The organism is Gymnodinialimonas sp. 57CJ19 (assembly GCF_038396845.1).
Classification (GTDB): domain Bacteria; phylum Pseudomonadota; class Alphaproteobacteria; order Rhodobacterales; family Rhodobacteraceae; genus Gymnodinialimonas.
The window spans coordinates 1,711,476-1,823,679 of sequence record NZ_CP151587.1 but is presented as its reverse complement, the minus strand read 5'-3'; the positions used below and the strand labels follow the sequence as shown (position 1 = coordinate 1,823,679).

At 58.9% G+C, this 112,204-nt stretch carries 113 protein-coding genes, 2 tRNA genes, 6 pseudogenes and 1 other annotated feature (2 of these 122 only partly in view); of the genes and pseudogenes, 52 read left to right on the top strand and 69 right to left on the bottom strand.

The window, feature by feature from the left end; genetic code table 11:
* The 4 genes in view from AADW23_RS08965 to AADW23_RS08950 are tightly spaced (at most 14 nt apart) and all read left to right on the top strand, a layout consistent with a single transcriptional unit that may run on beyond the window.
* Positions 1-316: the 3' end of an ABC transporter permease gene (locus AADW23_RS08965; protein WP_341864158.1), read on the top strand. 443 nt of this gene lie to the left of the window's left edge; only the last 316 of its 759 coding nucleotides appear in the window; the start codon falls outside the window, past its left edge; it ends in the stop codon at positions 314-316.
* Positions 317-330: 14 nt separating this feature from the next.
* Entirely contained in the window at positions 331-687 is a 357-nt protein-coding gene (locus AADW23_RS08960) for a RidA family protein (protein WP_341864157.1), read from the top strand.
* Complete coding sequence (gene rocF, locus AADW23_RS08955) at positions 684-1,610, top strand: arginase (RefSeq protein ID WP_341864156.1); 927 nt, start codon at positions 684-686, stop codon at positions 1,608-1,610. The genes AADW23_RS08960 and rocF overlap by 4 nt, the downstream gene beginning before the upstream one ends.
* A gap of 10 nt (positions 1,611-1,620) precedes the next feature.
* Positions 1,621-2,676 (top strand): ornithine cyclodeaminase, encoded by a 1,056-nt coding sequence (locus tag AADW23_RS08950; RefSeq protein ID WP_341864155.1) that lies wholly within the window; start codon positions 1,621-1,623, stop codon positions 2,674-2,676.
* Between the two features lie 54 nt (positions 2,677-2,730).
* Here the strand turns inward: AADW23_RS08950 and AADW23_RS08945 are convergent.
* The 8 genes and pseudogenes from AADW23_RS08945 to AADW23_RS08910 all read right to left on the bottom strand — a co-directional run.
* Positions 2,731-3,084, bottom strand: a pseudogene (locus tag AADW23_RS08945) (DDE-type integrase/transposase/recombinase); the annotation flags it as partial.
* Between the two features lie 54 nt (positions 3,085-3,138).
* Positions 3,139-3,843 carry an IS6 family transposase gene (locus AADW23_RS08940; RefSeq protein WP_341864154.1) on the bottom strand — a complete coding sequence of 235 codons (705 nt, stop codon included), beginning with the start codon at positions 3,841-3,843 and terminating at the stop codon, positions 3,139-3,141.
* A 31-nt stretch (positions 3,844-3,874) separates the two neighbouring features.
* Positions 3,875-4,975 carry a Swt1 family HEPN domain-containing protein gene (locus AADW23_RS08935; RefSeq protein ID WP_341864153.1) on the bottom strand — a complete coding sequence of 367 codons (1,101 nt, stop codon included), beginning with the start codon at positions 4,973-4,975 and terminating at the stop codon, positions 3,875-3,877.
* Positions 4,976-5,183: 208 nt separating this feature from the next.
* A complete protein-coding gene (locus AADW23_RS08930; protein ID WP_341864152.1) occupies positions 5,184-7,616 on the bottom strand; it encodes a hypothetical protein in 2,433 nt (810 codons plus the stop codon).
* A complete protein-coding gene (locus AADW23_RS08925; protein ID WP_341864151.1) occupies positions 7,613-9,076 on the bottom strand; it encodes a hypothetical protein in 1,464 nt (487 codons plus the stop codon). The genes AADW23_RS08930 and AADW23_RS08925 overlap by 4 nt, the downstream gene beginning before the upstream one ends.
* A 305-nt stretch (positions 9,077-9,381) precedes the next feature.
* Positions 9,382-10,607 (bottom strand): annotated as a pseudogene (locus AADW23_RS08920) (IS3 family transposase).
* Positions 10,210-10,326: a sequence feature (AL1L pseudoknot), on the bottom strand. Its footprint overlaps the pseudogene before it by 117 nt.
* A 666-nt stretch (positions 10,608-11,273) precedes the next feature.
* A pseudogene (locus AADW23_RS08915) lies at positions 11,274-11,552 on the bottom strand (AAA domain-containing protein); the annotation flags it as partial.
* A gap of 68 nt (positions 11,553-11,620) precedes the next feature.
* On the bottom strand, positions 11,621-12,325 hold the full coding sequence (locus tag AADW23_RS08910) for an IS6 family transposase (protein ID WP_341864150.1): 705 nt from the start codon (positions 12,323-12,325) through the stop codon (positions 11,621-11,623).
* A gap of 84 nt (positions 12,326-12,409) precedes the next feature.
* Here AADW23_RS08910 and AADW23_RS08905 point away from each other — a divergent pair, with 84 nt between their 5' ends.
* Positions 12,410-14,017 carry a serine hydrolase gene (locus AADW23_RS08905; RefSeq protein ID WP_341864149.1) on the top strand — a complete coding sequence of 536 codons (1,608 nt, stop codon included), beginning with the start codon at positions 12,410-12,412 and terminating at the stop codon, positions 14,015-14,017.
* A 120-nt stretch (positions 14,018-14,137) separates the two neighbouring features.
* Here the strand turns inward: AADW23_RS08905 and AADW23_RS08900 are convergent.
* From AADW23_RS08900 to AADW23_RS08865, 8 genes and pseudogenes are all read right to left on the bottom strand, one after another.
* Positions 14,138-14,842 (bottom strand): annotated as a pseudogene (locus AADW23_RS08900) (IS6 family transposase).
* 154 nt (positions 14,843-14,996) lie between these two features.
* Positions 14,997-15,944, bottom strand: a complete 948-nt coding sequence (locus AADW23_RS08895) for an ABC transporter permease (protein WP_341864148.1) — start codon at positions 15,942-15,944, stop codon at positions 14,997-14,999.
* Positions 15,941-17,458 (bottom strand): sugar ABC transporter ATP-binding protein, encoded by a 1,518-nt coding sequence (locus AADW23_RS08890; RefSeq protein WP_341864147.1) that lies wholly within the window; start codon positions 17,456-17,458, stop codon positions 15,941-15,943. Before AADW23_RS08890 ends, AADW23_RS08895 begins: the two co-directional genes overlap by 4 nt.
* Before the next feature lie 56 nt (positions 17,459-17,514).
* Entirely contained in the window at positions 17,515-18,426 is a 912-nt protein-coding gene (locus tag AADW23_RS08885; protein WP_341864146.1) for a substrate-binding domain-containing protein, read from the bottom strand.
* A 76-nt stretch (positions 18,427-18,502) separates the two neighbouring features.
* Positions 18,503-20,002, bottom strand: coding sequence for an FGGY-family carbohydrate kinase (locus AADW23_RS08880; protein ID WP_341864145.1), 1,500 nt, complete (start codon positions 20,000-20,002; stop codon positions 18,503-18,505).
* The gene (locus AADW23_RS08875; RefSeq protein ID WP_341864144.1) at positions 19,995-20,753 is read right to left on the bottom strand and encodes a tryptophan synthase subunit alpha; all 759 of its coding nucleotides are present in this window, start codon (positions 20,751-20,753) and stop codon (positions 19,995-19,997) included. Before AADW23_RS08875 ends, AADW23_RS08880 begins: the two co-directional genes overlap by 8 nt.
* Positions 20,754-20,862: 109 nt before the next feature.
* Positions 20,863-21,825 carry an AraC family transcriptional regulator gene (locus tag AADW23_RS08870; protein ID WP_341864143.1) on the bottom strand — a complete coding sequence of 321 codons (963 nt, stop codon included), beginning with the start codon at positions 21,823-21,825 and terminating at the stop codon, positions 20,863-20,865.
* 267 nt (positions 21,826-22,092) lie between these two features.
* Positions 22,093-22,560, bottom strand: a pseudogene (locus tag AADW23_RS08865) (IS6 family transposase); the annotation flags it as partial.
* 68 nt (positions 22,561-22,628) lie between these two features.
* Here AADW23_RS08865 and AADW23_RS08860 point away from each other — a divergent pair.
* A protein-coding gene (locus tag AADW23_RS08860; RefSeq protein ID WP_341864142.1) for an IS3 family transposase occupies positions 22,629-23,758 on the top strand; the annotation gives its coding sequence in 2 pieces (ribosomal slippage) (positions 22,629-22,872 and positions 22,872-23,758; 1,131 coding nt in all).
* 38 nt (positions 23,759-23,796) lie between these two features.
* Here the strand turns inward: AADW23_RS08860 and AADW23_RS08855 are convergent.
* Positions 23,797-23,883 (bottom strand): annotated as a pseudogene (locus tag AADW23_RS08855) (IS6 family transposase); the annotation flags it as partial.
* 253 nt (positions 23,884-24,136) lie between these two features.
* On the opposite strand from AADW23_RS08855, the gene AADW23_RS08850 reads away from it, so the two are divergent.
* The 3 genes from AADW23_RS08850 to AADW23_RS08840 are packed head-to-tail and all read left to right on the top strand — an operon-like array spanning position 24,137 to position 26,229.
* Complete coding sequence (locus AADW23_RS08850; RefSeq protein ID WP_341864141.1) at positions 24,137-24,511, top strand: hypothetical protein; 375 nt, start codon at positions 24,137-24,139, stop codon at positions 24,509-24,511.
* Entirely contained in the window at positions 24,508-25,365 is an 858-nt protein-coding gene (locus AADW23_RS08845; protein WP_341864140.1) for an alpha/beta hydrolase, read from the top strand. Before AADW23_RS08850 ends, AADW23_RS08845 begins: the two co-directional genes overlap by 4 nt.
* A 9-nt stretch (positions 25,366-25,374) precedes the next feature.
* A complete protein-coding gene (locus AADW23_RS08840; RefSeq protein ID WP_341864139.1) occupies positions 25,375-26,229 on the top strand; it encodes a 3-keto-5-aminohexanoate cleavage protein in 855 nt (284 codons plus the stop codon).
* Here AADW23_RS08840 and AADW23_RS08835 read toward each other — a convergent pair.
* The 5 genes from AADW23_RS08835 to AADW23_RS08815 form a co-directional block, all read right to left on the bottom strand.
* A complete protein-coding gene (locus AADW23_RS08835; protein WP_341864138.1) occupies positions 26,226-27,128 on the bottom strand; it encodes a LysR substrate-binding domain-containing protein in 903 nt (300 codons plus the stop codon). The genes AADW23_RS08840 and AADW23_RS08835 overlap by 4 nt on opposite strands.
* 26 nt (positions 27,129-27,154) lie before the next feature.
* Positions 27,155-28,333 carry a muconate/chloromuconate family cycloisomerase gene (locus tag AADW23_RS08830; RefSeq protein WP_341864137.1) on the bottom strand — a complete coding sequence of 393 codons (1,179 nt, stop codon included), beginning with the start codon at positions 28,331-28,333 and terminating at the stop codon, positions 27,155-27,157.
* A gap of 66 nt (positions 28,334-28,399) precedes the next feature.
* Positions 28,400-29,269 (bottom strand): dioxygenase, encoded by an 870-nt coding sequence (locus tag AADW23_RS08825; RefSeq protein WP_341864136.1) that lies wholly within the window; start codon positions 29,267-29,269, stop codon positions 28,400-28,402.
* A 37-nt stretch (positions 29,270-29,306) separates the two neighbouring features.
* Positions 29,307-29,828 (bottom strand): flavin reductase family protein, encoded by a 522-nt coding sequence (locus AADW23_RS08820; protein WP_341864135.1) that lies wholly within the window; start codon positions 29,826-29,828, stop codon positions 29,307-29,309.
* Positions 29,825-30,397, bottom strand: coding sequence for an FAD synthetase (locus AADW23_RS08815; protein WP_341864134.1), 573 nt, complete (start codon positions 30,395-30,397; stop codon positions 29,825-29,827). The genes AADW23_RS08820 and AADW23_RS08815 overlap by 4 nt, the downstream gene beginning before the upstream one ends.
* Before the next feature lie 189 nt (positions 30,398-30,586).
* Between AADW23_RS08815 and AADW23_RS08810 the strand changes: the two genes are divergently transcribed.
* The gene (locus AADW23_RS08810) at positions 30,587-32,155 is read left to right on the top strand and encodes a 4-hydroxyphenylacetate 3-hydroxylase N-terminal domain-containing protein (protein WP_341864133.1); all 1,569 of its coding nucleotides are present in this window, start codon (positions 30,587-30,589) and stop codon (positions 32,153-32,155) included.
* Between the two features lie 1,063 nt (positions 32,156-33,218).
* On the opposite strand, the gene AADW23_RS08805 is transcribed toward AADW23_RS08810, so the two are convergent.
* On the bottom strand, positions 33,219-33,854 hold the full coding sequence (locus tag AADW23_RS08805; RefSeq protein ID WP_341864132.1) for a recombinase family protein: 636 nt from the start codon (positions 33,852-33,854) through the stop codon (positions 33,219-33,221).
* Between the two features lie 649 nt (positions 33,855-34,503).
* Positions 34,504-35,298, bottom strand: coding sequence for a ParB N-terminal domain-containing protein (locus AADW23_RS08800; RefSeq protein WP_341864308.1), 795 nt, complete (start codon positions 35,296-35,298; stop codon positions 34,504-34,506).
* Positions 35,299-35,426: 128 nt separating this feature from the next.
* Here AADW23_RS08800 and AADW23_RS08795 point away from each other — a divergent pair, with 128 nt between their 5' ends.
* The 3 genes from AADW23_RS08795 (at position 35,427) to AADW23_RS08785 (ending at position 36,815) form a co-directional block, all read left to right on the top strand.
* Entirely contained in the window at positions 35,427-35,615 is a 189-nt protein-coding gene (locus AADW23_RS08795; RefSeq protein ID WP_341864131.1) for a hypothetical protein, read from the top strand.
* Positions 35,612-35,965, top strand: a complete 354-nt coding sequence (locus tag AADW23_RS08790) for a CoA-binding protein (protein ID WP_341864130.1) — start codon at positions 35,612-35,614, stop codon at positions 35,963-35,965. The genes AADW23_RS08795 and AADW23_RS08790 overlap by 4 nt, the downstream gene beginning before the upstream one ends.
* Before the next feature lie 217 nt (positions 35,966-36,182).
* Entirely contained in the window at positions 36,183-36,815 is a 633-nt protein-coding gene (locus AADW23_RS08785; RefSeq protein ID WP_341864129.1) for a tyrosine-type recombinase/integrase, read from the top strand.
* A 113-nt stretch (positions 36,816-36,928) separates the two neighbouring features.
* Here AADW23_RS08785 and AADW23_RS08780 read toward each other — a convergent pair whose 3' ends face one another.
* The 3 genes from AADW23_RS08780 to AADW23_RS08770 all read right to left on the bottom strand — a co-directional run bounded on the left by AADW23_RS08780 (position 36,929) and on the right by AADW23_RS08770 (position 39,808).
* On the bottom strand, positions 36,929-37,762 hold the full coding sequence (locus tag AADW23_RS08780; RefSeq protein WP_341864128.1) for a hypothetical protein: 834 nt from the start codon (positions 37,760-37,762) through the stop codon (positions 36,929-36,931).
* Between the two features lie 134 nt (positions 37,763-37,896).
* Positions 37,897-38,703, bottom strand: a complete 807-nt coding sequence (locus AADW23_RS08775; RefSeq protein ID WP_341864127.1) for a glycosyltransferase — start codon at positions 38,701-38,703, stop codon at positions 37,897-37,899.
* 97 nt (positions 38,704-38,800) lie between these two features.
* Entirely contained in the window at positions 38,801-39,808 is a 1,008-nt protein-coding gene (locus AADW23_RS08770) for a tyrosine-type recombinase/integrase (RefSeq protein WP_341864126.1), read from the bottom strand.
* Between the two features lie 103 nt (positions 39,809-39,911).
* On the opposite strand from AADW23_RS08770, the gene AADW23_RS08765 reads away from it, so the two are divergent.
* Positions 39,912-40,103 (top strand): hypothetical protein, encoded by a 192-nt coding sequence (locus tag AADW23_RS08765; protein WP_341864125.1) that lies wholly within the window; start codon positions 39,912-39,914, stop codon positions 40,101-40,103.
* Positions 40,104-40,260: 157 nt separating this feature from the next.
* Here the strand turns inward: AADW23_RS08765 and terL are convergent, their stop codons facing one another.
* From terL to AADW23_RS08745, 4 genes are all read right to left on the bottom strand, one after another.
* The gene (gene terL, locus AADW23_RS08760) at positions 40,261-41,739 is read right to left on the bottom strand and encodes a phage terminase large subunit (RefSeq protein WP_341864124.1); all 1,479 of its coding nucleotides are present in this window, start codon (positions 41,737-41,739) and stop codon (positions 40,261-40,263) included.
* Positions 41,736-42,170, bottom strand: coding sequence for a DUF5681 domain-containing protein (locus tag AADW23_RS08755; RefSeq protein ID WP_341864123.1), 435 nt, complete (start codon positions 42,168-42,170; stop codon positions 41,736-41,738). The genes terL and AADW23_RS08755 overlap by 4 nt, the downstream gene beginning before the upstream one ends.
* The gene (locus AADW23_RS08750) at positions 42,157-43,095 is read right to left on the bottom strand and encodes a site-specific DNA-methyltransferase (RefSeq protein ID WP_341864122.1); all 939 of its coding nucleotides are present in this window, start codon (positions 43,093-43,095) and stop codon (positions 42,157-42,159) included. Before AADW23_RS08750 ends, AADW23_RS08755 begins: the two co-directional genes overlap by 14 nt.
* 184 nt (positions 43,096-43,279) lie before the next feature.
* Positions 43,280-43,984, bottom strand: a complete 705-nt coding sequence (locus AADW23_RS08745) for an IS6 family transposase (protein ID WP_341864121.1) — start codon at positions 43,982-43,984, stop codon at positions 43,280-43,282.
* Positions 43,985-44,102: 118 nt separating this feature from the next.
* Here AADW23_RS08745 and AADW23_RS08740 point away from each other — a divergent pair, with 118 nt between their 5' ends.
* A complete protein-coding gene (locus AADW23_RS08740; RefSeq protein WP_341864120.1) occupies positions 44,103-44,357 on the top strand; it encodes a hypothetical protein in 255 nt (84 codons plus the stop codon).
* Positions 44,358-44,443: 86 nt separating this feature from the next.
* Here the strand turns inward: AADW23_RS08740 and AADW23_RS08735 are convergent.
* Positions 44,444-44,533: transfer RNA gene (locus AADW23_RS08735), tRNA-Ser, on the bottom strand.
* A gap of 246 nt (positions 44,534-44,779) precedes the next feature.
* Between AADW23_RS08735 and AADW23_RS08730 the strand changes: the two genes are divergently transcribed.
* The 7 genes from AADW23_RS08730 (at position 44,780) to AADW23_RS08700 (ending at position 51,599) form a co-directional block, all read left to right on the top strand.
* The gene (locus AADW23_RS08730) at positions 44,780-45,655 is read left to right on the top strand and encodes an SPOR domain-containing protein (RefSeq protein ID WP_341864119.1); all 876 of its coding nucleotides are present in this window, start codon (positions 44,780-44,782) and stop codon (positions 45,653-45,655) included.
* A 119-nt stretch (positions 45,656-45,774) separates the two neighbouring features.
* Positions 45,775-46,968, top strand: coding sequence for a D-alanyl-D-alanine carboxypeptidase family protein (locus AADW23_RS08725; protein WP_341864118.1), 1,194 nt, complete (start codon positions 45,775-45,777; stop codon positions 46,966-46,968).
* Between the two features lie 275 nt (positions 46,969-47,243).
* Complete coding sequence (gene tmk, locus AADW23_RS08720; protein ID WP_341864117.1) at positions 47,244-47,870, top strand: dTMP kinase; 627 nt, start codon at positions 47,244-47,246, stop codon at positions 47,868-47,870.
* Positions 47,871-47,957: 87 nt separating this feature from the next.
* Positions 47,958-49,082, top strand: a complete 1,125-nt coding sequence (locus tag AADW23_RS08715) for a DNA polymerase III subunit delta' (protein WP_341864116.1) — start codon at positions 47,958-47,960, stop codon at positions 49,080-49,082.
* Positions 49,083-49,090: 8 nt separating this feature from the next.
* Positions 49,091-49,882: a TatD family hydrolase gene (locus tag AADW23_RS08710; protein ID WP_341864115.1), complete on the top strand. Its 792-nt coding sequence runs from the start codon at positions 49,091-49,093 to the stop codon at positions 49,880-49,882.
* The gene (locus tag AADW23_RS08705) at positions 49,875-50,672 is read left to right on the top strand and encodes an MBL fold metallo-hydrolase (RefSeq protein WP_341864114.1); all 798 of its coding nucleotides are present in this window, start codon (positions 49,875-49,877) and stop codon (positions 50,670-50,672) included. The genes AADW23_RS08710 and AADW23_RS08705 overlap by 8 nt, the downstream gene beginning before the upstream one ends.
* The gene (locus tag AADW23_RS08700; RefSeq protein ID WP_341864113.1) at positions 50,673-51,599 is read left to right on the top strand and encodes an AEC family transporter; all 927 of its coding nucleotides are present in this window, start codon (positions 50,673-50,675) and stop codon (positions 51,597-51,599) included. It abuts the gene before it with no gap.
* 129 nt (positions 51,600-51,728) lie between these two features.
* Here AADW23_RS08700 and AADW23_RS08695 read toward each other — a convergent pair whose 3' ends face one another.
* The 6 genes from AADW23_RS08695 to AADW23_RS08670 all read right to left on the bottom strand — a co-directional run bounded on the left by AADW23_RS08695 (position 51,729) and on the right by AADW23_RS08670 (position 57,345).
* A complete protein-coding gene (locus tag AADW23_RS08695) occupies positions 51,729-52,742 on the bottom strand; it encodes an ABC transporter permease (protein WP_341864112.1) in 1,014 nt (337 codons plus the stop codon).
* 6 nt (positions 52,743-52,748) lie between these two features.
* Positions 52,749-54,365 (bottom strand): ABC transporter permease, encoded by a 1,617-nt coding sequence (locus AADW23_RS08690; protein WP_341864111.1) that lies wholly within the window; start codon positions 54,363-54,365, stop codon positions 52,749-52,751.
* On the bottom strand, positions 54,366-54,653 hold the full coding sequence (locus AADW23_RS08685; RefSeq protein ID WP_341864110.1) for a DUF1330 domain-containing protein: 288 nt from the start codon (positions 54,651-54,653) through the stop codon (positions 54,366-54,368). It abuts the gene before it with no gap.
* Positions 54,654-54,771: 118 nt separating this feature from the next.
* Positions 54,772-55,887, bottom strand: coding sequence for an extracellular solute-binding protein (locus AADW23_RS08680; protein ID WP_341864109.1), 1,116 nt, complete (start codon positions 55,885-55,887; stop codon positions 54,772-54,774).
* Between the two features lie 76 nt (positions 55,888-55,963).
* A complete protein-coding gene (locus tag AADW23_RS08675) occupies positions 55,964-57,061 on the bottom strand; it encodes an ABC transporter ATP-binding protein (RefSeq protein ID WP_341864108.1) in 1,098 nt (365 codons plus the stop codon).
* Positions 57,062-57,153: 92 nt separating this feature from the next.
* The gene (locus tag AADW23_RS08670) at positions 57,154-57,345 is read right to left on the bottom strand and encodes a hypothetical protein (protein WP_341864107.1); all 192 of its coding nucleotides are present in this window, start codon (positions 57,343-57,345) and stop codon (positions 57,154-57,156) included.
* A 30-nt stretch (positions 57,346-57,375) separates the two neighbouring features.
* Between AADW23_RS08670 and AADW23_RS08665 the strand changes: the two genes are divergently transcribed.
* On the top strand, positions 57,376-59,145 hold the full coding sequence (locus tag AADW23_RS08665) for an ABC transporter ATP-binding protein (protein WP_341864106.1): 1,770 nt from the start codon (positions 57,376-57,378) through the stop codon (positions 59,143-59,145).
* On the opposite strand, the gene AADW23_RS08660 is transcribed toward AADW23_RS08665, so the two are convergent.
* Positions 59,142-60,005, bottom strand: a complete 864-nt coding sequence (locus tag AADW23_RS08660; protein WP_341864307.1) for a LysR family transcriptional regulator — start codon at positions 60,003-60,005, stop codon at positions 59,142-59,144. The genes AADW23_RS08665 and AADW23_RS08660 overlap by 4 nt on opposite strands.
* Before the next feature lie 114 nt (positions 60,006-60,119).
* Between AADW23_RS08660 and acdA the strand changes: the two genes are divergently transcribed.
* Together acdA and AADW23_RS08650 are read left to right on the top strand one after the other, a co-directional pair.
* A complete protein-coding gene (acdA, locus tag AADW23_RS08655; protein ID WP_341864105.1) occupies positions 60,120-61,328 on the top strand; it encodes a 3-sulfinopropanoyl-CoA desulfinase in 1,209 nt (402 codons plus the stop codon).
* A gap of 61 nt (positions 61,329-61,389) precedes the next feature.
* Entirely contained in the window at positions 61,390-62,433 is a 1,044-nt protein-coding gene (locus tag AADW23_RS08650) for an AI-2E family transporter (RefSeq protein WP_341864104.1), read from the top strand.
* Here AADW23_RS08650 and AADW23_RS08645 read toward each other — a convergent pair.
* The 8 genes from AADW23_RS08645 to AADW23_RS08610 all read right to left on the bottom strand — a co-directional run bounded on the left by AADW23_RS08645 (position 62,430) and on the right by AADW23_RS08610 (position 69,352).
* Entirely contained in the window at positions 62,430-63,407 is a 978-nt protein-coding gene (locus AADW23_RS08645) for a YihY/virulence factor BrkB family protein (protein WP_341864103.1), read from the bottom strand. The two genes, AADW23_RS08650 and AADW23_RS08645, sit on opposite strands and share 4 nt — an antisense overlap.
* A gap of 85 nt (positions 63,408-63,492) precedes the next feature.
* Positions 63,493-64,359: a hypothetical protein gene (locus AADW23_RS08640; protein WP_341864102.1), complete on the bottom strand. Its 867-nt coding sequence runs from the start codon at positions 64,357-64,359 to the stop codon at positions 63,493-63,495.
* On the bottom strand, positions 64,352-64,756 hold the full coding sequence (locus tag AADW23_RS08635) for a phage holin family protein (RefSeq protein WP_341864101.1): 405 nt from the start codon (positions 64,754-64,756) through the stop codon (positions 64,352-64,354). The genes AADW23_RS08640 and AADW23_RS08635 overlap by 8 nt, the downstream gene beginning before the upstream one ends.
* Positions 64,756-65,232: a hypothetical protein gene (locus tag AADW23_RS08630; protein ID WP_341864100.1), complete on the bottom strand. Its 477-nt coding sequence runs from the start codon at positions 65,230-65,232 to the stop codon at positions 64,756-64,758. Before AADW23_RS08630 ends, AADW23_RS08635 begins: the two co-directional genes overlap by 1 nt.
* Before the next feature lie 229 nt (positions 65,233-65,461).
* Entirely contained in the window at positions 65,462-66,955 is a 1,494-nt protein-coding gene (locus AADW23_RS08625; RefSeq protein ID WP_341864099.1) for a phospholipase, read from the bottom strand.
* A 6-nt stretch (positions 66,956-66,961) separates the two neighbouring features.
* Positions 66,962-68,734, bottom strand: coding sequence for a histidine kinase dimerization/phosphoacceptor domain -containing protein (locus tag AADW23_RS08620; RefSeq protein WP_341864098.1), 1,773 nt, complete (start codon positions 68,732-68,734; stop codon positions 66,962-66,964).
* A complete protein-coding gene (locus AADW23_RS08615) occupies positions 68,731-69,279 on the bottom strand; it encodes an RNA polymerase sigma factor (RefSeq protein WP_341864097.1) in 549 nt (182 codons plus the stop codon). Before AADW23_RS08615 ends, AADW23_RS08620 begins: the two co-directional genes overlap by 4 nt.
* The gene (locus AADW23_RS08610; RefSeq protein ID WP_341864306.1) at positions 69,269-69,352 is read right to left on the bottom strand and encodes a NepR family anti-sigma factor; all 84 of its coding nucleotides are present in this window, start codon (positions 69,350-69,352) and stop codon (positions 69,269-69,271) included. The genes AADW23_RS08615 and AADW23_RS08610 overlap by 11 nt, the downstream gene beginning before the upstream one ends.
* Positions 69,353-69,518: 166 nt before the next feature.
* Here AADW23_RS08610 and AADW23_RS08605 point away from each other — a divergent pair, with 166 nt between their 5' ends.
* The gene (locus tag AADW23_RS08605) at positions 69,519-70,346 is read left to right on the top strand and encodes a response regulator (RefSeq protein WP_341864096.1); all 828 of its coding nucleotides are present in this window, start codon (positions 69,519-69,521) and stop codon (positions 70,344-70,346) included.
* Positions 70,347-70,421: 75 nt separating this feature from the next.
* Here the strand turns inward: AADW23_RS08605 and AADW23_RS08600 are convergent, their stop codons facing one another.
* Positions 70,422-70,919, bottom strand: coding sequence for a DNA starvation/stationary phase protection protein (locus AADW23_RS08600; protein ID WP_341864095.1), 498 nt, complete (start codon positions 70,917-70,919; stop codon positions 70,422-70,424).
* Between the two features lie 117 nt (positions 70,920-71,036).
* Between AADW23_RS08600 and AADW23_RS08595 the strand changes: the two genes are divergently transcribed.
* A complete protein-coding gene (locus AADW23_RS08595) occupies positions 71,037-71,837 on the top strand; it encodes a formate/nitrite transporter family protein (protein ID WP_341864094.1) in 801 nt (266 codons plus the stop codon).
* Between the two features lie 49 nt (positions 71,838-71,886).
* Here the strand turns inward: AADW23_RS08595 and AADW23_RS08590 are convergent, their stop codons facing one another.
* Positions 71,887-72,615 (bottom strand): Crp/Fnr family transcriptional regulator, encoded by a 729-nt coding sequence (locus AADW23_RS08590; protein ID WP_341864093.1) that lies wholly within the window; start codon positions 72,613-72,615, stop codon positions 71,887-71,889.
* 68 nt (positions 72,616-72,683) lie between these two features.
* Here AADW23_RS08590 and AADW23_RS08585 point away from each other — a divergent pair, with 68 nt between their 5' ends.
* The 4 genes from AADW23_RS08585 (at position 72,684) to AADW23_RS08570 (ending at position 73,943) form a co-directional block, all read left to right on the top strand.
* The gene (locus AADW23_RS08585) at positions 72,684-73,073 is read left to right on the top strand and encodes a hypothetical protein (protein ID WP_341864092.1); all 390 of its coding nucleotides are present in this window, start codon (positions 72,684-72,686) and stop codon (positions 73,071-73,073) included.
* A gap of 65 nt (positions 73,074-73,138) precedes the next feature.
* Positions 73,139-73,306 (top strand): DUF1328 domain-containing protein, encoded by a 168-nt coding sequence (locus AADW23_RS08580; RefSeq protein ID WP_341864091.1) that lies wholly within the window; start codon positions 73,139-73,141, stop codon positions 73,304-73,306.
* 161 nt (positions 73,307-73,467) lie between these two features.
* A complete protein-coding gene (locus AADW23_RS08575) occupies positions 73,468-73,701 on the top strand; it encodes a hypothetical protein (protein ID WP_341864090.1) in 234 nt (77 codons plus the stop codon).
* 44 nt (positions 73,702-73,745) lie between these two features.
* Entirely contained in the window at positions 73,746-73,943 is a 198-nt protein-coding gene (locus tag AADW23_RS08570; RefSeq protein ID WP_341864089.1) for a CsbD family protein, read from the top strand.
* A 286-nt stretch (positions 73,944-74,229) separates the two neighbouring features.
* Here AADW23_RS08570 and AADW23_RS08565 read toward each other — a convergent pair whose 3' ends face one another.
* The 4 genes from AADW23_RS08565 to AADW23_RS08550 all read right to left on the bottom strand — a co-directional run bounded on the left by AADW23_RS08565 (position 74,230) and on the right by AADW23_RS08550 (position 76,387).
* Positions 74,230-74,928 (bottom strand): hypothetical protein, encoded by a 699-nt coding sequence (locus AADW23_RS08565; RefSeq protein ID WP_341864088.1) that lies wholly within the window; start codon positions 74,926-74,928, stop codon positions 74,230-74,232.
* The gene (locus tag AADW23_RS08560; RefSeq protein ID WP_341864087.1) at positions 74,925-75,227 is read right to left on the bottom strand and encodes a 2-oxo acid dehydrogenase subunit E2; all 303 of its coding nucleotides are present in this window, start codon (positions 75,225-75,227) and stop codon (positions 74,925-74,927) included. Before AADW23_RS08560 ends, AADW23_RS08565 begins: the two co-directional genes overlap by 4 nt.
* A 545-nt stretch (positions 75,228-75,772) precedes the next feature.
* A tRNA-His gene (locus tag AADW23_RS08555) sits at positions 75,773-75,849 on the bottom strand.
* Between the two features lie 49 nt (positions 75,850-75,898).
* Positions 75,899-76,387, bottom strand: a complete 489-nt coding sequence (locus AADW23_RS08550) for a GNAT family N-acetyltransferase (RefSeq protein WP_341864086.1) — start codon at positions 76,385-76,387, stop codon at positions 75,899-75,901.
* 71 nt (positions 76,388-76,458) lie between these two features.
* On the opposite strand from AADW23_RS08550, the gene AADW23_RS08545 reads away from it, so the two are divergent.
* Complete coding sequence (locus AADW23_RS08545) at positions 76,459-76,656, top strand: DUF6324 family protein (protein ID WP_341864085.1); 198 nt, start codon at positions 76,459-76,461, stop codon at positions 76,654-76,656.
* 29 nt (positions 76,657-76,685) lie between these two features.
* Here the strand turns inward: AADW23_RS08545 and AADW23_RS08540 are convergent, their stop codons facing one another.
* On the bottom strand, positions 76,686-77,144 hold the full coding sequence (locus AADW23_RS08540) for an MmcB family DNA repair protein (RefSeq protein WP_341864084.1): 459 nt from the start codon (positions 77,142-77,144) through the stop codon (positions 76,686-76,688).
* A gap of 104 nt (positions 77,145-77,248) precedes the next feature.
* On the opposite strand from AADW23_RS08540, the gene AADW23_RS08535 reads away from it, so the two are divergent.
* From AADW23_RS08535 to AADW23_RS08520, 4 genes are all read left to right on the top strand, one after another.
* On the top strand, positions 77,249-77,569 hold the full coding sequence (locus AADW23_RS08535; protein ID WP_341864083.1) for a metalloregulator ArsR/SmtB family transcription factor: 321 nt from the start codon (positions 77,249-77,251) through the stop codon (positions 77,567-77,569).
* Entirely contained in the window at positions 77,566-77,973 is a 408-nt protein-coding gene (locus AADW23_RS08530) for an SRPBCC domain-containing protein (protein ID WP_341864082.1), read from the top strand. The genes AADW23_RS08535 and AADW23_RS08530 overlap by 4 nt, the downstream gene beginning before the upstream one ends.
* 320 nt (positions 77,974-78,293) lie before the next feature.
* Complete coding sequence (locus tag AADW23_RS08525) at positions 78,294-79,586, top strand: hypothetical protein (protein WP_341864081.1); 1,293 nt, start codon at positions 78,294-78,296, stop codon at positions 79,584-79,586.
* The gene (locus AADW23_RS08520; protein ID WP_341864080.1) at positions 79,579-80,385 is read left to right on the top strand and encodes a hypothetical protein; all 807 of its coding nucleotides are present in this window, start codon (positions 79,579-79,581) and stop codon (positions 80,383-80,385) included. The genes AADW23_RS08525 and AADW23_RS08520 overlap by 8 nt, the downstream gene beginning before the upstream one ends.
* Here AADW23_RS08520 and AADW23_RS08515 read toward each other — a convergent pair.
* The 6 genes from AADW23_RS08515 to AADW23_RS08490 all read right to left on the bottom strand — a co-directional run bounded on the left by AADW23_RS08515 (position 80,374) and on the right by AADW23_RS08490 (position 86,231).
* Complete coding sequence (locus AADW23_RS08515; RefSeq protein WP_341864079.1) at positions 80,374-82,485, bottom strand: methyl-accepting chemotaxis protein; 2,112 nt, start codon at positions 82,483-82,485, stop codon at positions 80,374-80,376. The genes AADW23_RS08520 and AADW23_RS08515 overlap by 12 nt on opposite strands.
* Before the next feature lie 60 nt (positions 82,486-82,545).
* Positions 82,546-83,031 (bottom strand): transcription antitermination factor NusB, encoded by a 486-nt coding sequence (gene nusB / locus AADW23_RS08510; protein WP_341864078.1) that lies wholly within the window; start codon positions 83,029-83,031, stop codon positions 82,546-82,548.
* Positions 83,028-83,576 carry a 6,7-dimethyl-8-ribityllumazine synthase gene (locus tag AADW23_RS08505; protein ID WP_341864077.1) on the bottom strand — a complete coding sequence of 183 codons (549 nt, stop codon included), beginning with the start codon at positions 83,574-83,576 and terminating at the stop codon, positions 83,028-83,030. The genes nusB and AADW23_RS08505 overlap by 4 nt, the downstream gene beginning before the upstream one ends.
* Positions 83,576-84,706 (bottom strand): 3,4-dihydroxy-2-butanone-4-phosphate synthase, encoded by a 1,131-nt coding sequence (gene ribB / locus AADW23_RS08500; RefSeq protein WP_341864076.1) that lies wholly within the window; start codon positions 84,704-84,706, stop codon positions 83,576-83,578. Before ribB ends, AADW23_RS08505 begins: the two co-directional genes overlap by 1 nt.
* A gap of 78 nt (positions 84,707-84,784) precedes the next feature.
* Positions 84,785-85,363: a hypothetical protein gene (locus AADW23_RS08495; protein ID WP_341864075.1), complete on the bottom strand. Its 579-nt coding sequence runs from the start codon at positions 85,361-85,363 to the stop codon at positions 84,785-84,787.
* 277 nt (positions 85,364-85,640) lie between these two features.
* Complete coding sequence (locus AADW23_RS08490; protein WP_341864074.1) at positions 85,641-86,231, bottom strand: riboflavin synthase; 591 nt, start codon at positions 86,229-86,231, stop codon at positions 85,641-85,643.
* A gap of 156 nt (positions 86,232-86,387) precedes the next feature.
* Here AADW23_RS08490 and AADW23_RS08485 point away from each other — a divergent pair, with 156 nt between their 5' ends.
* The 3 genes from AADW23_RS08485 (at position 86,388) to AADW23_RS08475 (ending at position 90,996) form a co-directional block, all read left to right on the top strand.
* Positions 86,388-87,677 (top strand): capsule biosynthesis protein CapA, encoded by a 1,290-nt coding sequence (locus AADW23_RS08485; RefSeq protein ID WP_341864073.1) that lies wholly within the window; start codon positions 86,388-86,390, stop codon positions 87,675-87,677.
* Positions 87,678-87,858: 181 nt separating this feature from the next.
* Complete coding sequence (locus tag AADW23_RS08480; RefSeq protein ID WP_341864072.1) at positions 87,859-88,932, top strand: polysaccharide biosynthesis/export family protein; 1,074 nt, start codon at positions 87,859-87,861, stop codon at positions 88,930-88,932.
* 9 nt (positions 88,933-88,941) lie between these two features.
* A complete protein-coding gene (locus tag AADW23_RS08475; protein WP_341864071.1) occupies positions 88,942-90,996 on the top strand; it encodes a capsular polysaccharide biosynthesis protein in 2,055 nt (684 codons plus the stop codon).
* Between the two features lie 67 nt (positions 90,997-91,063).
* Here AADW23_RS08475 and ribD read toward each other — a convergent pair whose 3' ends face one another.
* The 3 genes from ribD to AADW23_RS08460 all read right to left on the bottom strand — a co-directional run bounded on the left by ribD (position 91,064) and on the right by AADW23_RS08460 (position 93,521).
* Entirely contained in the window at positions 91,064-92,161 is a 1,098-nt protein-coding gene (ribD, locus tag AADW23_RS08470; RefSeq protein ID WP_341864070.1) for a bifunctional diaminohydroxyphosphoribosylaminopyrimidine deaminase/5-amino-6-(5-phosphoribosylamino)uracil reductase RibD, read from the bottom strand.
* A gap of 1 nt (position 92,162) precedes the next feature.
* Positions 92,163-92,633, bottom strand: a complete 471-nt coding sequence (nrdR, locus tag AADW23_RS08465) for a transcriptional regulator NrdR (protein WP_341864069.1) — start codon at positions 92,631-92,633, stop codon at positions 92,163-92,165.
* 246 nt (positions 92,634-92,879) lie between these two features.
* Positions 92,880-93,521 carry a DUF2161 family putative PD-(D/E)XK-type phosphodiesterase gene (locus AADW23_RS08460; RefSeq protein ID WP_341864068.1) on the bottom strand — a complete coding sequence of 214 codons (642 nt, stop codon included), beginning with the start codon at positions 93,519-93,521 and terminating at the stop codon, positions 92,880-92,882.
* Positions 93,522-93,725: 204 nt separating this feature from the next.
* Here AADW23_RS08460 and rpmB point away from each other — a divergent pair, with 204 nt between their 5' ends.
* The 3 genes from rpmB (at position 93,726) to AADW23_RS08445 (ending at position 95,096) form a co-directional block, all read left to right on the top strand.
* On the top strand, positions 93,726-94,016 hold the full coding sequence (gene rpmB / locus AADW23_RS08455; RefSeq protein ID WP_341864067.1) for a 50S ribosomal protein L28: 291 nt from the start codon (positions 93,726-93,728) through the stop codon (positions 94,014-94,016).
* A gap of 121 nt (positions 94,017-94,137) precedes the next feature.
* On the top strand, positions 94,138-94,530 hold the full coding sequence (locus tag AADW23_RS08450) for a hypothetical protein (RefSeq protein WP_341864066.1): 393 nt from the start codon (positions 94,138-94,140) through the stop codon (positions 94,528-94,530).
* Positions 94,531-94,568: 38 nt separating this feature from the next.
* Positions 94,569-95,096: a copper chaperone PCu(A)C gene (locus AADW23_RS08445; RefSeq protein ID WP_341864065.1), complete on the top strand. Its 528-nt coding sequence runs from the start codon at positions 94,569-94,571 to the stop codon at positions 95,094-95,096.
* 98 nt (positions 95,097-95,194) lie between these two features.
* Here the strand turns inward: AADW23_RS08445 and AADW23_RS08440 are convergent, their stop codons facing one another.
* The gene (locus AADW23_RS08440; RefSeq protein WP_341864064.1) at positions 95,195-95,494 is read right to left on the bottom strand and encodes a hypothetical protein; all 300 of its coding nucleotides are present in this window, start codon (positions 95,492-95,494) and stop codon (positions 95,195-95,197) included.
* 240 nt (positions 95,495-95,734) lie between these two features.
* Positions 95,735-97,351, bottom strand: coding sequence for a hypothetical protein (locus AADW23_RS08435; protein WP_341864063.1), 1,617 nt, complete (start codon positions 97,349-97,351; stop codon positions 95,735-95,737).
* Positions 97,352-97,420: 69 nt separating this feature from the next.
* On the opposite strand from AADW23_RS08435, the gene lepA reads away from it, so the two are divergent.
* Both lepA and AADW23_RS08425 read left to right on the top strand, forming a co-directional pair.
* Positions 97,421-99,220, top strand: a complete 1,800-nt coding sequence (gene lepA / locus AADW23_RS08430; RefSeq protein WP_341864062.1) for a translation elongation factor 4 — start codon at positions 97,421-97,423, stop codon at positions 99,218-99,220.
* A gap of 733 nt (positions 99,221-99,953) precedes the next feature.
* Positions 99,954-100,193 (top strand): hypothetical protein, encoded by a 240-nt coding sequence (locus AADW23_RS08425; RefSeq protein ID WP_341864061.1) that lies wholly within the window; start codon positions 99,954-99,956, stop codon positions 100,191-100,193.
* Positions 100,194-100,495: 302 nt separating this feature from the next.
* Here AADW23_RS08425 and AADW23_RS08420 read toward each other — a convergent pair whose 3' ends face one another.
* Positions 100,496-101,254: an alpha/beta fold hydrolase gene (locus AADW23_RS08420; protein ID WP_341864060.1), complete on the bottom strand. Its 759-nt coding sequence runs from the start codon at positions 101,252-101,254 to the stop codon at positions 100,496-100,498.
* A 115-nt stretch (positions 101,255-101,369) separates the two neighbouring features.
* Between AADW23_RS08420 and AADW23_RS08415 the strand changes: the two genes are divergently transcribed.
* Positions 101,370-101,741, top strand: a complete 372-nt coding sequence (locus tag AADW23_RS08415) for a hypothetical protein (protein WP_341864059.1) — start codon at positions 101,370-101,372, stop codon at positions 101,739-101,741.
* A gap of 40 nt (positions 101,742-101,781) precedes the next feature.
* Here the strand turns inward: AADW23_RS08415 and AADW23_RS08410 are convergent, their stop codons facing one another.
* The gene (locus tag AADW23_RS08410) at positions 101,782-102,693 is read right to left on the bottom strand and encodes a pirin family protein (RefSeq protein WP_341864058.1); all 912 of its coding nucleotides are present in this window, start codon (positions 102,691-102,693) and stop codon (positions 101,782-101,784) included.
* An 88-nt stretch (positions 102,694-102,781) separates the two neighbouring features.
* Between AADW23_RS08410 and AADW23_RS08405 the strand changes: the two genes are divergently transcribed.
* Positions 102,782-103,291: a hypothetical protein gene (locus AADW23_RS08405; RefSeq protein ID WP_341864057.1), complete on the top strand. Its 510-nt coding sequence runs from the start codon at positions 102,782-102,784 to the stop codon at positions 103,289-103,291.
* A 195-nt stretch (positions 103,292-103,486) separates the two neighbouring features.
* Here the strand turns inward: AADW23_RS08405 and AADW23_RS08400 are convergent, their stop codons facing one another.
* Positions 103,487-104,920, bottom strand: coding sequence for a Glu/Leu/Phe/Val dehydrogenase (locus tag AADW23_RS08400; protein WP_341864056.1), 1,434 nt, complete (start codon positions 104,918-104,920; stop codon positions 103,487-103,489).
* Between the two features lie 272 nt (positions 104,921-105,192).
* Here AADW23_RS08400 and AADW23_RS08395 point away from each other — a divergent pair, with 272 nt between their 5' ends.
* The 3 genes from AADW23_RS08395 to AADW23_RS08385 are packed head-to-tail and all read left to right on the top strand — an operon-like array spanning position 105,193 to position 108,152.
* Positions 105,193-107,046, top strand: a complete 1,854-nt coding sequence (locus AADW23_RS08395; RefSeq protein WP_341864055.1) for a Tad domain-containing protein — start codon at positions 105,193-105,195, stop codon at positions 107,044-107,046.
* Positions 107,043-107,585 (top strand): TadE/TadG family type IV pilus assembly protein, encoded by a 543-nt coding sequence (locus AADW23_RS08390; protein ID WP_341864054.1) that lies wholly within the window; start codon positions 107,043-107,045, stop codon positions 107,583-107,585. The genes AADW23_RS08395 and AADW23_RS08390 overlap by 4 nt, the downstream gene beginning before the upstream one ends.
* Positions 107,586-107,597: 12 nt before the next feature.
* Positions 107,598-108,152 (top strand): hypothetical protein, encoded by a 555-nt coding sequence (locus tag AADW23_RS08385; RefSeq protein WP_341864053.1) that lies wholly within the window; start codon positions 107,598-107,600, stop codon positions 108,150-108,152.
* Between the two features lie 34 nt (positions 108,153-108,186).
* On the opposite strand, the gene AADW23_RS08380 is transcribed toward AADW23_RS08385, so the two are convergent.
* Positions 108,187-108,393 carry a hypothetical protein gene (locus AADW23_RS08380; protein ID WP_341864052.1) on the bottom strand — a complete coding sequence of 69 codons (207 nt, stop codon included), beginning with the start codon at positions 108,391-108,393 and terminating at the stop codon, positions 108,187-108,189.
* A gap of 394 nt (positions 108,394-108,787) precedes the next feature.
* Between AADW23_RS08380 and AADW23_RS08375 the strand changes: the two genes are divergently transcribed.
* The 3 genes in view from AADW23_RS08375 to AADW23_RS08365 are tightly spaced (at most 13 nt apart) and all read left to right on the top strand, a layout consistent with a single transcriptional unit that may run on beyond the window.
* Complete coding sequence (locus AADW23_RS08375; RefSeq protein WP_341864051.1) at positions 108,788-110,041, top strand: sarcosine oxidase subunit beta family protein; 1,254 nt, start codon at positions 108,788-108,790, stop codon at positions 110,039-110,041.
* Positions 110,042-110,054: 13 nt separating this feature from the next.
* Complete coding sequence (locus AADW23_RS08370) at positions 110,055-110,318, top strand: sarcosine oxidase subunit delta (RefSeq protein WP_341864050.1); 264 nt, start codon at positions 110,055-110,057, stop codon at positions 110,316-110,318.
* A protein-coding gene (locus AADW23_RS08365) for a sarcosine oxidase subunit alpha family protein (protein WP_341864049.1) crosses the window boundary here: on the top strand, positions 110,315-112,204 show its 5' portion. Its footprint extends 1,041 nt past the window's final position; 1,890 of the gene's 2,931 nt are visible here — the first part of the coding sequence; its start codon is at positions 110,315-110,317; its stop codon lies beyond the right edge, outside the window. Before AADW23_RS08370 ends, AADW23_RS08365 begins: the two co-directional genes overlap by 4 nt.

Here is a 112,204-nt window from a genome sequence, read left to right as displayed (position 1 = left end):
TCGGATGCGGCGCATCATCCTGCCGTCAGCCTTTCGGCGCGCAATCCCCGCCTATTCGAACGAGGTCATCTTCATGTTGCACGGCTCGGTCGTGGCCAGCACGATCACGTTGCAGGATATCCTGGGTGTCGGGCGCTGGCTGAACGGGCGGTTTTATCTGGCCTATGAGGGCTTCATCACCGCAGCCCTGCTTTATTTCCTGATCGTCTTGGCGATCACCCAAGTCTTCCGCTGGATTGAGCGGCGCTACCTGCGGCATCTGACCCGCCGCGAAACCGAGGCAACCCTACCGGTCGTGCCGGATGCAAACAGATAAGAATGGAGCCCCCCGTGATCGAGCGTAAACACACGAACGCAAGGATGAGCCGGATCGTCACCCACAACCGGACTGTGTATCTCTGTGGGCAGGTTGGCAGCGGTGCCAGCGTGACCGAGCAGACCCGCGATTGCCTTGCGCGTGTGAATGCGCTGTTGGACGAAGCCGGATCCTCGAAGGCGCATATTCTGCAAGCGACGATTTGGCTGGCCCACATGGCCGATTTCGATGAAATGAACAAAGTCTGGGACGCTTGGGTGCCAAAGGGTCACGCCCCGGCACGGGCCTGTGGCGAAGCGCGCCTGGCGGGGTCCGACCTGTTGGTCGAGATCATCGTCACGGCGGCAATAAAGGAGCAAGAAACGCTATGAGCACGCAAACCTGTATTCTGATCGGCGCTGGCATGGATTGCGGCAAACGCCGCCGGGGCTGCATCATGGGGCCGGATGCCTATCGCACCGCCGGGCTGGCCGAGACCTTGGCGGATCTTGGTTGGGCAACGATCGACCGGGGCAACCTGCCCGGACCGGCGTGGGTCGCCAATGCCCCCGAGGGTGCGGTTCATGCCCACTCGGAGACCATCGAGTGGACCCGCATCCTGGCCGAGGCGGCAGAGTCCGCCATAGGCGATGGCTTCCCGATCTTCATGGGCGGTGATCACGCGTTGTCCTTGGGCACAGTTGCGGGTGTTGCGGCCCATGCAGCGGACCAGAACCGCCCATTGTTCGTCCTGTGGCTGGATGCGCATCCCGATATCAACACGCCCAGTTCCACCACTTCCGGCAACCTGCATGGCACCCCGATCGCCTATGTCACCGGACAGGGCGATTTCGACGGTTTCCCACCGCTGAAAGCCGCCGTGCCGCCCGAAAATGTGTGTTTCATCGGCTTGCGCTCTGTCGATGCGCCAGAGCGGGCATTCATCACGCAATCAGGCATGACCGCCATCGACATGCGCCAGATCGACGAGCACGGCATAGCCGCCCCGCTGTCGGAATTCCTTGCAAAGGTCGAGCAAGCGGGCGGCTTGCTGCATGTCTCGCTGGACGTGGATTTCCTTGACCCATCCATCGCGCCTGCCGTGGGCACCACGGTGCCTGGCGGTGCCACCTTCCGCGAAGCGCATCTGGTGATGGAGATGTTGCACGACAGCGGACACGTCACCTCTCTTGATCTGGTGGAGTTGAACCCCTTCCTTGATGACCGGGGCCGCACTGCCAACCTTATGGTCGATCTGACCGCCTCGCTCTTCGGGCGTCGCGTATTCGACCGCCGTACCAATAGCCATTCCTGAGGTCCCTGATATGACAGCCCCCCTCCCGTCCGAACTCGCCTTCATCCGTTTCGTCAGTGTCGAGAACATGATGAAACTGGTCCATGACATCGGCATCGAAACAATGCTCAAGGACCTCGCCCGCTATATCGAGGACGATTTCCGCCGTTGGGAGGAATTCGACAAGACCCCCCGCGTGGCAAGCCACTCGGCCGAGGGCGTGATTGAGCTGATGCCGACCTCCGACGGGGAAGACTACGGCTTCAAGTACGTCAACGGCCACCCCAGCAACACCAAGGCCGGGCTGCAAACGGTCACGGCGTTTGGCCTTCTGGCGCGCGTCGATACCGGCTACCCGGAGCTGCTGACCGAGATGACCCTGCTGACAGCCCTGCGCACGGCGGCGACCTCCGCCATGGTGGCCAGTCACCTCGCGCCCAAGGACAGCAAGACCATGGCGCTGATCGGCAACGGCGCGCAGTCCGAGTTCCAGGCGCTGGCAATGCGGGCGATCTGCGGCGTGGACACGCTGCGAATGTATGACATCGACCCGGCGGCGACAGCAAAGGCTGTGCGCAATCTGGAAGGAAAGGGCTTCACCCTGATCCCCTGCACCACGGCTGAGGACGCCGTGGAAGGCGCGCAGATCATCACCACCTGCACCGCCGACAAGCAATATGCCACGATCCTGACCGACAACCTCGTGGGCGACGGCCAACACATCAACGCCATCGGCGGCGATTGCCCCGGCAAGACCGAACTGCATCGCGATATCCTGACCCGCGCCGACGTCTTCGTGGAATACCCGCCGCAGACACGGGTTGAAGGTGAAATCCAGCAAATGCCCGAAGACTTCCCGGTGTCCGAGATGTGGCAGGTCATTACCGGCACGGCGCCGGGTCGCGTGAATGATCGCCAGATCACGTTGTTTGACGGTGTCGGCTTCGCGATCGAGGATTTCTCGGCCCTGCGTTACCTGCGCGACAAGCTGCACGACCATCCGTACTTTCAGGAGCTCGACATCATCGCCGACCCCGACGATCCGCGCGATCTGTTCGGCATGCTCACGCGCGCCAAGCCGTCCTGAGGGTGCTGTCAGACTAATTCGAACCGGTCTCACCAAAGACAGTATAGCTGTCTCTTATGCCGCGCAGAGACCCCGCCACTCGGCGAGAGCGGCGGCGCGGTTGGCTTTGAAGAGGGGTCTGCTTGAGAGGCTGCGTTCTTGGTTGAAATGGTTCGAGACAGAGGCGTGAACGGCGGCAAATTTCTGAAGACATCGCATCCGCCGGAAGCGAAGCATTGCCCGCTCTCGTCGTCGGAATGGCAGGTGTGAATTCTCGGCTCGATTATTGAGCCAGCGACCAGTTTCCTGCCGCTCGCCGGCTCCGATTTCCTTCAGGGCAGCGCCGTAGGATCGCAGCCTGTCCGTCACGATGACCTCAGGCTGACCGTGCTTGCGCATTGCTTTCTCGAGGAATTTCGATGCAGCTTTCGGTGCTGTCAGACTAATTCGAACCAGTCTCAGCTAGGACAGTAGACCTGCCGCTTAATCAGCACAAAGAGAGCGCCACTCGGACAGTGCAGCGGTTCGGTTGAGCTTGAAGTTGTCTCGGGAATAGAGGTGTCGTTCCTGGTTGAAATGGTTGCTGACAGAGGCATGGACGGATGCGAATTTCTGCAAACTTCGCATCCGTCGGAACCTAAGCATCGCACGCTCTCTTCGTCGGAAAGGTAAGTGTGAATTCTCCGCTCGATTGTTGATCCACCGGCCGGTTTCCTGCCGGTCTGCGCCGCCTAGATCTTTAAGAGCCGCTCCGTAAGATCGGAGTTTATCGGTCACTAAAGCTTCGGGGTTACCGTGCTTACGCAACGCTTTTCTTAGGAATTTCAGTGCCGCCTTCTTGTCACGCTTCTTAGTGACGTAACTTTCCAGGACTTCGCCTTCATGATCCACAGCGCGCCAAAGGTAGTGTTGCTTACCATTTATCCGAACGAATACTTCGTCCAGGTGCCAACGCCAGCGGCTTGATTTCAGACCCTGGCTCCGGCGCTTTCGGATTTCTGATGCAAACATCGGCCCGAACCTCTGCCACCAATATCGGATCGTTTCATGACTGACATCGATGCCCCGTTCATGGAGCAAGTCTTCCACGTTGCGAAGCGAGAGCGGAAAACGAACGTAGTACATCACGGCCAACCGAATAATCTCAGGGTTCGTTTTGAAATAGCGAAATGGGCTGCGTTTGGTCATCCGACGACGCTACGAAACCGCCCTGCCCCGCTCAAGCCGGTTTCCTATGACAATACCCTTCCAAGTCAGTCTCGCGCAAACAATGACGAAAGAGCGGCCCGTCGAGATGTGTGAAGTTCTCGTCGAAACGCTTCATCTCTGCTTGCCATTTGCGTTCGGCGACCAGCGCCTTCGGACAAATGACAAGCACGGAGGAGATGTCCATCCGCGCGCGAAGCTCTTTCAGCACTATACCGGCTTCGATGGTTTTACCGACGCCGACCTCGTCGGCGACGAGCAGACGGGGTCGGTCGGACTTAATTAGTTTGAGAACGGGCCGGTACTGGTAGGGAACGAAGTTGACCCTACCCGAGCGAAGAGAGAAAAGGTTGGCGGTTGACGGCGAAAGCAGGTGCAGCGCCGTCAATCGCGCCCGAAACTCATCAATAGAGATCGAGGGTCGATTGGAGACTTCAGCGGCGACCGCCTGCAATTGACTTTCGTAATAGGTCGCCTTCGCCCCATCCTGAAAGACGCAGTACCGAACTTCAGGACCACCGGTGATGACCTCAAGTACAGGAAGCTGGACGTTCTTGTCGGAACGGAGTGTGACAACGTCACCCACGTTGAACAAGTGGGTAGGTCCCAGAGCGGGCTTCTCAGGAATCTTGTTCGCAGACGTATCCACGGGCGCTGATTCAGCGGCTTTCTGATTGGCCATCACTTCCAGAGCAGAATCTTTGACAACTTGAACGGCCTCGATCGATGAACGTTCCGCGTCGATCAGAGCAAGAAACCTTCCTAGAGTATCAGCGTCGCGATAGACCTCACTCGCCGGTGCCCCTTCAGCAGCTAAGTGCGCCCACTTGTTTCGGACCGTTTGAAGTTCTTTTACCCAGTTCCTGGCTTCTCGAGGGAAAGCAAGATTATTTGAAAGATCGTACCAATTCTGGTCAAGCACGCGCAACAAAGCCGCAAGATCAAGTTCGCGCAATGAGGAGATTTTTTCCTCGTCAACTATCCTCTGCTGCTGGAAGCTCAGTCGGTCGACAACATGTTTTTTCCACCATTCATCTGAGAGATTAGGGAGCTCTTCTTGCAGGAAATTCGCAAGATCAGACGCCGCTATCCTCAGTTCATTATTCATCATCATAGTTGTCTAATCCAAAAGCCTTTGCCGAAATCGCCCAGTGTCGGTCACAGATGATCCTATCGAAGCGGCTTTGAAACTTAAACTGTCTCGGCGCCGGTCAGCACGAAATGCTGGGCGATCCAAAGCTGCATACTCCAACTCCGTATCTTTATTCTGCACTTTCAAGCGCGCTGGCACACTCAAGATAGGCTCATGGATTTCCGTAAACCTAATTAATTAAAGAATTCCCTGCCTCGGCAATTCGCTTGAACACCTGATGTTCTTCAAGGGCAGAAAGCATCTGTTGAAAAAGAATATCTGTTGGCGATCCGGTTGTCATGCTGGTCTCTAGACACTTTTGAAAACGGATAGCCGGGGTAGATACCCGTTCGATCACTAGTTTTTTGTCAAATTTATAACTCGTCATAGCAGGAATGAGCACTTGGATCGTTGCAGCGAGCGTCGCCAGTGCCGAGATCTGGTGATCTTCAAGATCTGAGGCCAGCAAGTCGCGGTTTCCCCAATAAGCTGCGTGGGAACGGACGCATTTCGCAAGTAGTACTACCCAACCACGGTGGTTTTCTTTCGACCGCGGCGGGAACGGGAAATCCGCTGTGGCTTCCTCTGAAGGCCCCAGCGCAGCCGTGCGTAGTATCATTTGGACGACCAACTCAAATAGTATGCAGTGATCAAGCGGCATCTCGACAGACGTCCCCCGCAGGGTGATGACACTCCGTAGATCCGCCTCACGTTTGACCAGATCGTCTACGAAGGGCGCCAAGGCATTGCGCTGTTGCACGCGTGATTTCAAGACCTTCTTGCTAGATTTTCCCGGCTCATTCCCATTCTCCGTGTCGCCGTGGTCGTTCTGGTTTGCGTTGTCGTCCTCCGAAGAAAGCAGATCATTTGCGTTCATCTCGTTCTTTTCCTCCTCAGACGAGATATCTTGGTCAAGCGCTGCCAACTCGGCCGCGGCTTCCTGTGCCCGGAAGAGCATTGCCCCGGTTGAGCAGTTGAGCTGCAATCGGATCCCTTCGAGGATAGCAGCGCGATCTGGTCCGTTCCCTTCGTCATCGACGTCCTCGGCGGCCACGGCGAAGAACTCTTCGCTATCACCCCCAAGAATCTCATCCTTGTTCTGACCCTTTTCTTTTGGCTCCACAGGGCCACCGCGAAAGCGCTTCTTCTTATCGGCTTCTTCCATTTCGGTGAAATTGAGCACAGAGAGCGCAGCGACCTTCTCATAGAGCTCCTCAATGCCCTGCGCGCCCTCTATATCCTCCAAGACGTTTGCCAGGCCTCTAGACTGCGGCGGCCGAGAATTCTTGGAGATCTCTTCGAGAAATGCGATCGGCATCGGCACAGAAACGCTACCGGGAGCTATTAGCACGGTGGCGTATCGGAAAGCTTTCAGATTGCCTTTCCATTCGTCTGGAATAGGAAACCAGCTATTGCGGATATTTTCGGCAGACACCTCTCCGACCGTCTGTCCATTGCTGCTATGGAAGCGTACTTCGCTTGCTACAAAGTCGAGGCTGGGCGGTCGCCACCGCATCACGCCTTGACGCATTTCAACGCTGCCGCCATCCACGGGTTTTCGGTCATCAGAGACACCGATCGACGTAGCTCTCCGAAGTTTGAACTTGTCGGCCGGAAATGGCGTATCGAGGCATTCAGAGAGATTCACCTGCATCGCGGACACCGCCGATCCCGCCGGAAAAGTCCGGAAGAGAGCAGCCTCGGCGTTCCCGAATTCATCCCCGCGGCCGAACAAGCCGGGAAGGCTCGCATTCGAGCTGCCGGTCAAAACATAGTCGGCGGTTTCCCCTTCAGCTACGATGACTTTCGCATGCAATCGACGAGTGCGGTCAATGCCAAGTGGCTCTGGTGAAAAAATGTCGAGCCAAGAAGCTCCCTTGGCTGTCTCACGGCTGAAGTCTTGTTCCAAGAAGTCAGGGATCAGCGCAACCTTTTGGGCTCCAATCAAGCCACGCAACTTGGCGATGCCCGTGAGTTTCTGGTCGACAAATGGCGACACGATTACCAAACGTTTGATCTTGTCCCCCTCAATTAGTCGAGCGAACTGATCCGCGTACGTGGGAGCACCCTCCGTCAGAAACCCAAGTAGCTGTCCGTCCGCGATCTCGACTACAGCCTCGGATGACGCATCACGCAGCCACGGCGTCTGTTTTTCCGCGCGTTTCAGGACCCCCCGCATCGCCTCGTCGGTGGGGTCGCAGTGGTGCGTAAAATACCCGAAGATCTCCTTGAAGATGCCAGCAGTAGCAGAACTCTCCTCATTGTAGCGAACTACAGAAACTGCCTCCAGATTGCCACTGATGCCAGCCGTTGTTAGGTTTGCGGAGCCGATCAGGAGCTTTCCCTCGGTGCGACCTAGTTGGAGGACAATCTTTGGGTGGAAAGCGCCCGCTGGCATGGAGCGCTTGGCAACGTGGTAGCTGCGACCAGCCAAAGACGGCACGCCAATGTCCAAGACGGCCTGGTTGAACATCGCGGTGTCGCAAAGGATGCCGATGTTCCGAGATCCATAACCGGCCAGCGTTGTTAACATTATGTTCTGAAACGCGACTGGATCGAATGAGTAGGTAGTCAACAATGCGGTATGAAAGCCGCGTTCCCGAAAGTGGCGATGATACTTCATGTGTTAGCTAGCAGTTCTTGTTCGCCTAGCTCTGTGACGCCGGCTTTTGAAAGCAACCCCACCTCACTGAGGAAGCGGATCATCGTTCCTGTCCGTGGGCTAGAAGGACCGACACGACCGGTTTGGCGTGGTGCCAATGTGCCTTCTTCGTATTCGAACTGGAATGTAAAGTTGCCCTGGGTCCGAAGTTTACGGCTCGCGACGTCCATGTGGCGTCTGATGACTCGCTGCAGGATTAGCGACGCAATGGCCTCACGTGCCGGCAATTCCAGCAGCGTTTCCAGAAATTCAAACTCAGTGTGTGTTGTATGGAAATACCCGCGTCGCGGGAAGACCTCTGCCATCTCACTTAGGAGATGTCGGTAATTGAACCATAGATGAGCGATAAGCCTCAGGATTGGGGTAAGTTCTGCTTTCCCCTCGATTGCAGATTCCTGCAAGGTCCGGCAGTCGTCCAGAGTATCCGCGAGTTCGACGAGGTAGGTCTCGAAATTACGATCATAAGGAACCTCGGCCACAATCGCACTGGCCAATTGAACAGGTGACAAGCCGCCTTCGTTTTCGACCAGTACAGCAGTTGCATGATATAGCAGCGCCTCGAGCCCGATCCGGGTGGCATCGGCCAGCTGATAATGCCGCCATTGTACGTGTTCCTTGTAGGTGCGCTCCCGCGGGTCCGGCTCGGTCTCAAGCCAGATAAACCTCAGGTCGTAGTCCGACAGCTCGCGCTTCTCTGTCTTGACTGTTCTAAGAATTTTGATGCACGTGTTCCTTCGCGAACCAGTGCCATCTCGGCCAGTCAGCGCACGTCGTAGCAGAGATATCTCAGGATCGTTAGCCTGCGCATCCAAGTATTCACAGCGAAAGGCGACGAGTGCAGCCAATTTGTCCTTCGTTACGGTTCCGCGCTCCGCGCACTCGAAGAATAGCTCGGCCGGCAAGCTGCCAACCTGCTCCAAGAAAGCATCCCCCAGTGCTTTGCCGAGTTCGGTGGGCACTCTCTCGCTATGCTTATCTGCTTTAACCATAAGTCCCATGTCGGTTATTTGGCTGCGATACGCGGCGTAGTAGACAGGGGTGAGAAGATAGTCGTCTGCCAAGGCGCGCAGATCAATTTCAGTCTCTGCACTGAGCGCTTCTGAAATCGCCGTCGCGCCACCGACGCCATTGAGCCACCCGCGCTCTTCGTGATCGTAGAGGCTCGCCAGTCCGAGTAGGACTTCACCATCGCGGATGTGCTGGCGAAATGCGGACTGTGTCTGCTCTAGTGAACGGTTCGGGAACTGGGCAACCCACCAGCAGTAGAAGCTATAGTATCGGATTCGATCTGTTACAGACGAGACGCCTTGAAGAAGGTCCGTGTAAAGGCGCTCGATCGGGGCGAGCATTGCCAAGGGATCCAGGCCACCGTTTGCACCCTGTTCGGTCCAATTAGGACTACCGTCAAAAACTACTTCCATGGCAGCATTCCATCTAGCGGAACTTGAACTTGGTGGTTCCGATAACCGAGGTTAAAAACTCCCTCAGTGACGATAGAAAAGTGGATATGTTCGAACTTCATTAACAATGCTCCATCGCCAGATCTTCGGTCGGATCGAGCTTCCAATATACCAAAGCGTCGAGCACTTCCTCGCGTGGAAAATAAGAGCCCGCAGTTTCTAGATCTTTTCGAATTTTGTTCCAGCGTCGTAGAGCTGTAACTCTGATGTCTTCACTTATTGGCATCTGAACCGCGCCGGGTTTGCCGGAGGCTGATTTGTCTTAGTTACGCGGCCATGTCTGATCTTTCCAGAGCTGCGTAGAAGTTTGCCTCGGCTTCGGCTGGCGGGATGTTCCCGATTGGCTCCAGCAGTCGCCTGTGATTGAACCAGTCCACCCATTCGAGGGTCGCGTATTCCACGGCCTCAAAACTGCGCTATGGTCCGCGTCTGTGAATGACTTCGGCTTTGAACAGGCCGTTTATCGTTTCAGCTAAGGCATTGTCATAGGAATCCCCGACGCTGCCGACTGACGGCGCAATCTTCGCCTCTGCCAACCGTTCGGTGTATTTGATCGACAGATATTGCGATCCGCGATCTGAGTGATGCACCAATTGATCCTGTGCGGGCCTGCGTTGATGAATGGCTTGTTCCAAAGCATCCAGGACAGAGCCTGCATGTGCAGTTCGGCTGACCCGCCAACCGACGATCCTGCGTGCAAAGACGTCGATGACGAAGGCGACGTAAACAAACCCCTGCCACGTCGCGACATAGGTAAAATCGCTCATTCAGAGGACGTTAGGTGTGGGCGCATGGAACTGTCGGTTAACGCGGTCCAGTGGGCAGGGCAGCGCTTTGTCAGGGATCGTCGTTCTTGGCCTCTTGCCCCGAATGACGCCTTCGATGCCAATATCTTTCATCAGACGTGCGACGGTGCAGCGTGCGATATCGAAGCCTTCACGGCGCATCTGGTGCCAGATTTTACGCACGCCATAGACCTTTAGATTCTCTTCGAAGGCACGTTCAATCTCAGGCTTCAGTTCCTCGTCACGCTTGGCGCGATCCGACATACGCGACGGATCGGCCCGCTTGGCCAAATGCTCATAGAAGGTGGCTGGGGCAATCGGCAGAACCCTGCAAATCGGCTCGACCCCAAGATCATCACGGTGATCCTCTATAAACCGGATCATCGTTTGAATGGGCGGTCGAGCTCCGCCTGGGCAAAATATGCGGACGCTTTGCGAAGGATCTCATTGGCTTGCTTGAGCTCGCGCACTTCGCGTTCCAAAGCCTTCATCTTCTCGGCTTGTTCGGTCGTGATCCCGCCGCGCTGGCCGGTATCGATCTCGACCTTCTTGACCCAGTCGTTCAACGTTTGTGGCGCACAGCCAATCTTCGCAGAAATCGACAGGATCGCAGACCACCGACTGTCATGCTGCCCTTCGCCATTAAAAACCATCCGGACCGCACGTTCGCGGACCTCTGGCGTGTATCTGTTTGTTGTATTGTTCATGATGCTCCATCCTACTCATGAGTTGGAGCCTCCGGCAAACCCGGCGCGGTTCAATCACACCCCGCGGTACGCCTCCGCCTCGCGTTTTTGGCCAACTTCCAGGATACTCTTTTCTTTCCGACCACATGTCGAGTTGATCGTTAGTGCCCCTCTGACTGTCATGATCACACTCCCAATCGTAAAGGTTACGAGCGCAAATCCGAAGCATACCCTTCACGTCGGGCACTGTGTCCGTAAAGGCTTTTAGAGGCGTGGGTAAAAGCACCATGTTCGCAACGCAGGAGTAATAGCGCCGATCCTGAACTACGGCGTTAGATTCTTGGTAAAGTGCATCATCAACTCCCCAAAGGTGGCAACAGGACCATCCTTTGCGCCCCTCAGACCTCAAGCCCAAGGCATGCGTAAGCGATTTATTTGCGTATAAATTTCCCTTCTGCTTATGAACCGTTTGTCTGGTCTCCCGATTGGTGTTCATTTGAGATTCAGACCAGTTTGATTTGTAGAAATACGCTTTGCGCGCATATTCGGGATACCAAACCGGCAAGAGTTTGAAAGTCGCAGGGTCTACCCATCGGCACGTCGTTTCAATCAGCCGCATAATCTCCTTTAAGCTGAGTTCTGCCATCAGCGCATCGGTACCATTTGGCAATGTCTCTCGAGCCATCTTTAGCCTTCTCCCATTACCGGATGCGCCAAGAGTTTAGACGTCTCCAGATACCTACAAAATGCATTTGCCAACTGCATTTGTCTCGGTGTCCTGCACTCTGCTTCAAAAATTTTCGGCGACGCCACCAGAACCGCCACGCACTTCGCCCGTGATATCGCCACGTTGAAGCGATTTGCACTGTAAAGAAACTCCATGCCCCGCGGTGCTTCAGCATGGCTTGATGTTGCCATCGAGTATATCGCGATGGGCGCTTCCTGGCCCTGGAACTTGTCCACGGTCCCAACGCGCGCACCGGTGCTGTCAGACTAATTCGAACCAGTCTCAGCAAGGACAGTGTCACTGCCACTTAACCGACGCAAAGCCCACGCCACTCGGACAGAGCAGCGGAGCGGTTCTGCTTGAAGTTTTCTCGCGAGTAGAGGTGGCGTTCCTGGTTGAAGTGGTTGTGGACAGAAGCATGAACCGAGACGAATTTCTGCAGACTTCGCATCCGCCGGAACCGCAGCATTGCCCTTTCTCTTCGTCGAAAGGGTAAATGCGAATTCTCCGCCCGATTGTTAACCCAACGCCCCGTCTCTTGCCGTTCAGCGCCTCCGATTTCCTTCAGCGCAGCACCGTAGGATCGAAGTTTGTCCGTGACGAATACCTCGGGCTGGCCATGCTTACGCATTGCTTTCCTTAGAAATTTGAGCGCTGCTTTCTTGTCCCGCTTCTTCGTGACGTAGCTTTCGAGGACTTCGCCCTCATGATCTACAGCCCGCCAAAGGTAGTGCTGCTTGCCGTTTATTTTCACGAAGACCTCGTCCAAATGCCAGCGCCAGCGGCTGGATTTCATGCCCTCAATCCGCCGCTTTCGGATCTCAGCCGCAAACATCGGGCCAAATTTCAGCCACCAGTATCGGACCGTTTCGTGGCTCACATCCACGCCGCGTTCGTGCAAAAGATCCTCCACGTTCCGGAGCGAAAGCGGGAAGCGAACATACATCATCACCGCCAGGCGGATGATCTCAGGGCTGGTTTTGAAGTATCGAAATGGGGAACGTTTGGTCATCCCATGAGGCTACGAAACCGCCCTGCCCCGCTCAAGCACAGTTTCCTCTGACAACACCCTTTGAAACGTTGAAGGACTATCGCGATGCTTAACAAAATGAGGTTGCCTGCCTGGTCCCGATTGGACGGGTTTGTGTCGCGCATCGGTGCTGCCTGTCTTTGTGCTTGGCCGATCGCGGCCCCAAGCTTATCGGCACAGACGGTTACGGTGTCGCCCGCGCAGTATTCGGCATTGCCGGTCCCGGAGGAACAAGTTGACCGAGCGATCGTCCGACTTGATGCCCTTGCGGAAGACATGCTGGAGCGCAGTGGTATTCCCGGTCTGGCCGTGGCGGTGGTATGGAATGGCGAGACTGTCTATTCACGCGGGTTTGGCCTGCGCCGTGTAGACGCGGACGTTGCGGTCGATGCCGACACGGTGTTTCTGCTGGCTTCGTTGTCGAAGCCACTGGGGGCTACCGTGATTGCCAGCCAAGTCTCTGCTGGCCGGGTGGAATGGAACACGCCGATCGCGTCGTTGCTTCCGTGGTTTGCGCTGTCGGATGAATGGGTGACCCGGCAACTGACCATCGGCGACCTCTACGCCCACAGATCCGGCCTGCCAGATCACGCCGGTGATCTTCTGGAGGATATCGGATTTGACCAGCGCACGATCCTTGAACGGCTGGCCTTATTAGATCTTCACCCCTTCCGGAGCCACTATGCTTATACGAATTTCGGATTGACCGCCGCCGCGGAGGGCGTTGCCCAGGCAGCAGGCATGGATTGGGCAACGTTGTCAAACGACGCCCTTTACGCACCGCTAGGGATGGCGATGACCAGTTCGCTTCACGCCGACTTCATGGCACGAGAAAACCGCGCGTCCAGTCACATTCCGAGCGATGGCGGCTATGTCGTTGCGGATCTTCGTCAGCCCGACGCCCAATCCCCGGCAGGCGGCGCCAGTTCCAGCGTCACCGATATGGCGCGGTGGATGGCTTTCATCTTGCAAGGCGGAAGGCTGAACGGCGAAGAATTCATTTCATACGACGCGCTGCTACCGGCTTTGTCGCCGCAGATCGTCTCGGCACCGTCGGGTATGATGGACGCCCGCGCGGGGATGTACGGCTATGGTTTCAACGTGGGCGTGCAACCTTCGGGCCGGGTTGCATTTAGCCATTCCGGTGCATTTGCGCTTGGCGCGGGAACGTCAGTGTCGATGATCCCGTCGCTGGATATCGGGATTGTCGTGTTGACCAACGCCGCACCGGTCGGGGCGGCGGAAGCGATCAGCGCAACCTTTCTGGACGAGGTGCAGTTTGGCCAATCGACCCGCGACTGGTTTGCGGGGTTCAGTCCGATGATGGCACAGATCATGGCACCTGACGGAGAGCTCGTCGGCGTTGCGCGTCCTGAAGACCCGGACCCGTCGCGCCCTCTCGCCTCCTACACCGCCTCGTACGAAAACGCTTATTTCGGCGCGTTGGAGGTTGTTGTCAGAGATGGCGCGCTTGCGATGCTGCTCGGTCCCGACCGAGAGGTCGAGATGCTGGACCATTGGGACGGCGACCGCTTTACATATGCGCCATTTAGCGAAAATTCCTTCTATGGATCGATTTCACAAGTGACCTTTGGTGACTTCGACGTCGATCACGCCGGAACGGTTCATATCGAAGCACTCGACAACCTAGGTTTTGGAACGTTCCGCCACTGACGCATGCGTCGACATTCATCAGAGCGGTTAAACTGCGCATACGCAACAGCGAGAATAAGGTCGGCAGGGTGCTGTCAGACAAATTCGAACCATTCGCAGCTAGGACAGTGCCATTGGAATTTAGCCAACGCAAAGCGCCCGCCACTCGGACAGAGCGGCGGTGCGGTTCAGCTTGAAATTTGGTCGTGAATAGAGGTGACGTTTCTAGTTGAAGTGGTTGTGGACAGAAGCATGGACCGAGACTAATTTCTGAAGACTTCGCATGCGCCTATAAGGAGGCATAGCCCGTTCTCTTCGTCGGACTGGGAGATGATGGTTCTCAGCCCGGTTATTGGCGCACCTGCCCGTTTCTTGTTTATGGGGCGCACCTAAATCCCTCAGTGCCGCGCCATAGGAACGCAGCTTGTCGGTCACCAGCACGCTAGACTGGCCGTGCTTACGCTTTGCTTTCTTTAGGAACTTCAACGCGGCCTTCTTGTTACGCTACTTCGTAACGAAACTTCCGAGCACCTCGCCCTCGTGATCCACAACTCGCCAAAAATAGTACTGTCTACCGTAAATCTTCACAAACACTTCGTCCAGACGCCAGCGCCAGCGGCTGGATTTCAGGCCCTCAATCCGTCGTTTCCGGATCTCAGCTGCGAACATCGGGCCAGATTTCAGCCACCAATATCGGATCGTTTCTTGACTCACGTCGATACCCCGCTCATGGAGCAGATCTTCGACGTTCCGCAGGGAAAGTGGAAACCGGACGTAGTGCATCACGGCCAGGCGGATGATCTCAGGACTGGTCTTGAAGTAGCGAAACGGAGAGCGTTTGGTCATCAAATGAGGCTACGTGCCCGCCCTTCCCCGCTCAAGGCAGTGTCCTCTGACAACACCAACGAAAGCCTTACTGTCGCTTTCCTTTGATTTGGCAAATGTATCGTCAATGTGTCATTTGGCTCCTCCCACAAACGTTTTGGGTCTTTGTCCCGGTTCAATTTCTGGACTTGGAGATGGACGACACCGCCACGGCTGAGATCACGATCAAGCCGACCAAGATTTCGCGTATGTAGCTATCAACCTGGAGTTGGGTCAGCCCGTTATCGAGGATGCCCAACATCAGAACGCCGACGAGCGTAAACAAAACCCTAGGTTCGCTTTGCCGCGACATGGTCATACCCAAAAACACTGCCGCAATTGCGTCTAGCATCAGCCCGGATCCTTGCGTTGGGTTCGCTGACGCCACGCGAGCTGCATACATAAGGCCCGCAGTCGCAGCCCCGATCCCCGTTAATCCGAAGGCTATCAGACGAAGACGTTTGACCTGTATGCCGGCGAGGTGTGCGGCATCCTTGTTACCGCCGATAGCATACAGCCTGCGACCATAGGTTGTTTGTTCCAACAGGAACCAGCACAGGAAGATGACGATCCCGGCAGTGATGGTCAGGAATGGGATCCTGATATCACCAAATTCGAACCCGGCTCTTGCAAAACCGGAAAACTCTCTTGGGATATCACGGCCAAAGATAGTCTTGCCGTCGCTAATAAAGAAGGCCGCACCACTGTAGACTGTGAGAGTTCCCAGTGTGGCAACGAATGGCAAGATTCCGAAAATAGACACGAGCACCCCGTTAAATAGGCCACCGGCCAACCCGATTAAAAGCGCCGCGAGAATGCCCATCCAAATCGGATAATCCGCCGCGAAGACAACGGCCGCGACGATGCCTGCAAGCGAGGCCATGGACCCGACCGAGAGGTCGAAGTCGCCCATAACCATGACAATCGTCATAGTTGCTGCCACAACCGCCAGCATCGACAGCTGTTGACTGATGTTGATCAGGTTGCGTGCAGTCAGAAAAGTTTCAGGCAGTTGAAACGCGAAGAACGCGACGATGCAGCCGAACCCAATCAGCGTTCCAAATTGGCGAAACGTATTTTTCATTGAGAGCGCCCTTCCGCGTCGTCATCACTGTAGAAATATGTAAGGAGATCAGCAGCGGTCATATCACCGCGATCAAGAAGGTGGGCCTGTTGGCCGTCTTGCAAGACAAGTACCCGATCACACATGCCAAGGATTTCCGGCAAATCTGTTGAGGTCAGAATAACCGCGCATCCGGCGGCGCTTAGTCCGCGAACAAGCTGATAAATCTCAAATTTAGCACCAACATCTACACCGCGCGTCGGTTCTTCTAACAGCAGCAGTTTCGGATTCCCACAAAGTGCGCGCGCAAAGACAACCTTTTGCTGATTGCCGCCAGATAGCTGCCCGACAGGCTGGCCAGGGCCATCATATTTTAGGCGTACTTTCTGCGCCATTTCCTGGGCTCTTGCAGTTTCTTTGCCCTTTTTGGCTTTAAATCCATTCGCACCGTAGTGGGGCAGAAGCGTGTTGTCGCGGATCGACATATCAAGCATGAGTGCTTCGCTACGACGTTCGCGTGGAATGTAAGCGATATCTTTCGACCACGCCTCACTCGGTGAGGTTGGACAAGACTGGCCGTTAAAACTAAATGATCCAGAAACGATCGTTTCAAGACCAAGGAAGAGGCGCAGCAACTCGGTCTGACCGGCTTCAGCAAGCCCGCCAACGCCAAGTATTTCTCCGGCTCGCAGTGCAAAATTTAGATCTGACAGACGCTTGGTTCTCGCCCCCTGTGCAACAGCAACTGTGTCGTCGCCGATTGTACTGGTTCGGGGCGGGTAGCTGTCCTTGACATCGCGTCCTGTCATCGCATGAATGATCTCCTCCTTAGAGGTATTGCAGATTTCTGTTGTTGAGATGTGCTTTCCGTCCCGCAAAACCGTTACGTCGTCGCAAATGCGCAGAACCTCGTCCATCCGATGCGACACATACAGGATCGCAGCCCCACTTTGCTTGAGGCGTTCGATCACGTTGAAAAGCATTTCAGATTCAGCGCCTGTTAAGGCCGCTGTTGGTTCGTCCAAAACGTAGATATCTGCGCCTGCCTCGCCTTCGTCGGTGACAAGAGCCGCTGCAATTTTGACGAGCATTTTGTCGCCAGCTGGTAAATCACCGGCCAAGGTTGATACGTTGATATGCGTCGCCCCAAGCTTATCCAACGCGTCTTGCGCTGTTTTCCGGACATGGGCCCAATTCACGAAGAGGCCCAATTTCTTAGGTAGTATTCGACCCAGCAAAATGTTCTCTGCGACGGACACCTGCGGAACGATGTTAAGCTCCTGATGAATGAACCGAAATCCAGCAACATGGGCGTCTTGCGGCCCCTCCAGCGGCAATGATGCGCCATCCTTCGACAACTCGATACTATCGGCAGGCACAACACCCGCAGCGAGCTTAATGAAAGTGGATTTGCCCGCCCCGTTTTCGCCCATTAACGCGTGGACGCGCCCACCCGTAAGGGATAATGATACGTCGTTTAGGGCAGGAACGCCGTTATAGGCCTTTGAGACCTTGGATAGAGTAGCGGTTTGCATAAAATTTCCGAACGTCGGTGAAGCAACGCGAGGCGTACTCGCGTTGCTTTGTCTGCTTATTCAGCTGCGTTGGCTGCGTTGATAAGCTGTGTTGGAACATAGACGACGCTGGCGCGGTGTTCGCCGCCACCTAACACAACCTCTAAGACGCTCGCTGCCTGCACACCCATTAGATTGAAATCTTGGGCGATTGAGGCTTCGAAATTGCCACCAGCGGCAATCGCATCGCGTGCCTGAGGGTTGGCGTCAATACCGGTGATCACAATACCCTCATCACCACGACCAGCATCTTCAATCGCTTGGAGGGCACCAAGTGCGGGCTGATCCCAAGCCGCCCAAACAGCGGAAATCGACCCCGGTTCAGGGTTAGCGGCCAGAATGGCTTCCATCATGGCGCGGCTATCGGCAATGCCACCGTCAGACACGTCAGGTGTTACACGGTCCAAAACGTCGATGTCGGGATAGTTTCCAAACACCGCATCCGCAACTACGCTGCGGATTTGGACAGGTGGGAAAGCATCAAATACGAACATCACAACGTTGCCCGATCCGCCGATGCGGTCGGCTACATATACGGATGTTTCTGCGGCCATTGCGTAACCGTTTGACGTCACATTTGCGACAAGAAGATCGTCAGCGCCAGCATCGAGGCCGACTACAGGAATCCCGGCGTCCGCAGCGGTCAAAAGACCGACATTCACTTGCGCGGGATCAACGTTCAGTACAATCGCATCTACGTTCTGGATCACGGAGTCTTCAATTCGACTGATCACAGCAGCAACATCGCCCGCTGTATCGATCACGTTCACGTCCCAGCCGTTTTCCGCAGCTGCGGCCTCGAATCCTTCAATAGCGGCTTGCGTACCGGGCTGCGCGAGATATGGCGTGATCACCGCAATGGTTTCCGCAAAGGCTGATGACGCGGTAAGCGCCAGAACTGACGCTGCAGTTTTCAAAATAAATTTCATTTTCCTCTCCCTTTTCACTAAGACGATAGACCAAGCCTGCGTCCGGTATCTGCGCAAAATGCGCCATCTACACTATTCAGGTGCAATTTTTGGATAATGGCGCCGGAACTTTACCGGTCCCTGACAATCGTGCCGTGATGCTGGCATGTGTCGTGATCGCTTCTTTGTAGACATCGAAGATCTCACTATAGTGTTGATAGTATTCTTCACGCGGGGCTATGACCCTGTTATGGCGTACTAGCGCGTCGTGGGCCTCTGTCAGGCTGGCAAATGCGCCGGTGCCGACACCCGCGATCATTGCGGCACCCAGAATACCTGGTTCCTGAATAGATAGGATCTGACACTCAACGCCCAGAACATCCGCGCGTATCTGGTTCCACGCGTCCGATTTAAACCCGCCGCCCGCACATCCAACGGATTTACTGGCAGTGTTCGATGAGGTTTGGATCGTTTCGAACGCATGGCGGGAAGCGAAGGCGACGCCTTCATAGACGGCGCGGGCGAAATCGCCCAACCCGGTACGGCGAGACACACCAAGGAACGACGACCGAAGGCTGCTGTCCCATAGTGGGGCGCGTTCCCCTTCGAGTTGGGGCAGGAAGAGCGGGGTTTTGTCGTTGCGTGGCGTGTCTGCGACCAGATTAGACATCTGATCGAGGCGCAAGCCAGAGAGGGCCGCGAACCATGCCTTTGCATCGCCGCCTGATTGCGTTGGGGCAGCATGAACGCGCAGCCCTACACATTCCGGAAAGACGATTGCACCGGGGGTGGGCGTCAGATCTCGCGATGTGATTCCTAGGGTTTCGCTGGTTCCACTGAGATAAACAGACGATTTCTCGCGCGCGCCGCCGGCACCAATCATCCCCGCCCAAGCGTCCATCGTACCAGCCACCACCGGGACGCCCGCCAGCGGCGAGCCCGCTTTGACGAGTCCAATAACCTGCGTAATTGGCGCAAGCGGCGTGATCTTTTCCATAGAGCCGGGCACGAGATTGAAAACCTCGGGAATATAAACGAGGTCAGAACCAACAAGCCCGATGTTCGACAGCGGATCTGTGCATACCTCTCCTGTCAGGTGATGCAAGCAATAGTCCTTTGGCAGCATGACCCATCTGGTCTTGTCCCATATGTCAGGGTGGGTTTCAGCGACCCACGCCATGCGCGACAGGATATTGCTGGCATCGATAGGCATGGGCACGTCCCACCATGCAACTTTTTGGACATCCGACACCCGCGCATTCAAAGCTTGAGCCTGCGCTCTGGCGCGACCATCTTGCCACAGAATGGCTGGCATCAATGGCTTACCGTTGTCACCGACGAAGATATGCGTGTTCACCTGCGAACACAGGCCTACCGCTTTGATGGCTGGGGTCAGCCCCTCATTTGCATAATGCGCGATCGCGGCGTCAATCAACTGGGTCCAATCCTCAGCGTTTTGTTCGGCCCATTGGTTCGCGGGTCGATGCGTTTTATAGGCTCTGGAAAACAGCCCACGCAATTCGCCGTGCGCGTCCACCAACCCGGCCTTAACCGAAGTTGTCCCAACGTCGATGCCTAATATGAACTGTTCACCCATAGAGCGCCTCCTCTATACGCCCTAAATATTCCTCCAACGCGGATCGGCCCGACATTGCTTCCAAAACAGCCTGCGACCCGACAACAACACCGTCCACACCGGCGTTTACGGCGTGTTTTGCCTGATCCGGTGTACTGATACCGATACCCGCAAATATAGGGGCGGTCACGCCATCTGCGCGCAATTTTTTAACACGACTCTCAAGGTCTCTGTCCAAATCCTGACGAATGCCAGTTTTCCCGTCAGTGTATTGCAGGAACACGAAACCCGTCGCCTTGCGGGCGGCAGCGACCGCAGGCTCGGGTAGGTCATATGGCACAAACCGTGTGATCCGAGTGCCTTGAGCCGCGGCTACCTCTGTGACTTTCTCGACATTTGGGCCTGGTGCCCCAAGGGCGAGCAGGGCATCGACATCTTGCCACTCCTGCGGATCAGAAAACAGTTTATCCTCTGCATAGGCAAAAATCATCCCCAATGCACCGTAAGAGAATGTTTTGACCGCTTTAATCGCGGAGAGAGCTTCGCGCACCGTGCCAATCCCGCTTGCACGCTGCATCGACGCTGCCACGATGGCACCGTCGGCGTAGGGGTTTGACGTGCGCAATCCCAACTCAACCACATCGACGCCTGCGGCCTCATAAGCCTTGAGGCGGTCAATCGGGACGCTCGGATCATTGACAGGGAAATAGGCGACCAACTTGCCACGACGGCTGGGTTGATCGAAAGAAAAGCTGTGTTGTGCGTGTATCATAAGGTTCTGAAAACAGAACAAACCTGTCTTGGGGAACCGATCGCGCTGCGTGTGATGCAAACATGTTCATCAATCGGATAGCGACTGCAGGATTCGGACAGCGAACCGTTTATGTCTGCGACGGATTCTCGCCATAGCGTTTGCGATATAGGCTTGAGAATCGACCCATATGAGTAAATCCAGACTGTTTGGCAGCGTCGGCCACTGTCACATTCCCGCTAAGTAACATCCGCCTGCTATTGCGCAGCCGTTGCTGTTGGACATAGCCCTTGGGCGTTAGATCAAGAAATTGGTTGAACTGGTTAAAGAGCGTGCGTTCGCTGTAATTTGTCTGTGCAAGCAGCTGCGGCATCGACAGATCTCCAGCGATGTTACATTCAATATAGGCCACGCATTGCCGCAATTGCGCCGGTAAGATCCTGTGCGATCCTCCGATTAAGAGATTGCCCTGACTGTAGCGATAGTAGCACAACACCGCGTCGACGACGGCGGTTGACAGGGGCGATTGCGATAGGCGGTCTACTTTGGACGTCACCGCGAGTTCGAATTCCTGCTGCAGCAACCGCATCAGCTGTTGCACCCGCCAGCCTTCGCTTGTTCTGAGGTCGACCTCCGGAGCGCCACGGGGCAATTGCGCTTCTGGATCACCGGTAAGAGTTTGCCAGCGCCGCAGCACTTCGACACTTTCGACCTTCAACATTAGTTGCAGACACTGCGGTCGCCACGTCGACGAAAACTTGACGTGTGGTGGCAAAAGCAGCGCTGTGTTTTTATCTGACGATATCGAAGGCCGTCCGGTGCTCTCAATGTTGACACCGGACGCAAGCGGCATTTCCAACATAAAGAAGTCTTCAAACGGGTCGGGAGTGATTTCCACTGCACCGCCATATTTCAGAATGTTGAACGTCCCGCCGGGGACCTGCGCGGACATATGTGCGAAGTCAAATGGATCGCTATCAAGCCTGCGCATCACGTGAGGTTTGAATTTCTCATTCAACACGCTGCGTGCTTCGCTCGGGTCGTTCGTCTGGAACGACTGCGTTTTGAAGGGCTTCAAGCGATCCAATTGCATTAACTCACCAGACTTTTCTTTTTGAACGCAGGCGTGTCCCTCAAACTGTCACGCATGATAGCGATAGGATTTCGACTGCCCTTACGATATCATCATCCAGATAAAGCGGTGTAAAGCCAACCCGCATGATGTTCGGTGCACGGAAGTCGCCGATAACCCTATGCGCCTGCATCGCCGCGTAGCGTTCTTCGAAGGCAAAAGGCGGGCTGTCAGATGAATTCGAATTAGTCTCAGCAAAGACAGTGACGCTGTCACTTGACCGACACAAAGCGCCCGCCACTCGGACAGAGCAGCGGCGCGATTCAGCTTGAAATTTCGTCGTGAATAGAGATGGCGTTCCTGGTTGAAGTGATTTTGGACGGAGGCATGGACCGAGACAAATTTCTGCAGACATCGCATCCGTCTGAAGCGGAGCATAGCTCGCTCTCGTCTTCGGAATGGCAAGTGTGAATTTTCAACACGGTTGTTCATCCAGCGACCGGTTTCCTGCCGCTCTACGCCGCCTAGAACTCTAAGAGCCGCGCCGTAAGATCGAAGTTTATCGAACACTACAGTTTCAGGGCTTCCGTGCTTACGCATTGCTTTTCTTAGGAATTTCAACGCTGCCCTCTTGTCACGCTTCTTGGTGACGTAGCTTTCCAACACCTCGCCTTCGTGGTCCACGGCCCGCCAAAGATAGTGCTGTGTGCCGGCGATCTTCACGAAGACCTCGTCCAGATGCCACCGCCACTTGCTACACTTTGGACCTGTCGCGGTTTGATGCGCTCCTTTGTTAGCATTTATTGCAGCAAAGGAGATGAACTATGGGACTGAAACGGACGGACGAATTCCGCCAGGATGCGGTGCGTATCGCGCTAACCAGTGGGCTTACGCGTAAGCAAGTGGCCGACGATCTGGGCGTTGGCATGTCGACGCTGAACAAATGGATCACTGCGCACCGAGACACGGAGTTAGTGTCGAACGAAGATTTAGACCTCGCCAAAGAGAATGATCGGCTTCGACGCGAGATACGGCTCCTGAAGGAGGAGAGGGAGATCTTAAAAAAGGCCACCCAGTTCTTCGCGGGTCTAAAGCAATGAGATTTAGATTCATCGAAGAACACAGGTGCAGCTTCCCAGCCAGTCGGTTGTGTGATGTCGTTGGCGTCAGCACGCGTGGGTTACGGGCGTATCGCAGTCGTCCAGCCAGTCGCAGGCAGCGGTCTGATCTTGTGACGCTGGCGCATATCAAAGAACAATCGCGCCTCAGCCTGGGCAGTTATGGCCGTCCACGAATGACCGAAGAGTTGAAAGAGATCGGTTTGAACGTGGGCCACCGTCGTGTTGGCAGGTTGATGCGCCAGAACGGCATATCCGTTGTTAGAACACGCAAATACAAGGTCACCACAGACAGCAATCATAAGTTCAATATCGCGCCAAACCTACTAGATCGTGACTTCAACGCTGATGCGCCCAACCAAAAATGGGCAGGTGACATCAGCTATGTCTGGACGCGTGAGGGCTGGTTGTATCTGGCCGTGATCTTGGACTTACATTCTCGGCGTGTGATCGGTTGGGCCGTTAGCAACCGCATGAAACGCGACCTTGCGATCAGAGCTTTGAAGATGGCCATCGCGTTCCGACAACCGCCCAAAGGGTGCATCCATCACACGGATCGCGGGTCGCAATATTGTTCTCATGATTATCAGAAGATCCTGCGCCAGAACGGGTTCAAGGTATCGATGTCTGGGAAAGGCAATTGCTATGATAATGCTGCCGTCGAGACGTTCTTCAAAACAATCAAGGCAGAACTGATCTGGCGGCATCCTTGGGAGACACGGCGGAAGGCCGAGATGGCCATCTTCGAGTACATCAATGGCTTCTACAATCCGCGCCGCCGCCACTCAGCATTGGGCTGGAAAAGCCCTGTCGCCTTCGAACGCAAGGTGGCTTAAACGAGCACTTGGGGCGGCACAAAAGCGCGACAGGTCCAAAGTGGAAACCGGACATAGAGCATCACGGCCAGGCGGATGATCCCAGGGCTCGTTTTGAAGTAGCGAAATGGGGAACGTTTGGTCATCCAATGAGGCTACGTGCCCGCCCTGCCCCGCTCAAGCCGGTTTCCTCTGACAAGGCCCTTGCGGCAATATCAACAGCTGAAATCGAAACACTGTCCCCTTTTAACCTGGAAAATAAACTCTTGCTGCCGGCTCTCTTCGCGCGGCGCATTATAGCATGACGGTCCTTCCCGGTATCACGCGATACCGGTCACGGCATTGTTCTTTCATGGGTTCGCGTTGACCATGTGTCCAGACCGGATAACGGAGGACGCTGTGCACAAGAAAATTGAAACGATGCGGGATGCACTTAACCGCAAACCACATCTTGTCAGGCTCGGTCGGCTGTTTTCAGAGACAGTATTGCTGCAGGTGGATGCTGCTGAGTTCTATCTTCATTTCGATAAAGGTGAACTTGTTCGCGTAGAGCCAGGACCCAGTCGGAAAACCCCTTGGCGCTTTGCCATCAAAACCGATGCCGAAGCGCTGGAAGCGTTCTGGGAAGCGCGTCCACAGGCGGGATTTCACGACTTGTTCGGGTTGGTAAAAATCAATCGTGCCCAGATTGACGGCGATATTCTGGCGCTGGTCAAGAATTTACGTTTTTTCAAAGAGTTCATGGCGCTTGGGCGTGAGGAGGCCGCATTATGACCGTCGAACCGATCACCGGACGCTACCTTACCGTTGAGATCGAGGGGCAGGTTCAGCGCATCTATTTCGAAGAAGCGGGGCAAGGGAGGCCGGTGTTGTGTCTGCACACTGCTGGTGCCGATACACGACAATGGCGACACCTGATGAACGACCCCGAGATTACAGCCAACCATCGGCTGATTGCGTTTGATATGCCGTGGCACGGAAAATCCCTTCCGCCGGAAGGATATGAAACAGAAGAATATTTGCTGACCACAGAAAGCTATATCGCCACGGTGTTGGCGATGGTCGTAGGGATTGGTTTGGATCGTCCAGTGTTGGCAGGTTGTTCGATGGGGGGGCGGATCGCATTACAACTTGCCGCGCTTCATCCCACGTCGTTCTCGGGTTTCATCGCGATCGAAGCATCTGATTTTCAGCCCGCATGGTATGATATTGACTGGTTTCACCGGCCCGACGCCCACGGTGGCGAAATGGGGGCGGCGCTTGTGTCGGCTAATATATCGCCTTATGCGCCGTCGACTGAATGTTGGAATACGCTTTGGATGTTCATGGCAAGTGGGCCGGGTGTGTTTCGGGGTGATCTAAGTTTCTATACCCGTGACGACAGTCTGATTGCTCGGCTGCCCCGGATCGATACCGCGTCCACGCCCGTGCATATACTGGTCGGGGCCTATGATCTGACCTGTACGCCGGAAGATGCCCAGCGAACGGCAGACGCCATACCTGGTGCTACGATCGCAGTGATGGATGAGCTGGGGCATTTCCCGATGAGCGAACATCCAGACGGATTCAAACCATTCTTTTGTGATGCTTTGGACCGTATGGATCAAGCTTTGACGGAAACGGTATGAGGCCCTGAGATGAGTAAATTCGGCCCATGCATCATCTGTATCGCAATCACAGGCAGTCTTCCCCAGAAGTCAGATAATCCGGCTGTGCCGATCAGTATCTCGGAACAAGTGGAAAGCACCCACGAAGCTTATGACGCCGGGGCCAGCATCGTGCATGCACATGTACGTAATGAAGATGGATCACCCAGTTCTGATCCGGAAAAGTTTGCACGACTACAGGAAGGGCTGCGGCGATATTGCCCCGAATTGATCATTCAGTTTTCGACAGGTGGGCGGTCAGGCGCGGGCAAAAGCCGGGGTGCTATGTTGCCGTTGTCACCCGATATGGCGTCATTGTCAGTGGGTTCGAACAACTTTCCGACACGCGTATATGAAAACCCACCGGATCTGGTCGACTGGCTGGCTCGAGAAATGATAACTCATGGTATTAAGCCAGAGGTAGAAGCGTTCGATCTGTCCCACATCCTTCAGGCTTGGCAAATGTGGAAGCAGGGAAAAATCCGCGACGTCCCTTATGTACAATTTGTCATGGGTGTTCAAAACGCAATGCCTGCGGATAAGGCGGTGTTTGATTACTACATTCGAACGGTGCAGCGCCTGTTTGGTGAAAATGCACCTTGGTGTGCCGCAGGCATTGGTCGCCATCAAGCAGAGCTTAATGATTGGTCAATTGCTGCTGGGGGCCATGCGCGCACGGGTCTTGAAGACAATATTCGATTGGAACGCCATACACTTGCTCCGTCAAATGCGGCGCTTGTCAGGCTTACAGTCGAGAAATGCGCGAGACATGAACGCGAAGTAGCATCACCAACTGATGCAAGGCGTATATTGGGGTTGCGTCAGACAGCGCCTTTGCCCGCCTAACCAGATCGCTTTTTGACTTTTCGGGCAAATTTCTGTGCAACGGTCACGAACTGGTTGGTGTGGACGCTTTGATTGTCGCGTCGCACCGCCAACGATATGGCCGTTCCAAGATTGCCCTCTTCGAAGGGGCGAAAAACAACGCCATGCCGGTCGGATTGAGAAACTGATTGCGGCACCACGGATATGCCAACGCCGACTGATACCAGCGCGATAGCCGTTTGGTAGTCCTGAGCCAACACTTCCGAGCCTGGAATAAACCCTTCTTTCTTGCATATCTTCAGAACATAGTCGGCAAAGCTGGGGCGGGGACGGCGTGGGTATAAAACAAAGGTTTCGCGTTTAAGCTCGGCCAGTATCAACTCGTCCCTTTCGGCCAGATCAGACTCTGCGGGTACCGCAAGAATTAAGGGTTCCTGATGGATCAAATCACAGCGAATTTCGTCGTCTTCCAGCGCCGGACGCGCGAAGGCGATATCAATTTGCCGTTCAATCAGTGCAGTCTTGAGTTCCGCGTTGTTCAGGGCGGAAAGCGCCAGTTCAACATCGGGATATTCGCTTCGGAAGGTACGGATCAGTTCGGGAAGCACACCGTAGCTGGCCGAACCGATGAAAGCGATGCGAAGACGACCTGCGGCACCTTCACCGATGCGTTTCACCTCGCGTTTTGTGCGATCAAGGCGTTCAAGAATATCGCGCGCACGGACAAGCAAAGCATCGCCAGCCTGCGTGCGTTTGATCTGGCTGCGGGATCTGTCAAACAGTTGCACGCCAAGTTCGGCCTCAAGCTGGGCGATCTGGCGGCTTAAGGGGGGCTGCGCAATATCAAGGCGTGCAGCTGCGCGGCCGAAGTGCAATTCTTCAGCTACGGCTACGAAGTAAGTCAGTCGTTTGAAGTCCATATCCCCACCCTAACAGTATCAACGCGTCAATCCACACGGGCGAATTCGCGAACCGCGTCTTCGTCCAATTGCATGCCAAGACCCGGGCCGTCTGGCAACAGCAGATGAAAGTCTTCGAACTGAAGCGGGTCGCGCACAATTTCACGCCGGTGCATCTTGGGGCCAAAATGTTCGCATCCCCATGTAAGTTGTGGCAAGGCGGCAAAGACCGCAAGATGAGCAGCAGCCCCGATAGAGCCTTCCAGCAGGCAACCGCCATAAAGCTCCATACCCGACGACTCCGCCACTTTGGCGGCTTGTGACATTGCCATCAAGCCACCGCTTTTCACCATTTTCAGGGAATAGACGCTGCCGCAGCCCATGTTACCGGCACGCGCGATTTCGCGGTGTGTGAATGCGGCTTCGTCAACCATAAGCGGGATCGAGCTTTTGCTTGCTACGCGTGCCATACCTTCGAAATCATCATATGGCAGCGGTTGTTCGATCAGCGAGACATCAAGTTCTTCCAAAGCAGGCAGAAAGCGCAAACAGTCGGCTTCGCTCCAACCTTGGTTTACGTCGACAATCAATCGCCCCATTTCTGGCAACGCTTCGCGCAGTCTTGTCAGGCGAAACAAGTCTTCTTTTGGCGTTGCGAACCCAAGTTTGACTTTGAAATCCTTATGTTCGCGCCGTGCCAGTTTGTCTCGTGCTTCGGCGATTTCCTGTTCCACATCACCCGAAGCTAATGCCCACAGCACGGGAACCCTGTCGCGCGATGAACCGCCAAACAGGTTCACCAGAGGCACATCAAGTGTTCGGGTCAGCGCATCAAGGACGGCCGTTTCCACCGCTCCTTTCGCAGCGTTATTGCGAAAGGCCGCCCGTTTCATTTTGGTGGCGGTATCAGTCCAGTTAGTCGCGGGGCATCCAATGAGCACAGGCGACAGATAGCGGTCGATCACTGCTTTTATGGATTCAACCGATTCTTCGGCCCAACGTGGGCCACCCAACACGGCCGCTTCACCAATCCCTTCGATGCCATTTTCAAGACGAACACGGACCAACACGAATTCACGTGTGCTGAATGCCGTGTTCGAAAGCCGGTGCTGCCGTATGCTGGGCAGGGCCATGATCATTGTGGTGATTTCGCGGATCGTGGTATCACTTGCCGGATCAGTTCGTGTGGCGAAATCCTGCATCAGATCAGCGGCGGATTGGGTCATGGTTTGCTCCGATTATAGATATTGAAAAAGGGGCGCTGCGATTAAGCAGCGCCCAGTGGGGAGGTGTTATTCTGCCGCGACCGCCTTCGCGGATGTGGCTTGTTTGAGTTTAAAGTCGAATTCCATAACAAGATCGGTATCCGCCCCGGATGGTGCCGATTTCATCCGTCCGATCAGACTTTCCTTCACCGCAAAAACCGAGTCATTGTCGAGGTATTCGGTTTCACTGTCGTAGATCTGGCTGATGAGGGGCTTGTAGCCGTCTTTGCTGATCATGAAGTGAATGTGGCCCGGGCGCATTGGGTGATGGCCCATGAAGTTCAACAACTCACCGGCTGCACCGTCATAAGGGATGGGATAGGGTTCGGGACGCAGGCCCACAAAATCGAACGAACCGTCAGCGTCCGACAGGAAACGGCCACGCAGGTTGTAATCCGGCTGTTCCGGATCTTGTTGTTCATACAATCCGTTTGGCGCGTCTTCCCAGACGTCGATCTGAACGTTTTGAAGTGGGGTACCATCAGTGTCGACCACGCGACCAGAAACACGCACCGTTTGCTGATTGTCGAATTCTTTCTGGATGATGCTTGCGCCTTTTGGAAGCACTGGCGGGTTTTCGCGATAAAATGGTCCAAGAACGGTTGATTCACTTTCCCCGTCGGTCACTTTGTTATCAAGCATATCCACCAGAACTTCGACGCCAAGGATATCGCAGATCAGGATGAATTCATTGCGGGCTTCGCTTGAAATTTCCCCCGCTCGGCGCATCCATTCGCAACCTTCCAACCATTCCCCGTGGGTAAGGTTCACTTCTTTCGCAAACGCGTGAAAGTGCTTGATTGCCGAGGTCATAATCTCGCGATTGCGAACGGGAATGTCATCTTTCATTGCGCCCGTTACGGCGTCGGTGATGTTATCGAGTGTAATGTTACGCATGTTTTCTCCTCCACTTGCGTCACGTTGTTAGAAATGATCACCAAATCGCTTCCGCGACCGGGTCACAAAGTTCAGGTGCGGGTAATTGACCCGCGACCGCACCAAAACGGCCCTTGTAAAAAATGAGCGGACGCGCGCCAGAATCTGTTGAAAGTCCGCGTACTTCGCCGATGAAAATCGTATGATCACCCGCTTCAATCGCGTTCACGACGTCGCAGGCATAGCAAGCAAGTGCGCCGCGAATGACAGGTAGATCGTCAAGGTTTTCAAAAGGATCGGACAAAGAGGTATCCGGACGGCCAGCAAAGTGCCATGCCAGCCCTTCCATTCCCTCTGACAAAGTGCTGACTGCAAAGCGTCCCGTCTTGTGCAGCAGCGGCAACATTTTTGCGTTCTGGCCGATTGATATCGAAATAAGTGGTGGGTCAAGTGACACCGACATAAAGGCGTTCGCAGTCATCCCATGATCGCCATCGCTGTGACGGGTCGAGATGACATTGACGCCAGTGCCGAACAGCCCACAGGCATCACGCAGACCGCGTGTGGTTACGTTGGTCATAGGGTCAGCTCCTTTTGTTGGGAGGGGGCGCTAAGAAGTGTTTCCGCCATGTCGAACAAGCCTTGTTCACGTAGTGCTCGAATGCGAGTGCTTGAGACGACTTCACCAGCAGAACAAAGGATTGGCGGCTTGATACGCACGTCAAACCTTGTTGCCAGCATTTCAACGTCGCCTGTTTGACGTGCACCGAACCGGAAGTCACCGCCAACGTGAATTTCCCTTGGGGCGATGCGTGAAACGTCGTCCATAAAGGTGTCGGCAGAAGTTTCACAGAAGACTGAATTGAATTCAGAAACGACAATCAGGTCAGGTGCAAAAGCAGAAATACGTGACAGCTTGGCTGCCAAGGGGGTCAATTGATTGGCGCGCCCGAAAAACACTTTGGGGGGCGGGTCGAACGTCCAGACAACAGCCGGAACCCCGAGATGTCGTGCCCTCGCAATCGCACCGCAAACCAAGGCTTGATGACCAGCATGGACCCCATCGAATGCGCCAATGGTCAGCACGCTTGCCGACAACCCTGAAGGGCGGTTGGTGCAGATCGTCGCTGGTCCATATTCGTCAAACATCTGAGGTCTCCGTTGGGGGGTGCCTTGCCATACCATACCCACCAGCCATGCTTGCGGCGATACATCGGACGGTATGGGTTGATACCTAGCGCGAGGCGCACGAATTGCTCAGGCTTCTGATATCGCCGGACCCGCTTCGATACCAATGTGCGGAACCGGAGAGTTTCAGTTTATTCGGAGGAGACAACCATGCCCAAAGACAACGAAGCGGCAAGCAAAACCGAAGCCTATACAGGTAAGGAATTTCTTGAGAGCATTCAGGACAGCCGCGAGATCTATATTTATGGCGAGCGGGTAAAAGACGTTACCAAACACCCCGCCTTCCGCAACTCTGCCCGTATGGTGGCCCGTTGGTACGATCGCTTTCACGAGAAAAAACATGAAATCGGTGTGTTGGCGGACAATGGCACCAATAACATCACACACCCGTTTTTCCTTGGATCGCGCACATCAGATGATCTGATCAAAAGTCGTGATGCGGTCGCTGAGCTTCAGAAGGTTTCGTATGGCTGGATGGGGCGTTCACCTGACTACAAGGCAGCCTTTTTGGGCACGCTTGGGGCAAATTCCAGCTTTTATGGGGAGTATGCCGATAACGCATTGGCTTGGTATGGGAAAACCCAAAACCGGCTGGATTACTGGAACCATGCGATCGTGAACCCGCCAATCGACCGAGACAGAGCAATCGAAGACGTCCGCGATGTGTTTATGCATGTCGAAAAAGAAACCGACAAAGGCTTGATCGTATCCGGTGCCAAAGTGGTCGCCACGGGGTCAGCTTTGACACACTATAACTTTATCGCGCATTACGGTATTCCTGTGAAAGACAAGGAATTTGCCCTTATCTTCACGGCTCCTATGGATGCTGAAGGTGTCAAACTGATTGCCCGGTCGTCGTATGAATTCAATGCCGCTGCAACGGGATCTCCGTTTGATTATCCTCTGTCATCGCGCATGGATGAAAACGATTCAATTCTGGTGTTCGACAAGGTGTTGGTGCCTTGGGAAAACGTGTTCGTTTATGGCGACGTGGAAAAAATCAACAGCTTCTTCCCAGCATCCGGGTTTGTTCCACGCTTCACCCTTCATGGTTTAACCCGCTTATCGGTCAAGTTGGACTTTATCGCTGGGCTGTTCTCGATGGCGGTAGAAGCCACCGGATCGAAGGATTTCCGTGGGGTGCAAACTGCGGTGGGTGAAGTACTTGCCTGGCGTAATTTGTTCCACGGTTTGTCTGATGCAATGGTGAAATCGCCAATTCCTTGGGAAGGCACAGACGGCTTCAATTTGCCAAACACCAATGTCGGCTTGGCCTATCGCGTGTTTGCCCCAATGGCATACGGTCGCATCAAAGAGCTGATCGAACGGCATGTGGCGTCAGGTCTGATCTATCTACCATCGTCGGCAGCAGACTTCGAAAGCGACGCGATACGGCCTTACCTTGATCGCTTCGTTCGTGGATCGAATGGTTATGCCGCGATTGACCGGGTGAAGCTATTGAAGCTGCTTTGGGATGCAATCGGAACTGAATTCGGTGGTCGTCACGAGCTTTATGAACGCAACTATGCCGGTAACTATGAAAACGTACGGATCGAGACACTTTTGACCGCAACCGCCAATGGTGATCTGAGCAATATGCAAGCATTCGTGGCGCAGTGTATGGGCGACTACGACTTGTCCGGTTGGACCGGTAACGACTTGATCAACCCTGATGACATCAACCTTGTCGGACGGGGTATGACCCAAAGCTTGGGCTGAGGTTCTGAAACGCGGGGCCGCCTCTCAACCGGAGGCGGCCTATACCGCGAGGACCGTCCGAACCAGAAGCGTTCAAACCGGAGCTGATCATGCGCCTCGCATCTCGTCTCGCGGAAGGCGCACATGGATTCGGTTTCGTTCAACTTGGCTGAAGCCGACCCAGGTTCCTGAAACACGCCGTCCGAAAGTGTAACGGATCCTGCCCAAAACTCCCTTCGTGCCAGTGTCTGTTTTCTGTAAATTTCCTCTCGGCCAGATACTGCAACCTGCAGAAATGCCCGGAGCGCCGAGGCAGCGGTATGGTGTCATTTCAGCTCGCCAACGGCGGCCAACCTTGATCTTCACAATGTCGGTTTCGCGCAATTAGCGTCCATTCAGACCCGGCGCAGCATTGGTCGGTATGAGCTCGAAGCTTCCGTTCTCCGCATCGCGGCATCGTCGCGATCAGAGCTGCCGGCACCGAGGTGGACCTGTCGCGCTTTCGTGCCGCCCCCAGTGCTCGTTTAAGCCACTTTCCTTTCGAATGCGACGGGGCTTTTCCAACCCAATGCTGAGTGGCGACGACGCGGATTGTAGAAGCCGTTGGGGTCGGGTTCAGATACCCTTAGCCTCATGTATCCAATACTCGCTTCAGGCGACCCCGGATTAACCGCACATTGGAAGGAGATGTCCATTTGATTGATCTTCGCCTGCCCCAAGCTAGTCCTCGGGCTATATTGCGCATCGACTACGTGACGGGCAGTCACGAGGACGTAGCCCTTCTCATCATAGACGAAGAAACCTGTTCCAACGCCAATTCGGTTGTCATCAAATCCGACGGTCAGCCGTGCCACCGTGAGATACCAAAGTTCACTGGGCGGCAAGAATAACATAGACAGGCCTTAACTTAACTGCTTACTGGGCAAGCTGTCAGCAATCCTTGGCCAACGCAACTACAACTAAGGGGGCAGATAACCTCACGGATTGCAGTTAACTCTACAACCCAGTTCCTTCGCGAGTAGCGTCAACTGCTAGAGCGGCAAAATGAGCGTGCTAGGACAAATTGCAAAGGCAGACGGCGAAGTCAGCGTTCCCACCGCTCTACAGCAGCTTGCGCTGCTGCTGGATCAGCACGCACTCTCAGCACCGTCTGCCTAGTCAAACCAGAAGCGTTCGCTATCGCTGTCGCTCCAGCACCGTCGGCAAGCATCGTCGACACAATCTTAAGCTGCTGGGCGTCATAGCTGGGCTTCTTCCCTCGATACTTCTTGGGGTCCTGCTTAACGGCCTCTATCCCGGCCCTCTGAGCTTCCTTAGTGGCCTCGGCTTGAGCCTGTGCTGTCGTAGCCATGAAGGCGATGAGAGCGTCTCTCACGGCCTCCTGCATAGGGTCCTTAGTAGCTCCATCAAACGTCATGTTGTTGATGACGGTACGGACGATCACTCCCCGTCGCATGAACTCACGAATGGCATCCGTGACGTCCTTGTAGTCGCGGCCCAGCCGATCAACCCACCGTACCACCAACACGTCCCCCTCCCTCAGCTTGTCGAAGAGGCGGCGTCCCTCAGCCCGTTCCGCTAGCTTAGTGGTCACACCTGACGTCGCATGGTCGGCTATCACCTCGTCGATATCGAAGCCTGCAGCCTCAGCTTGGGTGCGTTGGTGCTCTAGGTTCTGCTCTGCAGTGCTGACGCCAGCGTAAAGGATTGTCTGTGACATGGTATCTCCAAGGTGTACGTAAGGGTATTGTCCGATATGTGACATGTACGTTGACCCAAAGCAACCCTTACGTACACACAGTTGAGTAGCAATCAGACTGTACGTTAGGCCATGCCTTAACGGACACTCGCTAACACTGGAGCCGTGGCACCTTGTCATGCATCCTCACACTGGGGTATAGCTGAAGGCAAGGCGATCCATGCGTACTGGCAACGATAACAAGACCTTGCGTGTATCCACTGTCCAAAGGACACGCGACTATGACCGACCTTATCCACCTCACCATCCCCCTCATTGGACGCGTCTACATACAACACGACACCATCACGCTCTGCCGCTGGGAACTTGAGCGACTACGCGCTCCTTGGGGCGACGAGCTACTGCTGTGCTGTGGTCGCATCCGGCTATACCTGACACCTGCCTCCATCATTAGGGCAGAGGGACGCTCTCAGTAGGAATTGCAGGGCGGCTGGCTATACCCCTTGCTAGTGCTGGCTCAGCCGCCCCAGCTTCTGCTTGCTTCAGCTTCCACAAGCATCCCCCCCCCCCCCCGTGGGGACGAAACGATTCTCCGCTCCCTAAGGTAAAGCACTCAGATGTTTGTGCTGTAAAAAGGGCCGGCTCCCATTGGGTAGGTGGTGCTAGGAATTTAGAAGTCGTACTCATTCCTGTCGTCTTTCTCACCCTTCTCGTCATCTGCCTCCCAAGCCTCATCGGTGCCGTCGTATAACCGCCCGTATGGATCGACGACGTCGCGAAGCTCATCGCGGATGTGGTACTCGAATAGATATGCTAGGCCTTGTCTGCCCAGTCTGCCTGCTACCACGCCACACGCTGCCTCGATTTGGTTCGACACCATAAAGCCCAACTTGGCTCCGATCTGCTCATCCAACTGAGCCGCCTTCGCCTCGATCATCTCGTCCCGCTCCTCGTCAGTGTATTCCCTGCGCCCTATGTCCTTCAGGGCCGCTCGCGCTTCCCACCAGCGCCGGGGGAGGTCATCTTCGGGGTCACGCTCCAGCAACGCTATGCGGGTCCTTCGCATGGTGGCAACGGTCCCATCAGCCACGCCAGTTGCCTTGCTGACGGCGCTTCGGCTGTGGACCTCCGGCCCGAGACAGACCAATGCCCACGCCGCGTCGGACCGCTCCGCGTGGGTAAGCGGCAACCGTGTCTTGCCGTTCTCTTTCAGGGCCAGCAGTTGAGCCTGTTCGACACTGCATTCGTGGACCCGCGCTCGCACTTGTCTGCGATGTCCCGCCTGCCTGTAGGCCTCAAACCTGTGGTGACCGTCAACGATCACTAACTCATTAGTATGCGGGTCCCGCCAAAGTGTCATCGGGTCTAGCTCTCCTGCTGTCTTCAAGGCCTTCACGAGGGCATCCACATGGTGCTGATCGTAGGGAAAATGCCTGAACTGGAAAGTGTCCGTGTTCGTCCGCATGCCTTCGAGGCTCACCCGCATGGTTGCTGGGCGCTTAGTGCATTGTTGTTGCATGGTATTCTCATGGTTTGATATGTGGTTTGGCGGTAAGTCAGGCGCAATCCGGCTTGTGCAAAATGCACACTCTGATGCTGCACACCCAATTGGCTCCCCTCGGCTATGTCCTCTTCGACACGCCCGAGGCAATGGCGGCCAATACCTTCACCGTGAAGGGCCGAGACGGGAAAGAGCATCCGCTCGCCCTGCACGCGCTGCCGTTCTTTGACCCTGACAAACGCATCCCCCGGGGCCTTGAGATCATGGAGTTCAGGGGATGAAAGACACCACCTCCAGCGCGCGTCGCGAAAACCTGAAACGGCTCCTGAAGCCGCGCCACATTGCCTTTGTGGGCGGCAAGGCAGTCGAAGACTGTATCAACGCGACCCGCAAATCCGGCTTTGACGGGGACATCTGGGTCGTGCATCCGAAATACGAGCAACTAGCAGGCATTACATGCGTGCCAAGCCTTGCCGATCTGCCCGAACCTCCGGACGCCGCCCTGATCGCCGTATCTCGCGAACGCACGATTGATACAGTGGCTGAACTCTCTTCGATGGGTGCAGGTGGGGCGGTCTCCACCCGCAGTTCAAACCCGTTGCGACCCGCATCCTGTGAATTCGGCGTCTGATACTCGCTGCGGTTAGCATGAATGACCGGCCTGTCCGCTGCCCGGCGGCATCGAATTTGACGCGCATGCAGCATTTCAGGTGTTGCGTGCGCAAGCAGCGGGAAAACTGAATTCACAGGATGGGCTCGAAGCCGACTTTAGCCGCAGATCGATTGTAAAGTTGGCCGTCGGCGAAACGCCGAAGACGTGGCGGGACCGGTGGATTGGAGGAACCGCTATGTCTACCGCCAACCTACCAGCAATCCGTGCCTGCCGTCCCGCTTGGAACAAAGGGCGCATCGTCGGCCAGAAACGTCCGCTGCGACCGAAGCATGTCTGGGCGATCCGGGTCCGATTGGAGATTGCCCATCGGACCCGAGAACTGGCGCTCTTCAATCTCGCCATCGATAGCAAGTTGCGTGGCTGCGACCTGGTGCGGCTCAAGGTCGCCGACATCTACGCCGCGGGGCAGGTCAGGCACCGCGCTACGATTGTCCAGAGTAAGACAAGCAGGCCCGTGAGCTTTGAGATTACCGAAGGGACCCGGAAAGCAATCGAAGCCTGGCTTGAATCCCCGCTCATGATTGGGTCGGAGCATCTGTGGCCGGGAAGATTCCACGAACGGCTGCACATTTCGACGCGGCAGTATGCTCGCCTTGTCCGGGACTGGGTGGCCTCCATCGGTCTCGAGCCCAGCGCCTACGGCACCCATTCCATGCGTCGCACAAAGGTTGCGGAGATTTATCGGAAGACGGGCAATCTTAGAGCAGTTCAGCTGTTGCTTGGCCACACAAAGATGGACAGCACCGTGCGATACCTCGGCGTCGAACTTGAGGATGCGCTCGCGATCGCAGAGTCGGTAGAGATCTAGGTGCCAAGGGCCGGTCCGTCTCGATCGGCCCAAACCAGACGTTCGTTAGAGTCACCATTGCTGCAATGCGGCTCATCCAATTGAACGTTTGTTCTCAGTAACGCTAAGCCTGATCATGTTTCGCGTAGGCGCTCTACCCAAGTCTGGTCAACTTCATATCCCAGTCCTACCAGCGCGTGCCCGAACTGCTTTGCGTACAACTGTGCAAATTCATAAGGGAGTTCCGATTTCCAACGGTGCAATTGACCAGACAAAATGTGCTGTGACGACTGCGCTGTTCTGGATCTACTTCCGAAAAGGCTCTCTTCTCGAAAAGCTACACTCATGTCCTCTATAGCTTTTGCCTCGTATCCTAGTTGCTGGAGCATTCGTGCAAACCGTATCATTTCCACATCGTTCATCATGTCTTCGTATCGCCACTCGATGTTCCGATGGTCGGAGTAGTCCCAGGCCAGCATTTTCTTCACGGTACGACTGTGGATGTGGGTCATTTCGAAACGAAGCTGAGCGAGCCGATCAGGCAAACTCCGAAGCTTCTGTTGATAGGTTAACCCACCAAAGCGATCTCTCGGGGTGTGAATGATTGCTTCGGGCGATTTCGGCGTGGGAGAGTGCAGTAGGTGGTAATTTAATCCGGAAAGTAAGACATCTCGGGGATCACGCACCGAGAAAACAAATCGTATCGTTTCACAATCATCCAACACCTTCGGTCGAACGCCATTTCCGGCGAATAGAAAACACGTTCCATCTTCAATCAACGCCCGTATTCTGTCAGCATCTTCAGGGCGCTGTGCAAGGTGCAGTTGCTTTCCTTGAGTGCGCGCAACCGCTTGAAACACCCGTCTGAGCCAAACTGTCCCGGTCTTATGATTGGTAATGACGCAAAGCGATTTTGCCGCCAATTTTCTGCCTTTCAAATCAATGCCACGCACACTCAACCGGTCCATGCACCATGTCTAACGCTCAATTGGCACCGAACAGTCAACACGGCGACGTCAGAAATCGGGTCAATCAAAACTTCGGGGAATACGCAACTTCCATTGAGTGTCCGCGGCCTTCTCTCGCGTGGTTTCGTTTCAACTCAGCACTCGATGTTGTCGAGGTTGATCGTAGGAAAGCGGTGGCCCATTAGGTCAATCTTTTCGTCTTCAGTTAATTTTCGAGCATTCGGCCTTGATGTCGCGTTACTTACATTGCTTTCGTGAAGGAGCCTCAGAAACGCGGGGCCGCCTCTATCGCGAATGGTGGGAAGATGCTGTGCGACATGGCGATGTGGTCCCAACTGGTAGACCGTGGGGAATCTAGCTGCGGCCAGGTCATCAATTGCTAGTAGCGCAAGTCCCGCACCTGAGAAGGGACGACCATCGACTGTCATTACGCCCTCAGAATCTTTCTGCAGCGAGTATTCTACTCCCCTGTTGAAAGTAAGTGCGGAGGTCTCATTGACTTTTTTTAGGTGCGACCGAACTCTGGCTATATAATCAGCCGCGAGCGCATCATCATCGTCAATCCTGAATGTCGCCCACCTTCCTGCATCCGGGGAAATCGCCGTTTCCATTGCTACTTTACATCCGAACCGAAGCATTCGACTGGGTGGCACCGGAACAATAAAGGCTTGTGGGAAGCCGCTAAGCAGCCGTTTGAGTTGACGTAAATATGGTACAGGAATGTTCGTCGTGATCAAAACTGCAAGGCGAAAATCGAAATCAGTCTGTGCTCGCAGCGAGGGAAAAAGAAGCGTTTGAAGCAGGTGCAGTCGTTGCTCCATGCGCTCCTTTGCAAAGATGAGTTCGCACCGGTCCTCGTAAGACTGATCCACCAATGCAGGGAACCCTCTATTGGTCTTAAGAACCATAGAGAAACGTAAGATACCTAGAACTTCCGGCATGGCTGCCAAACCTTTCAAAATGCTCCGCAAGCCAAGTGCCGCCCGAGGCGATACTTGGTTCGCGTCTGCACAACTGTCTCCTTATCTGTCTATGAACTCAACCGTTGTGACTTCCGTCAGCCATCGCAGCCTCTTGCTCAAACGCCTCTGCAACCTGCGCCGCAGCAGATTGGCTGGCAAGAATTCGGCGTCCATATCGGGCCGGCATCTCCGGAGATCGCCAGCGGCCGGCCACCATGATGGATGAAAGACTGCAATTTAATCGAAAAGCGTCGTGGACGCCCCCTACACGCATACTGTGCGACGACACATCCTTGCGATCAAAACGACGTTTCATAATCCGAGATACAGTTGCCGGAGACAACGGCTTCCGAATTGCATGGCATTGTGACTTGGTGAAAATGGGGTCATCGGTCTTCAGCTCTGCCACTTCGATCCACTTTAGAACGGCATTTGATGCTCCTTTGGATAGGAAAGCGTAGTCCCCTTTTGCAAACTGATCTGTCTTCGAACGCCTCACAAATAGTAGACTCGAACCGTCATCTTGACGTTCTAGATCGCGCACTTTGAACGCTACAAGTTCTGAAACCCGGCACCATGTATCAGAAGCGGCCCAGATCAAGGCTCGATCGCGCAATTCCTGCCTGCTCGTTCCCAAAGCGGCGACCACCTTTAGCACTTCTGCTTTTGCAAGTGGGGGCGCCTGTCGCGTAAAAGCACCATACTTTCTCTTCACGGACTTTAGCGCGAGCTCAACAAGCCTATGGCGGCACGGCGACGGAAGAAAAAGTGACCGGTGGTGCTCGCTGATCGCCCAGAGGCGGGTTGCAATCGTATTCGCGCTCAAATTGCCACCCATCGCTTCGATGTACTCAGCGACAATCTGTGGTTGGACAGGTGGGGTAGCCTCATAGCCCCGCTCACTGCACCACTCCGAGAAAGCCCTTTTAATTTGCCTCAGATTTCTGAGCGTCTCCGGAGCGAAAGCTTCCAACGAACGACGCTCATACTCCTCTATAATCGCTTGGCGCTTTTGTTCGGACTGGCTTGTCAAAACTGTCAGCACTTCTGCTCTCTCAAACTCACGATCAAACACGGTAGTCATTTGGCCCCTCCTCCGTAGATGTATGGACGCTGCAAGGATGGGCATTAATCAATCGTTAATACATTGCTCCTATACATTCCTCATCGAAAATATGGGTACCAGTATGTCGAAAGATGATGATTTGAGTCGGGTCGAAAAATTAGAAAATGCACTGCTCGAGTACGTTGCTCGCTACGGCGCAACTGACCTAGCGGTCGATGCATTTCGTGACGTAAGTGGCATTGAACAGCGGGTCAAATCTTTTGAATCGCACTCTGCAAAAGGTGATCTGCGAAGTGCCTACAAAAGCAACTAGATGATCATTGATCCGCGACTTGGTGGTAATGTTAATACGTTCTTTTTGGCTATCTTGCGCTTGCAGCGAACGGCAGTTCTCCGCCTCTATTACTTCTTAAACCCCTTACATTGAGAAGGGCGGCCTTTAGGGAATACTACCCCATCGAGCACGCCCGTTACCGTCGGCGACGCATCGCCTCCAGTCGGGCGGCCTTTTCGCGGGCGAGCGGGTGGTCCCTCCCGAGCTTGCGCCAGAAGCCAGTGCTCTTGGTCCAATTCATCATCTGGCTGAAGCTATCGACCTGGTCGTCGTAACGGGCGCGAGGGAACGCAAGGAGTTCGCGCCGGAAGTCGTCCAGCCACGGCGCTTCCTGGGGTAGCAGGACGGCACCCTCCGACACAGGATCACACGCTGCGCGGAACCGGGTCTCCTTGTCGTGCTCTGGCGTGACGCGCCGAAAGCGCGATCGGTTCTGCTCGAAGCACTCGTGGATCAGCGGACGGCCAGTCACGGCATCCTCGATCAACACGACGTCTGCCTCCCACTCCTCCCCGAGCCGTAGGCAAGTCCGTTTAAGGTCCGGGTAGTCGAGGCGGTCCCGAAACACGTTCAGGAGCCACCACTTGCGCTCCCGGAGGCCCCAGGTGGTGCAAACCGAATAGTCCGAGCGAGGATCGGCTGAAGTGCCAGTGTCCCAGCTTTGAGCCACCATTTCATAGGCGTGACGCGGCAGGGTCTCGTCGTAGGTGCCAAACCACTCCCACCGCAGCGGAGAACCGTCGGGGGCCACGGGATTCTGCTGGTACTGACAGTTGAAGACTGCGGCCCCCATCTCCCGACGCATTCGTTCCAGAACGTCCAGCCCAAAGCGCTCCGCGAACAGAGGTTCTCCCTTCTTGCGACCGCGGTGTTGTCCCTTCCCAATGGCGATCCTCTGGTCATCCTCCGCGATCGCGGGCAGGTTCAGATGACGGTATCCACCTTTTCCCAGCAGGTAGCCCGGCGGGTCAAGCTCATGGAGGCGCTGCGCGATCATCACGACCCGTCCTTCGGAAGGATTGTCGAACCGCGACAGCAGCGAGCCCTCGATGTATTCCTGCGCCCGCAACAACTCGGCCTCGGAGCCGGCATCCCCGGCCTTCATCAGGTCGTCGATGATGATGTAATCTGCGCCGTGCCCGGTGACCGCGCCCCCGATCGACACGGCCTTACGGCTCCCTCCCCGGGTCGTGCGGATCTCGTCCACGGTGTTACCTCGACCGCCGAGACGGGTCCCGGGGAACATCTCGCGGTACCAGTCGGACTGCATCACGCGACGGCAATCGTCGGAGTGTTTCCGCGCCAGATCGAGGCCGTAGCTGGCGACAATGATCTTCGAGGAAGGGCTGTGCCCGAGCACGAAGGCCACGAAGGCGACAGAGACCGTGATCGACTTCAGGTGCCGTGGCGGCACGTTGATCACCAGCCGCTGGTTTGCCCCGATGCGGACGTCGTCGAGCTCGTGGCACATGGCCTGGACATGCCAGCCAGGCACGAAATCCCCTTCGCGACCTGGATGAAGCGTGCCAAAAACCCGCCAGACGAAGTAGAAGAATTGGTCCCGCGCGAGCGCAATGGCGCCCGCGTGCAACTGTTGCGGGCTGGGAGCCGTCATGCCGGCTCCTCCCCTTCCGCGTCATCACCTTGGCGCGTGCTCACTTGTTGCGCCGTGAAGAAGTGCTGCAGCATGTCCAAGTCGACAGGCTCGAGCTGCGGCTCGCACCCCGCTGCGGTCGCGTCAGCGCTGCCACCGAAGAGCTGCGGGTCGAGCTCGATCAGCTTCAACAGCGTCTTCACGTCCCCGCCGAGGGCCTTCGCGACCAGCCGCTTCGCGGCCGCCTCTGCCTTTGAGATCTTCTTGGTCTTCTGCCCTTCGGTGACCGTGATCATCGCTTCGAGTTCGCGTCTGAGGCTGGCGTTCATCCCTTTCGCTTCGATGGGACGCCCCTTGGGGTTCCCCGACCGGCCTTTCTTGAACCGCGTGGCCTTCGGAGGCCGGCCATAGCCGACCTCGTAGTCGCGATCATCATCGTCACGCATCGACATCGCTCCCCTCCTCCGTGTGTTCGGATTGCGCGGTGCGCGACTTGATCTCGAAGGTCTCCCCCGAGCTCGCGTGCACGGCGGCCTTGCCGGTCGCTTCCTGCCATCGGCGGATGGCAACATCGACATAGGCCGGGTCAAGTTCGATCAGGCACGCCCGCCGCCCGGTCTTCTCGGCGGCGAGCAAGGTCGAGCCGGAGCCACCGAAGCAATCAAGCACGATATCGCCGCGATGGGACACGTCCATAATGGCGTCGGCTACGAGCGCTGTCGGTTTCACCGTCGGGTGATCGACAAGGTCTGCGGCCCGGCCCTTGCCGAAGCTGTTCACTCCGGCATAATCCCAGACATTGGTTCGATTGCGGCCGTGTTTGCCCAATTCCACGTTGTTGACATGGGAGGCTCCCGGCTTGCGGAACACGCAGACCAACTCGTGCTTGGAACGATAGAGGCTACCCATCCCACCGTTGGTCTTGTTCCAGACACAGAGGTTGATGAGCTCGAGACCGCAACCCTTGCCGGCCGAGATCAGTTCCTCGACATGGCGCCAATCCATGCAGATCATCGCGACGCCGCCATCGGGCAGCGTGGCTTTCACGCGCTCGATGAAGCCCTTGAGAAACGCCCGGAACTCACCGTCCGACATCTCACCGGACGCCATGGCGAACTCGCGGTGCTGTGCGGCATTGCCGCTGCGGACGTGCCCGTTGACCGGGACGTTGTAGGGTGGACCGGTGAACACCATGCGGGCGGCGTCGCCAGCCAACACGGCGTTATAGCTCAGCGGCTCAAGCGCATCTCCGCAGAACAGGCGATGGGACCCAAGGATCCAGAGGTCCCCGCGACGCGTCACCACCTGGCCATCGAGATCCGGTTCCGGCACGGCTTCCGCCTCTGTTGCGTCGGAGGTTCCGGCCTCGCCGATCACGAGGTCGATCTCTGCCGTCTCGAAACCGGTGATGGTGAGATCGAAGTCGAGTTCGTCCCCGAGACCCAGTTCGAGCAGGTCGGCAAATTCGAGGCGGAGCGCCTCCTCGTTCCAGTCGGACAGCTCCGCCAGGTGCTGTCAGACGAATTCGAACCAGTCTCAGCTAGGACAGGGTGCCTGCCGTTTATTCAGCGCAAAGACCGCGCCACTCGAGAAGTGCGGCGGTGCGGTTCAGCTTGAAGTGGCTTCGGCTTGAGAGACTGCGGGTTTGGTTGAAGTGGTTGGAAACGGAGGCGTGGACGGAAGCGAACTTTTGCAAACTTCGCATCCTTCGAAACCGAAGCATTGCTCGCTCCCTTCGTCGAAAAGGCAGGTGCGAATTCTCGGCTCGATTGTTCACCCAGCGGCCCGTTTCCTGTCGGTTCGCGCCGCCCAAATCCTTGAGCGCGGCGCCGTACGAGCGAAGCTTGTCGGTGACGATCACCTTGGGCTGTCCGTGCTTACGCATTGCTTTTCTTAGGAACTTTACCGCAGCTTTCTTGTCGCGGCGCTTGGTGACGTAGCTTTCCAGCACCTCACCTTCGTGATCCACGGCACGCCAAAGGTAGTGACGCTGGCCTCGGATTTTGACGAAGACCTCATCTAGATGCCAACGCCACTTGCTTGATTTCAGGCCCTGGATCCGCCGCTTCTTGATCTCGGACGCGAACATCGGGCCGAACCTTTGCCACCAATATCTGACCGTTTCATGGCTGACATCGATCCCGCGCTCGTGGAGCAGATCCTCCACGTTCCGGAGCGACAGCGGGAACCGGACGTATAGCATTACAGCCAGGCGGATGATCTCAGGGCTCGTCTTGAAGTACTTGAAGGGCGATCTTTTGGTCATCCCAAAAGTCTACGAGACCGCCCTGCCCGGCTCAAGCACAGTTCCTCTGACAAGGCCATCGCAAGTGTTGCACTCCGAGTACAGCACCCAACGGCAATCATCGATAGGAGGCCATACCATGGCATACGAAATGCGGAGCAACCCCGGCAGCCGGTTGGGCATCTACGCAGACAAGATCGAAGCAGTCCGGGAACAGCGCGGGCTGACGCCCGCAGGCTTCCGACATGACGGTACAGACCCCGCCGGGGCGGACAAGGAGGCCGCTCAGGCGGCACTTTACGACCGCGCCGACGCGCACCTGCCCCCCCGAATCGGCGGTCCGGTCCCTTCATCTGGAAAAGAGGCCTCAGAAGAACACGAAAACAACGAATAGTGACCACGCGCTCCTGTGGTCAATATCGTGGTCAATAAGATGAATCACAACCTCGTTAAGCTCATGAAAGATAACGATAAAGATCGTGGCGGAGGAGGTGGGATTCGAACCCACGGTACGCTTTCACGCACGCCGGTTTTCAAGACCGGTGCATTCGACCACTCTGCCACTCCTCCGGCGGTTCAAGGCTGCGCTCGAACGGGTCTGGACCTCTGCGATACTGTGACAAGTGTGATTCTGAAACCCACTCTCTGCCACGATCTTCACAAGGCGGCTTTTCAGATGCGAATCGGTGGTGTAACGTCTGCCCATTACAGGCGTGGTCCGCCAATAGGATCACAACCGGCAGCGACCGGTCCGGCAACGTCCGGGTAGAGTTAATAATCACCTGCGCGCCTGACGCGTGGGGACAGAGTGCAGAGATGAGCAGTATGACCCTAATCCGCCACACGTCCCGAATCCGCGCTTTTTCCATGGCGCTTGTTCCTGTCATCGCCCTTGCGGGCTGCGTTGAAGAGGGCGGCTTGTTCAGCTCTCGTGATGCGGACGCAGACGGCCCCGCGCCCATTGGCGCGACGCGGCTGGTGGAGCGTGACGTTGAAGCGCCCGAGGTTTTTGAGGCCACAGCCGAAGGTCTCTGGGATGGTCGCCCCTCTCTTGGTGGCGTCTGGGTGGCGCATCCTGATGTAACCGATCCCGAGCGTGTAATTATCCGCAACGATGAAAACGGGCGCTTCGTGATTGGCGCCTTGTTCCGGCGCGAGCGCGACAACCCCGGCCCTGAGCTTCAGATCTCGTCCGATGCAGCTGCCGCCATTGGCGCGCTGGCGGGCGACCCGACAATGTTGAACGTGACGGCCCTGCGCCGGGAGGAAGTGTCCGAGACGGCAGAAGCCGCCCCTGATGCCTTCGCCCCCGGTGAAGATATCGCCGCCTCTGCGGCTGCGGGCGACATCACATCTGCGCCATTGGACGGGACCGATACCACCATCGCCGCCGCCGCCGCTGCGATTGATGCGGCAGAGCCCGCCCCCGTTGCGGCCCGTACGCCCGCCGCTGGCGCGCCCGAGCAGGCCTACATCCAGATCGGCATCTTCTCGGTCCAGGAAAACGCCACCAACACCGGGCAATCCCTGCGCAGTGTGGGCCTGGAGCCAACGATTTATGACCAGACCACCAACGGCCGCCAGTTCTGGCGCGTGGTTGTCGGCCCCGCCGACAGCACCGAGACCCGGGACGCGATCTTGGCCAATGTGCGTGACTTGGGCTTTGACGACGCCTTCTTTGTGCGCCGCTAACATCCCGGTGCGGCGCCCTGCATAAGCAGCTTTTCGCGAGTGGCGGCGCGGCACCTTGATGTTGGGTGTGTTTCGCCTTTAGCTATGGCTCTGGACACATTTGGAACGCTTAGGTTGCCATGCATATTGCTTTTCTAACCAAACCCGCCGCGACACTCCTCGCGGCGGTTTTTGTTTCGCTCTCTGCCATTGTTGCGCAAGCGCAGGGCTATGACACGCAGGCCCGCGCGGCCTATGTCTACGACCATAGCTCGGGTCAGGTTTTGCTGGCGCTCAACGCGGACGAGCCTTTACCGCCCGCGTCGATGTCCAAGCTGATGACGCTTCTGATGGCGTTTGAAGCGCTGCGCGATGGCCGCCTGACGCTGGAAACACGGGTGCCCGTTTCTGCCCACGCCATGAGCTTTGGCGGCTCCACCATGTTCCTCAACACCCAAGACCGCCCCACGGTCGAGGAATTGATCCGTGGCGTCGTGATCGTGTCCGGCAACGACGCCGCCGTGGCCCTGGGCGAGGCGCTGTCGCCCGACGGGACCGAGGACGGCTTTGCCACGCTGATGACCCAACGGGCGCGGCAGTTGGGGATGATGAATTCGACCTTCGCCAATGCCTCCGGCTGGCCCCACCCCGACCACCGCGTGTCGATGCGCGATCTGGGCATTCTGGCACAACGGCTGATCGAGGAATTTCCCGAATACTACGCCTATTTCCAGGAAACCGAATTTGACTACGAGAACCGCAGCCCCGCCAACCGCTTCAACCGAAATCCTCTTCTGGGTCTGGGGATCGGGGCCGATGGCCTGAAGACCGGCCACACGGAAGAGGCAGGCTACGGCCTTGTCGGCTCTGCCATGCAAGGCGACCGACGGGTCACTTTCGTGATCTCGGGGCTCGCCTCCTCGCAAGCCCGCGCCGACGAAGCGGAGCGGATCGTGACGTGGGCCTTCCGCCAATTCGTGATGCGCGACGTGGTGGAACCGGGCGTTGAAATTGCCCGAGCGCCGGTATTTCTGGGCAGCGAAGAGACCGTGGGCCTCGCACCCTCGGAAGGGATCGAAATGCTGCTACCCGCCCTTCTGGACCCAGAGATTGAGGCAAACCTGACGTTCACATCGCCCCTGCCCGCCCCAGTGACAGCGGGCGATGTGGTGGGCGAATTGCACGTCACCCAAGGCGTCCACGGGTTCGAGGCCCGCGTGCCCGTCGTTGCCATGGCCGATGTGGAACGGGGCGGGCCGATGGTGCGCATCGGGGCGGCATGGTCCAGCGTGCGCAGTATGGTAGCGGGCGGCGAGGAAACGCCCGCCTTTTAAACGCGTGCCCGGATCGGCACCCAAACGCTCCCGTGTTAGGGCAATGCCCTGCGGGCATCACGCGGCACTTTGGGCCCCGGCACTTTGGGGCCCGGCACTTTGGGGCCCGGCACTTTGGAGGTAGCGCCGCGCGGCCCAAGGGGCCACCCGGCGCGGTCGCGTGCCCCTGTTGCGTCGGGATTGTATCGGGCGCTTGCGCGGCCCGCCTTGCTCTACCGCCCCCGCCCGTGCAAAACCTGCCCACAAGACACTTCAGCCGAAAGCGCCCTGCCCCGATGTCCCCTCTTTTTATCAGCCTTGAAGGCATCGACGGCTCGGGCAAATCCACCCAAACCCAGCGGTTGGTTGAATGGTTGCAGACCCAAGGCCGGGACCCTGTGCGCACGCGTGAGCCCGGTGGCTCTGCCGGGGCCGAGGAAATCCGGCGTCTGTTGGTGGAAGGTGACCCGGATCGGTGGAGTGCCGAGACGGAAATCCTTCTGTTCACGGCCGCCCGCCGCGACCATCTGGAACGCACCATCCGCCCGGCACTGGCCGCTGGACGGGATGTGGTGACCGACCGTTTCGCCGACAGCACCCGCGTTTACCAAGGGGCCACGCGCGGCGATTTGCGCGGCCTTGTCGACCGCATCCACGCCGCCGCCATTGATGTGGAACCGGACCTGACCCTGATCCTTGATATGGACCCGGAACTGGCCCTGTCGCGCGGCCTTGCTCGCGATAGCGGCGAAGACAGGTTCGAGGACTTCGGCCTGCCCTTTCAGCAGAAGCTGCGGGCCGGGTTTCGGGAGCTGGCCTCGGAAGCGCCAGAGCGCTGCGTGTTGGTCGACGCCTCGACTGATCCTGACACCATCTCGGGGACGCTTTCGCAGATCGTGGCCGAGCGGCTTTCGCGCCGATGAGCGGCCATTGCGCCGGCTCCGGTTTCGAAATTGATATACCATTGATCTACCCTGCACCCCGCCCGCGCCCCGTGATAGACCTTGCCCATGGCTGATGATCTCCCCCTCGAATCCGATCGCATCGACGGCGCGCCGCACCCGCGCGAGGCTGCGCAATTGTTCGGCCATTCCGCCGCCGAGGCCGAGTTTCTAACCGCCGCCATCTCGGGCCGCCTGCCCCACGGCTGGCTTCTGACCGGACCCAAGGGCGTCGGAAAAGCCACCTTCGCCTGGCGAGCCGCCCGGTTCCTTCTGGCCACGCCTCCGCCCGATGATAACGACATGTTTGGCGCCCCTCCGCCGCCGCAAAGCCTTGATATTTCAGCGGATCATCCCGTGTCGCACCGCATGGCTGCCTTGAGTGAACCGGGCCTGTTCCTCTTGCGCCGCCCGGTGGACGACAAGGACAGCAAGAAGCTGAAAACGGTCATCACCGTGGACGAAGTGCGGGGACTTAAAGGGTTTTTTCATATGTCTGCGGGGAACGCGCGTCGCGTTGTGATCGTCGACAGCGCCGACGAGATGAACCCCTCCGCCGCCAACGCGCTGCTGAAAGAGCTGGAGGAACCGCCCGAAGGCGCGGTTTTGTTCCTGATTTCTCACCGCCCTTCCGGTCTGTTGCCCACCATCCGCTCGCGCTGTCGGACCCTACGCTTCAACCCACTGGGCGACGCTGATCTGGCCTCTGCGCTGATGCAGGCAGGCGCGGAGCCGCCCGAAGGCGTGGCCCTTGCGACACTGGCACAAGGGTCCGTGGGCGAAGCGATTGCGCTCGCCGAACAGGGCGGGCCGGGACTCTATGCCGACATCACTAAGCTCTTGGGAACATTGCCAAACATGGACCGCCAACTGGCGATCCGCTTGGCGGAAGGCACTGCTGGAAAGGCCAACGAGGCACGCTTTACCCTGACGCTTTCGCTTCTTGATACGGCACTGTCACGGGCCGCGCGGCTGGGGGCGACGGGGCAGATGCCGACCGAGATCACCCCGAACGAGGCCGCGATGCTGCAACGCCTCGCCCCTACGCCGCACCACGCCCGTGAATGGGCCAGCCTTGCGCAATCCCTGACGGCGCGCGCCCGGCGCGGAAAGGCGGTCAACCTTGACCCCGCCGCGCTGGTGTTTGATATCTTCCTCGACCTGGACCGGATGGCGGCCCGGCTGGCCGCATGAGAGCCCCCATGACCAATCCCACGATCGTTGACAGCCATTGCCACCTTGATTTCGACAGCCTTTCAGAGGAGCTGCCAGAGGTGATTTCCCGCGCCTTGGACGCGGGCGTCACGCGCATGGTCACGATCTGCACACGGCTGAAAAACGCGGGCCAAGTGCAGGCCATCGCCGACGAATACGCCCCGGTTTTCTGGGCCGCAGGCACCCACCCGATGTCCGTCGCAGAAGAGCCTATGGCGACCCTCAACCAATTGGAAACGCTCGCAGAACACCCCAAGTTTGTGGGCATCGGCGAGACCGGGTTGGACTACCATTACACCGCCGACAGCATGGCTACTCAGCAAGAAAGCCTGCGCCTGCATATCGAAGCCGCCCGGCGCACCAAACTGCCGCTTATCATCCATTCGCGTGACGCGGATGAGGACATGGCCCGCATCTTGTCCGAGGAATACGCCAACGGCGCCTTCACCTGCGTGATGCATTGCTTCAGCTCCTCGGCCGCGCTTGCGAAAGCTGCGCTTGATCTGGACTTCTACCTGTCGATGTCGGGCATCACTGCCTTCCCCAAAAGCCAAGAGCTGCGCGATATCTTCGCCGCAGCCCCGCTCGACCGTATTCTGGTGGAAACCGACAGCCCCTATCTCGCGCCGCCGCCCCATCGCGGCAAGCGCAATGAGCCCGCTTTCACCGCCCACACGGCACGCAAAGCGGCCGAGACCTTCGGGCTGAGCTATGAGGAATTCGCGGCACAGACCACCGCCAATTTTGACCGCTTGTTCTGGAAAGCGTCCCATGGCTGAGTTGCGCGTCACCATCCTTGGATGCGGTTCATCCGGCGGCGTGCCGCGCCTTGGGGGAATATGGGGGGCATGTGACCCCACGAACCCCAGGAACGTCCGGCGCAGATGTTCGTTACTTGTTGAAAAGAAATCGGAAAATGGTGCGACCCGTGTGCTGATCGACACCTCTCCGGATATGCGGGGGCAGTTGTTGGACGCGGGCGTGGGGCATCTGGACGCCGTGCTATATACCCATTCCCACGCCGACCATGTGCATGGGCTCGACGACCTGCGGATGATCGTTTTCAACCGCGAAAGCCGCCTGCCCGTCTATGCCGATGGGGCCACATCCAACGACCTTCTGAACCGTTTCGGCTATGCCTTTGCGCAGCCTGTGGGGTCGTCCTATCCGCCGATCCTGGAGCTTCACGCTATCACCGGGGACGTCACGGTTGAGGGGGCCGGCGGGCCGCTGACCTTTACCCCGTTCGAGGTGACCCACGGCAACATTGACGCCCTTGGTTTCCGGGTCGCCGATGTCGCCTATTTGCCCGACGTCTCGGCCATCCCAGAGCCCGCGTGGTCGGTGCTGGAGGGGCTCGACACCTGGATCGTGGACGCGCTGCGCTACAAGCCGCATCCGAGCCATAGCCACCTATCCAACACCTTGGAATGGATCGAGCGTGCCGCGCCGAAGAAGGCCGTGTTGACCAACATGCACATTGACCTCGATTACGCTACCTTGGACGCGGAAACGCCCGCCCATGTGACCCCGGCCTTCGATGGGCTGACCCTGACTTACCACGTCTAGATGGGCGTCCTGTTCTCGATCGTTCTGCCCGTCTTTCTTCTGGTTGGCGCGGGCTACTTCGCTGTTTTCCTGAAGTTATTTAAGGACTCGGCGGCTGATGGGTTGATGGTATTCACCCAGAAGTTCGCCCTACCCTGCCTGCTGTTCAGCGGCATCGCTTCGCTCGATCTGGGGGCCGAGCTAGATCTGTGGCTGTTGGCGGCCTATTTCGGCAGCGCGGCGACCTGTTTTGCCCTTGGTATTCTTGGGGCGCGGCTTCTGTTTGGCCGTCCATGGACCGACTGTATCGCCATTGGCCTGACCGCGATGTTTACCAATACCGTCCTTCTGGGCCTGCCGGTAACGGAACGCGCCTTTGGGGCAGAGGCCTTGGGGCCGAACTACGCGATTATCGCGTTCAACGCCGGGTTTTGCTACCTGATCGGCATCACCTCGATGGAAATCGCCCGGGCCGAAACCACGGGTTTTGCGCTGGTCAGAACCGTGGCGGACGCGATGTTTCATAACTCGTTGATGATCGGCATTTGCTGCGGCTTTGTGGTGAATCTGACGGGCTTGCCCATACCCGCCGTGGTCCAGGATGCCCTTGACCTGATGATCCGCGCGGCCCTTCCGGCGGCGCTGTTCGGCCTTGGTGGCGTGCTTTACCGCTACAAACCCGAAGGCGACATGGCGCTGATTGCGATGCTGTGTGTGCTGACCCTGGCCGTGCATCCGTTGCTGACGTGGACCATCGGCACCTATGGCGGGCTGAGCACCGGGCAGATGCGTAGTGCTGTGATTACCGCCGCCGTGGCTCCGGGGATCAACACCTATATCTTTGCGGATATGTACGGCGTGGCGCGGCGGATTGTGGCCACCACGGTGCTGATCGGAACGGCGCTGACGGTTGTGGGTGCATCGGTTTGGCTGATGATCCTGCCGTGACGCGGGCTTAGGCTTTCAGGGCCACGTGGGCCTATACCTTACGCAAGGCGGGCCGAAACCCGGCGTGGTTCGGCAAACCACCGTAATGGTGCGGCGCCAAAAGGTGACTTCCGGCCCCGTTATCTGCGCCTAGTGAGGGTCGATGCCGCGCAAACGCTCGGACCGTTGCCGCAGTAGCTCCACCACTGTCAGCAAAATGATCGAGATCGCCACCAGCACCGTCGCAGCGGCAAGAATTGTAGGGCTGATCTGTTCGCGCAGGCCGGTAAACATCTGCCATGGCAAGGTCTGTTGCCCCGCAGAGCCGACGAAGATCACGACAACCACTTCATCAAACGACGTGATGAAGGCGAACAGACCGCCCGAGATCACGCCGGGCAAGATCAGGGGCATCTGGATGCGGAAGAACGTGGTGACCGGGTTCGCCCCAAGGTTTGCCGCCGCCCGTGTGAGGGATCGGTCAAAGCCCACAAGTGTGGCCGTGACGGTGATGATAACAAAGGGAATACCCAAAGCGGCATGGGCCAGAACAACCCCCATGAACGTGCCTTGCAGGCCGATGCGAGAATAAAAGAAGTACATCCCCGCAGCCGAGATAATCAGCGGCACGATCATCGGCGAAATCAAGATCGCCATGATCGCGCCTTTGAACGGGACGTGGCTTTGCGACAAGCCGATGGCCGCCAATGTGCCGAAGCCCACCGACAACAGTGTCGCCACTGGTGCGATACGCAGAGAGTTCCGCATCGGGGTCATCCATTCCTCGCCCTCCAGGCCCGACAACTTGCCCACCACAAGGCCCAGGATGGCCAAGATCACGATGGGGAAATAGTTGGTGGTGCCCTTGAGAACCTTTAGTGCAACCGTCGCCGCGATGCCGAGCCCCAAGCCGATCAGCAGACCAAGCCAAGGGTAGCCGTCTTCGCCAAAGAACGCGCGGTAATGGCGGAGGCTGTAGGCGTCGGCCTCAAACGCGAGCATGCCCGGCGTGAAGGTAAAGAAGTCCTCGGCGTTGAAGCTCAGCGGGATGATGGTCAGGATCGGAGCGATCAGGAAGAAGAAGATCAATCCGCAGATCACCCGGAACCCGTAGAACCAGATCGTTTGGCCAAGCGTGGCATAGGGGGGAAGTTTCGTATCCATGATGTGTTACCCTAGCTTCACGTTGTCGATGCCCACGATGCGATCGTAGACCCAGTAGAGAACCAGCACGAGCGCCAGCAGGAGAGAGCCGAGCGCGGCCGCGAGGCCCCAGTTCAGGCTGGACGAGATGTGGTACGCGATCCGGTTGGAGATGAACGTCCCCGTCCGTCCGCCCACCAGTTCCGGCGTGATGTAGTAGCCGATGGCCAGGATGAACACGAGGATACACCCCGCCCCAATGCCCGGAATGGACTGCGGAAAATACACGCGCCGGAAGGCAGTGAAGTTCGTCGCCCCCAGTGATTTCGCCGCCCGCACATAGCTTGGCGGAATGGTTTTCATCACCGAAAACAGCGGCAAGATCATGAACGGCAGCAGGATATGCGTCATCGCGATGATCGTGCCCAACTGGTTGTTGATCAACGCCAATCGGTTGTCGTCGGCCACAATGCCGATCCAGACGAGGATGTCGTTAATCACGCCTTGCTGTTGCAGCAGCACCTTCCAGGCTGAGGTTCGCACCAGCAAAGAGGTCCAGAACGGCAGCAACACAAGGATCAGCAGCAGGTTGGAGGATTTGGATGGCAGGTTCGAAAGCAGGTAAGCAATCGGATAGCCAAGCAGCACGCACATCAGCGTAATCATCCCCGACATGAAGATCGTCCGTTGGAACAACAGGATATAGACACGCTGTTCTTCGGGCTGCGCCTCGATCCCATCCGGGGTCAGGCGCAAGTCGATGGAGGTCAGAAAATAGCCAGCGGTGTAAGGGTCCGAGAAAGCCTCGATCGTGGCCCAGACTTCGCGGTCGCCCCAATCGTCATTCACGTCGATCCACGCCTCGCTGGGGGACATGCCGGTGAAGTCGCCCACGGCGGCGGCAGCCTCGGCCAGCAGGTCGGCCATGGGGCCGTCATAGCCAGACACGTCGTTACGGCTCAGGTCTCGGTAAAGGGCCATATAGACGGTGTTCCAAGGCTCCTCTGCCGTCGGGTTGTCATCGTCTTCTTCCTGCACCGTCCGCGCAAAGCTGCGGTAGGCGTCGGCGGTTTCTGGCAGCGTTTCCATGGCGGATACGGACAGGCGGAACGGTTGCCCCGTGCCTTCCGCGCCGGTGGCATCCTCCACCCAATCGGGGGCACCCATAAGGGCTGCCCATGTGGCGGGTTCTTCCCAAAGCGCGTTCAGGTCGTGGAACTGGTCGGCGTAGTCTTCGCCAATGTCATCCACACCCCGCCCCGACTGACGGAACAGGGAGGAAATCCCTGTCGTCTCGTAATTCAGCCGCGATCCAAGGCGCGTGTGGCGGCGACGCTCGGCCGCTTCCATGAAGTCATAGGCCAGAGCGGCGTATGTATCGTCATCGGGCAGACCTTCGGCGTCCCAGCTCTCCAGCGCCACAACGGTGCGCGGCAAGGTTTCCGAGGTGATCTGGTTCTCGACCGAGCGGAACAACATATCAACGATGGGCGCGATGAAGGCGACCAGAATAAAGATCAGCAGCGGCGCGATCAGCATCAGCGCACGAAGCTTCTGGACCCGCAAGGCGCGCGCAAGGCTGCGCTTCAGGGGCGTGCCATCGGCAGCAAGGACGGGGCCGTCTTGGACGGTGGTATCAGACATTCACACGCCCTCCACGACAAGGATCACGCTGTCGGCTGTGCGGCGGCGGATCTGTGCAACTTCTTGATATTCGGGATCATTATAGGCAGCCATGGCGGTCTCGTAGCTGTCAAACTCAAAGACAACGTGGCGTTGGAACGTCTCACCTTCCAGCACCTCGGCCTTGCCACCCCGGACGATCGGACGCGCGCCGTGGCTCAGAAGGATCGGCGTGTCACGCTCGATATACTCTTGGTAAGCCTCGGGGTCGTTCACCGTGATATGGCCGATGATATAGCCTTTGGGCATTGGGCGTCGCCTTGTCTTTCTGAAGATGTGGGTGGGCCACAATGGCAGCCCACCCGTAGACCGGGCCTTGGCCCGGGTATGGTACGGTGCGGACCGGGCCGAGGCCCGGTCTACGACGTTACTGGGCCAGCCACGCCTGGAAGCGGGCGTCCATGTCGTCACGGTAATCTGCCCACCATTCGTAGTTGAACAGGAAGGTCCGTGTGGCGTTTGCCGGATCGGTTGGCATGTGTGGCGCCATGTCGATGCCAAGCGTTGCGTGCTGACCTACCAGCGGCGCGGAGCTTGCGCGGGCCGGACCGTAGGAGATGTAAGCAGCTTGATCCGCCAGACGCTGTGTGTCCGTCGCAAAGCGAAGGAAGTCGAGCGTACGGGCCAGACGGTCCTCAGGCAGGCCTTCAGGAATGATCCAACCGTCAAGGTCGAACACCTGAGCGTCCCAGAGCATTGCAACGGGCTGGTCCTGTTCTTCGATCAGAGAGAACAGACGGCCGTTGTAGGTGGAACCCATGACGATTTCGCCATCGGCCAGAAGCTGAGGCGTGTCGGCGCCCGCGGTCCACCAAACGGTGTTGTCCTGGATTGTGTCCAGCATGGCAAAAGCACGCGTGATGCCTTCGTCGGTTTCCAGAACGTCATAGACGTCTTCCATCGCAACGCCGTCACAGATCAGGGCCCATTCAAGGTTACCAATCGGGCGACGCTCCAGCGAACGCTGGCCGGGGAAGTTCTCGGTGTCGAAGATCGCGCAGATATCGGTTGGTGTGTTGCCGTTCCATTCTGCAACGTCCGTGCGGTAGCCGACGGTCGTGGAATATACGATCTGCGGGATGAAGCAGTCGGACACGATCAGGTCGCCGAAGTCCTCGGTCGCGGGTGTGCCATCGGGGGCCGGTGCCAACACCTCGTCGTGGTCGATTTCCATCGCCAGACCTTCGTCGCACAGGCGCATGGCGTCAGATGCCACAACGTCCACGAGGTCCCACGTGACGTTGCCGGCCTCGTTCATGGCACGCAGGCGCGCCACAGCTTCGCCAGAGGATTCGTCCCAGATTACTTCAAGGCCCTCATTCATCGCTACGTAGGGGTCGGAATAGGCGTTGACCTGGCTGGCTTGGTACGCACCGCCCCAGGACACGAGGGTCATGGAGTTGGCCATGTGGCCGTCGGCCATGGCGCCGGTGGCGGCCATGCTGGCGCCAGTTGTCAGGAGCATAAGGCTCTTGAGGTTCATGTTGTCTCTCCTTGGTTGAACTTCTGTCGGGGTTTCCCCGAACTCTTGGCTCGCGCCCGCATACCGGGCACCAGCTTTACGCATCCAGCGCCCGGCAATCCTGTGGACGCCAGCCGATCTCGATACGTTCCCCCGGTTTCAGCCTGCGCTGATCGGGGGCATTTCGTGTCTTGATGATGAAATCATCTACGCCCGCGACCCGTAGGCGGGTCCGGTAGATGTCGCCCATATAGACGAACTCCAGCACTTCAGCCTTCAGCGTATGGGCACCGGGCGTCAGACGGCTTTCGTCCATCTCGACCCGTTCGGGCCGGATCGATACCTGGGTCTTTTCCCCCACCGAAGACACGTTCACCGGCAGCGCGTCGATGATCGAGCCATCGGCCAGCGTCACTTCGCACATATCGCCAGTCATCTTGCTAACCATGCCTTGCAACGTGTTGTTTTCGCCGATGAACTGCGCCACGAAGCTGTTTTGCGGCTCTTCATACAGCTCATCTGGCGGGGCCAATTGCTGAATGCGGCCATCGTCGAACACGGCGACCCGGTCCGACATGGTCAGCGCTTCGGTCTGGTCATGGGTCACGTAAACCGTGGTGATCCCCAGCTCGTGCGCCAGATTGGTAATTTCAAACTGCAAGGTCTCGCGCAGCTGCTTGTCGAGCGCGCCCAGAGGCTCATCCATCAAGACCAGTTCTGGCTCGAACACCAAGGCACGGCTCAGCGCGATCCGCTGTTGCTGACCGCCCGAAAGCTGCGCCGGACGGCGATTGATGAAATCTCCCATCTGCACCATGTCGAGCGCGCGCTTGATCTTGCCTTCACGCTCGGACTTGCCCATGCCGCGCACTTCAAGCGGGAACGACAAATTTTCGCCCACTGTCATGTGCGGGAACAGCGCATAGTTCTGGAAAACCATCCCAATGCCGCGCTTGTGGGGCGGGATGTTGTTGATGGGCTTGCCGTCGAGGGTAATCTCGCCATGGGTGGCGGTCTCGAAGCCAGCTAGCATCATGAGGCACGTGGTCTTGCCGGACCCCGAGGGCCCAAGCATTGTCAGGAACTCGCCCCGACCGATGTGCAGGTTAAGGTCTTTGACGACAAGAACCTCGCCGTCATAGCTCTTTTGAACGCGATCGAACGATACGAACGCTTGCGATCCGTCTGAGGTCAAACCCCACTCCCTGTTGTTACGCCTTGGTGTCACCGGTCAACCGACCGAGCCCTAGCTTGTGTATACAGCCTAGACGCAGGCCGGGTTTGGTTTCAACCAGAAGCACCCACAATATCCGAACCAAGGGCGAATTTCCTGCCATCATTAGTAAAATCCACCGATGCGCCTGAAAAAATCGGCAATTTCAGGCGAATCGGGCGGTTCTTGTGCTGGCGCAGCACATCGCGTATCGCTTCGCGTACCCTCAAGAGGGCGCCGTAGAGGAAAGCGACCGTGCCGCACATCTCCGCCAATCCTGCCGGGACCCCTGCCCCATGTCCGTGACGCCCCCATCCGATCCTAAGGCGACCAACCGCCCCGGCGACCTGTTGCGCCGCCTGTGGCGCGATCACGTTTTTCAGTTTTGGCCGATCATCACTGTTGCCGTCGTGTTGATGGCCATCGAAGGGGCCGCAATCGGGGCTTTCGCTTGGTTGGTGCAGCCGCTGTTTGACGAGCTGTTCAGCGCCGGTTCCATGGGCGGAGTGACATGGGTGGCACTAACCGTGGGTGGGCTGTTTACCCTTCGCGCCACCTCGGGCTTCTTTCAGCGCGTGTTGATGGTGGGCGTCGGCCTGAAAGTCGTGACCCAGTTGCAAACTCGGTTGGTGAAGCATTTCCTGACCCTCGACATGAGCTACTTTCAAGGCAATGCGCCCGGCGCGTTGATTGAGCGGGTCCGTGGCGACACGGCGGCACTGCAATCTTTGTCGTCATCGGTCTTGGTGTCGTTGGGGCGCGATAGCGTGACCCTGATCTCTTTGCTGGCGGTGATGCTTTGGACCGATTGGCAATGGACCCTATACGCCCTGATTGGCCTGCCGGTCTTGATCCTGCCGCTGCTGGCGGTTCAGGCCTTCATCCGCAAAACCGCCATCGCCGCGAGAGAGGCCGCCGCTCGCCTGTCCACCCGATTGGATGAGATCTTCCACGGCATTCAGACGATCAAGCTGAACCGTCTGGAAAGCAATGAAAGCAATCGCTTCCGCGAAGAAGTGCGCCAGTTTCTGCGCCCCTCAATCAAGGCGCAGATTGGCGTTGCAGCCAACCCCGCAATGATCGACATCATTGCCGCTGCGGGGTTTGTCGCCGTGCTCTACTTCGGCGGCCGCGATATCGTAGCGGGCGAAAAGACGGTGGGCGAGTTCATGTCGTTCTTCACCGCCTTGGGCCTATTGTTTGAACCGCTACGCCGCCTGTCGTCGATTGCCGGGCAGATGCAGGCCGCTGGCGCTTCCCTCGAACGGGTATACGAGGTGTTCGAGACAGCGCCGACAATTCTGCCGCCCGCCAAGCCACGTCCGCTATCCCACGGCGATATCACCTTCGACGATGTGCATTTGTCCTACGGCGACGCGCCGGTTCTGCGCGGCCTGAGCTTCACCGCGAAGGTGGGCGAGACCACGGCACTTGTGGGGGCGTCCGGCGCGGGCAAGACCACCGTTTTCGCCGCCCTGACTCGCCTTTACGATCCGCAATCTGGCATTATCCGGATCGGTGACGTGGCAGTTAACGGCACAGATATCACGACGCTGCGCGACACGATTGCGGTGGTGGGGCAGGAAACGGCGCTGTTCGATGAAACCATCGCGGCGAACATATTGATGGGCGACCAGACAGCTTCCGAAGAAGCGGTGCGCGAGGCCGCGAAGAACGCCTCCGTCGATGTGTTCGCCAAGGACTTGCCGCAGGGGTTGGACAGCCAAGTTGGCCCGCGCGGGTCGGCTTTGTCGGGCGGCCAACGCCAGCGCGTTGCCATTGCGCGGGCGATGTTGAAAAGCGCGCCTGTCTTGTTGTTGGACGAGCCGACCTCGGCCCTTGATGCGCAGTCCGAAAAGTTGGTGGGCAAGGCATTGGACCGACTGGCCCAGGGGCGCACGACACTGGTCATCGCGCACCGTCTGGCCACGATCCGGTCAGCCCACAAGATCGTGGTGATGGAAGCCGGACGCGTGATCGAGGAAGGCACCCACGACACGCTTCTGGCAAAGGGCGGCGCCTATTCCCGGCTGTACGAAATGCAGGTCAACGCCGCCGCCGATTAGGCCGCGCCGAACAGCGCCTTCAACGCCCCCAACCGAGGCGCGAGGGCCCCTTCACGCTGGATCGCCAGGACAAGCTTTCTTTCCAGATCATTGGGCGCGGCAAGGGTGCGGATTTCGGGCGTCAGGTAACGGGTCACGTCCGGCTCGGGGAGCAGGGTAAATCCCAACCCTTCGGTGACGCATTCCATGATCGCCTCCAGATCGTCCAACACGACCGAGGCTGCGTTTTTCGGGCGATCCTGCTCGCCCATGGTCCGCGCGATCAGCTTACCGATCCCGGTGCCGGGCATGAAGTGAAAGAACCTGTGCTGCGCCATCAACCCCGCAAGCCCGCCGTCCAAAAGCCGCTGGTGTGCGGCAAACACAAACGGCTCTCGGCGCAGGAGTTGCGACAGAAGGCGGGGCGGAAACGCGCCCGCGTCGGTCACCACCGCCGCATCAATCTGTCCATTCTCGACCTTCTCTTGCAAGACCGCCGACAGGCCGGTTTCCACCTCGAACCGGGCACGGGGGGCCAGGGTTTGCGCCCGCTTGAGAACGTCAGGCAGCAAGCGCACTGCGGCCGTGGTCACGAAGCCCAGTTTGAAATGCCCGACAAGCGTATCGCTGGGGCGGCACAGCTCCACCAGTTGATCTTCGTGCTGCAACATCGCTGTCGCCTGTTCCACAACCGATACAGCCAAGGGCGTCAGGCGCGGCGGGCGATGGTTGCGGTCAAACAGGGCAACGCCCAACTCGGCCTCCAGCGCCTTCATCTGCATGGAAAGCGTCGAAAGGGTAATCCCCAACTGCCCGGCCGCCTGCGCGAACGAGCCTGCATGGGCGATTTTCACTAGGGTTCTGAGCGACCGGGTTTGCAAGAACTTCAATCACCCTGAAGTTAAAATGAAATCTTATACGATAGAAATGAACTACATCCTTTGTATGCTCAGACGCAATCACGGTTGCGTGATCGTCCGCAAAGGAGCCTGCCCATGTCCCACCCCCTTGTCCAAACCGCCCGCGACCTTGCCCCCGGCTTTGCTGAACGCGCGGCCCATTGGGACAAGACCCGCAGCTATTGCTGGCCCAATGTGGCCAAGCTGGCCGAAGCCGGGATCATGGGCATGACGATCCCGAAGGCATTGGGCGGCCAAGGGGCCAGCTTTCTGGACGTGGCCATGGTCGTCGAAGAAATCGCCAAGGTCTGCACCCTGACGGCCCGGATCGTGGTAGAGGCCAACATGGGCGGCATCAGCGCCGTCATGGCGTACGGGACCGATGCGCAAAAATCGTTCTGCGCGCCGTATGTTCTGGCCGGCGACAAGCCCGCGATCTGCATCACCGAGCCCGAGGCCGGAAGTGCCGCCACGCAGATGCAAACCACGGCCCGCAAGCGCGGCGATACCTATGTGCTGAACGGCTGCAAGCACTGGATAACCGGGGGCGGCGTGTCGAAGCTCCACCTCATATTCGCGCAGGTCCTGGCCGAGGATGGCACACCCCAAGGCATCGGCGGCTTCATTGTCTTTGCCGATAGCCAAAGTGGCGAATTACCCAAGGGCTTTACCGTCGTGGGGCGCGAGCACACCATGGGGCTGTGTGGCATGCCTGAAGCAGAACTGCGTTTTGAGGGGCTGGAGGTCCATGAGAAGTGGCTTCTGACACCGCCGTCGGGTTTGCAGCGCGGCTTTGCCGACCTGATGACCGCCTATAATTCGCAACGCGTGGGCGCGGGCACGATAGCCCTTGGGGTCGCAGCGGGTGCCTTGGAGCATGCCAAACGCTACCTGTTGGACCGCGAACAATTTGGCCGCCCCATCGCAGAGTTTCAAGGGCTTCAATGGATGGTGGCAGACATGGACACGCAGGTCCATGCGGCCCGTCTGATGCTCCATGAAGCGGCCAAATCGGGTAAGGCCTTCCCTGACATGACGATGGCTGCGCGGGCGAAATTGTTCGCCTCGGAAGTGGCCATAAAGGTGGTAAACGACGCGCTGCAAATGTTTGGTGCACGCGGCTACAGCGACAGGGAACCGTTGGAGCGGATGTACCGCGACGTGCGGATGTTCACCATCGGCGGTGGCACCGCGCAAATCCTGCGCACGCAGGTTGCGGGGGCAGTACTTGGGATCAAGACGCCCCAAACCCGCGATGGATATGCCGCGCCCGGCTCCGCCGCGGACCGGATGGCTGCCCAATAGCGCTTGAATAATCACCCATTGATCGGCAGGAACCTTTGGCCTGTTTGCACGTTAGATGGGTATGGAAAAAATCAAATCTCCGGCACGCACGTTGCCGATGGCCAACATCGTCCTTGTTGTCATTCTCCTTGGGCTGGTGCTTGACCACGCTCAGGGCCTTATTGCGCCGGTGCTTGTCGCGATTGTGTTGGGACTGGTCCTGGCCCCTTTCGTCGATTTTCTGGAACGGTTTCGTGTCCCAAGCGCCGCAGCGGCTCTTTTGATCCTGGCGACATTCTTCGTGCTCGCCGGGGCCTTGTTCTTTGTGGTGGAGCCAACGGTCACCCATGCCATTCGAAACGGGCCTTTGATCTGGTCCGAGATGCGGACTTTCGTGGAAGGTTTGCGCGGCGCGGTGGCGGACGTGCAGGAAATCCAGGACACCGTTAACGAGGCGCTGTCAGACGGGGCCGAGGCGGGACCCGAGGCAGAAACCACCGCGGTGCCAATCCCCAACCTGCTGGACGCACTATCCTACGGTCCCGCCGTGTTGGGGGGCATCATGATCTTTATCGGCACGCTCTATTTCTTTCTGACCACGCGCCGCGATGTATACGCGCGCGTCTGCCGCTTCGTCCCGCAATTGTCCGAATCTCTTCTGATCCGCGCAGAGGCACGTGTCTCGCGGTATTTCCTCGCGATTTCGACAATTAACGCAGGGTTTGGCGTTGCCGTCATGCTGGTTATGTCCGTCCTTGGGATGCCTCAGCCCATCATGTGGGGTTTCGCCGCGTTCCTGTTGAACTTCGTGCTCTACCTTGGGCCGGGTCTCATTACCGTGGCGCTTCTGCTGGTCGGTATCGTGACCTTCGACGGTCCGATGGTCGTGGCCCCGGTGGCCGCATTCATTGGCCTTAACCTTGTGGAATCGCAATTTGTGACGCCGACGTTCGTCGGACGTCATATGGCGCTGAACCCCTTGATGGTGTTCTTGTCGCTGGTGTTTTGGCTCTGGCTCTGGGGGCCGATTGGCGGGCTTGTCGCCATTCCTCTCGTGGTGTGGGTCCGCTTCGTGATGATGGACGGCAAAGACGATACCGTCCCCACGCCGATCGACCCGGCTTAAGCCGGGTCGGTGACCCCGGCATCGCAGCTATCGGCCTTCACGGCGCCGCGCTGACCCATGGGACGATCCGCACCGACTGTGCTGTCTTCCATCGTCTGCGCTTCCAGCTCTGCATCAATTGTTGCGCCCAGTAGAATGGAATAGGCGCTCAACCACAGCCACATAAGCAGAACGATCACGCCTCCGAGGGTGCCGAACGTCTCGTTATAGGTGCCGAATGCCTGCACATACCATGCAAAGCCGAAAGTAGCGCTAACCCACATCAGAACCGCCAGAACGCTGCCCGGCGCAATCCAGCGCCACTTGGGCTGGCGGCGTGACGGGCCGTAACGGTAGATCACACTGAACGCGACCGACGCCATTACGATCAACAGCGGCCACCTCAGGATCAACACCAGATTGGTCAGCGTCTCCGAGCGGAAAATGAGATCCGCGCTTAGCGGCAAGACCGCCAGGGCTGCGATCGAGAACAGTCCCAGAAGGATCGAAAACACTGTCAGGGCGATGATGCGTAACTGCAGCGCTATGAAGCCTCGTTCCTCGTCCTCCGCGTACGCAACGTTCAGACCGGAAATCAAGTTCGCCATGCCTTTGCTGGAAGAGTATATTGCCAGTCCCAGGGCGATCAAAGCAGCGATGCTAAGGGCCTCTCCGTCCGCCCGCGCCAGCTCCAGCATCTGGCCTTCCACGATCTCTCGGGCATCATTGGGCATGGCGGACAAATAGGTCTCGGCCTCTTCCACGATTTGAGAGGGGCGCACGAAGATGCCACCCAAGGCAACCACGACGGCCAAAGCGGGGAAAAGCGCCAACATCCCGAAAAACGCAACACCCGCGGCAATCAAGCTCAACTGGTCACGCCCCTGGCGCTTCACCACGCGCATCGCGACATCGAGATAGCCGCGAGCGGGAATCTGGGCTGGATTTTCGGCGTTCTGGCCGCGCGGTGGGCTGGCTGGTTTTGCTTCGGTCATGTCGTGTGGCCTTTTCAATAGAAAGGCCCCCATCCCGTGACGGGATGGGGGTCGATTGGATCAGTCATCGGGGCAGAGGCACCGCTTAGGCCGCTTGGCCCACGCCCCCTTTGCCGTCTGACGCGAGAGATTCCTTCACGCGCTTCTGCCCTTCGGCGACGGCGTCTTCGGCGGCGACTTGCAGTTTGGCCTTCTCTTCCTGGAAGATCCGCTCTGCCTCGTCGAACAAACGGTCACGGTGGGCGCCAATGGTGCGATCTTCGATCTGGGTGCGTGGCAACATCATTGCCAGCGCTGCACCGGCGGCAAGGGCGAGACCGCCCACAAGAAGCGGGTTGTCACGGGCCGTTTCGCGGGCGGCGCGGGCAGCACGAGAGGCTTCTGCCTCGGCACGGGCTTGCACGGAAATCGCAGCTTCCCGCGCCTTGCGGATGCGGTCCTTGGCGCCGTCGGGCAGGCCGTCAAGACCTTCTTCAATCCGGGCACGAAGTCCTTCGGTCGTCTCGTAAAGACGGTCCTTGGCATGGCTCAGGCGGGTTTGTTGAGTTCTATCGGTCATGGAGTATTCTCCTTCATTGTACTGTGCGGTTTGTGCCGCTTTCATCGCGCTGTCAGCGGCTTGAACACGGGCGTCAAAACCCGCCATCGGCGGTCTGGGTTGGCGCAACCCGCCGACAGTTTCACTGGGCGTCGTGTCGTAGCCGACGCGCGGGCCGCTTTGACGTGTGGCAGCCTTCACAGCCATCCACGCCAGACCGCCAACGGTCACGGCCAACGGACCAGGGTTTTTCCGGGCGGTGGTCACAGCGCCCTCCCCTAATCCGCCAAGAATGGCGGAGGCCTTGCCGACAAGTCGGTCCGGGGAAAACTGCGTTTCCAACGCCATGAGCTGCGCGCGCAGAACATCACGTTCGGCCTGCAACTCTGCTTCGATGCGCTTCATGCTAGCCATTGATCCGCTCCTTCACTATTGCCACGTCCTGCTGGACGTTGGCGATGCTGCGATTTGGCATCAGGCGCTTGGGCTTCAGGTCATAGATGCCCTTGGCCGCAAGACCTATCGCGATCAACGCGATCCCGCCCCCGACCGCCAATGCGGCCCAGTGGGTCGCCCATCCAAGCACGGCCACCAAAGCAGCCACACCGGCACCGGCGAGCGCGATCAGCGCGACTAGCGCCAAAAGCGCGGCACCCACGATCAGCCCGATCGCCACCCCGGCCCGAGACAGGTTTTCGCCCACCTCGGCCTTGGCCAGCGCCGCCTCTTTGCGCAGGATCCGCCCGATTTGACTGACGATATCCGTCAGAAGATGGGCAGACCCGCTAAGATCAGAACGCGGGGATTGCATTAGGAGTACCCCCACCCTTTTGTGCCCTGCTCGGCCAAAGCATCACGGCCGGCAGGCACACCGGAGTAATCCAGGTGATCGGGATGCGTGGCGGGCGTATGTGCACGCTCGGACGCCTTCATCGCGCGGGCCGCGAGGAAGCCCAGGGCCGCCGCACCACCGAAAAAGACGAGCGGGTTGCGACGGGCAAATTGCGTCAAATCATGCTGAATATTGGACAGATCCATATCCCGCACGGCGGTGGCCGCGTGGGCAAGATTGTCGCCCAAATATTTCACCGCATCCGACGCCAAGGCGTTGTTTTCAAACGCTTCGCTTGCTTCGCGGAAGTTCTCGGCTTGCTCGGAAACCCGATCAGCCACGTCTTCTTTTGCAGCTTCCGCTTTCACGGCGGCGTTTGCCTTCGCGGTTTTTGCGACTTCCTCGGCGGTTTCTTTTGCCGCCGTCGCGATGTCGGATTTTGTCGAACGTGTCATGGCGAACTCCTTTATAATTTTCCGCAACAAACTGCGCGGGCTTTTGGGGTGCGCTCAGGCAAAGCCCCTCCATGCGGATCAGGGATGGCCCTGACCTGCGACGCGTCTCATCTGTTTTGCATTGTCTGTATCTAAGTAACTGGAGGGATGCAGAAAGGTTCCAACACGGTCACAAAAAGTCCGCGTTTTATTTCCTTCTGCGCCTTCCCCGCGACGGTCGCCTTGCCCCTTAGAGCATCTCGTCCGGGACGATCGGCAAGGACGAGGCGAGTTCCATCTGATCGCTATGGTCGAAGGGCAACAGAAGATGGCGACGGTCCTGCGGCGCGGCGGCTGCGTTTTCGGCCAAACGGCTGTTGATTTGCGAGACGACGTCCGCAGGCTTGCCGAATGGATCGGGCGCATCTTCGCGCAGCCAATGGCGTAGCGCGCGTGGCCAAAGAGGCTTCACATGGGCGCGTTGGGTCAGGTGCAATCCCGCCTCCGTATCCCAACGAAAGCTGCGCCCGTTCAGGTTTGCCGAAGACAATATCGCCTCGTCCGTCCCAAAAAGCGACAGCTTGGAGTGGACGTAGATCAACGGAGCGCCGTGGATCACTGCCGTATCGGGCACATCAACAGCGGGGCGCGGCTGCGCTGGGGCGGCAAGGGCCAGCCGGTCACCAAACCCTTTGGCCAGGATCTTCAGCGCATTGACCTGCAAATGCGCGCCTTTCTGGGCATCTTCGCCGTCGTTCCCTTCAAACGCCACATCTTCAGGCGCGGCGGGCAAAATCAGGATGCAAGCGAGATTTTCCTTGCGACGGGCTGCCTTGGCCAAGGCATCAGCCAAGGGTTTGTGGCGAAAAAACTGCGTTTCCAGATAGATCAGCCCTTCGGCTCGCTCGATCGCGGCCAAATGCGCCTCTTCTATCTCCGTGATCGCGGGCCGGGGCGCAATATGGGTAAGCCCTTGGCTCCGCCTGCGCGAGAGCGTCCGCAAAAAGCCCGGCGCTTGCGGCGGCGCGTCCGCTTGACCCGCTGTGACCTCTTGGAAACTGTCCAGATGCGCCCGCGCCGCGGCCACCACAGGCCCGCGGGCGATGGATTGAATATCCTGCCACGTTTGTTCAGAGCTCTGGTCGTGCCACCTGGTATCATAGCGGCGGTCGTTCAGGTCCAAACCGCCGATATAGAGCACCTCGTCATCCACAACGGCCAGTTTCTGGTGATGGGTTGCCGGGCGCAGGGGCAGGTCATCACTGGGGCTGAGATCCTGCAAGCCCGGTGTCAGGGGGTCCGGGTCTCGCGCTTCGAGCTTTTCGACAACTTTTGACTTCAGCGCACGGCGGGGCAAAAACCCGACCCGCGCCGGATGCATGGCAATCTTGAAGGTCAGGCAGGCATTGCCCGACAGTTCATCCAACGCCGCAAGCTGCCTTGCAGCATGCCAAGAGCGTCGATGGTCGTCGGTTGCAACAATCGGGTCGAAGTCGCTGATCGTGATGTCGACCGCCACGCCCTTGTTCAGAACATGCAGCAACAGATCGAACCACGTTTCTCCAATCGCCAGCCCTTCTTCGCTATGAAGGCTAGTGGTCGGATCGAAGACCCGGAAACAACAGGTGATACGCTCTGCCGCGTTCAGACACAGTCTTTCAAACGCGGGAAACGCTTCGCTTGCAGTGAAGAAGACCTCCAACTCACTGATCGGGTCTGGGGTCTTGGTTTTTTCAGTACTCACGACACGTCACCCTTGTTTCGCCACGGACACGCTGGGGTCGGCGTCGGGCATGGCTGGCTCGGGGGCCAGATCAAAAGCGGTGAACACCATCTTCAGGCAAAAGGTTCCCGGGCGTTCAATCACTTCCCATTCACCGCCGAGTTGCGACACGAATGCCTCGACCAGTCGAATACCAAGGCCCGTACTTTCCGTGGCAAGGTTTTCCTGGATAGGGACCCCGGTGCTGTTCTCGACCGTCAGGGTGACTTCACGGTTCGCGCCCGCCACAAGCCGGACATCCAGCGTGGGAGGCCCGTTCTCCGGACGGCCGATGTATTTCACCGCATTGGTAACAGTTTCATTCGCCAACAGCGCCAGTGGCACGGCCTGATCGGGGTCCAACTTCAACGGGTCCAAGTGCAGGGACGTGCGGATGCCCTCGCCCTGAGGCACGCCCACATTGAACGTGGCTTGCACGACTTCTTCCAACAGCTTGTCGCCCCAGACGTGAACCATTGAGGTCCCCGTGTAGAGAGCCTTGTGGATCGTCGAGAGACTCATCACGCGGTCCTGAACCCGTCGCAACGCCCACTTGGACGTGCTGTCTGGCGCCGCGCGCATCTGCATATTCAGGATCGAGGCGATCAACTGGAGGTTATTTTTCACCCGGTGATGCACTTCGCGCAGCAACAGCTCTTTTTCTTCAAGGTTTTCTTCAAGCTCGTCCCGGTCTGCCTGCATCCTTTTGATCATCCCATTATAAGTCGTCGCGATCTGGCGAAACTCATCGGGGGGATCATCAAGATTGGCCACACCGGCACTTGGGTTTTCAAACGAGAACGCGGCCATGCGCCGCCGGATTTCCTTCAGGTGGCGAAGGATCAAACGGTTGAGGGCCAAAAAGCCAACGCCAAACGCCATGACCCACATCAAGATAGGGAAGAGCGGTGTTAAGGAGCCGAACACGGAGACAGAGTAATTCTGTACCTCGCCGTGCCATAAGCCCAGGACGTAGACGCGATCTTCGATCAGCGGAACCAGAGCCGCCAACCGCTGAGTGCCATCCTCCGCGACCACGTTGAACGTCACTCCGCGAGAGTTCATCCCCAGGTCATCGGGCGCGACGCTGAGCGTCTCGAAAATCTCGATATCCGTAATGCCAGTGCTGGCGGAGAGCACTTGACCAGTATCATCGATCAACGCCAGTTCCACGTCCTCAACCTCGGACGCCAACAAGGTATCGGTCAGGCTGTTGGGCATCGCAACAGACGCGGCGCCAAGCAACGCCAATGTGGCGGGGTCGAAAACGGGGGCGGTTGCAACGATGACCGATGGCCCGCCATCTTCATCACTCACCTCCACCGTAATCATTGGGCGCGGACGCTCGATGAAATCCTGCCATTCGGCACGGTCTGCCAGGGCGAAGCCTTCGCGCCCATTGGCACATGAAACATCGCCAGTGATCGACGAATACCCCGCGTAGATGTAGGCCTGCGATTGCTCGACGAAGCGCTCCATCGCTGCGGCGCATGTCTCTCCGCTGGTGCCGATGATCGTGGCGGCGGCCCCCAGTGCCGTCGCAGCACCATGGGCACGGCGCAACAACGCCTGCTCAGCGCTTGCTGCCTGTGCGGTGCGCGCAAGGATATCGTGCTGCTCCAGGAACCGCGCATCCCGGACCACTGCCGTGGTTTGAACCACGGCAATGATCCCAAGAGGGAGGATAGCAAGGCTCAGGAAAAGCGCCAGTCGCGCCTTTAGCGACGTGGCGCTTCTCCATAGACGTTTGAAGGTGGTCATGCCGCAGAGGGTCCAGACAACACAGCCACGGTTGCCGCGTCGGTCAGCTCCAACTCCTCATCATCACGCAATCCAAGAAGCTCGATCAACCGCTTCCGTGCCCTATTCACACGGGATTTGATCGTGCCAACGGCGCAATCGCACATGTCTGCGGCTTCCTCATAGGAAAACCCCTCCGCGCCGACCAACAGCAACGCTTCGCGCTGTTCATCGGGCAGTTTGGTGAAGGCCACGGCAAAGTCCTTCATGGCCAGACGACCATCATGCGCGGGCTTTTCTGACAGACGTTCTGCCATGTCACCGTCGATGTCCTCGACCTCGCGCTTTTGCTTGCGATGGGCGGAGTAGAAGGTGTTGCGCAAGATGGTGAACAACCAGGCACGCATGTTTGTGCCCGCTTCGAACTTGTCGATATTCGACCACGCCTTCACGACGGTGTCTTGCACCAGATCATCGGCCGAAGACGGATTGCGCGTCAGCGAGCGCGCAAAGGCACGCATCGACGGCAAGTGCTCGACGATCTCGTCGCGTGGGTCAGTTCCCATCTTTGCCAACTCCTTCTTTTGCTTTGAGTTGAGCAATTAGGTCCATAAATCGATCGGGCAATTCGTCCTTCATCGCGTCGTCGTAGACGCGCTTTAAATTTTCGTCGATCTGCCGATTCACGCTGGTTTTTTTGGTATCTGAGGCCATATTTCACCGGTAACAAAATAAATGTGGTCTGGGTGGGAACCATTGTGGCTGCAAAAGGTTCCCAATTAAATGTCCACGAGGAGAAAAAAGCATGGCATCGACCGAAACTACAACGGACTTAAGCGCGCAGTTGGTGACAGACCTGCCGTTTTTGCGTCGCTATGCGCGGGCGTTAACCGGTGTCCAGGACACTGGCGACCGATACGCAATGGCGACATTAGAGGCGATCGTAGCTGACCCTTCCACTCTTGCAGAAGATGATTCCACGAAAGTTGGCTTGTTCCGGATGTTCCACGGCATCTGGTCCAGTTCGGGCGCCCCCATGCCCGAGGAGGCGGACCCCTCTGCCCCGCTAGAGGCCCGCGCACAACGGCGTTTGGCGCAACTCACAGCCAACACGCGTGAAGCATTGCTTCTGCATACGGTCGAAGGTTTCTCCTTCAGCAACCTTGCACGCATTATGGACATCCCTCAGGCCGAGGCCGAAGAACTGGTCGGACGGGCGCGTGCGGAAATGGGTGACATGGTGACCGGCGATATCTTGATCATCGAGGACGAAGGCATCATCGCGATGGACCTGAAATCCATCGTGACCGACATGGGCCACACGGTGACAGACGTTGCCCGTACCCGCGATGACGCGATTGCCAAAGGCAAGGCGAACGCGCCTGACCTGATTCTGGCGGATATCCAGCTGGCCGACAAATCCTCGGGAATTGATGCGGTCAACGCGCTGCTCAAGGATCTGGGCGACCGTCCGGTGATCTTCATCACGGCATTCCCCGAGCGACTGCTGACCGGCGAGCGGCCAGAACCTGCTTTCCTGATCACCAAGCCTTACTCGGAAGATCAGGTGCGGGCTGCGGTCAGCCAGGCGATGTTCTTCGCCTCCTCTGAACATATTGAAGTTGCCGTTTAATCGGCTCCGCATCACTCAGAATAATAAGCCCCGACCGTTTGGCCGGGGCTTTCTTTTGCGACGGTGCCAAGGGCTTTAGCTGGCGATGATCGCCCGGAGCATCCATGTAGCTTCTTCGTGGAACGCGCTGCGCTCTGTTGCCAGGTCCTCGGTCACCGGGTCCTTGTGATTTCCGGCCAGTTCGACCAGCGCGTGCAGACGGTGGGCCAGTTTCTCGTGGTCTTGGGCCAGATCCTCCACCATGCCGCCAGCAGAGGGCAGCTTGTCGAGATCCTTCACCCGAGAGCGTTTCACGATGTCGTCCAACCGTGTTGGCGCCAGTTTGCCCAATGCGCGGATGCGTTCAGCCAGCACGTCTGCGGCGGCAAACATATTCTCATAATGATCATCGGTCAGCTTGTGGATCGAATAGAAGGCCGGACCGGTGACGTTCCAATGGTAGGCGTGGGTCTTGAACGTCAGGCGGTAGGTGTCGGCCAGAACGTCGGCCAATCCCTCGGCCACGGCCGACGCGCCTCGCACGCCCGAGGCGACTTCATCTGCGCTTGGTACGATTTCCAATGTGTCAGTCACGGTTATCTCCTTTGCTTGTTCAGCGAACCAACACGGGGCCGACGCAGAAGTTCCTCCCAAAGTTATGGGAACCAAGTGGACGCAGGCGCGTTACCCGGCGAACGAGAAGGAATACCCATGCGCGAAGAGATGGCCGTTCGTGAGGCAGCCCGCCTCAGTTCCAAACTGATTTATGAGGTCATCCGCAGGGATGGAGAGGAAGAACTGGAGCGCCCCACAAGGTCACTTGTCTGGTCGGGCGTTGCCGCAGGTATTCTGATCTCCTTCTCGGTGCTGGCCGAGGCGGTCTTCCGCACCTACCTGCCCGATGCTCCGTGGCGTTTTCTGGTCGAAAACATTGGATATTCTACGGGGTTCTTGCTGGTCATCCTCGGGCGGATGCAGCTATTCACCGAAAACACGATCTCGACCATCCTGCCCTTGGTGGCGGAGCGCACCTGGCGCAGCGCCGTGGCTGTCCTTCGCCTATGGGCCATCGTACTGGCCGCCAATGTGATCGGCGCCCTCGCGGCCGCGGCCTTCATGACCCAAACCACAGGTGTTGCCCCCGATGTGTTGGCAAGTGTTGTAGAGCTTTCGCAGCACGCCACGGGCTTTACGGCGTCGGAAGGCTTCTTGCGCGCCATTCCGGCGGGTGTGCTGGTCGCGTCGATCGTGTGGATGATGCCAAGCCAGAATGGCGGCGAAGTGTTGTTGATTGTGATCTTCACGTGGCTCATCGCGGCGGGTGACTTCACCCATATCATCGCAGGATCGGTCGAGATGTGGGTGCTGATCCTTCAGGGTGATCTGAACGCAGCGCCCGCGGTGTTCCAGTTTTTCCTGCCGGTTCTTGCGGGCAACGTCGTGGGCGGAACGCTCGTGTTCGCCCTGTTGGCTTGGGGCCAAGTGAAAGACGAGATTGAGGCTGAAAAATAGCCACCTCCCTTGTTCACCCCTCTCGTCCGCCCCCCTGCCCGCCACTGCCTCAGATCAAGGGGCGGCGGGTTTGGGGGGTGACTTCAAGCATGGCGATTTCTTCCATTTGTTTTCGGTCACGCAGGCTCAACACGCCGTCCTCCAACGACAGAACCTGCCTGCCGCGCAGTTTCATCAAGGTCTTGTTTGTGTGGACAAGAGACAGGCCCAGAGCATCCGCCAAATCCTGCTGGCGGAACGGAAATGGACAGCGGTCGCCTGTGTTCAGCCCAAGGTCGACGCAGCGCATGTAATACCGCAAGAGGCCCCAGGAAAGACGCTGCATCGCAGTCATCTGCCCGACAGAGGTAAGCGCCTCGCCCATGAAATGTTCGTCCATGGCAGAGATCCACGTCAGGTCAAACGCACGCTCGGGCTCGGATTTGAACAATTGCCACAACTCGGACCGGTCGAAGACACATAAAACCATCGAGGTTGTCGCCTCCACGGTATGTTTCATCTCGCCCATGACCCCAGCTTGAAGACCCAGGAAACTGCCGGGGAACACGAAGTTCACAACCTGCCGCCTTCCGTTGGTCAAAAGCTTGTAGCGCAGGCCCATCCCCTTGAGAACAGTGAATAATTGCGGGCTGTTCGAGCCTTCCATCAACAACGTGGTGCCCGCATCGACCTTCAATTCGCCTACCTTGAAACGCCGCATGAATGCAGCTTCGTCTGCGGTTAACGACTCGAAAACCTCGCGTTCACGCAGGGGGCAATTGGCACAATCGGTGACCACAACTCTTCTTTCCGTTGGTGTGTCCTAGCTTAATGCAAGTTATCTAGAATTGTACCAAGAACATTATCATGACTTACGCACATTCCGCCTCACCCGCCCCCTTGGGTCAGCCCAAAACCGTGGCCTCGTCCGCGTGCCTGATCATCCATCCAAACACGTTGGTGGCATTTGATTTGCGCGACATATTGGAGGCCGAGGGCGCGACGGAGGTGTTGACGTTCACGGAGCTGTCCCAAGCGCCGCTAGAGCCGGCACGCCTTGTTATCTTGTCCACCGCACCGGGAATCCTGGAGACGTCGACCCATGGCGCCTTCTGGAAATTCTCCGAAACCCCCGTCATCATGCTGAATTCAGGGCGCATGCAGCCGATCGCGGACCCGGCGTGGGTTCACTTCATGGACGAGCCGTTCTGCACCGAAGACGTGACCGCCTTGTTGCACGGATTGCAGATTTTTTGAACAGAATGTGGAACCAAGCCTGTCGTCGTGGGGTTTTCTTTTCGTAACTGAAAAGGAGACACATCATGCTTCGTTGGGCCGTCACATTCCTTATCATTGCCCTGATCGCCGCACTCTTCGGTTTTGGGGGCATCGCAGGCGCCTCAGCTGGCGTCGCGCAGATCCTGTTCTTTATCTTTGTTGCCTTGTTCGTCATCTCCCTGGTGGCGCGCGTGGTTAGTGGACGGTCGTAAACCCGACGAGGTCAACGACCCCAAAAGGGTGAACGGTCTTGCCTCGTGACCGTTCACCCTTTTGCGTTTTTGGCAGCTAATACGCTGAATTTAATAGAAAAATAATACGGAACTTATTTCCGAACTGTTCGTTCTCATCACAGACACTAAGGAGAAATAAAATGAAAACCGGAACCATCCTCGCCATCGCCGTCGCCGCCATCGTTATTATTGCCGGCGTCTACATGATCGACATCGACCAGACCGAAGAAGCGGCTCTGCCCGAAGTTACCGTCGAAGGCGGCAATCTTCCGGAGTTCGAAGCCGAAGTCGGCGAAATCGAGATCACGGAAGAGACGATCACGGTGCCAAGCATCGAGATTACAGCGCCAGACGACGCCACCGCTTCCAACTAAGCCACCGACGTGACTTGAAACTTAACCTGACCAGGAGATCTGCCATGAACCGCGACCAAATCGAAGGCAAATGGACTGAAATCAAAGGCAAACTTCGCGAGTCTTACGGTGAATTGACCAATGATGACCTCGAAGCCGCGAAAGGTGACCGAGACCAGATGGAGGGCGTCCTTCAGCAGAAACTCGGCAAGTCCAAGGAAGAAGTTCGCGACACCGTCGACAAGATCCTCGCGAAGATCTAATTCGTCAATAGATTTTATCGCATTGTGCGGCTCCAACAATTGGGGCCGCACTTTTCGTTACTGGGGGGCGTGTGCGTCTATGGGGCGATGTTGCAAACTGAACCGGCGCCTGGTGTCGTCAGTTCCCGCTTATGACGAAGGGACCATGATCCTTGATGCGCTCAGCGGCAATCGTTGAAACGTCAGTGAAGCAGCCCGCGTACTGGGCATGGGGCGGGCGACGATAGACCGGAAACTGAAGCTCTATGGGATCAAACGGCCGGTTCGAAGAAGGCGCATGGGTGACTCAGGCGGAAATCGGGTCTTGTGAGGCGGTGACACGGGCAATTTCAGATCGCGCACTGGCGTCGAGGGCCGAGGCAAGCACCTCCATCTCCCAAGGCGGCGTCGTGTTTGTGGCGTTCAGGGTCGTGTGAACATCAGCCTCAATCGGCCCCAGCCCAAGATCGCCGTGAAACGCCCCCACCGCGCTGGCGCCTTCGGCAACGTCGCCTTCCACAAGGATCAGCGCATGGGCCAGAATGCGACGCTGTCCGCCGCCGATCGGTCGCACCCGCTGCGCCGTACCAACGACCTTGCGGTCAAACAGGGACAGATTCCACGCTCCGTCACAAAAGCTGTTTGGTGTCGCGCCCGTGGTCCACGGGGCCGGGATCGCGCTGCGGATGACCTGTGTGATCAACCGATATCCGTCGTCAATCGTGAACGTCCTGCCTGCGGTGAATGCCAGCGCCAGGTTGAGCGCGCCGGGTCCCTGGGGAACAGCTCCGCCACCGGTGGGGCGCAAATGCAGCGGCCAGCCCCGTGCGGCCGAATTGCGCCGGCCGTCGTAAAATCCGGGTTTGCGGCGCAGATTTGCGGGACAGACAAGCGCACGACGACGCGGGCTCCACAAACGGACCGCGACGCCGTCTGAAGTGAAGGCCTCGGCCTCTAGGGCAAGGCCGTCAGCCACGCCGCCTACCACGTGAAGCGTGCTGCTCAAACGGCCATCCCTTCTATCTCTGCGCAGATCGTGGTCAAGAGATCGCCCGCGGGGGCGCCGTCCAAGGCCCGGTGATCGAAGGTCAGCGATAGCCCGACAAGACGCTGAAGCGCGATCTCCCCTCCCGGTGCGCACACGGCACCGTCGGTCATCCAGCCTGTGCCGAGAAAGCAGATTTGCGACGCGTTCACGATTGGGGGGAAGCTTTTCACGCGCGTCAGTCCAAGGTTCGACACGGTAAAAGTCCCGCCCGTCATTTCCGTTACCCGCAGCTTATTGATCTTTGCCCTTGCCGCCAAGTCTCGCCGTGCCGCGCGAAGGCGCCGGCCTCCATCGCCTCAGCGCCGAAGACGGCCGGTGCCACCAATAGATTTCTTGGCACGGCGATGGCGACGGAAAGATCGACCGTGTCCGATAGCGCACTCCGTGCCTTGGTGACGTGAACGCCTCCTCCCAATTGCGCGGCATGTTCGCCGCTCGTACCGTTGAAAGGAGCATCGGCCCAGTACCCCATAGAAACAACGTCGTGATGGCCGTAACCGGCCTGACGATCGCTACCTATAGGCAGTTTGAGCACTTTGAGATGATCCGAACCGCACCACGGGCCAACGGGTTCGGCACTTTGCTTCGGTATGGAGGGGCCATGCCTTGAAAGAAGGCGGGGCTGACCTGACACGCAAATCCACCTGCCCGAGGGTATCTCGGACAGTAACTTTCTCAAATGGTGCGGTTTCCACCTCAGGGATTTTCTGGAAATGCAAATTAGTGGCCGCCGGCCGCAAACCCGTTTCCATCGGCACGCAAAAACTCTGGCCCACGGATCGCTTCGGAAATTTCTGTGAAATGGTACCAGCGCCCCGGCTCGAACGGGGGACCTCCTGATCCACAATCAGGCGCTCTAACCTACTGAGCTACGCCGGCATCCTATCGGGGGCGGGGATAGCGCCCGTTTGATGCGATTGCAAGAGGGTCAATCGCTAAGATTAATCGTCCATTCCTGTTCAACCAAATCCACCCCGAACGAGGTCACGGGCCGCGACTGGGTGCGAGTGAACCCGTTGGCCGCATACAACGCGCAGGCGGCGCGGTGGCTTTCGTGGGTCCACAGGACCAGTTTTGCGAACCCTTGTCTGCGGGCATGGTCCAGACACAGGTGCAGCAACCGCTTGCCCAACCCCTTTCCCCGTGCAGTGGGGGCCAACAAAAACAGGCGTAGTTTCGCGGTGTCGGGCTCTGGCCCCTTTACGCAGAAGATCGAGCCGAGCCGCTGCCCGCCCTCCCAAGCGATCCATGCCCTCTCTACCGGGGCGTCGCGATGGTCGATGAAATCGGCAAGGATGCGGGCCACCAGCGCCTCGAACGAGGCATCAAAGCCTTCGTCCCGGGCGTAAAGCGTGCCGTGCTGCTCTATTAACCAACCGGCGTCGCCGATCGCTAAATCTCGAAACTCGACGGCCAATTCAGCGCTCCCTTGCCACGACCTACGCCGCTACGGTAGGGCATAGGTATCACATTCATGCGGAGGGCCCCATGGGGATCAATAGCGAAAACGACCTGGCTGCCGATCTACAGATCGGGCCAACAACCCTTGGCATGGTGCGCATTTACCTTGTGGGTGACGGCATCGACCTGCCGATGGATTTTGACCCGGACGAGGCGGAAGACATCGCCGAAGAACTGCGCGCCGCCGCCGCTGCCGCACGCAAATCGGGCAAGAAGCGCAAGTAATCTAGCGCGGGCAGCGCATAGGGGGCGCCCTACAGCGCCCTGCCCACCCCGGGATCTTTCAACGCCTGCAACCGAAGCGCCGCCGCGCGGGCGAATTTTTGCGCCACGGCCTTGCGGCGGGCCCCTGCCAGCTTGGTTTCCGGGCCCATGCGCAAAATCTCTGCATCATAGGCGTCGGCGATAATCAGGCCGGTGTCATCGGGCAACAGCTCGGTCGGGAAGTCTTCGTCCACGGCCCAGAAATATCTGTCCCCCCATTCCAGATACCCCTCCCACTTGCTGTCCGAGGTGAAATCAACGCGGGACGACTTGCATTCGATCACCCAGAATTCTCCCTTCGGCCCCAACGCCATCACGTCGAGCCGCTTGCCCCGTTCGGGGGTGAACTCTTCCAAAGACACGAAATCATGGGCCAGCAGGTGGCGGCAGACACCTCGGGCCAGCAATTGGCCGGGCATGAGGGGCGCGATTGTGAGAGACTCTTCCATCGGACAAACATGAACAATAGGTGAACAAAATGCAAGAAACTTGGCGGACTTGACATGATACCATTTGGTTTCCTATAAGTTACGAAACCAAATGGTATCACATTATGACCCCTGACCCTCAATCCACCTTCAAGGCTCTCGCCGATCCAACCCGGCGCGATATTCTGGGGCTGCTCAGCACCCAGGACATGACCATTGCGCAGGTGGCGGGCCATTTCGACATGACCCGCCCCGCCGTGAAAAAACACCTCGCCGTGCTGGAAAGCGGGCGCTTCATTACTGTCTCTGCAAGGGGGCGCGAACGGATCAACGCGATCAATCCTGAAGGCTTTCGTGCGTTGGAAAGCTGGCTGAACATCTTCGATCGCTTCTGGGATGATCGCCTCTCTGCCCTCAAATCTGCCGTTGAAAAGGACGCAACATGACCACCCACACCATCGAAAAGACGCTGATACTGGCCGCCCCTCCTGCCGATGTCTGGGCGTTCCTGACCGTGCCCGACAAGCTGGCTCTCTGGTTCCATCGCCCCGATGCGGCGCTTTCCGCGCCCGGCCCGTTCTCCATGCCCGGCGAAGACGGCGCGCCTTTGGTCTGGGGCGAGGTGCAAGACGCGACCGCGCCCGAAAGCCTGACCTACAGTTTCACCGCCCGGCCGATGGGCGGCCACATGACCGAGGTTTCATGGACCCTGACAGCGGTGGAGGCTGGAACTCGCCTGCACCTTGTCCATTCCGGCGTTCCCGCCGGAGCCGAGGCTTTCGGCCTGCTCACCGCCTTTGACGCGGGGTGGGACGACCACTTGGTTCGGTTTCGCAAAGCCCTGTCCTAAGGTCTTGAAACTGCCCCTTGTCGCAGGCCCCTTCGCCGCCTATCTGCATGGGTGGCGGATCTACCCTTCTCGTACCTGTGGCAACATTCCAGTGGCCTTAAGCAAATCCGAGGGAGCTGGCTCTGGCTTGACCGTGGTCATGCTATCTGGCGCCCACCTGTACATACAGGTCCTCGGGAATAAACGCCTCTACGGAAGCGGTGGTCCCCGCCACATTTACCGCCGCCCTTGGCGAACCCTCGCCAAGGGTTCCGGCGCACCTTGGGCAACCTGCGGCCATAGACTATATGTTAATCAGACATTTAGTGGAGCCGCCCCCAATGCCCGATCAGACAGCCCCCCAAACCAACCCCCACGGGTTGGCCCACGCCCGCGAATTGCAGGGGCACCTGACCGCGCTAGACAGTTTCTCAGGTACCGCCTTGGCGGTTTTGGCGACCGCGTCGGGCATCTACACGTACCTTGGCGTCTCCTCCCTGTTGGATGACACGGGCGCGCTGTCGTTCTTTGCGGCCTCGGCCTATTCAATCGCCGTGTCGGTGGGCATTTTCGTGTTCTGGTCCTACCTGATGCGCCTGATGCCTGCGATGCGCACGACCGGCGCAAAGCTGAAGTTGATGGGGGCGATGGCCCTGGGATCGCTGGCCATTATCGCCATGTCGTCCTGGCTGAACGCCGCCGCTTTGGCGGGGTCTGCAGCGGTAGAACAGCACCTCGCCCAAACGGTCCAGGAATACCAAGAAGCACTGGAACACGCCCACGACACTGCCGTCAGCGCGCAAGCTCTGGAGCGTGATGTCGCCCGTGTACGCCAGTCGTTTGAGGATCTTTCCGAGCAAGAGGCGGCGGGCGATCTGTCCGGCCTTGCGGGACGCGGCGCCGTGTTCCGCGTGTTGCGCCAAAAGGCCGAGGAATTAGCCGCCTTGGAGGTTCAAATTCAGGCGCAATCCCCCCTGATTGAGGCCGCCTTTGAAGAGGGCAACGCGATCTTGTCGCGGATGCGCGCATTGATCGTGGAGCCCGGCGCGGTTGAGGCGCGCTCCGTCGCGTTCTCGGAAGATGCCGTGCGCCTTGCGGGGCTGGTGTCGTCCCTGCGGCAACTGTCCGTGGCCCCCTTGGTGGACCGCGCGGCCGAGGATCTGTCGGCCTCTGTCGTGTTACCCGAACTCGATTCCACCGTCGCGGGCGGCCAGGCGGCGCAGCAATCAACCATCACTTCGGTCCTGCAAGTACTGGCCCTTCGCGCCCAATCATTGGAAGAAGCCGCCGAACAAGTGCTGGCCCTGCCCCCCGCCCCCGAGGTGAGCTACGCTCCGATATCCTCGGCTGATGCGGTGATCCTTTATGCCGGCAACTTCGTGCCGTCTTGGGCCGGGGCGATCGCGATTGATCTGTTGCCTGCCGTCCTGGTGTTGATCCTGATGGTGACCCAGGGCGCGATCCGGACGGGGCGCGGAGACTTGCCCGCCGAGGACACGCTGACCCTGGCCGAGCTGCGCTCTGCCCTCCATGCCATGCGCGAGATGGAGGCATTGGATACGCCCCCCGCTGCCGCGCGCCCTGGCGAAAACGTACAACCGATGGCACCCCAGCCGGTACGATCGAATGACTGACACTTCGGCGATGGCAAAGCACGGCGGCGGCTTCACCGTCAAACGCGCGATGACCGCCATTCTGGCGTTTCAGATCGGCATGGCCGTGGTTTTGGCCGGGTCCGATCTACTGGGCTCTTTGCCGCAACTCTTGTCCGGGCCAGACGCCCCCGCGATGGATGCCCCGATTGCCCCAGGCGACCAGGTGCGCCGCTTTCGTCCCGGCGATCTGCCGCAACGCGATCGCGGCAACCCGGATCGCCAGACCCCTATTCCAGACCCCGGCGATATGCCGACGCGTCTGCGCTTCTCGGTCGAGCAGGACGTGGCGCTGTTGACCGGACAGATCGCCCCCGGCGATGCCGCGCGTTTTACGGAATGGCTGGACGCCGACGCGACCTTTGACACCATTCGCCTGCATTCCCCCGGTGGCTCTGTGGCGGACGCCCTGGCCATCGGTCGCACGATCCGCGAAAACGCTTTGGCCACCATGATGGAGCCCGGCGACATCTGCCTTTCCGCCTGCCCCTACGTTCTCGTTGGTGGCACGACCCGCAGCGTGCCCGACACCGCAATGGTCGGCGTGCACCAGCATTACTTTGGTGAGAACACCGCCCTGCCGGCCTTTTTGGCCATCGAAGACATTCAATTCGGTCAGGGAGAGGTGATGGCCCATCTCGACGACATGGGGATCGACGTGCGTCTGATGCAGCCCGCGCTGACAACCCCGCCAGAGGCGATCTACCTGCTCCTGCCCGATGAGCTGGAGCGCTATGGCATCACTGTTTCCGATGACGCGCCTGCCGCCTCAGGCGGCTGATTGATCTTGGGTCTCTCGGGCGTCAGGCAACTTGAAGTCGCTTAGCAGATCGTTGACCCTTTTAGAGAGCGCCGAGGTTTCCCTTGCGGTGCGGCTCGAGGTGTCCGCCATGGTCGAATTGTGAGCTGCGAGATTGTTCACATCAGCAATTTCCCCCACCAGATCATGCAACCATTGCGATTGGCGGGTTGATCCTTCTGCCAAGCGGCTCAACACCTTATCCACGTTGGTAATCTCGTCCGATACTTCGGTCAGCACCATTCCCGCTTCGCGGACCAGCTTGACCCCTTCCGAAACATTGGCCGTGCTATCGTCAATCATGGACTTGATCTCCTGCGCGGCGCTGCCCGACCGACGGGCCAGATCGCGCACCTCTGACGCCACGATAGAGAACCCCCTGCCCGCGTCGCCTGCGCGGGCGGCCTCGACCCCCGCGTTCAGCGCCAGAAGGTTCGTTTGGTGTGAGATCTCGTCGATCAGCATGAGCACATTGTCGATTTCCCTTGAGGAGGTGGCGATGCGGTCCATCGCGTCGGTCACGGCCAATACGACCCCGCCTGAGCGTTCCACATTCGCCTTCGCCGTGCTGGCCAAATCTGCCGCCTGTTGCACGTCGTTCGCGTAGTCCTTCACCTCCTCCGACAATACGTTCACCCGGTCACTGGTGGCATTCAGGGTGGCAACCTGTTGGCTTGTGCGCGCCTCCAGGTCTGCGGCGGATTGGGCCATGACTTGGGCCCGTGTGCCCAGGTCGCCCGTGGCCTGCGAGATATTATTCATGACGTCGCATAGGCGCGTGGTGGCGGCGTTGAAGTCAGACCGGATCGAATCGTATTCAGGGTCAAGCGGCACGTCGAAATGCCGGGTCAGGTCCGCACGGGCCAGATCGGCCAGCCCTTCGGTGACCAGTTCCACAACCTTCTGCGCTTTGCCCAATATCTGCGCTTCGTCCGCAGCTTTCACCTCGGCCGCGTCGCGACGCAGCGCCAAGGTATGCTCCTTGAACGCTTGCACCGCGGCGGCCATATCCCCCACCGCATCGCCGTGGTCGGTGTCGGGGATCACCACATCATAGGTGCCGGTCGTAAACTGCTTCACCGCGCCCGTGATCCGCATCACCCGCCGGATCAGGCTTTCAAAGGTGGTGACCGCCATGGCAGCCGCCCCGGCCGCGACGCACAATGCGAAGGTCAGCTGCAACCAATACGCCCTGTGCGTTGAGGTCAGAACACCAAGGGCCGTGGCGCTGACATTACTCATCAAATCTTGCTCAATCGCGCGCAGGTGGTCGATCCATTGCGTCGACGCAACGAACCAATCCAACGGGCGTAGCCCAGAAATGCCGTTGCTCGCCATCGCTTGATCAATCGAACCGCGAAACAGCCCCATGTCTTCTGCGCTGGGATGCGCCGTGATCCGTTCCGCCAGTTCCGGTGAATGGCTTGCCTGACCCGCACTTCGCAGCAGCGTATTCATGCCTCCTCGGAGCATCACGAATTCCGTATACAGCTCAGGCGGGAATTGCACCCGACCAAGGCCCGCCGCCCCGATGGCCAACTCCAACCCTGCCGCTTCCTTCGCAATCGTTAGAAGTAGCGCCGCCTGAAGGTCAGCCATCACCTCGTCTTCGGTAATGAGCCCCGTCAGCTCTGTTTGAATGCGTTGAATGGCAAGAATGGACCCCGTGTAAAACGCAACGATCTCAGGCACGCTCAACGAAACCCGGATGACCGCAGCACGTTGATCCGCCAATTGCGCCAAGTCCGCTTGCAACGGGCTGACGTCGTCGGGGTATCGCGGGGCCAATGCCGCAAGCGTTGCCTGTATTTGCACCAAGGCAGCATCGGTTTGCTGCCTCTGGGCGTTCAATTCATTGGTTAAAGCCCGTCCGTTGGTTGTCGTGAAGCCCGCCGACACCCCCCGTTCGCGTTGCAATTCATGGACAAGATCGCTCAGCTCGGAAAATTCCAACGTCACGGCATGGGTCGTCTCCGCATTGCGGATATCTGCGCGCAAGCTTGAAAGTTCCAACCAGCCGAAATACCCCAATGCAATCAGGAGCGGCGCAATCATCAACGCCATGCGCGTCCGCAAATTCATATACGACACTCCGATTCGAGGTTACCCCGACAGGATTAGCCGCAACTCACTAACGGATGTTTAAAACGCTTCGGGCTTCGCTTCGCGCGCCATGTGGTCCAGCACGGCGTTCACAAACTTCGCTTCCTTCCCTTCAGGAAAGAACGCGCGCGCGACGTCAACGAATTCGGTAATCACCACCTTGGGCGGCGCATTGCCCGCAACCAGTTCGGCGCCCGCCGCGCGGAACACCGCCCGCAAGGTCGGGTCAATCCGGTCAATCGGCCATTTTGCCACCAGGGCGCGGTCGGTCATCTGGTCAATTGCGCCCTGTTTGCTGACGGCATCCTCAAGTGTTTTGCGGAACAGGTTGGGATCGCCTTCGGCCATCTCATCCCCTTCATAAACCTCACCAAAACGATAGTCCTCAAACTCCACCCGCACCTGATCGTAGGTCTGGTTGGAATGCTCCATCTGGAACAAGGCCTGCACCGCATAGAGCCGTGCCGCCGAGCGCATCTGGCGCTTTTCGTCCCGTGACGGGCCTTTGGATTTCTTGTCGCTCATGCTGTGCTTGATCCGTCTGCGATCTCGATGGTGTCGCCCGAAAACCCTCCGGGCTTGAAGCCGAGGTTCCCCTTAGGCGCGCCGTACTTCCGCGTCAACGCGATCAAGTGCAATGCGGCCTCTGCCGCGCCGCCCGCGGTGTTCAGACGGGCCCCATCGGCGCGTTCTTCGGCTTGATCGCGGTTTTCGACGGTGATGATCCCGTTGCCGATGCACAGGCCCTGCAAGCCCAACATCGTTAACGCACGAGAGCTTTCGTTAACCACAACGTCATAGTGCGACGTCGCCCCCCGGATCACACAGCCCAAGGCCACGAAGCCGTCGAAATTGCTCATCCTATGGGCGATGCCAATGGCGGTGGGCACTTCCAGCGATCCCGGCACCTCAATCGTCTCGTGGGTCACGCCTGCCCGGTCCAGCACGCCCCTTGCGGCGTCCAGCTGCGCGTTCGAGATCGCGGTGTAGTAAGGCGCAATCACAATCGCCACCTTGACGGGCTTATCAAAGGTTGGAAGCCCCAGATCGTTGTCAGAATGACCAGCCATTAACCAAGCTCCGAAATTTTGCGCGTGCCGACGATCGACAAACCATAAGCGTCCAATCCCACCACCTTGGGTTGCGGAGAGTTCGTCAGCAGGATCAAGTCGCTCAACTCCAGCGAGGACAGGATCTGCGCACCAAGCCCATACTGGCGCAAGGTCTGCGGGCTGACTTCGTCGTCGGCGACCAGTTTCATCGTCAGATCGCGCAGCAGTACCAGAACGCCCCGGCCTTCCTCTGCAATCAGGCGCATCGCGTCGCTAAACTCAGCCGCGCGTCCCTTGGGGCCAATACCCACGACATCCAGCAACGGATCCATCGCGTGCATCCGCACCAGCACGGGATCATCGCCGCTGATATCGCCCTTGATCAGCACGATATGCTCCGCACCCTGGGTCTGGTCCGTGTAGATCCGCATCGTCCAGTCGCCGCCGAACTCCGAGGTGATAACCTCTTCCTGATTCATCCTCACAAGGTTGTCGTGACGGCGGCGATAGGCGATCAAATCGCTGATCGTGCCAATCTTCAGACCGTGACGCTGCGCGAAGGCAATCAGGTCCGGCAAACGCGCCATGGAGCCATCATCGTTCATGATCTCACAGATCACGCCCGAGGGGTTCAGCCCCGCAAGGCGCGAGATATCAACCGCCGCCTCCGTGTGGCCGGCGCGAACCAACACGCCGCCATCCTTGGCGCGTAGCGGGAACACATGGCCCGGCGTCGCGATATCCTGCGCGCCCTTGCCGCCATCAATGGCCACCGCCACCGTCCGCGCCCGATCATGGGCACTGATCCCGGTGCTTACGCCCTCGCGCGCCTCGATGGAAATCGTAAACGCTGTCTCATGCCGCGACGAGTTGTTGGTGCTCATCAGGCTCAGGCCCAGCGCGTCAATGCGCTCTCCGGGCAGTGACAGACAGATCAACCCGCGCCCATTGGTGGCCATGAAGTTGATCGCTTCCGGGGTCGCCATCTGCGCCGGGATCACCAGATCCCCTTCATTCTCGCGGTCCTCGTGATCCACAAGAATAAACATCCGCCCGTTGCGTGCATCATCAAGGATTTCCTCCACCGAAGAAATCGCATCGGACCAATCCTTCTCGACCGGACCGGGTGTTTCAAAAGCTTGCGACATAAAGCGACATCCCCTTTGCACGTCAGACATAACGGCAGATAGTCCAACCCGTGCGCATTGAAAAGGCATCGCGGCCCTTCAGCTTGGGAACATCACGTCCCTTGGGATCGTTCCGCCAAGGCCCGCTATGGCGCTCCACTCTTTCTCCAGCTCTGTCACCGCGACAACAACCAAGCCATCGTAGGGAACCGCAGCTTCCGCCGCCAAGGCTCTCAACCCCTCTCTGGCGCCGCGCCAACTCGCCATCAGGCCCGGCGCCCGCCCCGCGCCGTCAATCACGCCCGGCTCCAGAAAAGCCGCCGGATCGCCGGGCCCGTGGACCGCAATCAACCGGGCCGCCGCCCCTTCCAACCCTTCCAACCGCGCCCGCTCCGCCTCAGGCACCGCCCCGCCGCGCCGCACGCCCAAAGCGTTGTCCGAGAACAAGAACCCCACAATATCGCGCCCTGTCACCGCCCTCACAGTCGCATAGGTCTTATACGGCAATCCCAACCTCTGCGCCCGCTTCACCCGCAACCTTACAACTTCCAGCGGCAACGCAGGCATCAACGCCGCCCGCGCCTTGCCCCAGGCCACCTTCCTGAAGCCAAACCCAGCCTCCAGACTTGGCCCCCGATTATGTCCCATCATCCCCGCCATCACACGTCCTCCATACATGCCACCGACTCCACCGCGTCCCCTGCCGCCCCAGCTTCGCTGGCAAATCCGCCCTCGCCAACCCAAAGGAACCGCTACCCATGGGCATCCTCCGGGCCTCCTCTGCATTCTGCCTACGAAAACAGCGCCTCCGGCTCCCGTCGCACATCCACGCAGCGCTGCCCGGACCAATCCTCACCGAAGCGGACCACCAGCCGCTTCCCGCCCGCTCCTTCATCTTGGCCAATACAACTCAACCCCGACCCATCCCCCCGCGCCTCGGCCGGCGTTTATCCCCTCAAGCCTTCCAATCCACCAGCCGCGCCACGTATCTGGCCAGCGTATCAATCTCGAAGTTGACCAAATCGCCCACTTTCGCGCCGCCCCATGTGGTGACCTCCTTGGTGTGGGGGATGATATTCACCCCAAACTCTGCGCCATTCACCTCGTTCACCGTCAAAGACGTGCCGTTCAGCGCGACCGAGCCCTTGGGCGCCACAAACCGCCCAAACTCCCCCGGTGCGCGGAAGGTGAAGCGGGTGCTGTCGCCCTCGTCTTCCACCGCGATGATCTCTGCCACCCCGTCCACATGGCCCGACACGATGTGTCCGCCCAATTCGTCGCCCACCTTCAAGGCGCGCTCCAGGTTCAACCGCCCCCCCACGGCCCACGACCCGATGTTGGTCTTTGATACCGACTCAGCCGAGATATCCACGTCGAACCAATCCGGCCCCATCGCCACGACCGTCAAACACACCCCGTCACACGCGATCGAGGCGCCCATATCCACCGTGCTCATATCGTATCCGGTGCCGATCCGCGCCCTCAGGTCTCCGCGGTGCTCTAGCGCGCGCACCTCGCCCAGATCGGTGACTATTCCTGTAAACATCTGCAAACTCCCGTGCTTCTCTTTCCTGATATCTCTCTCCGTGGCGCAAGGTCCAGCCACGCAGATGTCACATTTCAGCCCTCAGGCCGCCCTTCCGCTTTGCTCTTGTTAACGAAATCCGGCTACACAGAGCTACGACCGAAGGATCACTCACCGATGGCCCCCAGCCACGCCCACCGCACATTTCTGTTCCTGCAAGGCCCCCATGGGCCGTTCTTCTCCCGGCTGGCCGGGATGCTGTCGAACGCGGGCGCTCAGGTTTGGCGGGTGGGCTTCAACCGCGGCGATGATGCGTTTTGGCCCGACAAATCCACCTATATCCCCTTCACCGCCGCGTCCGAGACCTGGGCCGACCACGCCGCCCAACTTCTCGACGAAAAGGGCATCACCGATCTGGTGCTTTATGGCGATACCCGCCCCATTCATGCCCAAGCCATTGCCCATGCCAAGGCCCGTGGCATCACCGTTCACGTGTTCGAAGAAGGCTACCTGCGGCCCTATTGGGTCACCTATGAACGTGGCGGTGCCAACGGCCATTCTCGCCTGATGGATACCCCGGTAGCCCAAATGCGCAACGCCCTGAAGGATCTGGACCTTGATCTTCCCGATGCGCCCGCCAAATGGGGCGATATGCGTCAGCATGTGTTCTACGGCGCGCTCTACCATTGGTTCGTAATGAGCCGTAATCAGGAATATGCCGCGTTCCGCCCCCACCGGGCGCTGACCGTTACGCAAGAATTCCGCCTCTACCTGCGCCGCTTGGCGCTGATGCCCTTGCTTTGGCTCGACCGGGTGCAGGCCACGTACCGGATCAAGACCGGTGGCTTCCCCTATCACCTTGCCCTCCTGCAATTGGCCCATGACGCCAGCTTCCGCGATCATGGCCCGTTTGAAAGCATGGCCGAGTTTCTGGAGGTTCTGATTTCCGGCTTCGCCGATGGTGCGCCCTCCCATCATCATCTGGTGTTCAAGGCCCACCCCCTGGAAGACGGGCGCACGCCGATCCGGGCCGATATCATCCGCCTAGCCGCGCAACATGGCGTATCGGACCGCGTCCACTACGTGCGCGGTGGCAAACTGGCCCGCCTTCTCAACGATGCCCGCTCTGCCGTGACGGTGAACTCCACCGCCGCGCAACAGGCGCTTTGGCGCGGACTTCCGCTGAAGGCCTTCGGCCAAGCCGTCTACCTCAAGCCCGAGTTTGTCTCGGATCAACCCCTGGCCGCATTCTTCCAAAACCCCTCTCGCCCCGATAGCCGCGCCTACCGCGATTATCGCCATTATCTGTTGGAAACCTCTCAGATCACCGGCAGTTTCTATTCGGCCCGCGGGCGGCGTCAATTGCTGCGGCAAGTGGTGGACATGATGCTTTCCAAGGAAGATGCCTACGATGCGCTGGACGCAGGCAGACCGGCACCAAGGCAACACCTTTCGCTGGTAAAATAACGCAATACTTGCAAGGGGCTTCCTAGAGCCTGCCTTTTTGGATAGTCTGCAAAAAAACGAGAATAAAATATCTGAGGCAGTTCAGGCTAAAGGAGCCATCCCCGTGACATCGAGGGTTCCCCGTTTCGCGCGCATCATTGCGCTGTGCACTTGTGTTGTGTCGCTCACCGCTTGTGATGTGATGACACGTGTCCTTCCATCTGCTGGTCCGACCCGTAACCAGATCTTTGCAGGCTCCGTCCAGAACGAGGGCGACGCTTTCGTGGTCGAGGTCAACCAACGCGTGACCGCCGCCACCTCGCTGGTGCCCACCTTGGGTTTCCCGCCCGCGTTGCTGAACGCTGGTGTCTCCAATACCGACGTGATCAGCCCCGGCGACACCCTGACGCTGACCGTGTTTGAGAACGTGACCGATGGTCTCTTGGCGGGCGAAGGCGCAAACGCCGCGCAGTTGTCGACGCTTCAGGTTGATACCTCCGGCCATATCTTCATTCCCTACGCAGGCCGCATTCGCGCCGCGGGCAACACGCCGGAACAACTGCGTGCAATCATCACCCGTAGCCTTGATGAACAAACCCCGGACCCGCAGGTCATTGTCACGAGAGAGCCCGGAAACGGCGCCACCGTGGTCGTCACCGGCGATGTGAACAGCCCCGGCATTTTCCCGATTGAACGTCCCACACGCACGCTTTCGGGCATGCTCGCGGCAACTGGCGGCACCACGATTGATGCAGAAATCACCCGCGTTACGCTGGTACGGGGCGGTCAGACTGGCACCGTTTGGTATCAAGATGTCTTTCGGGACCCCTCCATCGACGTGGCCCTGCGCGCCGACGACCGGATCTTGATCGAAGGCGATACCCGCCAATTCACCGCCCTTGGTGCAACCGGTACGCAAACCGTCGTGGACTTTGACAGCCAGGTGATTTCCGCCATTGATGCGATTGCTTCCGTTGGCGGCCTGAACCCTGCGCTGGCTGACCCCACGGGCGTTTTCGTGCTCCGTAATGAGCCCGAGGAACTGGCCAATCTGGTCCTCGCCCGAGATGATCTGACGGGCACGCAACGGATGATCTACGTGCTTGATCTGACAGCCCCCACCGGCATGTTCGAGGCCCGTGATTTCGTGATCCGTGATGGCGATACCGTTTATGTCACCTCTGCCCCGATCACCCAGTTCAACAACGTGATCTCTGCCCTGACAGGTACGCTGACGGGTGTTGCAAGCGTCGCATCGACGCTCGCCGATACGTGACGCCAACCGATGGCTGACACAGGCGCTTGGGGCGGTGGGTCTGATGACACCTCCGCCCCGCCCGCCCGACGCCACGCCTACCACTTCAACGCGGGCTTTCTCACCAACGCCCGCGTCCGTCGCATCCTTTCCCTTGCTGGCTACGACCTGAAACTGGGCAAACCCGGGCCTTCGGATGATGTGGTCGTCTGGGGCCACTCCCCCTACGCCCCGCGTGGCGAGGCCGTGGCCGAGGCCACCGGCGCCCATCTTGTCCGGGTCGAAGACGCCTTCCTGCGCTCTCTCCACCCCGGCCGCTCCGGTGAGCCGCCCCTGGGCCTCGTGATTGACCGCCGTGGTATCTATTTCGACGCCACGCAGCCCTCGGACCTCGAACATATCCTCTCCACCCATCCCTTCGATGACACCGCCCTGCTCAACCGGGCCCGTGATGTCATGGCCCGCATGGCCGAGGGGCACCTGTCGAAATACGCAGCCAATGATCCGGCGCTTTTGCCGCCCGATCCCGGATATGTCCTGCTGATTGACCAGACCAAGGGCGATGCGTCGATCCAGCTTGGCCAAGCCACTCCCGATAGTTTTGCCGAGGCACTGGCCTGGGCCCGTGAAGATCACCCCGACGCCCATATCGTGATCAAGACCCACCCCGAAACCCGTGATGGGCACCGCCCCGGCCATTTCGACCCTGCGGCGCTGCCCCCCAATGTCTCCCTCGATGATCGCCCCATCAGCCTATGGCGTATGTTTGAAGGGGCCCGCGCGGTCTATACCGTGACCTCCCAAGCGGGGTTCGAGGCGATACTTGCGGGCCACAAACCCGTCACCTTCGGCGTGCCATTCTATGCCGGATGGGGCCTGACCGATGATCGCAGGCCCACGCCCGCCCGTCGCCAACGGGTGCTGACCCGGGCGCAATTGATCGCCGGTGCCTTGCTGCTCTATCCCACGTGGTACGATCCCTACCGCGATACCTTGGGCACCGCCGAAGACGTGATCGGCGCGTTAGAGGCGCAATCTCGCAGCTGGCGCGAAGATCGCATGGGTTACACCGCGCTCGGCATGCGCAGCTGGAAGAAGGGTCACCTGAAGGCGGGTTTCGGCCAACATGGCCCCCTGACCTTCGCCGATACGCCCGCCCCGCCGCAGCCCACGATCATCTGGGCGGGCCGGGAAACGCCCGCCATTGCCGCCGCCTGCGCCGATGCGCCGCTTCTGCGGATGGAAGATGGCTTTCTGCGCTCTCGCGGCTTGGGCGCCGAGCTCGTCCCCCCCCTCTCGCTGGTGCTCGATGACCTGGGCATCTACTACGATCCGACCCGCGAAAGCCGTCTGGAGCATCTGATCGCCCAAGCCGCCGCCCTGCCCATGCCGCGCTTGGATCGGGCCGAAAAGCTGATCCAATCCCTGCGCCGTGCCGGGCTGACCAAGTATAACATCACCGGCGGCACCCTGCCTGACCTGCCGCCCGATCGCCCGGTGATCCTCGTCCCCGGGCAGGTCGAAGATGACGCCTCCATCCGCCTCGGCGCCGGTCCGGTAAAAACCAACGCGGCCCTCTTGCAGACCGCCCGCACCCTGCATCCTGATGCCTTCCTGATCTACAAACCCCACCCCGATGTGGAGGCTGGCTTGCGCACCGGCGCCCTTCCCGACGACGCCCGCGCGCTGGCCGACTATATCGCCGCCAACACCGGGGCCGAGGCGCTTCTGTCCGTCGCCCACCGCGTCGTCACCATGACCTCCGCCATGGGGTTCGAGGCGCTGATCCGCGGCCTGCCCGTCACCACCCTTGGCGCGCCCTTCTATGCTGGCTGGGGCCTCACCACCGACCACGGGCCCGTGCCGTCGCGCCGTGTCGCGCAGCCCTCACTGGCCGCCCTCGTCCACGCATCCCTCATCACGTATCCGCGCTACACGGACCCGGTCACGGGCCAGCCCTGCCCCGTCGAAATCGCGGTCGAGCGTCTATCCACAGGCAAGGGCCTAACAGGGAAACCAACCCTCCGAGCCTTGGCAAAACTCCAGGGCTGGATGGCCGGGCAAAGCTGGATATGGCGCAGATGATTGCACAAATGCCATGAGATTTCAGGCCGTCCACAGGGTTATCCACAGAAATTGGCATAATTTCGAACTAATCCGATTTCCGCACCCAAAGGCTCAACCCGTCCGCGCCCATCTGCTCGACCTGCTCCAATTTGAAGCCCGGCGCCTCGGCCAGCGCCGCAATACCCATCGCGCTCACTGCCGGCGTCCCCTCAGCGCCCAGGATCAATCCGCCCGAAAAAACCGCCAGCCGATCCACCAGATCAGCCGCCAGAAGCGAGGCCGCCAACGCGCCCCCGCCTTCGCAGAAAACCCGTGTCAGACCCGCCTCTCCCAACCGTTGCAACACGGCCTTGGCATCGACCTGGCCGCCCGCGCCCAAGGCACATTCCATCAGCACCGCGCCCTCGGCTTCCCATGCTTGCCGTGCGGCCTCTGGCGCGTCCGGCCCGTGCAGCAACCACACCGGAACCTCCCGCGCGCTACGCCCCAAAGCGCTCTCGACCGGCACATCCAAGCGCCCCGAGACAACAACCCGAACCGGCTGTGGCACCGCGCCCATCCCGCGCACCGTCAGGGACGGATCATCGGCCCTTGCCGTCCCCGCCCCAACCATCACCGCGTCGTGGCGCGCCCGCATCCCGTGAACGCGCCGCCGTGCGTCCGACCCGGTAATCCACTGGCTCTCGCCACTCGCCGTGGCAATCCTTCCGTCCAACGAGGTCGCAACCTTCAGCGTCACCATCGGACGCCCTTTTTGGAGGCGTGAGAAAAACCCCTCATGGGCTTGCAGGCCCTCGCCCTCAAGAACGCCGGTAACAACCTCTATGCCCGCCGCCCGCATCCGCGCGATCCCGCCGCCCGCAACACGCGGGTCCGGGTCCTGGCAGGCGACCACAACGCGGGTCACGCCTGCGTCAATCAAGGCTTGAGCGCAGGGGCCGGTCTGTCCTGTGTGATTGCACGGCTCAAGGGAAACGTAAGCGCATGCGCCCTGGGCCAATGCGCCCGCCTGCGCCAGCGCCTTTACTTCCGCGTGGGGCCGCCCGCCGATGTCGGTCCAGCCGCGCCCCACGACGCGGCCACCTTTCACCAAAACGCAGCCAACCGCCGGGTTCGGCCAAACCCGGCCCAACCCTCGGGCGCCCAGCGACACCGCCAGCGCCATCCAGCGCCGGTCACTCATCTCAATTATCAGTGGAAGGCGTGGGCGGACGCAACTCGGACAAGAAGTCCTCGAAATCGCCCGTCGCCTGGAAGTTCTTATAAACGCTGGCAAAACGCACGTAGGCGACCGTATCAATCGCCGCCAGACGCTCCATCACGATCTCACCGATCACCTTGGATTGCACATCCGTCTCTCCAAGGCTCTCCAACCGCCGCACCATGCCAGAAATCATCTGATCCACCCGATCGGGGTCAATCGGACGCTTCTGCAACGCCATCCGGATCGAGCGTTCCAGCTTCGTCCGGTCAAAATCTTCGCGCTTTCCGCTGGATTTGATCACCACCAAATCGCGCAGCTGCACGCGCTCATAGGTCGTGAAACGGCCCGCGCAGGCCGGACAAAACCGCCGCCGCCGGATCGCCACATGATCCTCAGCCGGACGCGAGTCCTTCACCTGAGTGTCCACATTTCCGCAAAATGGGCAACGCATGGCGCAGCCTCCTGTCCCTAATGCGCATAACAGCTTACTGCCGCGCCTGCCTCTACCTTGGGGCTTATGCCCACTTATCCACAGGCACTATAGGCAGCCCCCCCCGCCTTGTGTAGACCCAATCCGCCCCCACAGGATATAGCGACACTCGACCTGTTGCACTCCGGTCAACATGCCCTTCACCTTTTTACAAATATCGAAGAACCACCTCTCACCCCTCGCAACGCCGACGGGAGCCACCACCATTCATTTAGAAACAGCACTCCGCCCAGTCTCGCTCAACCGATAAACGCCCTTGGATACCTTGTCGAACCACCCGTAATGGTTGTTGCGCATGATCATCGTCGCTTTCGCCACGCCCGTGGATTTCGCCACCTCCGCGCCCTTGGCCTCTCCGGCCAGCGCCAGAAACTCGGCGCACAACGTGGCCTCCTGCCGATAAGCCGTGACCCTGGGGCCCTGCAAACCGCCCCTGTTCGGGTCGCCGTCGCGGCGCTCGAACTCTCCCAGCATCGCGCGCTTCTTGCGGGCCACCTTGCGCGGCGCATAAGGGCCGGGGTCGCAATAGACCTTCACCGTGCCCGCGACGATATCCACAGCCATCACGCCTAGGCCCAGCCGCCGCGCCATGCGCACGTTTTCCCGCAGGGACTTCAGCCAGGGCCGCCCCTTCCCCTTCGACACGGCCACATAAACGCAGTCGCAAACCGCCAGTCGCGCGATCCCCTGATGGAACAACGTGAGAGAGAATCCCTTCTTCAACTCCACCACCACCATCTCGTCCCCGCGCAGGCCCATCACGTCCGCCGGGCCGATTTCGCCCTTCACGGCGTAGCCCTGCGCCTCTAAATGCGCCTTTACGGGGGGATATAAGTCGGTCTCTTTCATCGCGAACCACGCTACGCGCAAACATTGGCCCCGTGAATCCCCGAAACGCGCCCCTCAGGGCCGATTCACGGCTTGACACCCCGCCCCTGCCTTCGTACTTCCCAATCCAGATTTTCCGGGCGCAGAGTCTTCTCCGCGCCCTATTGGTTTCAAAGCCCCACGGCATCCGCCCCGGCTTTGCATGAGATACGAAGAGGACACCCCATGTCGCGCGTCTGCGAACTGACCGGCAAAGGCCCGATGACGGGCAACAACGTAAGCCACGCCAAGAACCGTACCCGCCGTCGGTTCCTGCCGAACCTAAGCGATGTGACGCTCGGTTCCGACACTCTGGATCGCCGCTTCAAGCTGCGCATCTCCAACGCGGCTCTGCGCACCGTTGACCACCGTGGTGGCCTCGATGCGTTCATGGCGAAAGCCAAGGACACCGAGCTGAGCGAACGCGCCCTCAAGATCAAAAAAGAAATCGCGAAAGCCCAAGCCGCTCAGGCCTGATCTTCTCGTCAGATTATCTGCATCGCCCCGCCGGGAAATCCCGCGCGGGGCTTTGTTGTTCCTGCAATCCGCCGCCCCCCCCTGCCCGCGCGGCCTCTGCCCGCGCTCCCCTGATTGTGGCATGGCCTCCCCCGATCCGCCGCGCTACACAGGCGCCATGATCCGCCGCGTGCTCCTTCATACGCTTCTTGCGCTCGCGCTTGTGCTCAGCGGCCTCACGGCTGTTGTCGCACAAACCCGAATGGCGATCTCGGGTGGCTATTGCGGCCTGTCCGCGCCCTCCCTTCTGCTCGATGCGTCCGGCCTGCCGATTCTCGACGATGACGGCGCGGCCATTGCTGCCCCCGATTGTCCCGCCTGTCACCTGACAGTTGCGGCTCTATCGGCCCAGCCCCCGCAGGCCATCGCGCCCACCGATCTGCTCCCCACGGCAGCGCTTTCTGCCCGTCCCCTCCCGCCTCTTTCCGTCGTTTGGTTGAACGGCCATGCCCGTGCGCCCCCGCGCCTGGCTTGACCCAAACCCTCAAACCAACGACACGTAAAGAGACGACAATGACCTTCAAAACAACGCTCCTCGCCACCGCCTTCGCGGTGCTCCCTGCCCTTGCCTCCGCCCATATGGTGATCGAAGACGCCTACGCCCGCGCCGCCAGCCCCGTGGCCCGTTCCGGGGGCACCTTCCTGACGCTGTTCAACCACTCCGACCAGGATGATGTGCTGATCGGCGTCACGTCTACGGCGGCAGAGCGGTTGGAGCTGCACACCCACATCCAGGAGGACTCTGGAATCATGCGCATGGTCGAGGTCGAAGAGGGCTTCCCCGTCGCCGCCGGCGAGCGCATTCATCTGGTGCGCGGCGGCATGCATGTGATGATGCTCGGCCTGACCGAGCCCTTGGTGCAGGGTGAAGAGATCGAGATCACCTTCACCTTCGAGCACGCAGACCCGGTGACCCAAACCATCATCATCGACAATGAACGTCAGCCCGATGCGGGCGGCCACGGCGATCATGGCGATCACGACGAGATGGAGATGGAGATGGAAGGCGGCGACCACTCCGACCACGACGCCGACAGCTAAAACGAAAAGCGGCCCCGCCGGAGTTCCGGTGGGGCCTGCCTCTCTCGCCTCGGTCATCCGCCCGACGCGTCTCTCATTACTTCAACAGTTACAGACCGTTAGCTGCAACTCTGCTCTGCCAGGGTCGAGAACGTGCGCCACGCGGACCACATTTCCTCGTCCCGGTCCCGGTCCGACTGCCGCGTATCCTGCGCGCGCTGGGGGTCGTCAAACCACCGTGCGCCCATGCGCATCTGACTGCGCGACAGCGTCTCATCCGCCGCATCACCGATGCACGAACACAGGCTGCGCGGCACATCACGCTCCGACGCCATACAAGCGCGCTGAATGGGGTTCGCCTCTGCGGCGTCTGGAACGACCATAAATGCCGCCGCGATAACGGGGTAAATCAATCTCATTGCAATTGCCTCTGGGTTAAACGGGTCTTTTCGCCCGGTCTGCTCTGCGCCCATTATGCCAGAGGCAAGGTATTTCGGTCAATTCACGACTTTGCGGGTGGGGGCAGTCGCGCCGCACCCGCGTCCCCCATGCCACGACCTTTTTCTCGAGCAAAGTTGCCTCGAGGGGGCCGCTGCGCGGTGATTGCGCAGTGATCTGCGGCTTTGTTCCGTGCCTAGGCAGAACTCAAACCCACCGCCCTAGAGGCCGCCGGACATGTTCGCGATACTCAATAGCGTCTCGCGATAGGCGCCCAAAAACGGCCCCAACGCCCAGCCCCATAAGCCGTAGCCAACAAGCGCCAACCCACCAATCGGGATTGCAACCGCCGCGACTAATCCAAACGCCAAACCAAGGCTAGCCACCACGCCCGCCAACGGGTCACCAGCCCCGGCTCTGGTAACTTGCGCTGCCAACCGCTTCCGAAGAGGCAACCCAATTACGGACTGCCAACTCAGAACGACTGCCACAAGGTGCAGTAGAGTCGGCAACGCCGTAGAAAACAGCATCGCGTACAACCACCAATAGGTGCCAAGGTCCGCCGCGTTCGCCAACAAATGACCCAAATCTACAAATTGAAACCCTGTCGTTCTGTTGAGCCACGCAACCATAAAGGTGAGAGCCACGCCCAAACCCAGAAACAGCAAAATAGCCAAGACGAAATCGACCAGACCGCTCAAGAACCTATGGTGCCGGCGACCGAGTTGAAGCAGCGCCAACGTAGCACCGTAACTCACAGCATCGAATACGCCGTTGATCAGAGGCAATACACCAAGGAAAAGGAAGTACGCGCCGCGTTCTGGTGTTACGCCGTCCCAAGAAATGAAGAATGCCGCGAACAAAAGCATGCAAGCAGGACCACTCAAAGCAATTGCACCAGCCTGAAAATCCTGCCCTCGATCGAAGCAACGCTCGACTGCGACTGCGAATGCGACTGCGAATGCGCCTGCGAATGCGACTACGACTGCGAATGCGACTGTGAATGCGCCTGCGCCTGCGAATGCGACTACGACTGCGAATGCGACTGTGAATGCGACTGCGACTGCGCCTGCGACTGCGAATGCGCCTGCGACTACGACTACGACTGCGCCTGCGACTACGACTGCGACAAGTACAGGAGCGCCAACTGCGATCAAACCAAAGTAAACGCCGAGAGTCGCCAAAACGGGCAACAGCCCCGCAACACTTCGAACGAACCGTTGCGGGGCTGTTGAAAGTCGCCGGGCGATCATAACTGACGCAAAAATTGCGAATAGCCCGCCAATCGTCGCAAGACGCTCAATCGGAGCGTCAGCAGCTTGTACGACTTCAACCGTGCCCAAATACGCCGCCCGACCGGTTGTTGCCCAAAACAGCACGAGCAGAAGGATCGGGTAGACAACGGCAAACAAAAGCGCCCGGTCCAGCAAACGGTAATTGAGGCAATCCGCTAGGATGCGGGCATCGCTCCGGTCATCCGGGTTTGGCGGCGCTGTGGAAAACACCCTTGTCCCCCACGCAACCAAACCTTCAGCGTAGCGATCGTAGAGCGGCGTGAACCGAGGGACAGAGAGGGTTTCAATAATTCGCTCACGTCGAGAAGAGTCATCCAATGCAAGCGCGACAAGCACAGCCGCCAAGAGGAGGCTCGCGCCACACATCGTGACCGAATTTGGCAACTCCACTTCGGTGATGGACCCAATACCAAAAAGCGTCGCGGAAAGGATGCCATAGAAGGCGAGAACGTGGCCCAGTTTCATCTTTGCAAATAGGGCCGGATATTTTGGCGGCGTCAACAGAAAGCTGAATTGAATATTGCACCCTTCGTAACAGTCCACACGCCCCCTTCCCCCGCCGCGCCCAACACGCTACATCCCCTTGAAACCCTGCATTTCAAGGCCGCGCCCATGACCGACCTCAACCGCATTCGCAACTTCTCCATCGTGGCCCATATCGACCACGGTAAATCCACTTTGGCGGATCGCCTGATCCAGCTGACCGGCACCGTTGCCGCCCGCGATATGCAGGCGCAGCTGCTCGACCAGATGGATATCGAGCGGGAGCGCGGCATTACCATCAAGGCCAACACCGTGCGGATCGAATACCCGGCCAACGATGGCGAGACCTATATCCTCAACCTCATCGACACCCCCGGCCACGTCGATTTCGCCTATGAAGTCTCGCGTTCCATGAAAGCCGTGGAGGGCTCTTTGCTGGTGGTCGATGCCTCCCAAGGGGTGGAGGCGCAGACGCTGGCCAATGTCTACCAAGCCATCGACGCCGATCATGAGATCGTGCCGGTCCTCAACAAGGTGGACCTTCCCGCGGCCGAGCCCGACCGGGTGCGCGAACAGATCGAAGATGTGATCGGCATCGACGCCTCGGAAGCTGTTGAGATTTCAGCGAAAACCGGCATCGGCATCCCCGATGTGCTGGAAGCAATCGTCACCCGTCTGCCCGCCCCCAAGGGCGACCGCGATGCGCCCCTGAAGGCGATGCTGGTGGACAGCTATTACGATAGCTACCTAGGCGTTGTGGTCCTGATCCGCGTGATTGATGGGGTCATCAAGAAGGGCGACAAGATCAAGATGATGCGGACCGGCGGGCAATATCCCGTGGACCGTTTGGGTGTGTTTACCCCCAAGATGAAGGACATCGCCGAGCTTGGGCCCGGCGAAATGGGCTTCCTCACCGCCTCCATCAAACAGGTGCGTGATACGCGGGTGGGCGACACGATCACCCACGACAAACACGGCGCGGCCGAGCCGCTTCCGGGCTTCAAGCCTTCCCAACCCGTTGTTTTCTGCGGCCTTTTCCCGGTGGACACGAACCAGTTCGAAGACCTGCGCGACGCGATCGAGAAGCTGGCGCTCAACGACGCCTCTTTCAGCCACGAGATGGAGACCTCTGCCGCCCTTGGCTTTGGCTTCCGCTGTGGCTTCCTCGGGTTGCTGCACCTCGAAGTGATCCGCGACCGGCTGGAGCGCGAATATGACATCGACCTGATCACCACGGCGCCGTCGGTGATTTACCACGTCCACATGCGCGACGAGACAGTCGTGGACCTGCACAACCCCGCCGACATGCCCGACCCGGCCCATATCGACCGGATTGAGGAGCCGCGCATCAAGGCCACAATCCTTGTGCCCGACGAATACCTCGGCGACGTGCTGAAACTGTGCCAGGACCGCCGCGGCATCCAGCTGGACCTGACCTACGCGGGCACCCGCGCGATGGTGGTTTACGACCTCCCCCTCAACGAAGTTGTGTTCGATTTCTACGATAGGCTGAAAAGCGTTACCAAAGGGTATGCGTCGTTCGATTATCAGATGATCGGCTACCGCGAGGACGCTTTGGTCAAGATGCAGGTCTTGGTTAACGATGAACCGGTCGACGCGCTCTCCATCATGGTGCACCGCGACCGCGCCGAGGCCCGGGGCCGCGCGATGGTTGAGAAGCTCAAGGAACTCATCCCCCGCCACATGTTCAAAATCCCGATCCAGGCAGCAATCGGCGGCCGCGTGATCGCGCGCGAGACCCTATCGGCCATGCGCAAAGACGTGACCGCGAAATGCTACGGCGGCGACGCGTCCCGGAAACGGAAGCTGCTGGATAAGCAGAAGGCGGGTAAGAAAAAGATGCGGCAATTCGGGAAAGTCGAAATTCCCCAATCCGCCTTCATTTCAGCACTCAAGATGGATAGTTAGCACGCAAAGGGGCCAGCCATAGCTGGCCCCTTTGCGTGACGGTGGACGACAGCGGTTTTTGCTTGCAAAAACTAGCGGGCCCACACAGGATTTAGGTATTGGACAGGTGCAGTATACCAAAGCGCATAGTTTAGTCATCTATTGGCGAGCCTACAAAGCTGGCAATTCAATTCATGCACTACAAGCGGCGCTCTACATAGAAGGCCTTTTCACCACTCCTTAATCAACCCTCTGCACTCAGGACCCCGAGCCAGCCAAGTCCCAGATGCCAACAGCCAAAGCTGGTACGCCAAGCTCACTTTTGAAATCTCACTATGCTCACGAGGTCGGCAATTGCTCATATGAGAAAATACTCACAAACAATCGCCAGACTTGGTGCCGGGCTAACATTGGTTGCCGGAGTTGTCTGGCTACTCTGGCCCGAGAACTTAGAATTCGTAGATAATCCAGAAGCTTGGTTCTTGGTCGTCACTTCGTTCTTTGTATGGGCATTTGTAGAACTACGTGACAGCGAAGAAATCGGACCCAACAACGTAAGTCAAAACGATATTCGAACCAGTCGAAAGATATTGGACTTACACTCGGGTCCGCTGCGATATTTACTCCTCGAAACCGATTTGTGGTCGTTTGTGGACAGTAATCGGTACAGCGATCTGGGAAACCTATGCTCTGACTGGAAGCGCCATCAATTTTTTTCCATAACAGAACTTTAAACAAGAAATTGTCGGACCTAATGGACCAGCTTGATGCATTGTCCATGAGAATTGCACAAGATACTGTCCCGGTTATGGTCGCAGGGGGATTCCAAACTGGCTACAAACCAGTCGATATCGTTCACGAGGATGAGTATCAAAGAAGGCGCGACCAAAGCAAAGTCGCCAATGAGATAGCAACAAATGCTTGGAAGCTTTTGGACGATCTCGCGAGGGTTGTCCGGGAAAAAGTGCCTCAGGCTCTCGACAAACCACTCTAGATCTCAAGCTTCTGTCCCCCCGACACACATTCAGAAGGACTCGCTGCCCGGCTCTGCCGGTCAGCGCCCGAACCGCCCCCATCGTGCCAAAGGCACGCCTGCGGCGTGACGCGGGCGCTTCTCGCCCACCCCGTCGGTTCGGACGCGGCGATCCCAATCGATGTTCCAGCTTTCTCACACGCCCCGGGGCTCCGCCCGTTCGCGGCTGAAACGGTCCACTGGACCGTTTCCGAGACGCCGCTCACCCCAAACCCCACCAACATCCAGCGGTGTACGGGGTGTGTACAAACTGTGCACAGGTGTCACGCGGCCAAAAACGCCTCACAGGCCGCCTCGAACTCGCGCGGTTTTTCAGCGTGGAGCCAGTGTCCCGCCTCGGGGATTTTCGCGAAGCGCGCCTTCGGGAAAAGCGTCTTCACCCGCGCACGGTGCTCGGGCAAAACGTAGTCCGACGCCCCGCCCGACAGCATGAAAACGGGGCCCTCAAAAGTGCCCGCAACCTCAGGAAAACTCAGCACCGCCGCCATGTCCGTTTCCAACTGATCCAGGTTCAACCGCCAGCGTTTTCCGCGCACGTCCAATGACTGCAACAGGAAGGCGCGCACGCCCGCCTCTTCCACCGCCAACGCCAGTTGGCGGTCCGCGTCGCCTCGGGTCTCGACGGCCTCCAGGTCCACCGTGCGCATGGCGTCGATGAGAGCCTGTTGCGTGTGCCCATAAGCCACCGGCGCGATGTCCGCGACGACCAATTTGCGCACCGCATCAGGCGCTTGAAGGGCCAGCATCATCGCCGCTTTCCCGCCCATGGAATGGCCAATTACGTCAGCCTGTCCGCCGAATTGTTCAATGACTTCAGCAAGATCGCCTGCCATCGCGGGGTAGCTGTGGGGGGCGACCCAAGGGCTGGCGCCGTGGTTGCGCATGTCCACAGTGATAACACGGCGCGTCTCGGACAGGCGCTTGGCAATGACGTTCCAATTGCGGGCAGACCCAAACAGGCCATGGGCAATCAGAACCGGAGGCAGGGCGGCATCGTCGCCGAAAGTGTAGGTTTCCAACATGGAACCAGAGTTACGGCCCCTTGGCGCGAAATGCCAGCCATGAGGGCCCCAGGGGTTGAGAGGCCGGGGCCTACGCCGTAGATTTTGCATAGATTGCGTGGGGAGAGGCGATTCTATGGATCAGGCGGGCTACCGAAAAGTGACAGAGGAATTGCGCGACCTGATGGCAGAGCGCCTGTCGGTGCGGGCGCCAACCTTCCCCAGAGCGGTCCGCAAAGCAGGGCGATTGCTGCCGGCGCCGGCCCGCGCGGCGGCGCAAGAACTGGTGGCGTTAGAGCCCCGAATGGCGAACCCAAAGCTCGCCGCACGCACCGATCCCGCCCAAACCAAACGGGCCGCCGACACGATCCGCAACAGCCTGTCTCGCCACCGCCCCGGCGCCCGCGCCGCGCAACGGCGCAGCATTCTTGCCGCAGAAATCGGCTTCCGCGCCTTGGTCGTGATCGGCGTGGGCCTGGCCGTCGCGCAATGGTACGGCTCCGCCTGAGGCGCGCCGCTTTTTTCCAAGCCGCGCGCCTTTGCTTGGGTTAATGGGCGGGCTTGATAAACGTCCCGTTGTTCAAGTCGCGCATCGCCTGCTGCAACTCGGCCTGGGTGTTCATCACGATTGGTCCGTGCCACGCCACGGGCTCCTCGATCGGCGCGCCGGAGATCAACAGAAAACGCACGCCTTCCTCTCCCGCTTGCACCGTGACCTCGTCGCCATTGCCGAACCGGATCAAGGTGCGATTGCCGGACATGTCGCGGATGTTAACCTCTTCGCCCATCACCTCTTTTTCCAACAATACCCCTTGCGGACCCGAGGCATCGACGAACGCTCCTGCCCCCTGAAACACATAGGCAAAGGCCCGGCGATAAGTGTCGATCTTGAAGGTCTTCTTCACCCCCGGCGGCACCGAAATATCCAGATACTGAGGGTCCGCCGCAATCCCATCGACCGGCCCACGCTGACCCCAAAACGCGCCGGTAATAACGCGCACTTTCACGCCATCATCATCGGTCACCTCGGGAATATCGGAACCGGTAATGTCCTGATATCGCGGCGCTGTCATCTTGTCTGCGGCCGGTAGGTTGCCCCACAGCTGGAACCCATGCATCTGCCCCTTGGCATTGCCCGATGGCATTTCCTGATGCAAAATCCCCGACCCAGCCGTCATCCACTGCACCGACCCCGGTCCCAACTCGCCCGAGTTGCCAAGGCTATCGGAATGCGCGACCGTGCCTTCCAGAACATAGGTGATCGTCTCGATCCCGCGATGCGGGTGCCAGGGAAACCCCTTGGCATAAAGGGCCGGATCATCATTGCGGAAATCGTCGAACAACAAGAACGGGTCCAACTCGCTCGGGTCTTGGAACCCAAACGCACGATGAAGATGAACGCCTGCGCCTTCCATCGTGGCTTGCGCCGGGCGAGTCTCTAGAATGGGACGAATGGACATTGATCAGCCTCCTTGCGGCAATTGTGCAGCATAGATAGGACCGGGCAAAGCCGTCGTCTATTACGCACGACGGCACGAAAGGTGTGCAATGGCGCGTAAACATAAGAAGACTGACCCCAACGAGGTTCTGGCCACGATCGAGCCGCGCCCCCTGCGCCGTGGCGTGGCCGTAGGCTTCGTCGTATCGCTCGCCGTCGTCGTTTGGACCGTCGCCGCCCTGCGCCCGCCCGAGTACTTCAGCTACATGCTGTTCCTCGTGTTCTTCGGCGCCGGTTGCTTTTGGTTGGGCTACGCGATGTGGCAGGCCAGCCGCAAAACCATTGAGCTTACCCGTACGGAACTGCGCGAGGTCGGCGGCCGCGTCCTTTGCACCATCGACAACGTGGCCCGCGTGGACCGCGGCGCCTTCGCGTTCAAACCCGCCAGCGGCTTCCTTGTCCGCCTGAAAGAGCCCCATGCCCCCCGAGTCTATGCGCCAGGCGTCTGGTGGCGCTGGGGGAGAACACTGGCCGTGGGCGGTGTCACCGCGCGCCAGGACGGCAAGAACGTCGCCGATATGATGATCGTGATGCAGGTCCAAAGCGGCCAAGACATCTAACCACTCAGACGGCTCCTCGGGGGCTCCCCCCCCCTCCTCGCCGCTTCCAGACAAGGCGCCCCATCGCTGCAGGCGCGCCGCTCCTTTCTTGATCTTGGCAAATACACCTCCGGGGGTGTTGCGCATCCCATGGATGCGCAGAGGGGGCAGCGCCCCCTTTGCACAGGTTGGTCATCCAGACGCGACGTCCGCGCCTCAGATCCCTTTCGCCTGATAGCTCGACGCGACCCGGCTGATCGACACAAGGAACCCTGCCGTGCGCAGATCGTGCACATCGTCGCGCTCGTACCAGACCTTCCGCATCGCGGCGTAGGCCTCTCGCATCGTGTCATCCAGACCCGAGCGCACCAGCTCCAACTCTCCGGCGCCGCGCAGGTATTTCTGCTTGAAGTCCGGCGTCATCGACCACGCGCCGCCCAAGTGTTTATCCAATCGCTCCAACTCATCAACGATCAACTGGTGGCGCGCCTCTTCCTGGCGCCGTTGCATCCGACCAAAACGGATATGGCTCAGGTTTTTCACCCACTCGAAATAGGACACCGTCACGCCGCCCGCGTTGGCATAAAGGTCGGGGATGATAATCGCCCCTTTCTCCAGCAAGATATCGTTCGCCCCTGCCGTTATTGGGCCGTTGGCGGCTTCAATAATCAACGGCGCTTTGATCCGGGCGGCATTGTCGAGGTTGATCACCCCCTCCAACGCAGCCGGAATAAGGATATCGCACGCCTCTTCCAACGCCGCTGCCCCATTTTCATGGAAGCTCCCGTTGGGATAGTTCTTCACGCCGTTATGCTCCGCAATCCAATGGCGCAGATCGTCGATATCAATGCCATTGGCGTTGTGAATGGCCCCGTCGCGTTCAATCACGTGGGTGACAATGCTGCCGTCTTCCTCGCTCAGGAACTTCGCTGCGTGGTAGCCCACGTTGCCAAGGCCCTGCACGATCACGCGTTTGCCATCCAGTGACCCGCTAAGCCCCGCCTTGGCGACGTCTTCGGGGTGGCGGAAGAACTCCTGCAACGCATATTGCACACCGCGCCCCGTTGCCTCTACCCGGCCTTGGATACCGCCGGCGTGGGGGGGCTTACCCGTCACACAGGCGCGTGCATTGATGTCCGTGGTGTTCATCCGCGCATATTGGTCGGCCATGATCGCCATTTCCCGCTCTCCCGTCCCCATATCCGGGGCGGGGACGTTCTGGGCCGGATCAATCAGGTCGCGCTTGATCAGCTCATAGGCGAAGCGGCGGGTGATTTTTTCCAGCTCATCGGCATCGTATTCCCGCGGGTCGATACACAAGCCGCCCTTGGAGCCGCCAAACGGAGCCTCCACCAAAGCGCACTTGTAAGTCATCAGGGCGGCCAGCGCCTCTACCTCATCCTGGTTCACGCCAAGGGAGTAGCGGATGCCCCCTTTCACCGGTTCCGTATGTTCGGAATGGACCGAGCGGTAGCCGGTAAACGTGCGCACTTCCCCGCGCAATTTCACCCCGAACCGCACCGTATAGGTGGAATTACAAACGCGAATCTTCTCTTCCAGACCCGGTGGAAGCTCCAAAAGCGCCGCTGCGCGGTTGAACATCAAATCAACGGATTGTCGGAAACTGGGCTCTGCCCGGTTGGTCGTCATAATGCGTCTCCCTTCGCGTTGGTCTACAAACATCACGCCTGTAAACACTGGTGCCGCGGGGGCCGCGCGCACCCATATTCAGAAGGCCACAACAACGGTCATAGTGCAACCACGCGTTACTCCGGCCCCGAGAATCCTCGTATAAGAATTTCGTAAAGAACCCGTTTACTCCACGTCTCTGCCGCATTTCTGCCTTGCTTTGAAAGGACAACGATCCTCGGTGCCGTGGGTCTTGCCCATGGATCGGTATTTTTTTGATTGGGAGTAAAGGCATGTTCAGCCTTTTCCACAAAATGCAAAGTTCTGCCGGGGCGATTGCCGCCCGTCTGGCCCCTTCGCGATTCATGAAGCGCGAGGACGGGACGATTACGGCCTTTGCCTTGATGCTCTTTGTTTTGATGGTTGGCGCCAGCGGCATTGCGATTGACGTGATGCGGTACGAGACGCAGCGCACCCAACTTCAGTACACCTTGGACCGCGCCGTTCTGGCGGCCGCCTCTCTGACACAGCCCTACGATCCGGAAGGCGTTGTTCGCGACTACTTCTCCATTGCGGGCATTGAAGGCTACCGCCTTGATGTGCGCGTCGATGAAGGGATCAACTTCCGCCGGGTACACGCTTACGCGGAACTCGAAGTGCGGTCGCTGTTCATGCAGATGTTTGGGGTGCGGGTCATGACCTCGCCCGCGATTGGCGCCGCGGAAGAGCGTGTGCGCCGAATCGAGGTTTCCATGGTCCTAGATATCTCGGGTTCCATGGGGTCCAACAACCGCATGACGAACATGCGCCCCGCCGCGCGGGATTTCGTGACCGAGGTTCTCAACGCCAATGAAAACGTCAACAACGAGCTTCTCGTCTCCGTTTCCATCGTTCCCTATAACGGGCGGGTAAACGGCGGCGATCTGATCGACAGCGTTTTCGCCTTTGAGGACACGCACAACTATTCCAACTGCGCCCGTTTCGGCGCGGATGATTTCGCCACGACCGTGATTGATCCTGCGGAACCGATCCGCCGGATCGCCCATTGGGACAGGAACCGGGAAGACGATGACCGCTCCTTCAGCAGCCCCCATTGCCAAACTGACGAATACGCCGCGATCTTGCCTTGGGAATACCGCGAGGACGTTCTGCATTCCCATATCAACGCGCTGAACTCCGGGGGATGGACGGCCATTGACGTGGGGGTGAACTGGGCCGTCGGTCTTCTGGACCCCACAGCCGCCCCCGCGGTGGATGGGCTTATCGCATCAAACAATGTCCACGCTGACTTCGGCGATCGCCCCGCGCCCTACCGCGACAATGACCCGAACACGACGCTGGATGATGAAACGATCAAAGTTGTCGTGATGATGACTGACGGCGAAAACACCAACCAGTACGACCTGCGCGATGTCTGGATGGCAACCGATAACCGTTTGATCTACACGCCGGAAACCGGTGCTTCCGTGGTGCCGGAAGCGGGTGCCATCTACATGGGCTTCCGCGAGGGTTATTCGCAGGTCTTCCTTCATGAAGGCGTAAGCAACTCTACCTCGGACGACCGGTATTCGGTCTGGTGGGAGCCACAAAACCAGTTCTGGATTCCCTTGGGTGATCCCCGTGACGCCAACGGCATCTGGTCGAATGAACCCTTTGGGGGATGGGCCGCCTACGGGATGCTTGATCTAAGCGACCTGCAAGTCGTGGACGACTGGAACACGCTGCGCCACAACGCCTTTGACCCGGATCGCAACAACGACGGCGTCGCTGATGTGTTGGACGGCCGGGTTCTGGCCTGGGCGGATCTGTTTGCGGAACATACTGCTGAATGGATTTCGGAGGAATGGTACGAAGAACCGGCCCGCGCCAATGGCGACTGGCGTTTGCACAACGCGGTCGCCTCCCCCAGCTATCTATCGGCCGGCGGAACCCAAGCCGACACGAACCTGCGGGCCATCTGTGATGCGGCCAATGCCGCTGGCATCGTTGTCTTCTCTATCGGGTTCGAGGCCCCATCGGGCGGCCAGGAAGTGATGCGCTACTGTGCCTCGTCCGACGCCCACTACTACGACGTGGAAGGGATCGAGATTTCACAGGCCTTCGCCTCGATCGCGCGAACCATCAACCAGCTGCGGTTGATCCAATGATGTTGCCCCTGCGATACCAGATCCGCGAATTCTGGAAGGACGAGACCGCCACAGCGACGCTGGAATTGGTCATCGTCTTCCCGCTTCTGATGATCGTCTTCATTGCGGCCTTTGAAACGGCGATGATCCTGACCCGTCAGATCATGCTGGAACGCACTCTGGACATGTCCGTTCGGGTGCTGCGCTTGGCCCAGGGCGTCATCACCGACGCCGACACGGTGCGCGATACCATGTGCGCCAACACCAACCTGTTGCCGAACTGCGAAACGCTACTGACCATCGACCTGCAGCTGATCGACCGCACGTCTTACGACATGCCCTCCAATAATGAAGTCTGCGCAAACCGTGGCAACGATATCGTCATCGCCCCTGACAACGAATTCCAGGTTGGGGCCGACAACGATTTCCTGCTGATCCGCACCTGCTTGATCGTTGACCGTATTCTGCCCTTCTCGGGCTTTGGTCTGAACCTGACGCGGGACGAGTCCGGCGGTATGCACATGATGGCTTCAACCATCTTCGTGAACGAACCGAATTGAGGGACAAGAGCGATGAAACGCCTTATTACAAACTACCTCAAAGACACCACCGCCGCCGTTTCCCTGGAAACCGTGATCGTGTTCCCGATGCTGACATGGGCTTGGGTCGGCACATTTGCCTTCTTCGATGCCTACCGCGTCTACAACACGTCGATCAAAGCGACCTTTACGATTGCGGACCTGATCTCTCGCCAAACCTCAACGGTTTACGGGTATGACATCGAGGGCATGGCAGCCATGCTCGAGTCGATGATCCGCGACACCGATGGCGTCGAAATGCGCGTGACGCAAATCCTGCGCGATACCTCTGGCGATTACCGCGTCGACTGGAGCCATGGCACCGGAACGCAGGCGCAGCTCTACACGGCCAACCTCGCCGCCGTGGAGGATCGCCTCCCCGATATGGCCAACGGCGAGCGCGTCGTTTTGGTTGAAAGCTTCGTCGACTATGACCCCGCCTTCAACATCGCCATCAATGACCTGACGTTCGATAATTTCACCCTGACCCGCCCCCGCTATGCCGGCCAGGTGCCCTACGACGACGCCATGACACCGCCGTCAAGTTAAGGCGCAAGCGCGTTCCTTGCACGGAACGCCTGCCCTAACGATCTATCCAGCTCTCGACGATCCAACGGCGCAAGGCCCCTTCATCGAGGGAGGACAGGAACCTCGCGTCTGCGGGGTCCTCAAGGTGATGGAAAAAGACGATACGGTCGTTATCGTTGTATTCAGCCCGGACATATTCACCGTCTTCGGAACCCGAGCCGCCAATGGCGGGGGTGAAACCAAGCTCGCTCAGGGCGACCATCAATCTTTCCAGTTGGGCCTCATAAGCGGGGGAGAATCGTTCCCAAATCTCAACCGGTTCAGAGCCGGACAACCCCCAGGCGAAAGGTTCATTATCTCTCGGGCGTGGAAAGCGGGTTTTCATCGGAATGCTTCGTGCTTCATCTGGTGTCGATTGGTCGCCTATCCGCACAACGCCGGCAGCTTCACTCACAGACATTGGGTGCGTTGCCGAAACCTGTCAAGGTAGGCTCCAAGCCAGCCTCCCGTGCGACAGAAACGATGGTCAGCCCCCGTCCCACCCCAATTTTTCGCTCCGTCGCCGACTTCTCTTTTAATGTCGCCGTCAGACCTTCCCTCTGCCTCTCACCGGGCGTAACGTGCCGTCGAAACGAAGGTGAGCGATCGGAGACGCCATGCGCTATTCTGGGCTTCAGGTGCTTTGGCAAGGCCTGACAGGCAACAAGGGTTGGACACCCGCTTGGCGGGATCCTGATCCGAAACCCGAATACGATATCATCATCATCGGGGGCGGCGGTCACGGTCTGGCGACGGCCTATTATCTGGCGAAAGAGCACGGGCTGACCAACATTGCGGTGTTGGAGAAGGGCTATCTGGGCGGCGGCAACGTGGGCCGCAACACCACCATCGTGCGGGCCAATTACCTGCTGCCCGGCAACTCCGAGTTCTACAGCCACTCGATGAAACTGTGGGAGGGGTTGGAAGAAGACCTCAACTACAACGTGATGCATTCGCAGCGCGGAATCATCAACCTGTTCCACTCGGACGGGCAACGCGATGCCTATGCGCGTCGCGGCAATGCGATGGCAAACCAAGGTGACGACGCGGTGCTGCTGGATCGTGAAGGCGTGCGGAAACACGCGCCGTTTCTTGATTTTGAACAGACCCGGTTCCCGATCTTCGGCGGCCTCTATCACCCGCGCGGCGGCACCGCCCGCCACGATGCCGTGGCATGGGGCTTTGCCCGCGGTGCGGATCAGCGCGGCGTTGATCTCATACAAAATTGCGAAGTCACCGGGATAGATATCGAAAACGGCGCCGTGCGCGGCGTGCAGACAACCCGCGGCGCGATCCGCGCCAAGAAGGTCGGCATGGTGGTGGCCGGGCGATCTTCCCAGGTGGCGGCCATGGCGGGGATGCGCCTGCCGATCGAAAGCCACGTCCTGCAAGCCTTCGTGACCGAGGGGCTCAAGCCCACCATCGACAACGTCATCACCTATGGCATGGGCCACTTCTACATCAGCCAATCCGATAAGGGCGGCCTGGTCTTCGGCGGCGACCTGGATTTCTATTCCAGCTATGCCGCGCGCGGCAACCTGCCCATGGCAGAGCATGTGGTCGAAGCCGGGATGACCCTGATGCCGATGATCGGCAAGGCCAAGATGCTGCGAAGCTGGGGCGGGATCATGGACATGAGCGCCGATGGCTCTCCGATCCTCGACAAGACCCATGTCGACGGGCTCTATTTCAACGGTGGCTGGTGCTATGGCGGGTTCAAGGCCGTGCCTGCCTCGGGCCATTGTTTTGCCCATCTGATGGCCACGGGCCAGCCCCACCCCGCCGCCACCAAGCACCGTCTGGATCGCTTCAACACGGGCCGTGGCCTGTTGGATGAAGAAGCGACCGGCAGCCAACATAACCTACATTGAGGAGGCGCTAGATATGTTTATCCCCTGCCCCCTTTGCGGCGACCGCGACCTGCGGGAATTCACTGTCCGAGGCCATGCCCTGGGCGCCGACCGCCCGGAAGGCGAGGTCTGGTCCGACGCGTGGGACGACTTCATCCACAACCGCGAAAACCCCGCCGGGCGCACCCAGGAGCTTTGGTATCATCAAGGCGGCTGTAGTTCCTGGTTGATCGTGGATCGCGATAACATCACCCACGAGATTTTTGGCGCACGTCTGGCATCGGAGTCCAGAACATGAGGCTTGATAACAAGGGCTTGGTTGACCGCTCTGCCCCCGTAAGGTTCCACTTCAACGGCACGCCCTATTCGGGGTTCAAGGGCGACACGGTCGCCTCGGCGCTGATGGCCAACGGCGTGAAGCTGATGGGGCGCTCGTTCAAGTATCACCGCCCCCGTGGCGTGCTCACCGCCGGGTCCGAGGAACCCAACGCGCTGATCCAGGTGGGCGCGGGCGACGCCATGCTCCCCAACGTCCGCGCGACGGTGCAAGAGATCTTCGCAGGGCTGGAGACGACCAGCCAGAACCACATGGGTCCGCTTGGGTATGACGCCCTCAGCGTCAACGATCTGCTGCCCAATTTCCTGACCGCGGGCTTCTACTACAAAACCTTCATGTGGCCCCGTGCCTTCTGGGAACGCCTGTACGAACCGGTCATCCGCCGGGCCGCAGGCCTGGGCCGCATGACCCTTGCCCCCACCCCGGACCAGTCCGAACGCGCCTTTGCCTTTTGCGATGTGCTGGTGATCGGCGGCGGCCCTACGGGGCTTATGGCGGCACTGACCGCTGCGCGCTCCGGGGCCGATGTGATATTGGTCGAGGAAACCGCCGATCTGGGCGGGCGTCTGTTGTCGGACGGGGACATCATTGATGGCTTGCCCGCCGACATTTGGGTCACGGAAACGGTCGAGAAGCTGAAGGAAACCGGCCGCGTGCGTATCATGACCCGCACCACGGCCACCGGCGTCTACGACGGGCTCACCTTCGCCGCCGTGGAACGGGTCGGCAGCCACCGCGCCGCAACACCCGATCTGCCGCAGGAATGCTTCTGGCGTATCCGTGCGGGCCAAGCCGTGCTGGCCGCAGGCGCGTTGGAACGCCCCATCGCGTTCCCCAATAACGACCGCCCCGGCATCATGATGGCCTCGGCCATCCGCACTTACGTCAACCGCTACGGCGTCAGCCCCGGCGAACGCGTGGCGATCTTCGCGACTAACGATGACGCCCATAAGACCGCGCTGGAGTTGCAGGAAACCGGCGTTGACGTGGCCGCCGTGATCGACAACCGGCCCGATGCGCAAGCCTTGGGCGATTACCGCCTTCTGGCCGGGGCGCAGGTTACCGGCACCAAGGGCCGCAAGGCCCTGCAAGCGATCACGGTGCGCAGCGGCGGCGCTGACATCAAGCTGGAGGCCGACTGCCTCGGCATGTCCGGCGGCTGGAACCCGACGCTCCACCTCACCTGCCACACGGGTGCGCGCCCGGTGTGGGACGACGCGATCCATGCCTTTATCCCCAAACCCGATGCCATCCCCGGCCTGCGCCCCGCAGGGGCCTGCGCCGGCACGTTTGGCACCGAAGGGTGCCTGAGTGACGGCATCGACGCCGCGTCAGCGGCGGTGAAAGCGCTTGGAAAGCGCGTGCGCAAGCCCGACCTGCCCCAAGCCGAGAGCGCCGCAGGCGCGACCGAGCCGCTCTGGAGCGTGCCCGGCAAGGGCCGCGCGTGGCTCGACTTTGCCAATGACGTGACCACCAAGGACGTGAAGCAATCCGCCGCCGAGGGCTACAAATCGGTGGAGCATATGAAGCGCTACACCACCCAAGGCATGGCCCCCGATCAGGGGAAATCCTCTAACATCAACGCGCTGGCCATTCTGGCGGACACAACCGGCAAGGGTATCCCCGAGACTGGCACCACCACTTATCGCCCGCCTTTCACCCCCGTCGCCCTCGCCACCATGGGGGCCGGCGCCCAAGGCAAAGGCTTCGCGCCGGAACGCTTCACCACCTCTGACAAGGCCGCGCGTAGCCGGGGCGCGCCGATGATCTCGGTCGGGCTTTGGTATCGCGCCTCCTACATGCCGCAACCGGGCGAGACCCATTGGCGGCAATCGTGCGACCGGGAA

Coding starts and splice junctions, on each gene's coding strand:
- rocF (WP_341864156.1), top strand. CDS start 684: ATGAGCACGCAAACCTGTATTCTGATCGGCGCTGGCATGGATTGCGGC.
- AADW23_RS08950 (WP_341864155.1), top strand. CDS start 1,621: ATGACAGCCCCCCTCCCGTCCGAACTCGCCTTCATCCGTTTCGTCAGT.
- AADW23_RS08940 (WP_341864154.1), bottom strand. CDS start 3,843: ATGACCAAACGCAGCCCATTTCGCTATTTCAAAACGAACCCTGAGATT.
- AADW23_RS08935 (WP_341864153.1), bottom strand. CDS start 4,975: ATGATGATGAATAATGAACTGAGGATAGCGGCGTCTGATCTTGCGAAT.
- AADW23_RS08930 (WP_341864152.1), bottom strand. CDS start 7,616: ATGAAGTATCATCGCCACTTTCGGGAACGCGGCTTTCATACCGCATTG.
- AADW23_RS08925 (WP_341864151.1), bottom strand. CDS start 9,076: ATGGAAGTAGTTTTTGACGGTAGTCCTAATTGGACCGAACAGGGTGCA.
- AADW23_RS08910 (WP_341864150.1), bottom strand. CDS start 12,325: ATGACCAAACGTTCCCCATTTCGATACTTCAAAACCAGCCCTGAGATC.
- AADW23_RS08905 (WP_341864149.1), top strand. CDS start 12,410: ATGCTTAACAAAATGAGGTTGCCTGCCTGGTCCCGATTGGACGGGTTT.
- AADW23_RS08895 (WP_341864148.1), bottom strand. CDS start 15,944: ATGAAAAATACGTTTCGCCAATTTGGAACGCTGATTGGGTTCGGCTGC.
- AADW23_RS08890 (WP_341864147.1), bottom strand. CDS start 17,458: ATGCAAACCGCTACTCTATCCAAGGTCTCAAAGGCCTATAACGGCGTT.
- AADW23_RS08885 (WP_341864146.1), bottom strand. CDS start 18,426: ATGAAATTTATTTTGAAAACTGCAGCGTCAGTTCTGGCGCTTACCGCG.
- AADW23_RS08880 (WP_341864145.1), bottom strand. CDS start 20,002: ATGGGTGAACAGTTCATATTAGGCATCGACGTTGGGACAACTTCGGTT.
- AADW23_RS08875 (WP_341864144.1), bottom strand. CDS start 20,753: ATGATACACGCACAACACAGCTTTTCTTTCGATCAACCCAGCCGTCGT.
- AADW23_RS08870 (WP_341864143.1), bottom strand. CDS start 21,825: ATGCAATTGGATCGCTTGAAGCCCTTCAAAACGCAGTCGTTCCAGACG.
- AADW23_RS08845 (WP_341864140.1), top strand. CDS start 24,508: ATGACCGTCGAACCGATCACCGGACGCTACCTTACCGTTGAGATCGAG.
- AADW23_RS08840 (WP_341864139.1), top strand. CDS start 25,375: ATGAGTAAATTCGGCCCATGCATCATCTGTATCGCAATCACAGGCAGT.
- AADW23_RS08835 (WP_341864138.1), bottom strand. CDS start 27,128: ATGGACTTCAAACGACTGACTTACTTCGTAGCCGTAGCTGAAGAATTG.
- AADW23_RS08830 (WP_341864137.1), bottom strand. CDS start 28,333: ATGACCCAATCCGCCGCTGATCTGATGCAGGATTTCGCCACACGAACT.
- AADW23_RS08825 (WP_341864136.1), bottom strand. CDS start 29,269: ATGCGTAACATTACACTCGATAACATCACCGACGCCGTAACGGGCGCA.
- AADW23_RS08820 (WP_341864135.1), bottom strand. CDS start 29,828: ATGACCAACGTAACCACACGCGGTCTGCGTGATGCCTGTGGGCTGTTC.
- AADW23_RS08815 (WP_341864134.1), bottom strand. CDS start 30,397: ATGTTTGACGAATATGGACCAGCGACGATCTGCACCAACCGCCCTTCA.
- AADW23_RS08810 (WP_341864133.1), top strand. CDS start 30,587: ATGCCCAAAGACAACGAAGCGGCAAGCAAAACCGAAGCCTATACAGGT.
- AADW23_RS08805 (WP_341864132.1), bottom strand. CDS start 33,854: ATGTCACAGACAATCCTTTACGCTGGCGTCAGCACTGCAGAGCAGAAC.
- AADW23_RS08800 (WP_341864308.1), bottom strand. CDS start 35,298: ATGCGGACGAACACGGACACTTTCCAGTTCAGGCATTTTCCCTACGAT.
- AADW23_RS08795 (WP_341864131.1), top strand. CDS start 35,427: ATGCTGCACACCCAATTGGCTCCCCTCGGCTATGTCCTCTTCGACACG.
- AADW23_RS08790 (WP_341864130.1), top strand. CDS start 35,612: ATGAAAGACACCACCTCCAGCGCGCGTCGCGAAAACCTGAAACGGCTC.
- AADW23_RS08785 (WP_341864129.1), top strand. CDS start 36,183: ATGTCTACCGCCAACCTACCAGCAATCCGTGCCTGCCGTCCCGCTTGG.
- AADW23_RS08780 (WP_341864128.1), bottom strand. CDS start 37,762: ATGGACCGGTTGAGTGTGCGTGGCATTGATTTGAAAGGCAGAAAATTG.
- AADW23_RS08775 (WP_341864127.1), bottom strand. CDS start 38,703: ATGCCGGAAGTTCTAGGTATCTTACGTTTCTCTATGGTTCTTAAGACC.
- AADW23_RS08770 (WP_341864126.1), bottom strand. CDS start 39,808: ATGACTACCGTGTTTGATCGTGAGTTTGAGAGAGCAGAAGTGCTGACA.
- AADW23_RS08765 (WP_341864125.1), top strand. CDS start 39,912: ATGTCGAAAGATGATGATTTGAGTCGGGTCGAAAAATTAGAAAATGCA.
- terL (WP_341864124.1), bottom strand. CDS start 41,739: ATGACGGCTCCCAGCCCGCAACAGTTGCACGCGGGCGCCATTGCGCTC.
- AADW23_RS08755 (WP_341864123.1), bottom strand. CDS start 42,170: ATGTCGATGCGTGACGATGATGATCGCGACTACGAGGTCGGCTATGGC.
- AADW23_RS08745 (WP_341864121.1), bottom strand. CDS start 43,984: ATGACCAAAAGATCGCCCTTCAAGTACTTCAAGACGAGCCCTGAGATC.
- AADW23_RS08740 (WP_341864120.1), top strand. CDS start 44,103: ATGGCATACGAAATGCGGAGCAACCCCGGCAGCCGGTTGGGCATCTAC.
- AADW23_RS08730 (WP_341864119.1), top strand. CDS start 44,780: ATGAGCAGTATGACCCTAATCCGCCACACGTCCCGAATCCGCGCTTTT.
- AADW23_RS08725 (WP_341864118.1), top strand. CDS start 45,775: ATGCATATTGCTTTTCTAACCAAACCCGCCGCGACACTCCTCGCGGCG.
- tmk (WP_341864117.1), top strand. CDS start 47,244: ATGTCCCCTCTTTTTATCAGCCTTGAAGGCATCGACGGCTCGGGCAAA.
- AADW23_RS08715 (WP_341864116.1), top strand. CDS start 47,958: ATGGCTGATGATCTCCCCCTCGAATCCGATCGCATCGACGGCGCGCCG.
- AADW23_RS08710 (WP_341864115.1), top strand. CDS start 49,091: ATGACCAATCCCACGATCGTTGACAGCCATTGCCACCTTGATTTCGAC.
- AADW23_RS08705 (WP_341864114.1), top strand. CDS start 49,875: ATGGCTGAGTTGCGCGTCACCATCCTTGGATGCGGTTCATCCGGCGGC.
- AADW23_RS08700 (WP_341864113.1), top strand. CDS start 50,673: ATGGGCGTCCTGTTCTCGATCGTTCTGCCCGTCTTTCTTCTGGTTGGC.
- AADW23_RS08695 (WP_341864112.1), bottom strand. CDS start 52,742: ATGGATACGAAACTTCCCCCCTATGCCACGCTTGGCCAAACGATCTGG.
- AADW23_RS08690 (WP_341864111.1), bottom strand. CDS start 54,365: ATGTCTGATACCACCGTCCAAGACGGCCCCGTCCTTGCTGCCGATGGC.
- AADW23_RS08685 (WP_341864110.1), bottom strand. CDS start 54,653: ATGCCCAAAGGCTATATCATCGGCCATATCACGGTGAACGACCCCGAG.
- AADW23_RS08680 (WP_341864109.1), bottom strand. CDS start 55,887: ATGAACCTCAAGAGCCTTATGCTCCTGACAACTGGCGCCAGCATGGCC.
- AADW23_RS08670 (WP_341864107.1), bottom strand. CDS start 57,345: ATGTGCGGCACGGTCGCTTTCCTCTACGGCGCCCTCTTGAGGGTACGC.
- AADW23_RS08665 (WP_341864106.1), top strand. CDS start 57,376: ATGTCCGTGACGCCCCCATCCGATCCTAAGGCGACCAACCGCCCCGGC.
- acdA (WP_341864105.1), top strand. CDS start 60,120: ATGTCCCACCCCCTTGTCCAAACCGCCCGCGACCTTGCCCCCGGCTTT.
- AADW23_RS08650 (WP_341864104.1), top strand. CDS start 61,390: ATGGAAAAAATCAAATCTCCGGCACGCACGTTGCCGATGGCCAACATC.
- AADW23_RS08645 (WP_341864103.1), bottom strand. CDS start 63,407: ATGACCGAAGCAAAACCAGCCAGCCCACCGCGCGGCCAGAACGCCGAA.
- AADW23_RS08640 (WP_341864102.1), bottom strand. CDS start 64,359: ATGGCTAGCATGAAGCGCATCGAAGCAGAGTTGCAGGCCGAACGTGAT.
- AADW23_RS08635 (WP_341864101.1), bottom strand. CDS start 64,756: ATGCAATCCCCGCGTTCTGATCTTAGCGGGTCTGCCCATCTTCTGACG.
- AADW23_RS08630 (WP_341864100.1), bottom strand. CDS start 65,232: ATGACACGTTCGACAAAATCCGACATCGCGACGGCGGCAAAAGAAACC.
- AADW23_RS08620 (WP_341864098.1), bottom strand. CDS start 68,734: ATGACCACCTTCAAACGTCTATGGAGAAGCGCCACGTCGCTAAAGGCG.
- AADW23_RS08615 (WP_341864097.1), bottom strand. CDS start 69,279: ATGGGAACTGACCCACGCGACGAGATCGTCGAGCACTTGCCGTCGATG.
- AADW23_RS08610 (WP_341864306.1), bottom strand. CDS start 69,352: ATGAAGGACGAATTGCCCGATCGATTTATGGACCTAATTGCTCAACTC.
- AADW23_RS08605 (WP_341864096.1), top strand. CDS start 69,519: ATGGCATCGACCGAAACTACAACGGACTTAAGCGCGCAGTTGGTGACA.
- AADW23_RS08595 (WP_341864094.1), top strand. CDS start 71,037: ATGCGCGAAGAGATGGCCGTTCGTGAGGCAGCCCGCCTCAGTTCCAAA.
- AADW23_RS08585 (WP_341864092.1), top strand. CDS start 72,684: ATGACTTACGCACATTCCGCCTCACCCGCCCCCTTGGGTCAGCCCAAA.
- AADW23_RS08580 (WP_341864091.1), top strand. CDS start 73,139: ATGCTTCGTTGGGCCGTCACATTCCTTATCATTGCCCTGATCGCCGCA.
- AADW23_RS08575 (WP_341864090.1), top strand. CDS start 73,468: ATGAAAACCGGAACCATCCTCGCCATCGCCGTCGCCGCCATCGTTATT.
- AADW23_RS08570 (WP_341864089.1), top strand. CDS start 73,746: ATGAACCGCGACCAAATCGAAGGCAAATGGACTGAAATCAAAGGCAAA.
- AADW23_RS08545 (WP_341864085.1), top strand. CDS start 76,459: ATGGGGATCAATAGCGAAAACGACCTGGCTGCCGATCTACAGATCGGG.
- AADW23_RS08540 (WP_341864084.1), bottom strand. CDS start 77,144: ATGGAAGAGTCTCTCACAATCGCGCCCCTCATGCCCGGCCAATTGCTG.
- AADW23_RS08535 (WP_341864083.1), top strand. CDS start 77,249: ATGACCCCTGACCCTCAATCCACCTTCAAGGCTCTCGCCGATCCAACC.
- AADW23_RS08530 (WP_341864082.1), top strand. CDS start 77,566: ATGACCACCCACACCATCGAAAAGACGCTGATACTGGCCGCCCCTCCT.
- AADW23_RS08525 (WP_341864081.1), top strand. CDS start 78,294: ATGCCCGATCAGACAGCCCCCCAAACCAACCCCCACGGGTTGGCCCAC.
- AADW23_RS08520 (WP_341864080.1), top strand. CDS start 79,579: ATGACTGACACTTCGGCGATGGCAAAGCACGGCGGCGGCTTCACCGTC.
- AADW23_RS08515 (WP_341864079.1), bottom strand. CDS start 82,485: ATGAATTTGCGGACGCGCATGGCGTTGATGATTGCGCCGCTCCTGATT.
- nusB (WP_341864078.1), bottom strand. CDS start 83,031: ATGAGCGACAAGAAATCCAAAGGCCCGTCACGGGACGAAAAGCGCCAG.
- AADW23_RS08505 (WP_341864077.1), bottom strand. CDS start 83,576: ATGGCTGGTCATTCTGACAACGATCTGGGGCTTCCAACCTTTGATAAG.
- ribB (WP_341864076.1), bottom strand. CDS start 84,706: ATGTCGCAAGCTTTTGAAACACCCGGTCCGGTCGAGAAGGATTGGTCC.
- AADW23_RS08495 (WP_341864075.1), bottom strand. CDS start 85,363: ATGTATGGAGGACGTGTGATGGCGGGGATGATGGGACATAATCGGGGG.
- AADW23_RS08490 (WP_341864074.1), bottom strand. CDS start 86,231: ATGTTTACAGGAATAGTCACCGATCTGGGCGAGGTGCGCGCGCTAGAG.
- AADW23_RS08485 (WP_341864073.1), top strand. CDS start 86,388: ATGGCCCCCAGCCACGCCCACCGCACATTTCTGTTCCTGCAAGGCCCC.
- AADW23_RS08480 (WP_341864072.1), top strand. CDS start 87,859: ATGACACGTGTCCTTCCATCTGCTGGTCCGACCCGTAACCAGATCTTT.
- AADW23_RS08475 (WP_341864071.1), top strand. CDS start 88,942: ATGGCTGACACAGGCGCTTGGGGCGGTGGGTCTGATGACACCTCCGCC.
- ribD (WP_341864070.1), bottom strand. CDS start 92,161: ATGAGTGACCGGCGCTGGATGGCGCTGGCGGTGTCGCTGGGCGCCCGA.
- nrdR (WP_341864069.1), bottom strand. CDS start 92,633: ATGCGTTGCCCATTTTGCGGAAATGTGGACACTCAGGTGAAGGACTCG.
- AADW23_RS08460 (WP_341864068.1), bottom strand. CDS start 93,521: ATGAAAGAGACCGACTTATATCCCCCCGTAAAGGCGCATTTAGAGGCG.
- rpmB (WP_341864067.1), top strand. CDS start 93,726: ATGTCGCGCGTCTGCGAACTGACCGGCAAAGGCCCGATGACGGGCAAC.
- AADW23_RS08450 (WP_341864066.1), top strand. CDS start 94,138: ATGGCCTCCCCCGATCCGCCGCGCTACACAGGCGCCATGATCCGCCGC.
- AADW23_RS08445 (WP_341864065.1), top strand. CDS start 94,569: ATGACCTTCAAAACAACGCTCCTCGCCACCGCCTTCGCGGTGCTCCCT.
- AADW23_RS08440 (WP_341864064.1), bottom strand. CDS start 95,494: ATGAGATTGATTTACCCCGTTATCGCGGCGGCATTTATGGTCGTTCCA.
- lepA (WP_341864062.1), top strand. CDS start 97,421: ATGACCGACCTCAACCGCATTCGCAACTTCTCCATCGTGGCCCATATC.
- AADW23_RS08425 (WP_341864061.1), top strand. CDS start 99,954: ATGGACCAGCTTGATGCATTGTCCATGAGAATTGCACAAGATACTGTC.
- AADW23_RS08420 (WP_341864060.1), bottom strand. CDS start 101,254: ATGTTGGAAACCTACACTTTCGGCGACGATGCCGCCCTGCCTCCGGTT.
- AADW23_RS08415 (WP_341864059.1), top strand. CDS start 101,370: ATGGATCAGGCGGGCTACCGAAAAGTGACAGAGGAATTGCGCGACCTG.
- AADW23_RS08410 (WP_341864058.1), bottom strand. CDS start 102,693: ATGTCCATTCGTCCCATTCTAGAGACTCGCCCGGCGCAAGCCACGATG.
- AADW23_RS08405 (WP_341864057.1), top strand. CDS start 102,782: ATGGCGCGTAAACATAAGAAGACTGACCCCAACGAGGTTCTGGCCACG.
- AADW23_RS08400 (WP_341864056.1), bottom strand. CDS start 104,920: ATGACGACCAACCGGGCAGAGCCCAGTTTCCGACAATCCGTTGATTTG.
- AADW23_RS08395 (WP_341864055.1), top strand. CDS start 105,193: ATGTTCAGCCTTTTCCACAAAATGCAAAGTTCTGCCGGGGCGATTGCC.
- AADW23_RS08390 (WP_341864054.1), top strand. CDS start 107,043: ATGATGTTGCCCCTGCGATACCAGATCCGCGAATTCTGGAAGGACGAG.
- AADW23_RS08385 (WP_341864053.1), top strand. CDS start 107,598: ATGAAACGCCTTATTACAAACTACCTCAAAGACACCACCGCCGCCGTT.
- AADW23_RS08380 (WP_341864052.1), bottom strand. CDS start 108,393: ATGGTCGCCCTGAGCGAGCTTGGTTTCACCCCCGCCATTGGCGGCTCG.
- AADW23_RS08375 (WP_341864051.1), top strand. CDS start 108,788: ATGCGCTATTCTGGGCTTCAGGTGCTTTGGCAAGGCCTGACAGGCAAC.
- AADW23_RS08370 (WP_341864050.1), top strand. CDS start 110,055: ATGTTTATCCCCTGCCCCCTTTGCGGCGACCGCGACCTGCGGGAATTC.